This window comes from Flavobacterium silvisoli, from assembly GCF_004329815.1.
In the GTDB taxonomy this organism is placed as follows: Bacteria; Bacteroidota; Bacteroidia; order Flavobacteriales; family Flavobacteriaceae; genus Flavobacterium; species Flavobacterium silvisoli.
The window spans coordinates 1-115,343 of sequence record NZ_SJPE01000002.1; the positions used below are offsets into that span (position 1 = coordinate 1).

A 115,343-nucleotide genomic window follows, 5' to 3' on the forward strand; every position below is an offset into this window, starting at 1 on the left:
AATTATTTTTGAATTTATTTCAAATCCCTCGTTTTCCAGTTTTCTAAAGAACATTCCCTCTCTTGCGGGGTGCAAATATAGAAATCTTTTTTCTCCCAATCCAAATCTTTTATCCCATTTTTTTATCCTTTTTTTTAATTATCTGATCCATCGGTTTTTGCAGATTAAAATCATCCATTCTTTTTACCGAACCTCTCCAAACACACCAGACAAACTCTCCCTAGCCCCGATTGCAGGGACTACCGTGTAGCCCGGAAAGCGGGAAAACGGACCACAAAAAAAACCGAAACTTTCGCTCCTTACTCGAAACGGATGGATTTTGATGGGGTAATCTTGGTAATAATATAGGACGGGACAAGCAAAACGAGCAAACAGACGGTTATGGTTCCTATATTAAGAAGAAGGATATAGAAGAGATTGATGTCAACCGGAGCTTCATTGACATAGTAGCTTTCGGGATTGAGTTGGATGACGCCAAAGTATTTTTGGATGAGCAACAGCCCAATGCCGATGGCATTTCCCCAAAGCAGCCCTCTCCCTATTAGATAGGCGGCGTTGTAGATGAATATTTTTCGGATAGACCAGTTGTTGGCTCCTATGGATTTGAGAATGCCGATCATTTGTGTTCTTTCGAGGATTAGTACCAACAGTGCTACTACCATATTAATAGTAGAAACGGCTATCATGACAATCAGAATGACGATGATGTTGAAATCGAACAGTTTGAGCCATTCGAAGATGTAATAGAATTTTTCTTCGATGGTTTGGGTGTCGAGTGTAGAGGATGTTTCCTGGTAGACTTCTTTTCCTTTTTGCCCGATTTGAGTAAAATCATCGATAAAAACCTCGAAGGCCCCCACTTGATCGGGACGCCATTTGTTGATGCGCTGTACGTGGCGGATGTCTCCTATGATATAGCTCGCGTCGAATTCCTGAAAACCAGAGTTATAGATACCGACTATTTTGAAATTGCGCAGGTTGTACCCCTCGCTGTTTTCCTTCATAAAATAGGTGACGAATTTATCGCCAAGTTTTAATCCTAACCGATTACACAAGTATTGCGATATCAGCACTTCATCGTTCAGATTGGTTGTAAGATTCGGCAATCTTCCTTGCACCAGGTATTCTTTGAGGTTCTCGGTTTGATAATCCTGACCCACGCCTTTGAATATAACACCTTCGAAAGCAGCTTCGGTACGGATAATTCCCGCTTTACTGGCAACCGCCTGCACATGACTAATCCCCTCGACGTTTTTGAATTTTGGATAAAAGGGCTGACGTATGGAAATGGGGCTCGTACTGACATCGGAATTATTGTCGTTATAACTTGAAATGATGATGTGACCGTTGAACGCCGAAACCTTTTGGCGTATCTTTTGCTGCAAGCCTATACCGGTTGCTATGGAAACGATCATCATAATCATACCCAAAGCAATGGCCGTGATGGCAATTTTTATTATTGGCGCGGATATACTACTTTTATGGTCTTTAGCAGTAATGAGTCGCTTGGCTATAAAATATTCTAATTTCAACGGTATGATTTCAAATTTGGTGTTCAAAAATACAGTTTTATTCTCGGTTTTGCTACTACTTTCTTGTGGAGTTTCACAGAAGTCAGAAAGCAGAAAGCAGCAGGGAGATGTCGAAAAAGAAACAACAAAAAACCTAACGCCAACAACCGAAATAAAAACCGGAGCCGATAATTATGAAGCTTATTTACCTATATTAAAAAACAAAAAAGTTGGGATTGTTACCAATCAAACCGGAATCCTTTCCGACAAAACCCACGTGGTGGATTTTCTTTTAGAAAAAAAAATATCCCTTCAAAAAATATATGCTCCCGAACATGGCTTCAGAGGGACTGCTGATGCCGGCGAATTGATTAAAGACGGTAAAGACTCGAAAACCGGCTTGCCAATCATATCCTTATACGGAGACAATAAAAAACCAAAGCCTGAACATTTGGCCGGTATTGATGTTATGCTTTTTGATTTGCAGGATGTGGGTGCCCGATTCTACACCTATATCTCTTCGCTACATTATATCATGGAAGCCTGTGCCGAAAACAATATTTCGCTGATTGTTCTGGACCGTCCCAATCCCAACGGAAGTATAGTTGACGGACCGGTGCTTGAAAAAGAATATACCAGTTTTGTCGGCATGCACCCAATTCCGGTATTGCATGGCATGACGATTGGCGAATATGCCCAAATGATCAATGGCGAAAAATGGCTGAAGAATGGCATACAATGTCAGCTAACCGTGATTCCGTGTTTGCATTACCAACGCGAGATGTTTTACAGTTTGCCTGTTAAACCGTCGCCTAATCTACCTAACGACCAAGCTATAAATTTGTATGCGAGTCTTTGCTTTTTCGAAGGCACGAATGTGAGTTTGGGACGCGGTACCAACCAACAATTCCAAATTTACGGGTCACCCGATCTCCCGAATACCGGATTTCATTTTACCCCCATGCCCAATGAAGGTGCCAAAGAACCGCCGTTGAAAGGCCAATTGTGTTATGGCGAAGATTTAAGTCGGGTTCCTAAAGTGCGTCAATTGGAATTAAAATGGCTGATCAAAGCCTACCACGAAACCGCAGATAAATCAAAATTCTTCATTCCGTTTTTCACCAAGCTGGCCGGCACCAAAAAGCTGCAGCAGCAAATTGAAGCGGGTGTAACGGAAACCGAAATCAGAAAATCGTGGGAGAAAGGGCTGAATGATTTTAAAGCAATGCGGAAAAAGTATTTGATATATAATTAAGCTTTTACTTCGATATCAGGATTGACTTTTAAAAGTTCCTGAATAAAGTCTTCTCTGTTTTTTGGAGATACTAAAACTTCATCATACTTGTTGTAAACAATAGCCAACCTGTCTAATGAAAGAGCCGGGGAACTGAGTGGGTTTCGGGTGGCGTAGACTTTTCGAATGGTTTTTATATCAATGGTAGTCCACCAAATTTTCAGCTGCGCTCCTTCTATTTTATATTGTACCGAATAAAACAACAACGTAATCAGCAACACAACACCCATCATTCCTGCACTAAGAATGTATTCCTTAGTCAAAATTCCGTCAACCATAGGGTAGATTAAAACCCCATACACAATAGCCATCAGCCACCAATCAATTTTTGATTTGTATACTTTCATCCTACAACGGTATTTTTTTCTTCATTTCTTCTACAATATTGTATGCCGCCGGACAAATCGCTACGTTTTGCAATGTCAAATTGGATATCTGCTGAAACTTCTTGCGGTCGGTATGCGGAAATTCACGACAGGCTTTAGGTCTTACCTCATAGATCAGGCAGTAATTTTCGGCATCTAAAAACGTACACGGCACACTTTGTAATACATAATCCTTGTCTTCGTCAATCCGCAGATACTGGTCGATAAACTGCTGTGGTTTTAGCTTCAAATGTTTGGCAATACGCTCAATATCCGCCGAAGTAAACAGCGGCCCCGTCGTTTTGCAACAATTGGCACACTGCAAACAATCGGTTCGTTTGAACTCGGCCTCATGTAACTCCTGCATGATGTAATCTAAATTCTTGGGCGTTTTCTTTTTGAGCTTATCAAAATACTTTTTGTTTTCGATATGCTTATCTTTGGCTAACTTTTGAATTTCGTTTAAAGAGGGCTTGAGCATTTTGATTTTGTTTCTGATGCAAAAATACCAACTTTACACTTCTAAATTACACTTATGAAAGACCTTTTTGGGAAAGCCATTCTTGATTTCCAAACGCATAATGCTCCGGAAGATTTAATTACCGAAACTAATATCTCGGAAGCTGATATGATGAGTGTTGCTTATCTTTTCAGGGAATACCGCGAAATGCCAAAACTTGAAAAAAAAGCAATGCAACTGGCCAAAGGTCGTATTCTTGATGTGGGCTGCGGTGCCGGAAGCCACAGTTTGTATTTGCAGAAAAAAGGGTTTGACGTTACTGCGGTTGATATTTCGGAAAAGGCCATTAAAACATGTCAACTTCGCGGTTTGAATGATGCGCGCATTCAGAATATTTTAGACATTGAAAATGAAAAGTTTGATACAATTTTGTTATTGATGAATGGCACTGGCATCTTCGGAACATTGGCCGAAACTTCAAAATACCTGCAAAAACTCAAGTCGCTCTTAGCTCCGAACGGACAAATTTTGATTGACAGCTCAGACATCATTTATATGTTTGACGAAGATGAAGATGGTGGGAAATGGATTCCGGGTGAAGGCTATTATGGCGAATTGACCTTTACAGTTTCCTATAAAGGAGAAACCGAAATGCCTTTTCCGTGGTTGTATCTTGATTATAACACTTTACAAAACGCCGCCCACGCTAACGGTTTACAGTGTAAATTAGTTTCTGAAGGAAATCATTATGATTATCTGGCAAAATTATTTTAAACAAAAAATCCCAAATCAGGAATGACTTGGGATTTTTGTTTTTACTTACTTATTGTTGCATGTATTTCATCATCATGCCTTGCAAGCCTTGACCCCATTCCTGACCGGCCGCTTGCTGCTTTTCTAACATAATACCTGCTTTTTCATTTATTTTTTTTCCAACCGGACTATCATAAAAAGCCAACATCGCTTTGATGTCTTCCTTAGTGTATTCTTCCATATAAATTTTGGCCAATTTGTCATACAAGGCAGGTAGTGTAGCATCAAACTCGATGATAAATGCCGCTTGTTTTTCTTTTGGAACCATTTGAAGAATTTGGTCTTTAGCCGATTTCATTTGGTTAGCAGCCCCACTCATTTCAATAACTTTTAATACATCTTTTTTGAAGGCTTCATCTTGAGCAAAACCAACTTGTGAAACGAAAGCAAAAGCTACAGCAATTAAAATTTTTTTCATGTTTCTTAATTTAATAGTTGTTAATAATATTTTTGTTTATTTCTTATTTCTGAATACCATCGGATATTTGATTTCAATACTGATTGGCTTACCACCTCTTTGCGCCGGTTCCCATTTCGGGCACTTTTTCAAAACTCTTATAAATTCGGTCGCCGACTCTACATCAAAAAACTCAACAATTTTGATGTTTTTGACACTACCGTCAACGTCAACAGTAAAAGCACCCACCATCTTTCCGGGTTTGGTTACCTTAGAATAATCAAACTCCTGACGTATGAATTTTGAAAATGCTTCTATTCCGCCTCCGTTAAATTTTGCCTCAATCCTGTCACCACTCAAATAAACCTCGTCTTCACCTTGAATTTGTGAATATACTGAAAATGGCAATAAGATGAACAGTAAAATTTGAATAGCGACTAACTTCATCAAAATCGTTTTAAGGAATATTAAGGTATTTGTGGGTTTGCAATGACACCCTCCATTTTGGATTCCTCATAACATAATCTACTATCAGAGGAGTCATTTCCTCTTTTTTACTCCACTCGGGTTGCAGAAACAGAATAGCATTTTTATTCACTTTGGCCGCTTGTTCTTCGGCAAAAACAAAATCATGTTTGTTGTAAATAATAACCTTCAGCTCATTAGCAATAGCATAAGCATCTGCTTGCGGGAGTTTGTTTTTCTTTGGTGAAAGACAGAACCAATCCCAATGTCCGGTTACAGGATAAGCTCCTGAAGTTTCGATGTGTACTTTCAGTCCTTTTTCTTTTAATTTTTTGGTGAGCAATGTCATGTCCCAAGTCAAGGGTTCTCCGCCGGTAACGACAACGGTATCGGCATATTTTTTGGCATTGTCCACAATCAAATCGGTTGCAGTAGGCGGATGTAGAGCTGCATTCCAACTCTCTTTTACATCACACCAATGACATCCCACATCACAACCCCCAATTCGAATGAAATAGGCAGCTGTCCCTGTGTGAAATCCTTCGCCTTGAATGGTATAAAATTCTTCCATTAGCGGAAGCATCTCTCCTTTTTCTACGGCTCGTTGTGTTTCTTTTGATAACATTTTGTCAATAATAGTTGGCAAAGATACTCAATTTGAAAATGAGTTAATTTGAAAACAGGAATAAAAAAACCGCTCTGAGAAAATCAAAGCGGTTTTTAAGATTGTCAAGTCAACGTTTATTTTAACAATTTCAATGATTCAGTCGCATAACTGTTAGTTGAATCGAGAGCTAGTGTTTTATTAAACAATTCTTTTGCCTTTGCTTTATCTGAATTGGCATAATGGGCCGCCATGTTGTTGTAAGCCTCAATTATCTTTGCTTTATTTTTAGCAACTTCTGCATCGCCTTTAGCAATGACCATGTCAACATACAATTGGAAATTGTTGGCCATTATATCGTCCTTGCCCATCACATTATTAATTCTCGCTTTGTACAAATAGGCATCCTGATAATCCGGTCTTTTAGCGATAAAATCATCCATCACTTTATCGGCTTTAGTAAGTGCTTCCATATCGAGTTCAGCTCCAGTTTTGCCTCTGTTAACAGTCACAACACATATCGCATAGTACAATGCATCTTCTAAATACGTTTTCGAGTCTATAAAATCAACGCTATACCCGTAAAAGAATGCTGAAAGGTTGTATAATTTTAAGGCAAAATAGTTTTTCCCTAATTCACTAAATTCTCTCACTACCAGAGGATCAATAGCTATTGCTTTCTTGAAATCCTCCATGGCCGAAGCCATCAATGCGGCATCTACCGTTTTACCGTCAGCGCTGGTTCCCTTTTTAATTTTAGCCTGACCCAAGTATAAATAATCTCTTGGTATTATTTTGTTGGTTGGGTTTGATGTAAAATCCTGTAAGGCCTTAATAGAGGCATCGGTATTTCCGTTTTCGTAGGCCGAATAACCCAAATAACGTAAAATTCTCGGATTCACCTTATCCAATTCTTTCATTTTATTGGCTTCTACTTCAAGCGCTTTGTAATCTTTGGCCAAAATTAAAAAGTCGGCATGACGCATACGGGATGTAATTGAATAGTCTGTCAAACTCATGTATTTTTCATAAAAACTTAAAGCTTTTTGAATATTTTCAGTATACGTTTTTGGCTCGTTATTTCCCCACAAGTAATACGTTTCGGCCAATTCTCTATAAACAGGCCCGTAGTTTGGATTGATACTGATTACTTCATTGTATGCTTTTACAGCCTCAGTATATGCTTTAGCTCCTTTCAACAAAACCCCTAATTGCATTTTTGCTCTGATTAGTGAGCTATCGGTTTGATATGCATTTCTGTAGGCCACATAGGCTTCATTCTGTTTTTTTGCTCCATAGTAAGCATCTCCAAGCGCTAATTGCACTTGAGCATCGTTAGGATTTGCAGTAGCAGCCTTCGTCAAAACAGCGATGGCACTGGCAAAATCGGGCTTATCCGAATTCATGTAGGCACGAGCAATATAAACATACTCTTCAGTGTCCTTCTTTTTCAAATCTTTCATTGCTAAATCAAACTTGGCCTGAGCAGCTGCTTTATTGTCTGCATCCAAGTCCATTTGACCTAATCCGATATTATTGAATTTTGCCCCTTCAGCTGCGGACAATCCCTTTTGAAAAGAAATAGTTGCCGAATCAGCGATATTCTGTTTTAAATAAATATTCCCCAAAAGAAAAGCGGCCTTACCATTAGCGGGCTTGGCTTGTATGATTGATTTTAGCAACGATTTAGCTTTTTCAAATTGTTCAGCATCAATAGCCTTCTTCGCCGTCTCTAAATCTTGTGCTTTGACAACAGTTGTTGCCACAAGCGCTAAGCTGAAAATTTTAAATTTATTCATCTTTTTTAATTTAATTTTTATCTTTAATGATTGTGTTTCTAATTACTATTTTTCTGCCGGGTGTTCGTTCCGGAACTAAACCGGATTTTAAAATGATACGTTGCCCTCTTTCACCTCCAAGAAAAGACGCAAAGCCCATTCCTAAACCTGAATATCCCTGGCAGTTGACGATGTACAAACGACGTGCCAAAGAATAATTTCCTGAAGCAACATTATCTTGTGTAGGCGAATAATAGCTTTCTTTGTTTATAGGCTTAACACTTAAAACATTGACTTTTTCTACATATTCTTCCAGATTTAAAGGGGGTTGATAAATCCAGTTCATACCTACAACACCTATCATTCCGTTATTCTCGGCAACGTACTTAATTGCCTCTTCATTAGTTTTAAATGAAAAGATATTTTTCTGATTAGCAATGGTTGTCCCAGCCATTGCTGTTAAGTATCTTGCTGTACTCGAATTGGCATTATCAAAAACAAGGCCTTTGATTGATGGTACATTCTTCCCGTTCAAAAAATCAATGACATCTTGTTGAGCTATCAATGTATCGTTAGAGGATTTATTTTTTATTAACGCAATAGCATCAGTAGCAAAAGGGGTTGTTTTAGGATATATCTTTTTACTTTCAAATGCTTTTATTTCCTGAGTCGAAAGTTGACGGGTCAGCACTGCTATTTTAGCGGTATCATTAATCAGGGAGTTTAAGATTTCTTTTTCTGATTTGGAAACCAAATGTAGTTTCGCATTGTATTCTGTTTCAAAAACTGCTTGTTCATCTTCTATTATCGGCAGTATGGATTCGTCAACATAAATCGTGGCTTTTCCTTCAATTATTGTGTCTTTTTTGTCATCGGATTTTTTTTGACATGAAAAAACAAACAAAAGAATTAACAACAGAATGCTTGTAGTGGTTTTAAAAAATTTGCTCATCAGATAAAATTTATTCTTTAGTAAAAAATCGCAAAAATCGCAAAAAAGAATATACGATTAACAGAATTCCAAAAGCAATTCTATAAGTATGGGGTAAAGTCAACGGAAGAGATTTCCAAAATATGATGATTAGCCCAAGTGTTAAATAAATCAAAAAAAACAAAATACCTATAACGAGAAGAAATCGCTCTTTAAGCGATTTCTTCTGAAAGTTATCTATAAATTTCGAACCCATTTATTCGGCTGATTGAATCGAGATAGGTAACGAGTATAATACCCTAACCTTTTTACCGTTTTGTTCACCCGGATTCCATTTCGGACAAGATTTTAGAACTCTTATGGCTTCTTTACCTGTACCGTAACCAATATCTCTGATCACTTTAATATCAGTTAATGAACCATCTTTTTCAACAACGAAAGTAACGAAGATTTTACCTTTCAATCCTTCTTCTTCTGGAACCTGGAAATTTTTACCAATAAATTTGTAAAATTTCTCCAATCCTCCCGGAAAATCAGGTTTCACCTCGATACCAGCAGTGTTATAGATGTTATTATCTTCCTCTACTACTTGGCTTGGTCCGTTTCCAACCGGCTCTACCGTTAAAGGAGCATCCGGATCACCCTTGATAGTTTCGTTACCTAATTTTTTATCTTTAATTTCCTCAACTTTAGGCGGTTCTTCCACAATTTCTTCTGTTTTAGCCACTACCGGCTTCACAAATTTCACTTGATCCACTTTTGGTGGAGGTGGTGGAGGTGGTGGAAGATCTTTAGGTTGTTCCTCTTTAGGAGGTAGTTTGATGGTCACGATTTTTTGGTCTAACTTAGCATCATCATCCGATTTGCTCGGAATCAAGCTGATGATAAGTGGTGCACTTACTGCTAAACCAAAAATAACCGCACCTATAGCCAATGAACGCAAAGTAGTCTTTGGGTTTTCTTTACGCAATTCATACGCTCCGTATGCTTTATTACGTCCCTCAAACACTATGTCTATCCACTGTCTTTTGAATAAGTCTAATTTCATTTTTTCACTTTTTAAAGATTAGTACAAGACACTACTTGTTCATTTCGTCTACTAGTTTTTGTTCTTCCGGTGTTATATCGTTAACGATTGCATACGTTGGAACTTTGCAGATAGCCATTTCATCCAATACGTCCACCAAGTTTCTGTAGGTTGATTTCTTGGTTGGTTTGATGATAACAATCATCCCTTTGTCTTTATCACCTGTTACCTGGGGTATCGAAACCACTCTTTTCAGGATTTCTTTACGAAGGCCATTTTTACCATATACGGCATCTGTTGGTGCTCCTCCTGGTTCCGGTGAATCAAGCAAACCGTGATACCATTTTATTTTGTTGTCTTTCCCCATGATGATAGTCATGGTTCTTCTTTGGTCAACTTTTATATCTTTTTGAGGTTCCTTCTTATCCTCTTTATCAGGCAATCCCAAATCCATAGATTGTGGTTTGGATAAAGATGTTGTTAACATGAAGAATGTAATCAATAAGAATGCCAAATCCACCATAGCAGTAAGATCCACTTTTGCATTGGATTTTTTACTTCTTACTTTTTTACTGCCTTTCTTGCCACCGCCATCGCCGGTATTTAATTCAGCCATTTTATATTATTATTATAAATTAATAATCTTTTCCTCTTAAACCAGTAACTAAATTAAAGCTATTGATTTTTTGGTCCTGTAAAATATCCATTACTTTTTTGATTTCCGGATATTCTTCTTTCGCATCACCTTTGATAGCAAACTGAAGCTCTTTATTAGCGCCTTGGTCTATGTTTGCCAATCGGGCGTATTGTATCCAATCTTGCAATTGCTTGTTGATAGAATCACAAGGAACTCCTGGCTGAACTCCTTTTTTTGCTCTATCCGAAGCTTTCATTGCCAATAATTGTTTCAACCCTTCAATAGGAACACCAAATTCATCAATCAAGGCGAATTGGGCTTTTTCCTGCTCGGTGAAAGACACTTTGTATTTTTGAGCCATATAATCAAGTGCTCCTGAACGAATTGCTCTGTCTTTCATTCCGAAAAACACTCTGTCTTCTCCATCGCTTTTTCCTATAGTGATTGTTACCAATCCTGTTTCAGGCAACTTGGTCTGCACTGTAGAAGCCGGTGTATCTACCGGAAGCGGCTCAGGCACTTTGGCCGTCGCAGTAAGGATAAAGAAGGTAAGTAAAAGGAAAGCCACGTCACACATCGCTGTCATATCGATGGAACCTGCTGCCTTATGCGATTTTACTTTAGCCATTATCTTCTTTTATTTTTTTATAATTCATTATTGAATTATGATTTTAAACTTCCTCTGAATTTTCTGTATGTGTTCACAATAGTTGAACCTGCCTCATCAATTGAGTAAGTCAACGTATCAATTTTAGAAGTGAAGAAGTTGTAAGTGATAATTGCTAATGCTGAAGTAGAGATACCTGTAGCAGTATTGATAAGTGCTTCAGAGATACCATTTGCCAAAGCTGCCTGATCCGGAGTTCCTGCAGAAGCTAACGCACCAAACGCTTTAATCATACCTGTTACAGTTCCTAACAATCCGGCTAATGTTCCTAGAGCAACTAATGTAGACAAGATGGTCATGTTTTTCTCTAACATTGGCATTTCAAGTGAAGTTGCCTCTTCAATTTCTTTATGGATAGTCTCAGCAGCTTCTTCGCTTGTGAAACCTTCTTTTTTCACTTCTTGGTATTTAACCAATGCAGCTTTAATTGAGTTAGCTACTGAACCTTGTTGTTTGTCACAAGCATTGATTGCCTCATCAATATTACCGGCTTTTACACTCGCCTGAACGTTTCTCATAAACGTATCTAAATTTCCTTTTCCGCCAGCTTTAGTAATCACAGCGAAACGCTCAATTGAAAAGACTACCACCATCAATAATAATCCCATCAAAACCGGTACAATCGGACCTCCTTTATATACCATTGCTAAATAATTCCCAGGCAGCGGATGTCCTGTATTTACGCCTCCTTCAAAGTTAGCACCATTACCCATGATAAAGTTCCAGATAATCCATCCAACAAAAATACATGCTACAATGATGATACCTGACATCATCCCTAATCCATTTGAACTACTTTCTTTTTTAACGTTTGCCATTTTTTTAAAATTTTAATTTTTAAATAATTATAAGTTTTAGTTGTTAATAAACTTGATTGGTAGCAAATTTAATTTTTTACTTTAAATAAAAAAACTTTTTTTATATTTTATAACTTATGTCTAAACCTCAGCTAAATTGAGCAATTTCGACATTTTTATCAATCTTCGGATTCTACTAAAAAATACTATTTATTTTTGCTGTTTTATTACACATTTACATATATAACGCCAAAACCGCTAAAAATGTATCTGTTGCCTGAAAGATTTTTTAACAAAGCTAAATTTACCTCTTTTTCAACTGTATCAAAAAACAATTAACATTTGTTTATTTTTGAAAAAAAACTCAGTAATACTCAAAACAAATGAAAAGCTATCTGACCATAGGTTTATTAATCCTGTCCAACATTTTCATGACACTTGCCTGGTATGGTCATTTGAAATTTAAAGAGCTCAAATGGTTTGAAAATGCAGGCTTAATTACCATTGTCCTAATCAGTTGGGGGTTAGCTTTTTTTGAATATTGTTTTCAGGTGCCAGCCAACAAAATAGGGTTCGAGGGCAATGGCGGACCTTTCTCGCTTTTACAACTCAAAGTGATACAAGAAGTCATTACGTTAATTATTTTCGTAACTTTCTCTCTGTTGTTTTTCAAAAACGAAACCTTTCGTTGGAATCATGCGATTGGACTTGTTTTCCTTATCTTGGCTGTATATTTTATGTTTAAAAAGTAATCTCATGAAAAAAGTTTTTTTAATAGCACTAACCGGGGTTTTATTTAGCTGCAACTCTAAACCAAAAACCGAATTAGATCTTGAGCCCATCAAAAAAGAAATCCTAAAAGCCGAAGAAGACTTCAAAACAATGGCTCAAAATAAAGGTATAGCAGAAGCATTTTATCAATTTGCAGATGACAGTGCCGCAATAAAACGTGAAAACGACACGGTTATTAAAGGTAAAGAAAACATCAAATCCTATTACAGCGACCCCAAATATTCATCAGCCAAAGTAACCTGGACACCCGATTTTGTTTCGGTTTCCAACGACGGCTCTATGGCTTATACCTATGGGAAATACGTTTGGAAAACAATTGATTTCCAAGGAAAGGAAAGAGTATCTAAAGGCACTTTTCATACCGTTTGGAAAAAACAAAAAGACAACTCCTGGAAATACGTTTGGGATTAAACACTTTTAATACAATGAAAAAATATCTAATTCAAAAAAATCCTTTTGTGGTACCTACCACCGATGGTAAATTGATAGAAGAACACCACGGCAATGCCACTACTCAAAACGGCGAAATATCTATAGCACACATGATTGCCCCACCAAAATGGGCCGAACCGTTTCAAACTCCCGAGTTTGACGAATACACCTATATCATTTCGGGCAAAAAACAATTCATTATTGAGGATGAAATCGTAGTTTTAGAAGCCGGTCAATCCATCAAGATTGATAAAAACACGCGGGTGCAATATTCCAATCCTTTTGACGAACCTTGTGAATATATTGCCATCTGTACTCCTGCTTTCGATTTCAACAAAGTACATCGTGAAGAATAAAAAAGTCCCGAATCATCGGGACTTTCTATTTCAATAAGGCTATAATTTTATTTTCGACTTCCTCGCTGTTCCATTTTTCCTCGATGTTTTCCATTTGCATTACTTCCTCCATAATTTTATTTTGGAAATCACCAATAGCTAAAGCTTCCGAGTAGGGTTGCAAACTAAAGGTAACCCGGCTGTATAGCGGCATCCATTTATCCGGATGTTTATCCGAAAACCATTTTTCGATTTTCTTTTGCAATAAAAACTTGGAATCTGCAGTCTTCGCACTCATTTCAATGAAATTTCTGAGCGATAACTCGGCAATGGCATCGGCATTGGGTTTACGTGATTTTTGGTATTCGCTGAAAATAGTTTTCCAGTCATCACCGTATTTTGCCATCATGTGACTCAAAACTGTAATATCTTCAAAACCGGCGTTCATGCCATGACCATAAAAAGGAACAATGGCATGTGAAGCGTCACCAATCAAAGCAACCTTATCTTCATAGGTCCACGGATAACATTTCATGATAGCCAAATAACTGGTAGGGTTTTTGAAAAAATCGCGAACCAAATCAGGAATAACTTCTTTGGTATCCGGGAAGTAATTGGCAAAGAAATTAACCAAAGCAACCTCGTCTTTCAATTGTTCAAACGAATTTTCGCCTTCAAACGGCATGAATAGCGTGCAGGTGAAACTTCCGTCTAAATTCGCTAAAGCCATTAGCATAAAGTTTCCACGAGGCCATATATGCAATGAATTTTTATCAATCTTATGAGTACCGTCAGCATTGGCCGGAATGTGTAATTCTTTGTACCCTATTTTCATGAATTCCTGCGAGTAATCAAACATGCTTTGACGTTGCATGCGGTGACGAATTCTTGAAAAAGCTCCATCGGCCCCGAATACTTTATCGTATTTCAGCTCTGTCCAGGCGCCTTGTTCAGAATCACCAATATGCAAAGTAGCATCGGCCAAAGTAACATCCCAAATTTTGTGGTTAAAATAAAAGTCGACTCCTGCAGCTTCAGCCAAATCAATCATTCTTCGATTCAAAACCCCACGCGACAATGAAAAAATAGCTTCGCCGTCTTTACCATAATATTGATAATTGAGTTCTCCGTTTTTCAGATGGATAGCCCGTTTGTCTACCGGAATACCAATCTTTCTGATTTCATCATCCAACCCAACATCTTCCATGGCTTTCCACCCTCTGTTAGACATTACCAAATTAATAGAACGACCCGAAAACTGTACAGTTCTGATATCCGGACTTCGATCATATACATGAACAGTATGACCCTGCTTTTTAAGATAGATTGCCAATAACGTTCCGACTAAGCCTGAACCTACTACAGCAATTTTTTGAGGAGTTTGCATTTATTTCTGGTAAACGGTTTGGCAAATTTAAGGCTTTACCGCAAATGAGTAATCGTATTTAGAATAATTATTTGCTATAACACTATTTACTTTGGTTTAAAAACAAATCGGGTTGATGTAGCTTCGATTTCTTTTTTATTGAGTTTCATTTTGCGAAATTTCCCGTTGACAAACAGTTCGGCTTGGTCATCGTAATGCTCACTCATCGGATTGCCGGATTGCCCGGTGGGCAACACACTCCAACTGTTTTCTATATCCGAAAAATCTATGATACGTCTGGTAGAAGGCCCTCCTTTTACCACAATTTCAGCCTCATCGGTATAAATAAACAACTGATTGTTGATGACTTCATTGGAACCCGAAATCGGAAAAGCGCCCACGTTAAAAAAACGACTGAACAATTTTAATTTACCAATCGGATGTTGAAACTCTACCCGATGTACTTTTTCCCATTGCCAGGCAGTTACATCATTTCCTAATTGCTTTTCGAGAGAGGCTATAGCTTCTTTAAAAGATTGTGTCAATACATCAGCTTGGGTTTCTTTTTTATCTTTAGTTGTAATATTGTCCCACCACGGTGAAGCAACATTCTTACTTTGATGTTCGATTACTTGTTTGATGATATGTGTACTGAGCAATAACTTAAAATTATCTTTTCCGAATTCATCTTCAAAAGTATCTCTTAAATAAAAATAAAGCCATTTGTTGTAAAGAGTCGGAGCCACCTCTTTCAAACCGTGGGTTCCCTGCCATTCCTTGAGTATTTTTAAAGACTGTTTTTCATTGGCAGAAAATTGGGCAACATGTAGCGAACTTGTCATCCCGGTCACTATTGCCTGAGCGGTTGCCGATGTGTTATCGACTATCATTTCGCTGACCTCCTGCTTGGTCCAATTGCTTTTTGACTTTAACAAATTATCTATGCGCAGCGCACGGTCTTTGGGCAAATAATAGCCGGGATACAAATACCCGTCAATGGCTTCGGGCTGATTATTGGCCGAATACACATACTGCCATGGCGGATTGATGGCAGATGGGTTTTTGGCAAAAGGCAAAAATATTCTTTGGTTGTCAACCGGATTTGCTCCGTTGAGAATGAAATTGGTATTAACACTTTTATCTACTTTATACAACTTACCCGAAGTTATCCAGGCAATATTCCCTTTGGCATCGCCATACATTATGTTGAGCCCGGGCGCTTTGATAAGTTCAATATTTTTATGAAAATCCGACAAATCTTTAGCATGCGACAATTGATAAACTGCGTCCAAAATTTGATTTTTTTGCTGAGTGTAAATCCATGACATGGCTATTGATTTTTTTGAAGCCAATCCATCAAGTAAACCAGTTACCACAGGGCCATGCTGACTGGTTTTTACATTCAATTTCACATCGGAACTGTCTTTTACTTTGATTACTTTCTGTTGGTACGTATAGTTTTTATACGCTCCGTCAATTTTGTATTGATGCTGATTATTCGGGTTTTCTTCTTCCTGAAAAAAATCGACATCATCGTTTTCAAACATGGTCAAACCATAAGCATATTCGCGATTGTGTCCCAATAAAGGAAATGGGGTACCCGCTATGTAATACCCGTACATTTCATAATCGGGGCAAACGATATGCGCTTCGTACCACGTACCCGGTTGTGAGTAAATGATATGAGGGTCATTGGCCAAAATCACTTTCCCGTTTTTGGTTTTATCGCTGCCAATTACCCAACTGTTACTTCCTATAAATGCCGGAACCGGTGATGATTCGAGCATAGTGGTCAATGATCTTGAGATTTTGCTGTATTCCGTCAAGTTGCCTTTATAGGATTTTAATTGTTGGGTATTGAATTCTCCATTAATACCGAAATCTTTCAGGTAGTCCATACCATAACGATCGCGAATATCGGTTAACAAAGGATCGGTCTTTTGAGCCATTGCGAAGCTAAATGACATGAAACCGAAAATATTATACACATCTTTCAACGTAAACTTTTCGGGAGTTATGCCCAGCAAACGCAACTCAACCGGAGTAACGCCGGATTCAATGTACTGGTTTATGCCGTCCAAATAGGCAGTGGCCAAAATATAGGTTTGCGATTTTTTGTCTAATTGAGATACCGCTTTGGCCGAACTTTCATCAATCCCGATTCCGGCAAAAAACTTATCTGTTTTTAAAGTGGTGTTGCCAAAAATTTCTGAAAGACGTCCCGGAGCAATGCGTCTCATGAGTTCCATTTGCCATAAACGGTCTTGTGCGTGAACAAAGCCCAAAGTTGTCATGGCGTCTTTTTGACTCGCAGCATAAATATGCGGTATCCCGTAATCGTCAAAATAAACGGTTGTTTCTTTAGCAATATGTTCTAAGGATTGTTCTCCCTCGTATTTGGGTTTGGAATACTGTAGATAGCTGAAGGCAAGCAACAGCAAAACCGCGATGAGTATCAAAATAATCAGGAAGACTTTCTTTATTTTTTTCATGGCAAGTAGTTTACACAAATATAACTAATTCCGGTTTGCATTTTACGTGCTGTAAATACACTATAAACAATGTTAAATAAATAGCCTAATCGCTCAAAATAAACTAACTTTACTCATATCAGCTACCTTCCAGGAACATCGTATTTTTTAAAAAATCACATCCCTTTTTATATTTTAAACAAATGAATTAACCATTAAATCCTTAAAACATGAGTTTACTAACAGACAATATAATTCCGGGCAACCAAGGAATGATTTTCAGCACTAATGCTAAAGAGGAATCTGATTTAGCAGTTATCAAAAGAGCGCTACTCACCTTAGACGGCGTAGAAGATGTTCAAATCAACAATACTGTATTTCCTTTAGAATTTACGGTTTTCACCCACTCGTTAGTAAGTGTGGAGGATGTTGAAAAAAAAGTGAATGAAACCGGATTTCACTCCATTCCGAAGAACACTTTAAATATTTGAATTGGCTTAAAATAAAAAAGAGCTCTGAATCAGAGCTCTTTTTTATTATTTTCTGGGAAATTCAATTCGATTTCCAACGTTCATCCCTTTGTTTTTGGCCAATACACCACACATATGAAACAACATTCGGGCGCCAACATTACCATCCCAATCGGTTTCTCCCGGAGCAACTTCTACCAAATCAAAACCAATAATCTCTTTTCCGCTTTCGGCTAATTTATTGAACAAATAAGTGGCTTGTTCGAACGAAAATCCGCCCGGAACCGGAGTTCCGGTATTTGGAGCGTACCATTGATACATTCCATCGATATCGAAACTGATGCACACTTTCTGCGGTAAAGTGGCAATGATTGCCTCGCATTGTTGTTCCCATGTTTTACCTGCAAACATTTCGCTTTTCAAATCGGCATCAGTATTTACTAAAACCCTGCCGTTTGCTTTTTTGACTACAGCTACTTCCTGCTCGCAAAAATCGCGGATTCCTACTTGAACTATTTTCGAAATTTGTGGAATTTGCAGAGCATTATACATAATAGAAGCATGTGAATACGTAAATCCTTCATAGGCAATTCTTAAATCCATGTGAGCATCAAGATGTAATATCCCGAAATCATCATGTTGCGTAGCCAACGCTTCGTAATACCCAAGTGGTGTCGAATGATCTCCTCCCACCAATACTACTTTTTTGCCTTTGGCCATCCAATACAAAACTTTGTCTTTTACTTCGGTATGTAATTCGCGGCATACTTTATTGATTTTATCCAAATCAGCTTGTAATGCAGGATACGTTTCGACTGCTTCACCGCTCTCTAGCATTTCAATAATGGGTTGTGCCAAGGCTTTGTATTTATCCGAATTAGTTGCCCAGTGTGCCGGTGCTTCATCCATGTATATCCCCAGTTTCCATAACTCAGGAAAATCCTGATGATTCAAATCGACTTGGAAAGAAGCCTCCAATATAGCTGCCGGTCCTTCTGAAGCACCTGCTCCGTAACTCACGGTTACTTCCCACGGCACCGGAATTACAATGATTTCAGATTGGTCTGCCGAAAAAGGCAATCCAAAAACGGTGGCATCAGCTAAACCCGGTTGACTTGGGTCAAAATTGTCTATGATTTGTTGTTTTATCATTTTATATTTAGATTTTCAGATTTTGGATTTTCAGATTACAGATTTTTGTTTAGTAAATTCATAAAGCTGTTTATTCTTTTAACGATCACTAAGATTTCGGCAGCTATATTTCAATTATAAACAATCTGAAAATCCGAAAATCTATTTAGAGATAATTCCTTTTTTCAATATTTGCCCAAATTCATACATGTCTTCATACGAACAATAGAATGGTGCCGGTGCTAATCGGATGACGTTCGGTTCACGCCAGTCGGTAATCACACCGTTTTTCATTAAATACTCGAATAAAGCTCGGCCTTGTCCGTGTAAAAAAACAGAGAGTTGGCAGGCACGTTCTTCCTGATTGGCTGGGGTTATGATTTCAAATTCAGTTCCCTGAATTTCATTGTCGATTTCGTGTAAAATAAACTCTAAATAGGCCGTTAATTGATTTCTTTTTTGAATCAATTTGGACATGCCTACTTCGGCAAACATTTCTACTGAAGCTAAATAAGGTGCCAAAGATAATATCGGCAAATTACTTACCTGCCATCCATTGGCTCCTACGATTGGTTCATATTGGGGTTCCATTTTGAAACGACGTTCTTTGTTGTGTCCCCACCAGCCACCAAAACGCGCCAGTTCTTTATTTGCATGATGTTTTTCATGTATGAAACAACCTGAGGCATTACCCGGTCCTGAATTCATGTATTTGTAACTGCACCAGGCCGCAAAATCAACGTCCCAGTCATGGAGTTGCAATTCGATATTACCGGCAGCATGTGCCAGATCGAAACCAACTATGGCACCGGCTTTATGTCCGGCTTTGGTGATGGTTTTCATGTCGAAAACTTGTCCTGTATAGTAATTCACACCTCCTAACAAAACCAAGGCCAACTCATCGCCTACTTCTTCTATTTTGGCTAGGATATCTTCTAAACGGATGTTGTGTTCGCCTTCTCTTCTTTTGATTTCAACGATGGCTTCTTCGGGCTTATATCCGTGAAAATGTACTTGTCCCTGAAACATGTATTGGTCCGAGGGAAACGCTTTTTCTTCGCAAATGATTTTGTATCGTGTTTTTGTTGGGCGATAAAAGGATACCATGAGCAAATGTAGATTTACCGTCAGTGTGTTCATCACCGTTACTTCGGATGGTTTTGCTCCTACCAATTTACTCAACGGTTCGGCAAATCGCTCGTGGTAATCCCACCAAGGTTTTTGGGCGTAGAAATGACCTTCGACGGCAAGATTGGCCCAATCGTTCATCACCTCATCTACGTATTGTTTGGTTCTTTTGGGTTGCAGTCCAAGGGAGTTTCCTGTAAAATAAATTACATTTTTACCGTTGTGCTGCGGGAATATAAATTCGCTTCTGTACTGTTTTAATTCGTCTTGTGCGTCGAGTTGCTGAGCAAATTCACGTGTATTTTGAAAAGTCATGTGTTGTGTATTTTGAGGCGTAAAAGTAGAAAAAAGAGAAAAGAAGAAAGAAGAAAGAAGAAAGAATTTAACATTAGATTGTTTTTAGCCCTGATGATTTGATGTTAAGAGGAGGACTGCCGGTGGCAGTCAGGTATTTTTAATTTTCCTGAGAACAAGGAACCTGAAAATAGTCCCGATAGGAGCTGGCTACCGTGTAGCGCGGATAGCGGGAGCATGCTTCCTGGAAAAGAAAATGCAGTGCTCCTAAAAAAAAATCCCGCCTTATGAGAACAAGACGGGATTTTCGGTGTGAGTTATATAATCCTTACAGGATTAACATGGCATCGCCATACGAGTAGAAACGGTATTTTTCTTTGATGGCTTCTTCGTAGGCTTTTTTCATTAAATCGTGTCCGCAGAATGCCGAAATCATCATCAGTAAAGTAGATTTTGGCGTGTGGAAGTTGGTCACCATACAATCGGCGATGCTGAAGTCGTAGGGTGGAAAGATGAATTTATTGGTCCAGCCTTCGTAAGGATTCAAGGTTTTTGCTGAGGAAACCGAACTTTCGATGGCGCGCATTGAAGTGGTTCCGATGCAACAGATTCTTTTCTTTTTTTCTTTGGCAGCATTGACAACATCACAGGCTTCCTGAGTGATGATTAACTCTTCCGAATCCATTTTGTGTTTAGACAAATCCTCAACTTCTACCGGGTTGAAAGTTCCCAGTCCTACGTGAAGAGTAACTTCGGCAAAATTGATTCCTTTGATTTCCAAGCGTTTCAAAAGGTGCTTCGAAAAGTGTAAACCGGCTGTTGGTGCGGCTACCGCTCCTTCTTCTTTGGCATAAATGGTTTGATAACGCTCGGCATCTTCTTCGGTTACTTCGCGGTTGATGTATTTCGGGATGGGGGTTTCGCCCAATTCGGTTAATTTTCTTCTGAATTCGGTATAAGAACCGTCGTATAAGAAACGTAAGGTTCTTCCGCGGGAAGTGGTGTTATCGATTACCTCTGCCACTAACGAATCGTCATCGCCAAAATACAATTTGTTACCGATACGGATTTTACGTGCCGGATCGACCAATACATCCCAAAGACGTTGTTCGGCATTTAATTCTCTCAATAAGAAAACCTCGATGCGTGCACCGGTTTTTTCCTTGTTACCGTACATACGTGCCGGGAATACTTTGGTATTGTTGAGAATCATCACATCGCCATCATCAAAATAATCGATAATGTCTTTGAATAATTTGTGTTCGATGGTTTTAGTTTTTCTGTCAACGACCATTAGCCTTGATTCGTCTCTGTTTTCTGCCGGAAACTCTGCCAATAATTCGGCCGGCAGATTGAAGTTGAAATGCGATAATTTCATAAATGTAATTTAGGATTTAGAATTTAGGCATTGGGATTTTGAACCCAAAGCTAAAACGGCTGCAAATATACTATTCTGAGATAGGCGTTGTCAAGCAAAAGAGCTTTTATTTTTACAAAGTCTTGTGATCAGGGCTGTTCAGTGATTTGAAATCCAATACTTTTCAAGTCTTCCCAAAAAGAAGGATAGGATTTTGAAACCACTTCAGCTTCTTTAATGATGATATTGGTTTTCAGGGCTAATGGCGCAAAGGCCATAGCCATACGGTGGTCCTGATAGGTATCGATCGCTATTCCATCATTGATTTTGGCGGACGGTGCTATGCTGATACTGTCATGAGTTACCGATACTGAGGCACCTAACTTCATCAGTTCGTTTTTGAGTGCTTCCAACCTGTCGGTTTCTTTGATTTTGAGCGTGTGCAAGCCGGTCAGTTGGCAACCTATTCCCAAACCAAAACAGGTAACAGCTAGGGTTTGTGCTATATCAGGGGAATGATTGAGTTGATGGTGGATGGTGGATGGTGGATGGTTCGCTACTTTTTGCAAAACAATACTGTTGTTTTGGAAGTGGGTTTCTACTCCGAAAGTTTTATAAATCTCAGCCAAAACACTATCACCCTGTAAACTGTTTTTTTTGTAACTCGACAAGGTGATTTCGGCACCAATTTCGGACAGGGCTACTATCGAATAGAAATAAGAGGCGGAGGACCAGTCGGATTCAACTCTTATAGTTGTTGGTTGTTGGTTGTTGGTTGTTGGTTTGATTAGTATTTTGTTTTCGACAAAAGACGTTTGGACACCCATTTCATTGAGCAAAGCCAAGGTCATTTTGATGTAGGGCAATGAGGTGATTGGGCCTTGCAAAGTGAGTGCTAAACCATTCTCAAGTTTGGGTGCGATAAGTAATAATGCTGAAATGTACTGGCTACTGACATTGGCCGAAAGGGATACTTTGTTTTCTGTTAGCTTTTTCCCCCGAATGCGAAGCGGCGGAAAACCTTCTTTTTTTTCATATACTATTTCAGCTCCCAATTGGCGCAGGGCATCTACCAAAATTTGTATCGGGCGCTCCTGCATGCGGGCAGAACCGGTCAGTACGACTTCTTTTCCTTCCTGAATGGCAAAATAGGCGGTCAGAAAACGCATGGCGGTGCCGGCGTGGCTAATATCTATAATTTGGTTGTTGGTTGTTGGTTGTTGGTTGTTGGATAGAGCCATTGCCATCACTTCGGAATCATCAGAATTGGAGGTGTTTTCCAAAACCAAATTGGGATATAACGCCTGCAACAGCAACAGTCGGTTGGTCTCAGATTTAGAGCCGGAAATTGAGACTTTGGATTGCTGATTGATTTTAGAGGCTGCTAAAAGTAAATCCATTTTAGTGATGATTAACCCTATCAGGGTTTAAAACCCTGATAGGGTTTCGGTTGAAATACGTTATTTAAGTTTTTCGTTATTGTGATGACGGTCGTGATCGCGCTTGGTTTTGAGATTCATTTTTTTATCAAAAGCAGCTTGGAGGTCAACCCCGGTTTGATTGGCCAGGCATAACACCACAAAAACCACATCGGCCAATTCTTCGCCCAGGTCTTTGTTTTTATCGCTTTCTTTTTCTGATTGTTCGCCATAACGGCGGGCAATGATACGGGCCACTTCGCCCACTTCTTCAGTCAGTTGAGCCATATTGGTGAGTTCGTTAAAATAGCGTACTCCGTGGTTTTTAATCCAGTTATCTACTTCTTGTTGGGCGTTTTTTAGGTTCATGGTTTTAAGGTAAATGGTGAACTCAACAAATATAAATAATTGTAGCGTGGTGAATGGTGAATTGTGGTTGGTTTTTCCTAAAAACCCCATGTTTTAGGTTAGGAACCCCAAACTTGGGGTCCTTAGCCTCAAAAATGGGGTTATGGCATCCATAGTTGGGGTTATGAACGTCAAACTTGGGGTCTAGAACCCCAAATATGAGGTCTTGAACCTCAACTATGAGGTATAAAAAAACGTTCCGCCCCACTGGGGCGGAAAGAATGTGGTATTTGGAGTAAACAAAAGATGTTCTAAGGGGTGGGTGTGTCAGGGTTTCGTCGTGCGCCTGTTCGATTAAAGAACTGAGCTACTTCGTCAATTTTTACCTGATACCCCGGTTTGTTGCCTCCTGCTTGATATTGGCTGTAGCCATAATCTTTGAGGGCATCAGTATAGTTATCAAAATCATGAAGAATTTTTTTGTTCTCCAATCCTTCTACTATACTTTTTAGCTTGTTGATGAGGGATTCGCAAAATTGACGCGATTGATAATCGTTTTCAAATTCTGACCAATCCACATCGGGGCTACTTAAATCAGGCTGGTTGGTTTTGTAATCTCTGATTTTGTTTACCACCAGCTTGTTTTGCTCGTTTACACTGCCATAACGTTGTCGGTCTTCTTTAGACAGACTTACTACATAATGTGCTAAAATAGTTTCGAGCGCATTCAATTTTTCTAAAGCTTCAGCTTTTTCGCCTTCACCAAAGTGATTGCTGTTTAAATTGTTTAAAAACATACTTTCTTTTTTAAGATTATTACTCCGTTAATACTTTAAAAGTAGAAAAATAATCTTATAAAAATAAGTTTTTGTAGTTTTTTTAACATAAAAACAAACAGGCTATCATTTCTTGTTTTTTTTAGAAAAATACCTTTTAATTTTTGGTTGTATAAATACTTCAGAAAAAGCCATTACAATTCCAAAATAACCCCCCATTCCTATTGCTTTGGTGAAATTTGTATTGCTTTCTGTGAAATAACTCAAGAGACCAAAGAGTAATCCAAAAATTAGAAATGCTGAAATAAAAGTAAATATTTGCTGTTTCACTTATTCTTTATTTTTAGTATCAATCACTATCGTCACCGGTCCATCGTTGAGTAACGCTACTTTCATGTCGGCGCCAAACTGACCGGTTTGTACTTTTTTGCCCAATTCGTTTTCCATTTGTTTAATGAAAGCTTCATACATTGGGATGGCCACATCGGGCTTGGCCGCTTTGATGTAAGAGGGGCGGTTTCCTTTTTTGGTAGCGGCATGCAGGGTAAATTGGCTAACAATTATTATGTTGCCGTGGGTGTCTTTCAAAGATAAATTCATGACTCCTTCAGCATCGCCAAAAATTCGAAGATTAGCAATCTTGGCCGTCAGCCAATCAATATCCTCCTTAGTATCGGCTTCTTCTATGCCTAGCAGCACCAATAATCCGCTTTGAATTTCAGCCACTTTAACCCCTTCAATGGTGACAGAAGCTTCGGAAACACGTTGTATGACGGCTCTCATGCTTACTCTGATTTTCTGGTTTGGTCACTCGCAATGCGGTCATCATTATATACATCCTGACGGTAATGTTCATCATCGCCTTCGAGTATTTTGAGATAACTGTTGTAACGTGACCAGGCTATTTTATCTTCTTCGAGTGCTTTTTTGACAGCACAATGCGGTTCCTCTTTGTGCAGGCAATTATTGAATTTGCATTGGTCCTTCAACCTAAAAAACTCCGGAAAATAGTCACTTACTTCACCGGGCTCCATATCTACAATTCCAAATCCTTTGATTCCGGGCGTATCTATGATTTTGGCCCCAAACGACAAGTCGTACATTTCGGCAAACGTGGTGGTATGCTGTCCTTGTTTGCTTTGCTCGGAGATGTGTTTGGTTTTTAAATTGAGCTGCGGCTCTAAGGCATTGACCAAAGTAGATTTCCCCACTCCCGAATGCCCCGAAAACATGGAGACCTTTCCTGTCATCATGGCTTTTAATTCCTCAATCCCTTTTTTTTCTGTTGATGAAATTCGCAAACATTTATACCCAATTTCAGAATAGATGTACTGCAAATACAATTGCTCATCGAGCATGGTTTCATCAAAAGTATCGATTTTGTTAAAAATCAATACCGCTTCGATGCCATAAGCTTCAGCAGTAACCAGAAAACGATCGATAAAACTGGTGGTTGTAGGCGGGTTGTTGATGGTAATCAGCAAAAAAACCACATCTATATTAGAGGCAATAATGTGAGTTTGTTTGGATAAGTTAACCGATTTGCGGACAATGTAGTTCTTACGATCGTGAATGTTGTAAATCTGTCCTATAACCTCATCTGTCGTGTGATCTAATTCAAAATCTACCACATCGCCCACCGCAATCGGATTGGTGCTTTTGATGCCTTTCATACGAAATTTACCCTTGATGCGGCATTCAAAAACTTGGTGATCATCGGTTCTTACGGTATAAGAACTTCCGGTAGATTTATAAACGAGTCCTGTCAAAATAAATTGTGAATTATGAATTGTAAATTATGAATGACAAAGGTAAAAAATTGAACTTGTTATTACAGCTAAAGTTGTGTAATAAAAAAAGTTGCCTTTTCGGGCAACTTTTTTTATCATTTTGGCAGGACTTAGTATTTGTATCCCACTCCGGTTTTGATGTTTTGAGACCCCCCTAAGCCGTTTGAAGTGGCTCCTACAGTAGCTTTATCAGCCATCAACAACACAAAGGGACACCCTTGTTTTGCGGCATCCATTTTGATTTTTTTCGAGGCTTTTTTATCTCCTGTGTTACCGGTTTGGAAATTAATCAAACCTGTTTTTCCGCGTACTTCACCCACTTTTTTCAATCCGGCGATGTAGCCTTTGTCCTCAAGGATTACTACTTTTTCCCAATCGTCTTCTCCGTTGATTACGATTTTTTCGGTAATGTCTTCTTGTCTTTTGGTTTTTCCGTAAATTACTTTTTCCACGGCATACTTACCAATAGTGTTTTCGGCATCTTCACCATCGTACTTAAAAACAATCGTGTACTCGTCAAGGCGAATAACTTTACCTTCTACTACTTCGCCACTGTGCTTGTAGATTTTGTCTAATTGTGCATTTGCTACATTCAAGCCTAGCGCAAACATCACTAATAAAATGATTTTCTTCATTTTGTAATAAAAATTTAAATTAACAAATAGGTTTCTTTTTTATTGTTGCACAATGATACAAAAAAAACCTACTAAATATAGTAGGCTTAAAAATTTTAAAGAAAGTTTTTTATCCGTTTATGATTTTTTCCTGATGGCTGATACTTTCTTGGTGTATGGCTTTGAAGAGTTTCAGGATGAATTCTTCGCTCAGTCCTTTCTCTTGTCCTTCGAGTATCATTTTCTCCAACACTTCATTCCAGCGTTTGTTTTGCAACACGGCAACGTTATGCTTTTTCTTCAAAGCACCTATTTGCTCCGCGGCCTTCATTCGTGAACCCAAAATTTGTAAAAGTTTACTATCGGCGATATCAATTTGCGAGCGCAGTTTTCCCATTTCCAGAGTATAGTCATCAGCTTCAACAGTTGTTTTTTTTACTCTGAGATCCTTACAAATTTTCTTTAATGCGGTGGGCGTTACTTGTTGTGCGGCATCGCTCCAGGCATGTTCGGGATCGATGTGTGTTTCAATCATCAATCCGTCATAGTTCAAATCTAAAGCTTGCTGCGACACTTCCAAAATCATGTCTCTCCTGCCTGTAATGTGTGAAGGATCGCAAATCAACGGCAAATCAGGAAAACGACTCTGCAATTCGATGGCCAATTGCCATTCGGGTATGTTGCGGTATTTAGTTTTTTCGTAAGTTGAAAACCCTCTGTGAATGACGCCCAGCTTTTTAATTCCGGCGTTATACAATCGTTCGACACCTCCAATCCACAACGACAAATCGGGATTTACGGGGTTTTTAACCAAAACAATTTTATTGGTTCCGCGCAAAACATCGGCAATTTCCTGAACAGCAAAAGGGTTTACCGTGGTTCGGGCTCCTATCCACAATACATCAATGTCATGTTCCAAGGCTAATTTTACGTGTGCCGCATTGGCGACTTCAACCGCCATTAACAAACCGGTTTCGGCTTTGGCCTTTTGCAGCCACTTCAGCCCAATGGCACCCACACCTTCAAATCCGCCCGGACGGGTTCTGGGTTTCCAAATACCGGCACGAAAAATACTGACATCGGAATTCTTTAATTCGTGGGCTATTTTCAGCACCTGCGCTTCGGTTTCAGCACTGCAAGGCCCTGCAATAACCAAAGGATGCGTCAACTTAAAATCATCCAACCATTTTCTGTTTTCTGTAGTGATGTTCATGATACTTTGTCGCTGATAACTGTTTATTGAATTCTCTTGGCAAAAATACAACCATAAGTTTTAGAAAACACAAAAAACAGCGTCGTTTTGCTTACATCTTAGTCACCCGGCTTGGTGTATCTGTTCCGTTGATGATACTTTGCGAACTGAGGGCTATGGCTTTGATTATTTCAGTCATGTTATCCAAATCAAGAGTACTCACCTCATCACTCGGTTTGTGGTAATTAGGTTCCGAATCCATTTTAGATGTCGAGATGGTATGAGCCGGCACCCCAAGTGCCGCCAAACGGGCATTATCAGAACGGTAAAACAAATGTTCCTGCGGATACGGATCGGGATAGAATTTGAAATTGGTATCTTTTAAATTCTTTTGCAGTATGGTGCCAAAATCAGATTTTTCAAAACCCGTTATGTAAGCCGAATTCTTTTTCCATTTGCTTTCGGTTCCTATCATTTCAATGTTGAACAGTGCCATCACCTGATTAGGGTTGATGTTTTCAGAAAAAAAGGAAGAGCCGTAACCTCCTTCTTCCTCTCCGGTAAAGGCCACAAAAATAATGGTGCGTTCGTTTTTGTCGAGTTCTTTAAAATATTTGGCCAATGCTATCACTGCAGTAACTCCTGATGCGTCATCATTAGCTCCGTTGTACACTTTGTCTTCACCGCTTTTTGTCATCCCCAAATGATCAAAATGAGCTGAAAACACCACGTATTCCTCGGGTTTTGATTTTCCTTTCAACACTCCTATTACATTGTTGGCGGGCCTTCCGGTTTCTAAAAATTCCTGACGGTAATTCTTCAAATCGCCATAGTAAGACAGTCCAATGGTCTTAAATTCCTTTTCAATAAAAGCAGATGCCCGCTCTATACCTTCGGAGAAAATTTTTCTGCCTTCCATTTGGTCAGAAGCCAATTCGGTTTCAATTCGGATTACTGCTTCTTTTGAAATAATTGGCTTTACCTGTGCTTGAGCCCAAAAACCAAAGGAGAGGAGTAGTAAAAGATACTTTTTCATTTTTGCTTATTTTATCGTAAATATAGGAATCAAATTCCTAACTAAAAAGAAAGTTAATCTGGGCAGAAAAACCATCAATTAATTCAATTTCTATTTACATTTGCGACAAATAGTTTAGTTTATGTCGATAGAAGTTCAAAATATTTCCAAAAGCTACGGTGCTCAAAAGGCATTAGACCAAGTTTCATTTTCCATCAGAAAGGGAGAAATAGTTGGATTCCTTGGTCCCAACGGTGCCGGAAAATCAACCTTGATGAAAATATTAACCACTTTTATCCATGCTGATGAAGGCACAGCTGTGGTCAACGGAAACGATGTAAACGAATCTCCCATCAACGTGCAAAAATCGGTAGGGTATTTACCGGAACACAATCCGTTGTATTTGGATTTGTATGTGCGTGAATACTTAGCTTTTAATGCTGATGTATACAAAGTAGCTGCGTCACGCATAGAAGAAGTCATCCAACTGACCGGATTAACACCGGAAAGCCACAAAAAAATAGGACAATTATCCAAAGGATACCGCCAACGTGTCGGCTTAGCCACTGCACTTTTACACAATCCCGACGTGCTGATTTTGGACGAACCTACTACCGGATTGGATCCGAATCAATTGGTAGAAATCCGCAACGTGATTAAGAATGTCGGAAAAGACAAAACCGTTTTTCTCTCAACCCACATCATGCAGGAAGTAGAAGCCATTTGCGACCGCGTCATCATCATTGATAACGGAAAAATAGTAACCGATAAACAACTGGACAAATTGGTTGCCGAGGAAAAAGAACAAATCATTGAGGTAGAATTTGACAAAGCAATTTCAGTCGATTTATTGGCTCATTTACCTAACATCAAAACATACCAAAACACGGCTGATAATCTTTGGCTACTAACCTTCTCTACCGATACTGATATGCGTCCGACGGTATTCGACTTTGCACACGATAACGGTTTAAAAACACTGCAAATCAGTTTGAAAAATAAGAATCTGGAACAAATCTTCCGAGAAAAAACCAAAAAGTAAAACTGCAGAAAGTCTTTTATTTTCTAATTAAGGATAGACTACACTTCCGTAAAAAAGAGTCTGTACATCTACTACGGGCGGAAGGTTTTTCAATATAAGATTGCCGGTACTGTTGAGGATTCCGTGAATGCTTTGTATCGGATGAACAATCATATCATTAGAGCCTCTATGATAAACCGCAATGTGCTGTGCCGTCAGATTTTGCGCTTCTATCCTGCCATCTCCGAAATAAAAATTGAAATTTGCTGTCGTAATTTGACCCGAAAGATAAAAACGGGAAACATTATTATTGTTCACGGTAAGTGTTGCATTACCATCGTTGTTGTCAACCGCAAAAATAAAATCACCTGTTCCCGCCCCCGATTCTCCGTCGGCATCTTTGTCTAAAGCAGTGAGCGTCAAATTAGGATACGTCACTATACCATTAGAACTGATATTCCGATCTGTTTTTGAATAAACTTCTTCCAATGTTGGAGTGGTAATCAAAATTTTGGTTTTGCCGTAAGCTCTTACCCAATTACAACTGGTTTCGTCTTTAAAGACAAGTTGGTCACCGTATTGTTTAACTTCTACATTGTCTATAAAATTGGCGCCGGCTTCAATCTGTACTTTGGTTTCGGCTCCTTGGGTTACAACCACTTCAATACCTCTGTATACTTTGATTCGTTTGAATGGCTGTACCTCAACCTCTTTAATCACTGTGACACCACTGCTTTCAATACAATCGCTAGGTTTTTCACACGCGTTGAACACCGAAATAAGCACCAGGAAAAGCAACAACTTTTTCATCTTTTTCTTTTATAATCTGACCCCAACACCAAACTCTAACGCCTCTGCCAAAAACATGTGCGTCTTCACGGCAAAACTGGCAAAAATCTTGTCGGTCGCATAATATTTCATGCCCACACGGTCGTAAATGGCGATATCTTTTTTAAAAGGCTGGTACACATAATACCCCACTTGGGCTTCGAGCGAAACCCTGTTGATAAACAATTCATGTCCCACAAAAACGCCCACCCGTTTATAATCGGTATCGGCGGCTATATTCTTTTCGGGATAGGCTACCGAGTAGTATTTGATGTAATCTTTGAAGGAATTGGTCAGAAACAATTCGGTCCCCAACTGCAACGCCGATTTCCTATTGAGGCGTTTATCGACATAAAACCCAATGTGGTAAAACGGTCGTTGCCCACTGTGAATAATAGGACTTTCATTAATGCCACTACGCAAAACAAAATTGTAACGAATCGGCTCCCGATACGATTGCTGGACCACTACCGTGTCATTAACAATAGCTTTCTCTTCACTGAAATTGTAATTTACACCCAAGTTCAGCGAATAAGTATTGATTCCGCTGTTAGGCGATTTTACCCTACCGTTCGAATAATGCGCAAAAAAAAGTCCGGCATGAAAACCTAGGTGTTTGAACAGCGTTTGATTAGTATACGTCAATCCAAAATTGGTATTGTCTAAAATCTCAGTCCCGAAAGCCTTATTCTTGCTGTTAGTTTCTTTATCATACGGATTGGTCACCACGGCAAACCCCTGTGCCAGTCGGAGTTGCAACCTTCTTTTCCAAAAATAAAAATTGTAAAAGCCTCCCGCAGCATAAGAAACCCCCAAAGGCTGACTCTTAAAATCCTGATACAAAAAATAGCCCCCATAATCCGGATAATTAAATGCCTTGTGCCATTCTTTCTGCCCGTGGGTTTTCACCAAAAAACTCAGCATCAACCCTTCCGGATGCCCGTTAATCAAATGATACATATCTTCTTTATGCGGCAAAACATTCCCGCGCAAAGCCGACACCTCAAGACTGTACGTGTCATTTTGCTGCGCCGTAACGATTCCCGAAACCCATAAAAGAAAAAAGCAAAAACGTCTCATTCAAAAATTTAAAGCGCACAAATATAAGGTAATATCTCAAGGAGCGAAGGGTTCGGGCATTTTTAACATCCTTGTTCCCGCTGTACGCACTACACGGTAGTTGCTCCCATCGGGGCTAGTGGGGAATGGTCTTTTGTACAATATAAGTATCTTTGAAAAAAAAGAGAACATGAAAAATCTGAACAAAAAACTAATCATAGCAGTCATCATCGAACTAACGGTATTGGTTTCCTCTCTGATTTTAAACAGCTCATATTTTCTTTTGTGCATTTTAGCCGTATCCTTAACCAATAGCATAGCTATCATCCTCCTGCTGAAACACAAGCCCAAATACTACCGATTTGCCATAGTGGGATTATTTCTCTTTTCTTTACTCCCTGTACTATTGGCTCTCTATCTCGTAAACCAAATTCACGGTTAAAATATCGAAGAAGCAATTGATTTAATATTGCCGGCCTTACCCATAGAATAGTAATGCAATACCGGAATTCCGGCGGCTACCAATTCTTTACTTTGTTGAATACACCATTCTATGCCAATCTGTTTCACATGGTCGTTGTCTTTGGCTTTGACTACCGCCATGATTAAATCATCGGGCAGTTCCACGCTAAAACGGTGCGGAATCAAATTCAATTGTTTCTTGGTCGCAATGGGTTTTAACCCTGGAATAATGGGAACGGTGATTCCGGCAGCGCGGCATTTGTCTACAAAATCAAAGAATTTCCGGTTGTCAAAAAACATTTGGGTAATGATGTAATCGGCACCATTTTTTATTTTTTGTTTCAAAAAGTAAATATCACTGTCCAAACTCGGCGCCTCCATATGCTTCTCCGGATAACCGGCCACCCCAATACAGAAATTGGTGCTGGCAGAGTTTTTTAAATCCTCATCCAAATAAATTCCGTTATTCAAATTACTGATTTGCGTAACCAATTCGGTGGCGTATTCGTTTCCTTCCTTCTCCGGACGAAAATAAGTTTCGGTTTTCAGCGCATCGCCACGCAAGGCCACTACATTATCAATCCCAAGGAAATCCAAATCAATCAACAGATTTTCGGTATCTTCTTTGGTAAACCCGCCACACAAAATATGCGGAATAGCATCGACATTGTATTTGTTCTGAATACCGGCACAAATCCCCACTGTCCCGGGTCGTTTTTTCACGATTTTCTTTTGCAGCAAACCGTTGGGCAACTCCTTGTACTCGTACTCCTCGCGGTGGTACGTTACATCAATAAACGGCGGGTTGAATTCCATCAACGGATCAATGCTGTCAAAAATCGATTGGATATTCTGCCCTTTCAAAGGCGGTAAAATTTCGAACGAAAACAAGGGTTTTCCGTTAGCGTTTGCTATATGTTGGGTTACTTTCATTTCAATTTATGAGTTATAAAATTATGAGTTATGAGTTAATAACTCTGAAATCTAAAATCGTTAATCATCAATCTGCAATATTAGGACTGAGCCATTTTGTGGCCAGTGTTGTACTTATGTTTCTTCGTTTGGCATACGCTTCAACTTGGTCATTTTTGATTTTACCCAAACCAAAATACTTGCTCTGCGGATGCGCAAAATAATACCCCGAAACTGATGCTGCCGGCCACATGGCCATGCTTTCGGTGAGTTTGACGCCTATTTTATTTTCCACATCCAATAATTTCCAAATCGTTGGTTTCTCCAAATGATCGGGACACGCCGGATACCCGGGTGCCGGGCGGATTCCTTTGTAGGCTTCATCAATCAATTCCTGATTGGACAAACGCTCCTCTGAAGCGTAGCCCCAAATTTCTTTTCGGACTTTCAGATGCAAATATTCGGCAAACGCTTCGGCCAACCGATCCCCAAGGGCTTTAACCAAAATCGAATTGTAATCATCCAATTGCTTTTCGAATTCGACTGCTTTTTCATCGACACCAAAACCGGTGGTTACACAAAAACACCCGACATAATCCTGCTTTCCGCTTTCTTTGGGCGCTATAAAATCGGCTAAAGCCATGTTGGGAGCACCGGCGGTTTTTTGAGATTGTTGACGAAGGGTTAAGAAAGTGGTTGGTGGTTGATGGTTGGTAGTTGGTTGAACCTCGATATCATCATCGTTAATGGTATTCGCAGGGAAAATCCCGAGGATGCCTTTGGCGGTAAACCATTTTTCAGCAACAATTTGATGGAGCATTTTTTGTGCATCAGCAAATAGATGGGAGGCCTGTTCGCCCACCACTTCATCGGTCAATATGGCCGGATACTTCCCGTACAACTCCCACGATTGGAAGAACGGCGTCCAATCGATAAAATCAACCAACTCGGACAGCTCAACGGATATGGTTTTGGTCCCGATGAAATTGGGTTTCACGGGAGTAAAATTATTCCAATCCAGTTGTAGTTTATTGGCCCTGGCTTCTTCTATGGTAAGGTAATTTTTTTCTCTGCTTCTGTTCAGATAGCCTTCTCGCAGTTTATCGTATTCGGCCCGAACCGTGTCGGCGTAATCCGCTCTCGTTTCGGCCTGCAATAAATTGCTGGCTACGGTTACCGCACGCGAGGCATCGTTGACATGCACTACGGTTTCCTTATAAGCCGGGGCGATTTTTACCGCGGTATGCGCCCGAGAAGTGGTAGCCCCACCAATCATCACCGGAATTTTGAGGTTGAGTTTATCCATTTCTTTGGCCAAATACACCATCTCATCCAACGAAGGCGTAATCAAGCCGCTGAGTCCAATGATATCAACATTCTCCTTAACGGCAGTTTCTATGATTTTTTCAGGAGGCACCATCACGCCTAAATCGATGATTTCAAAATTGTTGCACGCCAATACCACCGAAACTATGTTCTTGCCGATATCGTGTACATCGCCTTTTACCGTGGCCATCAATACTTTTCCGGCTGATGACGATTTTCCGTCTTTCGAAGCTTCTATATAGGGCAATAAATAGGCCACCGCTTTTTTCATGACACGAGCCGATTTGACAACTTGCGGCAGAAACATTTTACCGCTGCCAAACAAATCACCTACCACATTCATCCCGTTCATCAAATGGTTTTCGATGACTTCAATGGGTTTGGTTACCGAAAGGCGGGCTTCCTCTACATCTGTTTCAATAAACTCGTCGATTCCTTTGACTAACGAATGGGTCAATCGGTCCTGCAAGGAATGGTTGCGCCACTCTTGTACCGCTTTTTCCCCCGACTTCGATTCGCCTTTATAGCTTTCGGCCAATTCGAGCAAGCGCTCGGTAGCATCTTCTCTTCGGTTTAATAAGACATCTTCCACATGTTCCAAAAGTACCGGATCGATTTCATCATAAACCTCGAGCATCTCCGGATTGACAATTCCCATGGTCATCCCGTTTTTAATGGCGTGGTACAAAAATGCCGAATGCATGGCTTCTCGTACTTTGTCATTCCCGCGAAACGAAAACGAGACGTTGCTCACCCCACCCGAAACACCGGCATATGGCAGGTTCTCTCGTATCCATTTGGTGGCCCTGAAAAAATCAACCGCATTCAACTTGTGTTCTTCCATACCCGTAGCTACCGGAAAAATATTGGGGTCAAAAATGATGTCTTCCGCCGGAAAGTGGACTTCATTGACGAGGATATCGTAACTCCTTTTACAGATTTCGATGCGGCGTTCGTAAGTATCGGCTTGACCTTTTTCATCAAAGGCCATCACAATGACGGCGGCACCATAGCGCTTGATTAATTTGGCATGATGCACAAACGCTTCCTTGCCTTCTTTCAAGGAAATGGAATTCACGATGCCCTTCCCCTGAATGACTTTCAATCCGGCCTCGATAATTTCCCACTTGGAGCTGTCAATCATGACCGGCACACGGGCAATATCGGGTTCGGCAGCAATCAGGTTGAGGAATTTGGTCATGGCGTGTACGCCGTCTAACATTCCTTCATCCATGTTGACATCGATGATTTGCGCACCTCCTTCTACTTGGTTGCGGGCTATATCGAGGGCTTCTTCGTATTTCTCGTCTTTAATCAAACGCAAAAATTTACGTGAACCGGTTACGTTAGTGCGTTCTCCAACGTTAATGAAATTAGATTCCGGAGTAACGATTAACGGTTCTAATCCTGATAATTTTAAATATTTTGTTGCTTCCGCCATTATATCGTTTCTAAAATTTGTCTTGGTTTGAATTGTTTTGCCACTTCGGCAATCGCTTTGATGTGTTCCGGAGTCGTGCCACAACAGCCGCCTATGATGTTGACTAAATTATCCTGTAAATACTCTTTGATTAGGGCTTGCATTTCCTGTGGGGTTTGATCGTATTGCCCAAAAGCATTGGGCAAACCGGCATTGGGATGTGCGGAAATATTCAAAGTGGTGTTATGGGCTAATCTTTTTAAATACGGTTTTAACTGGTCGGCACCAAGTGCACAATTGAAACCAACCGATAACAGCGGAATGTGCTGGATAGAAATCAAAAAAGCTTCTACGGTTTGCCCCGAGAGGGTTCTGCCTGAGGCATCGGTAATGGTGCCGGAAACCATGACCGGAATATCCAAGTTGCGGGTTTCTTTGACTTCTTCGATGGCGAATAAAGCCGCTTTGGCGTTGAGCGTATCGAAAATGGTTTCGACCAAAAGCACATCACAACCACCGTCAATCAGGGCTTCAACTTGTTGCTTATAGGCCATGCGTAACTCGTCAAACGTTACCGCCCGAAAGCCCGGATCATTAACATCGGGGCTCATGGAGGCGGTACGGTTGGTTGGTCCTATGGAACCGGCCACAAAACGCGGTCGGTCGGTGAATTCATCGGCTACTTCACGGGCGATTTTGGCGGATTGGTAATTGAGTTCGTAGACCAAATCTTGTAAGTGGTAATCGGCCATACCGATGGTGGTGGCTGAGAAGGTATTGGTTTCTACGATATCTGCACCGGCCTGAAAATACAAGCGGTGTACCGTTTTTACGGCCTCGGGCTGGGTGATGGAAAGCAGGTCGTTGTTGCCTTGCAACGGATACGGAAAATCTTTGAAGCGCTCACCGCGAAAATCGGCTTCTTTGAATTGATTGCGCTGCAGCATGGTTCCCATGGCTCCGTCGAGGACCAGGATTCGTTCTTTGAGTGCGTCTTGAATTTTTGACATAACAATTTGGTTGTTGGTTGCCGGTTGATGGTCATCTGAGCCGACAAAAAATCAATACAATTTATAAACTAGCCCCGATTGGCGGCGCTACCGTGTAGCGCAGAAAGCGGGAACAGGGATTGCCGGAAATGCGCAAGCCATTCGCTCACACTTTGGCAAGCTCAGTGTAATAAAATCGTAAGGTATCAGGAAAGTTGTGAGAATATCTCGTGGTTATCTTTTCCCGTCATTGACGAGATAGAATGTAGCACCTTCTACGGGTGTAGGGTTGCTAAGCTTTCATAGGGTCTATTCCCTCCGGCTTTCGTGATAACGAACAATAAAATTATGAACGGGGCAAAGTAACGGCAGAGAATTGGTTTTTGCAAATGATTTAAAAAAAAGTGAATAACAATTTGCAATTCAATTTGATTTTATACATTTGCAACCGAAAACAAGAGGAAAAATTTGAACTGATTGCAACCTCGTTAAAAAATGCTAAAGCAGCAACCCTCCTTTAGCTTAACCGGCAATTTTCACTTTTTCTTCGATACTTTTAATATTAAATTAAACTATAGTTATGGCTTATTTATTTACGTCGGAGTCGGTTAGTGAAGGACATCCGGACAAAGTGGCAGACCAGATTTCTGACGCGTTAATTGACAACTTTTTGGCGTTTGACCCGGAATCAAAAGTAGCTTGTGAAACTTTGGTAACCACAGGTCAGGTAATTTTGGCCGGTGAAGTAAAATCGAATACGTATTTGGATGTACAACAAATTGCCCGCGAAGTTATCCGCAAAATAGGATATACCAAAAGCGAGTACATGTTTGAAGCCGATTCTTGTGGGGTTTTATCAGCCATTCACGAACAATCGGCCGACATTAACCAAGGGGTTGACCGTGCCAGCAAAGAAGAGCAAGGCGCCGGCGACCAGGGAATGATGTTTGGGTATGCTACCAATGAAACCGAAAACTACATGCCGTTGGCTTTGGACTTGTCGCATGCCATTTTGATTGAGTTGGCCAACCTGAGAAGAGAAAACAACGAAATCAAATACTTGCGCCCCGATGCTAAATCTCAGGTTACTTTAGAATATTCTGACGACAACAAACCGGTTAGAATTGACGCGATTGTGATTTCGACGCAACACGATGATTTTGCCGCTGAAGCAGAAATGTTGGCCAAAATTAAAAGCGATTTGATTTCGATTTTGATTCCGAGAATTAAAGCGAAATACCCACAATACGCCCATTTATTCAATGACGATATTACGTACCATATCAACCCAACGGGTAAATTCGTTATTGGTGGACCTCACGGCGATACCGGATTAACCGGAAGAAAAATCATCGTGGACACGTATGGTGGAAAAGGGGCTCACGGTGGCGGGGCGTTTTCGGGGAAAGACCCATCCAAAGTAGACCGTTCTGCGGCGTATGCTACCCGTCATATTGCTAAAAACCTAGTAGCTGCCGGATTGTGTGATGAAGTGTTGGTGCAGGTATCGTATGCGATTGGAGTGGCTAAACCCACTTCTATCAACGTAGTGACTTATGGAACTTCTAAAGTAAATATGACTGACGGAGAAATCAGTAAAGTGATTGAAAATGTATTTGACATGCGTCCTTACTTTATTGAGCAGCGTTTGAAATTGAGAAACCCGATTTACAGCGAAACCGCTGCTTATGGCCACATGGGACGTAAGTCGGAAACAGTGACTAAAACGTTCCAATTGCCGAATGGCGCGCCAAAAACCGTTGAAGTAGAATTGTTTACTTGGGAAAAATTGGATTACGTAGATAAAGTAAAAGCGGCTTTCGGGTTGTAATCTGAAAGATTCTAATAAATAAAAAACCACGCAAAATGCGTGGTTTTTTATTTTAGCCCCGATTGCAGCGGAAATCCTCGAAGAGATTGCAGCGGAAAGCGGGAAACAGCTCCTACAAATTATATTTCAAACTGAACATCACGTAACGCGGTTGTACGCGGTATTGCGAAGTTCGTGTGGAGAATTGTGAAAAACTGTCGTCGTTAAGGGAAGTCGTGTTCAGCAAATTGGTAGCCGAGATTTTGTACTCCCATTTGCTGTCTTTAGTCTTTTGATAAATCAAGCTGGCCGACAGGAAATCGTACTCGTTTTCTATGGATTTGTCTTTGTTGTAATAATGATAAAACTCATACTCGGTCACGAAGGAAAAGCTTTTCAGGAAGAAATAATCCAACGTAACCGTGGGTCTATCGGTAAAGAATGTGTCTATCGGGTAATCATTTACCGTATAGCTGTAGCCCAACTCGATGTTGGGCAGCTTCTTGAAATTGGTCGAGGCTTTTATCGTATAGGTTTGGCTGAAACTTTCGTTGGTAGTCAACACATCTTGCAGGGTATTGCGGTCGATTTGAATGTTGTTGTATTTGGACCAGTTCAAATTGGCGCTCAACGACGCTTTGTAATATTTGAAAAACGAACGGCCGTAACTGCCAAAGAACATCAAAGTTTCATCGGCAAAATCAGAATTGTACGGTGCCGAAATTTGATTCACATTGGTAAAGAAAGCTCGGGTTTTGACAGCCTCCATGGTGCGGTTATAGCTGGCGAAGGCCGAAATATTTTCAAAATTGAACATATTGTACTTGAAATACCGCAAGGAATGCGATTGCTGTATCGCGTTTTCCAAAGTACGGTTACCGCGTGACAAACTGTTGTAATTGTTTAGAACAAACCCTTCGGCCAAGCGACTGATGTCGGTAAAATTGTTGGTAAACGAGAAATTATACGTCAGGCTTTCCGCTTTTTTGATTTGGTAAATGGCCAAAAAATCGGGCAACACTCTCGTGAAGTTTTGCGTGTAATTGGTTCCCGACTGTTCGTTGTTCAGGGCATACGTGTGTAAACTCACCCCAGGGGTGAAAGTAAATTTCCCGCTCAGGATTTTATAATGCAATCCCAAAAATGCGTCATTGAAACGGTAATTAACTTCGTTGGTATTTTGCGGACTGTTCAAATCATTGCGGGTGCCGTTGTCCAGAATTTGGTATATGGACGAATTGAAATTTTGGTGCGAAAACGTATTTCCCAGTGTAAGGTTGATGTTGCTTTTGGGTGTCAGCATGTAGTAATAATCCAACTTGGTGTCGAGCTTGTTGGTTTTTACAAAACGGGTTTGGCTCAAATCGGTTCGGTTTTGGGAATCGTCGTATCCCAAAGCATTGCCCATAGGAGAGACAAACGGATCAGACCCAAGATTGGCGTTGTAAAACGGATTTTCGTCCTGATACAAATGCTGTATTTCCAGAGCAAAGACATTCTTTTCTGAAGCGGTATAGTAAAAACTCAGGTTCTGATTAACCGAAACCGGATCTTGTTTTTTGTTGGTAAACACATTTTCTGAATTTGAAGCATTGTTTTCATCAATGGTTTCGCGCAACAGCGAATTGTCTTCGTCCTGTTTTGAAAATTTGGCTAAAATGTCGTAATCGAATTGAAAATTAGTATTGGGTTTGTAACTTGAACTCAGCTTGAACAAGCCTAAGTTGCTCTTTTGGTGGGCTACTTCGGTACGGTTTTCTGTGGAAGCTACTTCGGTGGAATTTTCATTTAAATAGTTAGTTCGCGTTTTGGTTTCCAAATCGGTTTTGGAAGACGACAAGATCGCAAAACCGCTCAAACCCCAGGACTTGGTTGGATTATACGAAAAATTGGTCGCGCCGAAGTTGGTGTCGATTTCACTGGCGCGGTTGTTTCGCAAAAGCGAAATGCCCAAATCGTTGCTGGAGATATTGAAACTCGAACCGCCTTTGGCCATCATGTTTCGGAAACCGCCGGTCATTTTGAAATAATCCTGAATGGTCAGCGGCAATTCGCCTATGTTATTCACGTTAGTGATGACATTAAGACTGTATTTCGGGCTGTAATAAAACAGTTTCGGATTGACATTGTAGCGGTCAAATTTTCTTTCGGGACGAAAACCGCCGGCAGCAGTCACATCGCCAAACCAGAAGTTCTTTTTGCCTTCTTTGAGTTTGATGTTCATCGCCACGTTGTCCTGATTGTTTTCAACGCCTTTGAGGATGGAATTTTCATTGTAATTGCGCAATACTTGTACTTTATCAATCGCATCAGCCGGAATATTTTTCACGCCGAGCTTGGTGTCACCGTCAAAAAAGTCTTTGCCTTCGACCATGAGTTTGGAAACTTTTTTGCCTTCGACTTCAACTTCGCCATCGGCGTTAACTTCGACACCCGGGAGTTTTTTCAAGACATCTTCCAGTTTTCTTTCGGTTCCGCTTTTGAACGAATCGGCATTGTATACAATTGTATCGCCTTTGATGGAAACCGGCATTTCTCGGACAATTTCTACGCCTTCCAATTCGATACCGCCACTTTCCATGGTGATGTTTTGGTTGATGTTATCCGATTGGGTCGTGAGGGTAATTTCTTTATTCTTCATGCCGAGATAACTCAGCTTGATGTTGTAGGTGGTGTTGGCTTTCAAATTCAACACAAATTTTCCTTTGTCGTTGGTAATCGCATACGCATCCATGGCTTTGGTACCTTGGTTCATGGCCATGATGTTGGCCATTTCGAGCGGGTTTTTGTTGCTGTCCTGAATGACGCCTTCAAAGCGAATGTTTTGGGCCAAAGAAAAAGTGCTGACGAGGAGTAATAGTGCCGTAATTTTTTTCATGAGAAAAGTCTAAAGCCTGAATTAATGTCCGAATCTCATTTGCATTCTATTACCTCCTTGCCCGTCATACATCTGACGCATCTCCTCCATTTTTTTGATGACCGTTTCGTCGTACTCTTTTTGCGAAACCACTTTGCCGTTGGTCGGTGCTTTGATATCAACCTTGTCTTTAGCATTCAACACCACTTTGGAACACAGTATCACGGTTTTGCCATCATTGACTTCCAAAATCAGCCCCGGCAATCCCCAATAACTCTCAGGGCCTTGACTGACCGGAATTTCGGGAGTGTACCAAGCCGTAATGGTGATTTCTTTGGGCAACTCGAAGTCGTCCATGAAATTGGTTTTTTTCTCTTTGTCTTTATCTTCTGTTTTAGCGGTGTCGTCCTTTTTATCGGCTTCCTTTTTGGGACGGAAATTTCTAAAATCGGACTGGCTTACCGGGCGTACCGCTGTAGCTTTGAAACAGTTGTACCCACCGATGACGCGGGTTTCCGATTCCATCTTCCAGTTGAGTTTCGGCAGCGAATCTTTCACCAAAAACTCTTTTCCCATAAACTCTTTATCTACCGTGTAACTTTTGTCTTTTACATTTTTATAGTAGGTGCCGCCACCGCCCATCATCGAACTCATCATTCGGAAACCACCCTGTTGGCCGGGAGCATCGAGTTTTTCTTCTTCTTTATAAATGGAAGCCGACTTGTCGAAATTGAGAATAAATGTTTTTTCAAACATTTTTTTCATGCGTTCTTCAATCATTTTCTGCATTTCGGGGGTGATTTCTTTATTGCCTTCAAATCGGGATTTAAAATCGGCCGTGCTGGTTTTCGATTCATAAACGGCCATGCCCTGAAAATCTTTTTGAGCATTTGAAGTCAGATAAACCAGAAGTAGTGTGAAAGTGAGGATGATACTTTTCATTGTTAAGTGTTTTTGATAGAGCAAATATGACGAAAGGTTGCGAAATCTGTTACCAATATTTTGTTAAAATAGTAATTTAGACTCATTGAAATTAATTTGGATTGCCGTAAATTAGCCCTATGATGAAAAGTGTTATTTCCTTTCTTTTACTGCTAACTTTCTCCATCGGTTTTAGTCAAAAACCCAAACTGAAAACCACTTCATTGAATTCAGAACTAATGGAAAACAAAACCTATGTAGGTTTTGATGGATTAGGCAATAATTATTATATTAAAGATAATGTATTTATCAAACAGGACGACAAACAAAAATGGGAATACAAAAATGTGTCGTTAGGCAAAATTACCTCAGTGGATTTTATCAATCCTTTAAAGATTGTTGTTTTTTATGAAGATTTCAATACCATCATTACACTTGACAATCAATTGAATGAAATTCAGAGACTGAATCTTTTTGACATAGACAGCAGCATTTTTGCTTCTAAAATAGGCATGGCTTCGCAAAATAAATTTTGGATTTACAATGCTTTGACCCAACAAATCATGCTGTTCAATTATTTGAATAACACTTCGTCCAACGTTGGAAACCCAATACAGGAAAACATCAAATTCACCCAATCTGATTTTAATAATTTTTATTGGATTGACGAGAACAACAATTGGTTTGCAATTGACATTTACGGAAAAGTGACTTTGTTGGCCAACATTCCGCCTTGGGAAAAACTACAAATCATAGATTACGACAAGTTGTTGTTTTCATCTGACAATGTTCTGTATTGCCTGAACAACAAATCAAAAGTCATTTACGAAATAGAAATTGTTGAGAAATCGTTTCAGAATTTTTACTACAAAGACCAAATTTTAGCTATTTTTACCAACCAACAGATTAAGAATTTTAAATTAAAATTACCATAATGCACATAGCGGTAGCCGGAAACATCGGAGCAGGAAAGACAACTTTGACCAGATTTTTAGCCAAACATTTCAAATGGGAACCTCATTTTGAAGATGTTGTTGACAATCCGTATCTGGATGATTTTTACCACCAAATGGAGCGTTGGAGTTTTAATTTACAAATCTACTTCCTGAACTCGCGTTTCCGCCAAGTGCTTCAAATTCGCGAAAGCGGAAAAAACATCATTCAGGACAGAACGATTTATGAAGACGCTCACATCTTTGCCCCTAACTTGCATGCTATGGGATTGATGACCAATCGCGATTTTCAGAATTACACTTCATTGTTTGAACTGATGGAAGGTTTGGTAGGTTCACCCGATTTGTTGATTTATTTGAGAAGTTCTATCCCTAATTTAGTATCTCAAATTCATAAACGCGGACGCGATTATGAGAACACTATTTCTATTGATTATTTAAGTCGATTGAACGAACGTTATGAAGCTTGGATAACCACTTATGACAAAGGAAAATTACTAATTATTGATGTAGACAATGTTGATTTTGTCAATAATCCGGAAGACTTAGGAATGGTAATTAACCGAATTGATGCTGAACTAAACGGACTGTTTTAAAAGATACAAATACAAAAAAGCCTCAACAATGTTGAGGCTTTTTTGTATTCTATTTTGAATGATTATTATAAATTCAATATCACATATTCCAAAATCAAACCCGAATTACCAATGTTTCCACTGGCATGGTTATGAAATGTAGTGTAGTATATCGTTCCGCTGTTATTTGTACTTGAACAGGCCCCGATAGAATCGCCGTGAGCTTCATGAGCCGCCCAAGCTGATTCTTCGATGGTAATTGTCACCGGATTACCAGATTCATCAGTATGACAGATAGTAACCCAACCGTCGTTATCATCACCTCCTACCGGACTTGAAACAGTTCCTGAGTTAAACATATTGGTCTTTATCATCAAAGGTTGGTTGGTAGCAGGATCACTTACCAATACATCCCAATAAGTCGGCTCATAACTAAATATTCTTTGCCATGAACCTAAATCATATTGAATATCAAGTGAAGAAAAACCAAGGGCAGAGGCTAAGTTAGTATCAGCAACCTGAGCCCCCATGATGGTCATGCTGGAACCTGTATTTTTAGAACATAATTTATCATCTGGAATAAATCCGCCAGCTAATCCGCAAGAAGACGAATTTGAACCACCACCGGTTAAATAGGCAACAGCCCAATCAGAAGCATATAAGCTACCGCCATTGGTCACAAAATTGGCCAAATTAGTATCCATTACAGGATTTGTATAGCCCTGTTTAGCCCCACAGTTTAAAAAGATAATATCGTACTGAGACACTTTGCTATAATCCGCAAGATCGGCATTACTGATTTGAGTTATTGTATACCCTAGCCCAGTAACTATGTCTTGTATTTCATCATAAGAACCGGCTACATAAGCCATATTGGCAACCTGATCTAATCTTGACAAGGATGCGTCAATAGTCAATGTTTGGTCTTTTACAACTGTTACCTGCAATGACGTTCTGAAATTGGCTCCGTCTCCGGTTTGCATGTATAATTTTCTTTGACCTACCGGTGCCTGTAATGAAAAATCGCCATTGGCCTGGGTGATGGTACGGTATATTTTGTTGTTGTCATCAAAGACAAAAACTAAGGCCCCACCTACCGGTTTCGTCCCGTTTTTTACCATTAATTTTCCGGTGATGGTTCCGGTTGGTTGTACTGATGTGCCCGAACTGTCATCCTTACTACAACTTATAGTGAGGAAGATTACGGCAAAAAATGCGATTAAAATAGATTTAATTTTCATTGATTTTTGGTTGTTTAGTTAATAAATAGCTTGATTACAAATGACTTATATCTATCAAATGTAATAAAAAAAGTATTAAAAAAAACATCTATTGGAAATCTAAAACAAAAATGCCCCGCAATAGCAGGGCATTTTCTATTTGAAAGATTAACTCTGTATTATTTCAAAGCATCAACTTTGGCCTTAACTTCAGCCTCTGTACCTTCAAAGGTTTCGGTGGCAGAAGTTCCGTTTACGGTAGTGGTAACTGTTGCTTTTGATTTACCATTAGTATTGGTAATTTCAACTCTTACGTTTTTACCCATTGGTACATCCATCTTCATTCCTTTTTTAGCACAGCAGTCCTCTTTTTTATCTGCAATGAATTTTCCATCTGCATCATAATGAGATAAACACATTTCTTTTTGCTCAGGAGTACATTTTAAAGAATCGCACATTTTAGCGCACTCTTCTTTGGTCATGGTAGCACATTTGCTCATATCGCATTTGCCCATCATATCCCCTTTGCATTCCATTTTCATATCCATAGTACATTCCATTTTTTTGCCTTCCGGTGCCACTCCGCTTCCTAAAATTGGAGCAATTACCAACCCAATCAAACAAGTCAATTTGATTAAGATATTCATTGACGGACCTGAAGTATCTTTAAATGGATCTCCTACAGTATCTCCGGTTACCGCGGCTTTGTGCGCATCCGAACCTTTATAAGTCATTTCGCCGTTGATTTCAACACCAGCTTCGAATGATTTTTTTGCATTATCCCAAGCACCACCGGCATTGTTTTGGAACACTGCCCAAAGCACACCTGATACCGTAACTCCGGCCATGTAACCACCTAACATTTCAGCTATTAATTGGTTGTTATCACCGTATACAAATTTACCTAATAATACAATAGCTATTGGGAAACCAATTGTAAGGATTCCAGGCAACATCATTTCGCGCAAAGCCGCTTTAGTAGAAATTTCCACACACTTGCCATATTCAGGTTTGTTCTTACCTTCCATGATGCCCGGAATTTCTTTGAACTGACGGCGTACTTCATATACCATATCCATAGCTGCTTTACCTACCGAGTTCATAGCCAAAGCCGAGAACACTACCGGAATCATCCCTCCTATGAATAACATTGCTAATACCGGAGCTTTGAAGATGTTGATACCATCAATTCCTGTAAAAGTTACATAAGCGGCAAATAAAGCTAATGAAGTTAAAGCCGCAGAAGCAATGGCGAAACCTTTTCCTGTAGCAGCCGTAGTGTTACCTACTGAATCCAAAATATCCGTTCTTGTACGAACTTCTTTTGGCAATTCGCTCATTTCAGCAATACCTCCTGCGTTATCAGAGATTGGTCCGAAAGCATCAATAGCTAACTGCATAGCCGTAGTAGCCATCATAGCAGAAGCGGCCAATGCTACACCATAGAATCCTGCAAAAGCATAAGAAGCCCAAATAGCACCACCAAACAATAAAACTGTTGGGAATGTTGAAATCATACCTGTGGCTAAACCTGCAATTACGTTGGTTCCTGCTCCTGTTGAAGATTTTTGTACAATAGCCAACACTGGTTTTGTACCTAATCCTGTGTAATATTCTGTTACGGATGAAATAGCTCCACCCACAATTAATCCGATAATAGTAGCATAGAAAACTCTCATTGAAGATATGGCTTTAGCTCCTTCTCCGAAAAAATCCATGTTCATCGTTTTTGGCAACATCATATCTACTAAGAAATAACAAGAAATTGCAGTTAAAACAATAGAAACCCAGTTCCCGATGTTTAATGCTTTTTGTACTTGTGCTTCTTTAGCATCATCGCTGGTTATTTTTACCAACATGGTTCCGATGATTGAAAATAAGATTCCGAAACCGGCAATAGCCATTGGCAATAAGATTGGACCAATTCCACCGAAAGCATCTTCGATTTTTCCGCCCATATCTTTGATCACATAGTTACCCAATACCATAGCTGCCAATACGGTTGCGACATAAGAACCAAATAAGTCGGCACCCATACCGGCCACGTCTCCTACGTTATCTCCTACGTTATCAGCAATAGTTGCAGGGTTACGAGGATCATCCTCCGGAATTCCAGCTTCAACTTTACCTACTAAGTCAGCTCCTACGTCAGCCGCTTTAGTATAAATACCACCACCTACGCGGGCGAACAAAGCGATAGATTCAGCACCTAAGGAGAAACCGGCTAATGTTTCTAAAACAACGGTCATCCCTTCAGTGTCTGTCCATACTCCACCCATAAAGATGTGGAAGAATAATATAAAGAATGTTGTCAATCCCAAAACTGCAAGTCCGGCAACACCGAGACCCATTACCGTTCCACCGCCAAAAGAAACTTTTAACGCTTGTGGCAAACTGCTACGAGCCGCTTGTGTGGTTCTCACGTTAGTTTTGGTTGCGATTTTCATCCCCATGTTCCCAGCTAAAGCTGAGAAGAAAGCTCCGAAAATAAACGCAATAACAATTAACATATGCGTTTTAACGCCCGGTAAAAAAGTAATACCCGCTAATACTGCACTTGCAATAAGCACAAAAACAGCCAGCAATCGGTATTCTGCTTTAAGGAAAGCCAAGGCACCTTCATAGATGTAATCTGAAATCTCTTTCATCTTACCATCACCGGCATCTTGTTTCAAAACCCAAGCTCTTTTGACCGCCATAAACAGCAATCCAATAATTGCCATTACTATTGGCACGTAAATCATCATTGATTCCATAAATATAATTTTCGTTATAAATTTTTATCGTGGGCAAAAATAACAAAATTTTAAGAACTTATACGTCTCGTTAAGGTTTATAAAAATAAATCTGCTAATTTCCTATAGTTTCTTAAATTTTATTTCTTTTTTTAAGATAATAATGCCATAATATGTAGGAGGCTAACGTTCTGTAGGGTTTCCAATCTTCAGTCAATAGAATCATTTCTGCTTCGGTATGAATATCGTACAATTCTTTGATGGTATTCCGAATAGCAATGTCTCCCAACGGAATGATATCGAGGGCTTGCAGGCAAAACATGAGGTAAACTTCTACCGTCCAATGCCCGACGCCTTTCAGCTTTAAAAGTTCTTCCCGAATTTCAGCTTCAGATTTGTTGGCAAAACTTTCAAAAACCAATTCGCCGTTCAATACTTTTTCGGCTAAATGTTTCAGGTAGATTATTTTTTGTCGCGACACCCCAAAACCGCGAAGTGTTTCATCGGATGCCCTGTAAATATGGGTTGGATTTATTTCTCCGAAATAATTTTGTAGTTTGACATAACATGCTTTGGCCGAAGCAACGGAAACCTGTTGCTCTAAAATGATGTGACACAAAGCCGCAAAACCCTCCTCGCGCTTTTGAATATGGGGATGGCCAAAATTGTCTATAATAAACCGTAGGGTTTCGTCTTTTTCCGCTAAAAATTCAAGGGCTTTTTGCACGATTAAAAATAGAATCCGAAAGAACCTTTTACCGTAAAGTTGTTCGTATCGGGTAAATTGCGATAATTCCCTCTCCAGGCAAAATCCAAACGGAATACTTTAAAGATGTTCCCAATTCCGGCATTGTACTCCCAATACGGTTTTTCGGGAGCTTGATAAATCAGACCCGAAGCGTTGATGGCTCGGTTGGCATCTGAAATGGTTCCGTATACACCTTTTACACCAACAATCTCGCGCAGGTTCAGTTTGCGCAATCCCGGGATTCGGGCAAAAATCTTTCCTTGGAAATTGTGCTGCCATTGAAACGTGGCATAGGTATCGGTCACAAATTCGTAGAAATTCAGGTTGCTGAACGTATTGTCGATAATAAAATACGTTTGATTCCCCGGCACTACACTCATCAATCCTAACGGAATGGTTCCGAATGTTTTTCCTAACTCCATGGTGAAATTAGAACGTCCCAAAGCGCCAATAATAATAGGCTGTTTGTAGTACAATTGAATTTTTTGGTAATCAAAATCACTATTAATAAAGCCTTTGAATCCTTGACTGTAATTGATAAATACGCGACTGAAAGGACTATCTATGTTGCGTCGTTCCACACCGTAACCGATGGTTTTTTTCTTTGGTGTAAACTCAATCTGAAAAGACAACTCGGCTTGTTTGACATCCTTTTTTGCAGTTGTGAATGTATCGTCGGTAAAATAATCAAGTTTGAAGGTGTTGGAAGCCGACTCTAACGTTCGATAGGAAAAATCCAATTCAAAAGTCAGGTTTTTAACCGGTTCAATCTCAATACCCAAGGTACTCAGATTGATATTCGTCAGCTTTCCGTTGGAACCCGTAGTAAACAATCCTGATGAAGCATAACTTCTTCCCAAAACATCATTGGTCGTAGTGAGGCTGGCTCCAATCTGTTCTACATCGCGTCGATTACCACCGGAAATGATGATGCGGTTTTTCTTGTCTAACATCCATTTTGCGGAAGCTCCGTATTTGAATTTGTTATCATCAAAACCATAGGCGGTATACCCTTGTAAACGCCACAAATCATTGGGACCAAAATAAGTACGGGCACCGGCTCTGAGTCGCACTCCTTCTACCTCATTGTAGCCAATGGTAGAAAAAATAGGGCCGTAATCCAAATGCCATTTCGGAATTTCGATATACCCACTACCCAAAATAGAAACCAAGCTATACAGGTGTTTGAATTTCGGAACAGTTTTGAGCGTGTCAATCATTTTGTAGATTTTCTCCTCATCTTTGTTGAGTTTTTCAAAACGGTTTTCACTCCAATAAGCATTATCACGATTATAGACCGCATTGTCTATGTAATTGACTTCTTCCTTATAAAACTTATCCGGTTTCTTTTCGTTGAATTTGAAATTTTGATACATAGTAGTACGCTTCCCATACACCCCTTTGGATTCTTCTTTTTTGCGCAAAGCGAAATCCGACATCATGTAATCGCGGGTGGGTAAAAAGACCGAATCGTTCAGCACATCATATTCCTGTTCAATATAAATATCTTTTACCCAGTTGATGTTAGCGCTTTTGGTTACCGCCATGTTGATTTTTTTTATGGCAAACGTAGTGTCATTCACCCAAAAATCTCCTTTAAAAGTCAACTCGTTTTTGCGTCGCGGATAGAACACAATATTGTAGCACAATTTATTATCAATGACAGCGGTATCGGCCAAAACGTAATTGTAAACATCGATTCCGGTGCGCGACAACGGACTGGTAAAGCTCTTGTCAAAGAAATTCAGATAGTTATCATAAATATCAAAATCGCTGTACAAATCTTTGATGAACATGTTTACCCCGTCACCATTCCCCAACCCGGAGTTTTTATTGGCCTTCAATATTTCTTTGGTGCGTTTATTTTCATTATCACCGTAAACTTCCGAAAGAGATTCGTTGATGAAGATAGGCAGGTATGTTTTTCCGGTAACTTTGGAAGTATCGACATTTTTGAAAACGAATTCCATGCCTTTGAAAATCTTGCTTTTCATAAATGCGCTGTCAATAGTATTCATATCAAACTCAACCTTTTCGTATTTGTCATACTGGTACTGCTTGAACATTTTGAGACCGTTCTTGCGGCGGCGTTCCCAAATTTTTCGCAAAATATCAAGGGCAGGATTGTTTTTTTTAGACGTTTTTCCGGCATAAATTTTTACTTCCTTAAGCGAATTCCCTTCGGTTAAAATGACTTTAAAATCATAGTTAACCAATTTAGGCAACTTTACTTCCTTATCCGGGAAACCGACAAAAGAGACGATGATTGCCGTATAATTGTCGGGGGACTCTATATAAAAGCGGCCATCTTCATTTGAAACCACTCCAGTTTTGGATCCTTTAAAAACGATATTGGCATATGGAACCGGTTGTTTTGAATTATCCAAAACTACACCGCTGACTTTGGTTTGCGCCGAAACCGTATGGGTAAATACGATTAAAAACAGACTAAAAAGTATCTTTTTCATAAACAAAAAAACTTCATCAAATTGGCTCTGATGAAGTTTCAAATATAGGATTTTTTTAGAATGTCAGACAAATTAGAATTTTTAGGTGTTAAATTTTAACATCTGAAAATCCGAACATCTTGAAATCTATTTATAAGCTACTTTTTTTACAGCTTTTATAACATCGTTAGCGTTAGGCAACCATTCTTTCAGCAAGGTTGGCGAATAAGGTGCCGGTGTATCAGCCGTAGTAATTCTTTGGATGGGCGCATCTAAATAATCGAACGCTCTTTCCTGAACCATATATGTAATTTCAGAAGCTACACTGGCAAACGGCCAAGCCTCTTCTAATACTACCAAACGATTGGTTTTTTTAACCGAATTGATAATGCAATCGTAATCCATCGGACGTACTGTTCTCAAATCGATGATTTCACATGAAATTCCTTCTTTGGCTAGTTCATCAGCTGCGATGTAAGCTTCTTTGATGATTTTTCCAAAAGAAACAATGGTTACATCCGTACCTTCCCTTTTGATGTCGGCTACACCTAAAGGAATAGTGTACTCTTCATCCGGAATTTCGCCTTTATCCCCATACATTTGCTCTGACTCCATGAAAATCACCGGATCGTTATCGCGTATGGCTGATTTCAATAACCCTTTAGCGTCATATGGTGTTGATGGCACAACCACTTTCAATCCGGGGGTGTTGGCAAACCAGTTTTCAAAGGCTTGTGAATGGGTGGCTCCCAACTGTCCGGCAGAAGCAGTAGGACCGCGGAACACCATTGGCATCGGGAATTGTCCGCCCGACATTTGGCGCATTTTAGCCGCATTATTAATGATTTGATCTATACCTACCAAAGAGAAGTTAAACGTCATGTATTCTACAATCGGTCGGCATCCGTTCATGGCTGAACCAACTGCAATTCCGGCAAAACCAAGCTCTGCAATAGGAGTATCGATTACTCTTTTAGGTCCAAATTCATCCAACATTCCTTTAGAAGCCTTGTAAGCTCCGTTGTATTCCGCCACCTCTTCTCCCATCAAGTATACTGACTCGTCGCGACGCATTTCTTCGCTCATCGCTTCGGCTACTGCTTCTCTAAATTGTATCGTTCTCATAGTATGATTATGTTACTTTCTGTAAATTTCGAATGGCAAAAATAAAAATTAAAAACGATTAAAAAACATTTATTCATCTTAAATAATGGCGTTTTAAACCGGCATTCATTTACAATAAAATAAGCCTCATTTTTTATTTGTCACGAAATCGATTGAAATTTAAAAATTTGTTATGCGCGCATATAAAAAATAGAAATATATTTTATACTTTTACGCTCTTAAATTCACTTAATAGATACAATAATGAAAATATTAGTTTGCATCAGTCACGTGCCTGATACTACTTCAAAAATCAACTTCGTTAACGGTGATTCTGAATTTGATCCCAATGGGGTACAATATGTAATTAATCCAAATGACGAATTCGGGCTAACCAGAGCTATTTGGTTCCAAGAACAACAAGGCGCCAATGTAACGGTTGTGAATGTAGGAGGCCCTGACACTGAAGCTACCCTCAGAAAAGCATTAGCCATCGGTGCTAATGAAGCTATTCGCGTTAACGCTACTCCCACTGACGGTTTTTTTGTAGCCAAACAATTAGCAGAAGTAGCAAAAGCAGGAGGTTATGATTTGGTAATCTGTGGAAAAGAATCATTGGATTACAACGGAGGAATGGTTCCGGGTATGTTAGCCGGTTTACTGGATTACAACTTCGTAAATTCTTGTACCGAATTAACTATCGATGGAACATCAGCTAAAGCTGCCCGTGAAATTGACGGCGGAAAAGAAACTATTTCAGCCTCTTTACCATTGGTAATAGGCGGACAAAAAGGATTGGTAGAAGAAAAAGACCTTCGCATACCAAACATGCGCGGAATCATGACAGCCAGAACCAAAGTATTAACAGTACTAGAACCGGTTGCTGCCAATGTAAACACCAAAGCGGTAAAATTTGAAAAACCGGCACCAAAATCAGCGGTAAAACTATTTGCTGCCGACGATTTGGACGGATTGGTAAACGCCCTACACAACGAAGCTAAAGTGATTTAAGAATGAAGAATGTTGATTTAAGATTACAGATTGTAATCCTTAATCACTTCAACAATCAAAAATCGTTAATCTAAAATCTAAAATTATTATGTCACTATTAATATACGCAGAATCAGCAGACGGCAAATTTAAAAAAGTAGCTTTCGAATTAGCTTCTTATGCCAAGAAAGTAGCTGAATCATTAGGAACAACCGTTACCGCAGTAACTGTTAACGCCGGTAATGTTTCCGATTTATCCAAATATGGAGTAGACAAAGTGTTAAAAGTAACCAACGACAAATTGGCCAATTTCAACGCAAAAGCCTATGCCGATGTGGTAAAACAAGCCGCTCAAAAAGAAGGAGCAAAAGTAATCTTATTGTCTTCAACTACAGACAGCTTATACATGGCTCCTTTGGTTGCCGTTGGTTTAGAGGCAGGATTTGCTTCTAATGTAGTGGGGTTGCCGGTAAGCACAACACCTTTTCAGGTCAAAAGAAATGCCTTTTCTAACAAAGCATTCAACATTACCGAAATCAGTACCGATGTTAAAGTATTGAGCTTGGCTAAAAACTCATACGGGTTAGTAGAAAGTACTGCCGCCGCCGCGGAAGAAGATTTCGCACCAAGCCTAAACGATGCTGACTTCAACGTAAAAGTAGCCTCAGTTGAAAAAACCACCGGAAAAGTAACCATTGCTGATGCAGATATTGTAGTATCCGGAGGACGCGGTTTAAAAGGCCCTGAAAACTGGGGAATGCTCGAAGAATTAGCTTCTGTTTTAGGAGCAGCAACCGCCTGTTCAAAACCGGTATCCGATTTAGGCTGGAGACCTCACAGCGAGCACGTTGGACAAACCGGAAAACCGGTAGCCACCAATTTATACATAGCCATCGGAATTTCGGGCGCAATCCAACACATTGCCGGAATCAACTCTTCAAAAGTAAAAGTAGTCATCAACTCAGACCCCGAAGCGCCGTTTTTCAAAGTTGCCGATTACGGTATCGTGGGCGATGCTTTTGAAATCGTACCGAAATTGACGCAAAAACTAAAAGAGTTTAAAGCTCAAAACGCATAATTCAATCTGTTAATTCAAATCAGGAGCTGTCGAAAATTATTTTTTGACGGCTCTTTTTTTATTCCTTTCCATTTTTAGAAGCGAAAAGTTTTTGTTACTTTGCAGTCCATTTTCCTGCCATACACTGCAATCTTTTTTTGCATTTCCCTTCCGCTCATGCTACAGGGCAATCCAAAAAAAGGATTTACGTTGCTGTCAGGGCTAAGACGGGAATTGTATTGAATTTTTGGAAACTTTTTCAAATTCTTTCAGTTCAGTTCACAAATCAAGAATCTAATACCAGCAATCTAAAATCCAAATGAGTTTAGTAAAACTAACCATAAAAGGAATTTCTTATAGTCAAACGCAAAACGGCGCTTATGCTTTGATACTGAATGAAGCCGATGGAGAAAGAAAACTACCGATAGTCATCGGTGCATTCGAAGCCCAATCAATCGCCATTGCTTTAGAGAAAGAAATCAAACCTCCACGTCCGTTGACTCACGATTTGTTTAAAAGTTTCGCCGATCGTTTTGACATCGTAGTGAAGCAGGTCATCATTCACAAACTGGTTGACGGAGTATTTTACTCGAGTATCATTTGCGAACGCGATAAAATAGAAGAAATCATCGATGCAAGAACATCGGACGCCATTGCCCTGGCACTGCGATTTAATGCACCGATTTTTACCTATAAAAATATTTTAGACAAAGCCGGTATTTACCTGAATCCGAATCCGGCCGAATTGGAAAACTCCGACTCTGAAGACGAGGGAGTACTTTCCACCCCGGAAACTTTCGGTTTAGACAGCGAAGGAAAATCAACAGATGTCTACGTAAGCATGAGTTTGTCTGAGTTACACGACGCTTTGGAAAGAGCCGTACAGGATGAGGATTATGAAAAAGCCGCCAAGATAAGAGACGAAATTTCGAAGAGAGAAAGTTAAAACTATTTTGAATTTTGAATGCTAAATGTTGAATTACTAATCCGTTCAATAAAAGTGTAATTAACAACGAAATCATTTGGATTAATTTATCATTCAACATTCAACATTTACCATAAAAACAATGAAACAGTATCACGATTTAATGCGACACGTTTTAGAAAACGGCTGTCAAAAAGGAGACCGAACCGGAACCGGAACCAAAAGTGTTTTCGGCTACCAAATGCGTTTTGATTTGAGCGAAGGTTTTCCTATGGTAACTACCAAAAAACTGCATCTGAAATCGATTATCTATGAATTGCTTTGGTTTTTGAAAGGTGATACAAACATTGGTTATTTAAAAGAAAACGGAGTTAAAATTTGGGACGAATGGGCAGATGAAAACGGTGATTTGGGTCCTGTTTACGGGCATCAATGGCGCAATTGGAACAGTGAAGAGATTGATCAAATTGCCGAGTTGATTGACACTTTAAAGAAAAATCCCAACAGCCGACGCATGTTGGTTTCTGCTTGGAATCCTTCGGTTTTACCCGACACTTCAAAATCGTTTGCCGAGAACGTAGCTAACGGAAAAGCCGCTTTACCACCTTGCCATGCTTTCTTTCAGTTTTATGTGGCTGACGGTAAACTGTCTTGTCAATTGTATCAGAGAAGTGCTGATATCTTCTTAGGTGTTCCGTTTAATATTGCTTCCTATGCTTTATTTACGATGATGATTGCGCAGGTTTGTGATTTGCAGGTTGGTGAATTTATTCACACGTTTGGAGACGCACACATTTACAACAATCATTTTGAACAGGTAGAATTACAATTGTCACGCGAACCGAGACCTCTGCCTAAAATGATATTAAACCCGAACGTGAAGAACATTTTTGAGTTTACTTTTGAAGACTTCACTTTAATAAATTACGACCCGCATCCTCATATCAAAGGAGCCGTGGCGGTTTAGCGCATTTCTCACAAAACACCCCGAGTGATTTTGCAGCATTAAGCCAACGAAAATATTTTTAGTCTGCAGAGAATTTCTTTAGCATTTTAAAAATAAATTCTACCTTTAATGCACTAATTTCAGTCTTTATGGAAAGAGATCAACACGAATTATACGAATATGCCCGTGACAGAATCAAACAAAAAAAACGTTTGTATTTTCATTTCACGGTGCTGTTAATAGGTAGTTGTTTTTTGTTTGTTGCCAATAAATGGTTGTCTTTTTACCCGGACAGAACATGGTGGACATGGGCTGTGGCCGTTTGGTTGTTTCTTTTTCTACTTCACGCCATTAAGGTTTTTATCGTTGACAGCTTTATGAATAAACATTGGGAACGCTCTCAAATTGACAAACTGATGTTGCAGCAATCCAAAAAAATTGAGCAATTGAAAAACGATCTTGAGAACGCCAAACCCCCAATCAAATGATTACACTCATAGCAGCAGTAGCTGAAAATAATGCCTTGGGCAAAGACAACCAACTGCTTTGGCATTTGCCCGATGATTTCAAAAGATTCAAAAATCTGACCTCGGGTCATTACATCATTATGGGAAGAAAAACTTTTGAAAGCTTCCCAAAGCCTTTACCCAATAGAACCCATGTCATTGTTACACGACAAAAAGACTATACCCCCGAGGGCTGTATAGTGGTAAATTCGTTGACAGAGGCTGTATCCGTTTGCCCAAAAGATGAAGAGGTATTTGTCATTGGCGGTGGTGAAATATACCATCAGGCTATTGGACTGGCCGATAAGATTGATGTAACCAAAGTGCATCATCATTTTGATGCCGACACCTATTTCCCTGAAATTGACCCTAAACTATGGAAAGTAGTCTCTGAAGAGTTTCACCCTAAAGATGAGAAACACGACTTTGACTTTACTTTTACAACTTACGAAAGAGCATAAAAAAACACCCCGAAAGGTGTTTAAAATCAAAATAAATAATTGAGTTTTTGTTAGGCGTCCAATAATATTTGGCAGCTGAGAACAAAAATAATCAGTACCAAGATTAGGCCTGAGCATATCATTATCACATTGGAAACTTTTTGCGTGTACATTTCATAGAATCCTTTAACACCAAATACCACAAAAGTGCTGAAGGTGAAGTACGTCAAAATTTCCAAAAATTTATTTAACCCAATAAACAAATGCCATTCAACCTCACTGCCCCCAATAAGATTGACTGAATCTTTTAAAAGAAGTATAAGGATAAAAGTTATTGCTAATGACAGCATCACCCATCTTATCTCTGAAATCAGAATTCTAGCATTCATGCATTAAATATTTTGATTTTTGATGTTACAAAGTTTCTAATTCTGAACGAGAAAAAAATCACCAACAATGGGGATTTTTTGATAAAAAATAAGGTAATTTTACTACAAATAAATTTTCATTTAAAAAAAGCTGTTAGCGCAAAGCATTCCGCTAATCAAAATATTGGCTTATATTTGTCGAAAAATAACCCATGTCTAAGAGCATTACCCCTTATAAAGATTCAACACTTGGCAAGAAAGAACAAGTAACCCAAATGTTTGACACCATTTCGGGGAATTATGACGGTTTGAACCGAGTTATATCGCTGGGTATTGATGTAAAATGGCGAAAAAAAGTAGTGGCTTTGGTTGCTGCAAAAAAACCGGAAACCATTTTGGATATAGCCACAGGAACCGGTGATTTGGCTATTTTGATGGCTTCGACCAGTGCCCAAAAAATAACCGGGCTCGACTTATCATCGGGTATGCTCGAAGTAGGCAAGAAAAAAATCAAGGACAAAAATTTATCCGACAAAATTGAAATGGTTTTGGGCGATAGCGAAAACATCCCTTATCCTGACAACTACTTTGATGCCATTACCGTTTCTTTCGGTATTCGAAATTTTGAAACCCTGGAAAAAGGCTTAGCTGAAATTTACCGCGTTTTAAAACCAAACGGTATTTTTGTGATTCTGGAAACTTCGGTTCCGGTTAAGTTTCCGTTCAAACAAGGATATACTTTTTACACTAAATACATCCTGCCGTTGGTTGGAAAACTTTTTTCTAAGGACAACAGTGCTTACGGATACTTATCGGAATCAGCCGCTAACTTTCCTTTTGGCGAAGCCTTAAACAATATTTTACGAAAAACTTCGTTTATAGATTGTAAAGCAATGCCGCAAACTTTTGGAGTGGCGACTATTTACACGGCAACCAAAAAATAAAACTGAAGTTTTCAGCTCAACAATGAAAAAAATATTTGTTCTATTCCTTTTGATTTCACTGCAATCCCAAGCGCAGTTGGGCAAAAGTTTGTTCACCAAAGACCCTATTATCAATTTGGAAAATTTTGACAAACAAAGAGTATATTGGGGATACTTTTTAGGATTCAGTACGTTTGACTTCAAAACCGATTATAAAATTCCGGGATACGATATTGATGTTAAAGGACACACCGGATTCAATGTTGGACTAGTAGGTAGTTTAAGACTGCATGAATACATAGAACTCCGTTTTGAACCGGGTCTTTATTACGCCAGCAGAACCTTGACTTATTCAGGCTTCACCAGCGATCGTGATGCGGTAAGAGAAGTTAAAGCCACTTATATTGACTTTCCGTTACTGTTAAAATTCTCTTCATTAAGAACCGGAAATGTACGTCCTTACTTGGTTGGCGGATTATCGTCTACTTTAAATCTCTCCAGCAACTCCAAGTCAAAAGATGACAACCTGCAACAAAAGTTCAGAGTAAAACCCTGGACTCAAAATTACACATTCGGTTTTGGTGTTGACTTGTATTTTGAATATTTTAAATTTTCACCGTCCATCCGTGGCGTTTTCGGATTTAACGATGAATTAATTCGCGATAATGATCCTAACAGTCCTTGGACAAGCAATGTTGAATCATTGAAAACGCGTGCGGTTTTAATCAATTTTACTTTCCATTAAAAGCACACAAACTAGAGTGTATTTCTTCTGAATTCGCTCAGAAAAATGGCAGTGGCTGTAGCCACGTTTAAACTTTCGGTTTGTTGCATTTCTCCAAATCTGGGAATCGAGATTCTGTTGGTGATTATTTTTTCTAAAGTTGCTGAAATACCATTGGCTTCATTACCCAAGACCAATATTCCTTCTGCCGGAAGCTTTTCATTGTACACATTTTTACCATCCATGAAAGTCCCGAAAACCGGCAATTGAGTTTTGGAAACATAGTCATTTAAGTCGACATAATTTACTTTTACCCGGGTTACAGAGCCCATGGTTGCCTGTATAACTTTAGGGTTGTACAAATCGACCGTTTCTTTGGAACACAATAATTGTTTTACCCCAAACCAATCACACAAACGGATGATAGTACCCAAATTTCCCGGATCGCGAATATCATCTAAAGCCACGATTAAACCTGAATCTTCAATTGTTGTTACTGCCGGAATTTTGAAAAGGGCCAGACACGGACTCGGAGAACTCAGGGCTGTAATGCGTTTCATATCTTGCTCACGGATTACCGTTTTTTGTGCATCGGCAACCTTCGGGAAAACATCTTCTACTACAAATAAATGTTCCAGTACAAAATTTGATTGTAACAATTCCTGTATTACTTTTACGCCTTCAGCCAGGAACAATTGAGCATCGTTTCGGTATTTTTTATACTGAAGACTGGTAATTAGTTTTATTTGGTTTTTACTAACCATAAAATACTGTACTTTTGAATTAAATATTTCGCATCACTTGAAAAATAGTATCACAAAAATATCATTATTTATTCTAACTGGACTAATTATCTTTGGTTGCAATACCACAAAAAGAGTTCCTATTAACAAGAGGCTCTTAGATAAAAATGACATTTTTATTGATGGCAAGAAAGACAACACCGAAGACATATTCAATCAATTATACCAAAAACAGAATACTTCTATTTTAGGATACCACCTTCGACTGAATATATACAATTTGGCCAAACCAAAATCAGACTCTTTGTTCAAGGCTAAAATGATTAAAAACCCGAAACGCTACTATTGGAAAGCGAAATGGTTGTCCCGAAAGCAAGTCAAACGTTTAGGAGAATCTTTTTTTTATTCGGGAGTTGATAATTTTCTGCGAAAAACCGGTGAAGCACCAGTACTCTTAGATACATTGAGTACTCGAAAATCATTGCGTCGTTTGAAATCGTATTATTTCAATCGGGGTTATTTTGATGTTACTACCAAATATAAAATTGACAGTATTGATTCGAAAAGAGTCAGGCTAAAATACGTCGTAAAAACCAATACGCCATATGTACTGGACAGCATTGACAGTTACATTACCAGTGCGCCTTTAGATTCGATTTACCAATTGAGAAAAAGAAATTCGTTCCTAAAAACCGGTAAACGATACGAAACAGCAGACTTTGATAACGAAAGAAGCCGAATTACCGAAGATTTCAGAAACAACGGAGCTTTTCGCTTTCAACAAAATTATGTCGCTTTTGAATTAGACACTATCACAAAAACCCACAAGGCCAACGTAGACCTGATTATCGAAAACGAATCGATACGTGTGGATGACAGTGTTAAAAAAGCACCATTTGAACTATACAAAATCAGCAAAGTAAATATTTTTACCGATCACAGTGCCACAGAGCCAAATGCAAAAATAAACGACAGTACAACTTACAAAGATTTCACGTTGTACAGTGTAAACAAATTAAAATACCGTCCTAAAGCCATTACTGACGGGGTCTTTGTCGTTAAGGGCAATTACTTTTCAGACAACAAAACCACACTTACTTCCAGATACCTTAGTAATCTAAAGGTATTCAACTATCCGCTGATTCAATATGTAGAGGATAAAAATCAGAAAAACGCATTAATTGCCAATGTATATTTAACCCCAAGAAAGAAAAATACCTTCGGTTTTTCGACTGATTTTACCCATTCAAACATACAGGATTTTGGAATTTCGGGAAGTACATTTTTGGCAATTCGAAATGTGTTCAATGGTGCCGAAACTTTTGACATCGGGTTCCGGGGGAATATCGGTTCTTCTAAAGACTTAGCCAATCCGAATAACAACTTCTTCAATATTTCGGAAATTGGGATTGATGCCAACCTGAATTTTCCGCGCTTGTTTTTGCCTTTTAAAACAGACCGAATCATCCCTAAAACCATGATTCCGTACACCAAAATGAGTATTGGTTATGCCAAACAAACCAACATTGGATTAGACAAACAAAATTTCACCAGCTCACTTTCCTATAACTGGACTCCCAAAAAAGGAGAGAATTTTAAATTTGATTTATTCAACATTCAGTTTGTAAAAAACCTGAACCCGACGAATTATTTTAATATCTACAAGTCATCCTACAGAACCATTAATGACATTGCCAAAAACTACACAATTAATCCGGATTATCTCGATGACAGCGGCAATCTTAAGATCGAAAGTGGTGTGTTGGGTTTCGCCAACGATGCATTAACTGATCCGAGTTTAGGAGTAACACCGGCTGATACCAAATCAATATTGAGCATCGTAGAGCGCAGAGTGCGATTGACCGAAAACAACCTGATTTTTGCTTCGAGTCTTTCCTTTTCCAAAACTTCGCAACGCGATTTGTTTGACAACGAATTTTACGCATTCAAAGCCAAACTGGAATCAGCAGGAAACATGCTTTCGTTACTGGCTCGTGCTGCCAAACAACTAAAAAATCAAAACGGATCAAACACTATTTTTGACGTCGAATTTTCACAATACATAAAATCCGAATTTGAATTCATCAAACATTGGGATTTGAAAAGAAAAAAAGTACTGGCTTCCAAAGCATTTTTCGGGATCGCCATACCTTACGGTAACTCAAACAGTATTCCTTTTTCGCGCAGTTATTTTGCCGGAGGCTCCAATGACAATAGAGCCTGGCAGTCCTATAGTTTAGGTCCCGGTGGCAGCAATAGTATTTTGGATTTCAATGAAGCTAATATGAAGTTAATGCTCAGTACTGAACTTCGTTTCAACATTTTTCAAAAACTAAACGGAGCTGTTTTTGCCGATGCCGGAAACATTTGGAATGTATTAGACAACACCACATTTGAACCTTCCATTTTCAGAAATCTGAAATCACTGGAAAACATGGCATTGGGCACTGGTTACGGATTGCGATACGATTTCAATTTCTTTATTCTCCGCTTAGATATGGGGTTCAAAACCTACAATCCTTCACTTTCTGAAGACAAATGGTTCAAGGAAATGCGCTTCGACAAATCGGTTTTAAATATTGGAATAAATTATCCTTTCTAAAATCAGAAATTATTATTTTTGTAACCTCAACTTAAAAAACAACACAGACAATGGCTCACAATATCAAACCCGGAGTAGCAACAGGCGATGAAGTTCAGGTAATTTTTAATTATGCTAAAGAAAAAGGATTCGCTCTTCCGGCGGTAAACGTGATAGGTTCAAGCACTATTAATGGTGTTTTAGAAACAGCCGCCAAACTAAAAGCACCGGTTATCATTCAATTTTCAAACGGAGGTGCCTCCTATAATGCCGGAAAAGGATTGTCCAACGACGGTCAGAAAGCGGCGATTCTTGGTGCGGTTGCGGGTGCAAAACACATCCATACTTTAGCAGAAGCTTACGGTGCTACGGTCATTTTACATACTGATCATTGTGCTAAAAACTTGCTACCTTGGTTAGATGGTTTGTTAGAGGCTTCTGAAAAACATTTTGCAGAAACCGGAAAACCATTGTATTCGTCTCACATGATTGATTTGTCAGAAGAACCATTGCACGAAAACATCGAAATCTGTAAAACCTACTTAGCCCGCATGAGTAAAATGGGCATGACCTTAGAAATTGAATTGGGAATTACCGGTGGCGAAGAAGACGGTGTAGACAACTCTGACGTAGACAGTTCAAAACTATATACACAGCCGGAAGAAGTTGCTTACGCTTATGAAGAATTGATGAAAATTTCTCCGAAATTTACCATCGCTGCAGCCTTCGGAAACGTACACGGTGTATACAAACCGGGTAATGTTAAGCTGACACCAAAGATTTTGAAAAACTCTCAGGAATTTGTGCAAAGCAAATTCAATACCGGACACAACCCTGTAGATTTTGTCTTCCACGGAGGCTCGGGTTCAACACTTGAAGAAATCAGAGAAGCGATTTCATATGGTGTGATTAAAATGAATATCGATACCGATTTACAATTCGCCTTTACCGAAGGAATCCGCGATTACATCACCAAAAACATTGAATACCTGAAAACACAAATTGGAAATCCGGAAGGACCGGATGCGCCGAATAAAAAGCATTATGACCCAAGAAAATGGGTGCGCGAAGGCGAAATGACTTTCAACAAAAGATTAGAACAGGCGTTTGCCGACTTGAATAACGTTAACACATTATAAATTTAAAATTACGAATTACGAATTAGGGGACTACTCATAATTCATAATTCATAATTCATAATTCCAGAAATTAATTATGGCTTGGTTTAAAAGAACAGAAAAAGGGATTACCACCGCAACCGAAGATAAAAAAGACGTACCGAAAGGACTTTGGTACAAATCACCAACCGGAAAAATCATTGACCAAGATGAATTGGCGCGTAACCTATGGGTAAGTCCGGAAGATGATTTTCATGTTAGAATCGGCAGTAAAGAATACTTCGAAATCTTGTTTGACAATAACGAATTCAAAGAGTTGGATGCTAACATGAGAGCAAAAGACCCATTGCATTTTGTAGACACCAAAAAATACTCTGACCGTTTGAAAGATGCCATCGAAAAAACCGGATTGAATGATGCGGTTAGAACAGCGGTAGGAAAATCAAAAGGGAAAGATTTAGTGGTTTGCTGCATGGACTTTGCTTTCATCGGAGGTTCTATGGGAGCCGTTGTAGGAGAAAAAATTGCCCGAGGTATTGATTATGCCATAAAAAATAAAACCCCTTTTGTTATGATTTCAAAATCAGGAGGTGCCCGTATGATGGAAGCCGCTTACTCGCTGATGCAATTGGCTAAAACTTCGGCTAAATTGGCGCAATTGGCTGAAGCTAAAATTCCGTATATTTCATTGTGTACCGACCCAACTACAGGAGGAACAACAGCTTCGTATGCTATGCTTGGGGACATTAACATTTCAGAGCCGGGTGCTTTGATTGGTTTCGCCGGACCACGTGTAGTACGCGATACAACCGGAAAAGATTTACCGGAAGGTTTCCAAACCGCAGAGTTTGTACTAGAACATGGTTTCCTTGATTTCATCACTCCGAGAAAAGAATTGAAAGATAAAATCAATCTTTATCTTGATTTGATTTTGAATCAGGATATTCGATAAAATAATACGTTTTCAAAAAAATAAAAAATGCACAAGTAACCTTGTGCATTTTTTATTTTAATTATTGAAAATTACATCCCGCTTCTGATGGCTTCTACTGGGTCTAAGCGCGAAGCCGAAACAGCCGGAAGAATTCCTGAAATCAAACCAATGGCAGCAGCCAAACCGGTTCCCAGCATGATATTACCAACACCTAACACAAATTCAAAACTTAAAACCTGAGTCAATATAAGCGCAATAACCCATACTAAAAAGAGACCTATCAATCCGCCGATTACACATAAAATAATAGCTTCAAACAAAAACTGAAAAAGAATAAATTTGTTTTTAGCTCCCAGCGATTTTTGAATTCCGATAAGATTGGTTCGTTCTTTCACCGAAACAAACATGATATTGGCGATTCCAAACCCTCCTACTAACAGAGAAAATAAACTGATTATCCACCCTCCTACTTTAAGGCTACCTATCAGGTTGTCAATCATATCGGTAAGTCCTGCCAAAATATTGACGAAAAAATTATCGATATCACCTTGCTTAACACCTCTCAAATTGCGGAGTTTTTGAGAAATCTCTCCTTTAAGCTCTTCGATATCCGCGCCTCTTTGGGGTTTTATGATAATTACCGGAAGCACCTGCGGATTGTTATCACCATAAATTCTTCTCAAAAAAGCTGATGGAAAAAAAGCCGATGTATCATCGCCACCGCCAATATCAATTCCTGATTCACCTTTCTTTTTGGTTACGCCAATTACTGTAAATTGCTGTCCGTACATGCGAACGGTTTTCCCTATAGGGTCAAAATCATCAAACAAACTTTTGGCAATATCATAGCCTAAAACCACTACCTGTTTGCCTGAATTGGATTCGGCTTCGTTAAAAAATCTTCCTTCCGAAAACTCCATTCGCTGCACGTCTACAAACTCTGACGTAACGGCAATCATGTTCACCGAAGACACTGTTTTGGCATCCTGCTTTATGCTTTGACTACTGGTAAAATACTGAAAACAAGTGTTTTCAACATTATTCAAAGATTCCTTAAGGTACTGATACTCTTCATAGGTAACATTAGGAAATTGTTCCCTTTTCCAACGGGGTACAGTAGTAGGTCCAAAAGACTGACTGGTCAAATAAATGGTATTCTTATCAAGAGTACTTAAATCAGCCTTGATTTTTCGGTCTAACGAATCTACTGCCGCCAAAACCGCTATGATGGAAAAAATACCAATGGTTACCCCCAAGAGCGAAAGCATGGTTCGCAATTTATTGTTGCGCAATGCATTCATGGCAAAAGCAAAACTTTCTTTCAGGAGTCTTAAATAGAGTAACATTTATGGCTGGATTACGGTCTGGTAAATTTCAATAAAAATAATGACATTCACTACTTTTTTATTTAATGCCTTATAGGTGTCAGAAAATAAAATATTGTTACAAAAAAGTTGCAAATCTGAACCCAGTTCAAACTGAAAAAAACTACTTTTGTGCCCTTAAAACACAACTACACAATGAATACTACAAAAACCATCAAATCAGCCTTGATTTCGGTCTTTTCAAAAGACGGATTAGAGCCTGTCGTTCGTCAACTACACGAACAAAACGTAACGATTTACTCCACCGGAGGAACTGAAGAATTCATCAATAACTTAGGCATTCCGGTAGTTCCGGTTGAAGAAGTTACTTCTTATCCGTCAATCTTAGGCGGAAGAGTAAAAACATTACACCCCAAAATTTTCGGAGGCATTTTAAACCGTCAGGATAACGAAAGTGATGTGGCACAAATGCGTGAATTCGAAATTCCGCAAATCGATTTGGTCATCGTTGACTTATATCCGTTTGAAAAAACAGTAGCCTCGGGTGCAAGTGAATCCGATATTATTGAAAAAATAGACATCGGTGGGATTTCTTTAATCCGGGCAGCTGCTAAAAATTTCAAGGACACCGTAATCGTGGCTTCGGTAAATGAGTATGCTATGCTTTTAGAATTGATTTCAAATCAAAACGGCGCTACGACTTTGGAACAAAGAAAACTATTGGCAACACGAGCTTTCCATGTTTCCTCTCATTATGACACGGCCATTTTTAATTATTTCAATACCGATGACACCTATTTCAAAACCAGTATTGCTAATGGTCAGGTGTTGCGATATGGTGAAAACCCGCATCAAAAAGGGTTTTTCTTTGGTGAATTTGACGAGATGTTCACCAAATTGAACGGGAAAGAGCTATCGTATAACAACCTGCTTGATGTAGATGCAGCGGTGAATCTTATTTTAGAATTTAAAGATAACGAACCAACCTTTGCTATTTTAAAACACAACAACGCCTGCGGATTGGCCACAAGAAACTCTATGAAAGAGGCTTACTTAGCAGCATTAGCTTGTGACCCTACTTCAGCATTCGGTGGCGTTTTGATTGCTAACGGCAACATTGATTTGGCTACCGCTGCCGAAATCAACACCTTATTTTGTGAAGTGGTAATCGCTCCAAGTTATGATGATGGTGCGATTGCTGTTTTGGCCGAAAAGAAAAACAGAATCATTCTGGTACAACACGAAGTTGAGTTGCCAAGACGCCAAGTAAGAACCTGTCTGAACGGACTTTTGGTGCAAGATCGAAACTCGGTTACCGACGCTAAAGAAGATTTGAAAGTAGTAACCAATACAGCCCCAACTCCGCAAGAAACAGAAGATTTATTATTTGCTTCAAAAATTTGTAAAAATACAAAGTCAAACACTATTGTATTTGCAAAAAACAGTACATTAGTGGCATCGGGAACCGGACAAACCTCCCGTGTAGATGCCTTGAAACAAGCCATTGAAAAAGCCAACAGTTTTGGTTTTGATTTGAAAGGAGCCGTAATGGCCAGTGATGCTTTTTTCCCATTTCCGGATTGTGTGGAAATTGCTCATGACGCAGGAATCACGGCAGTTATTCAGCCCGGAGGCTCGATAAAAGATGAATTGAGTATTACGTTTTGCAACGAAAATAAAGTTGCCATGGTATTTACAGGAACACGTCATTTTAAACATTAATTTGTTTAACTTTGTCCGTTAAAAAAATTATAAACATTTAAACCCTTAAAAAACTTATGGGATTTTTTGATTTCATGACCGAGGATATTGCCATCGACCTTGGTACAGCTAACACACTGATAATTCACAACGATAAGGTTGTCATAGACAGCCCTTCAATTGTTGCTCGTGACCGAATATCGGGCAAAATCATCGCCGTTGGAAAAGAAGCCAACATGATGCAGGGTAAAACCCATGAAAACATAAAAACCATACGTCCGTTAAAAGATGGGGTTATTGCCGACTTTGATGCTTCTGAAAAAATGATCAGCATGTTTATCAAAAGTATTCCGGCGTTAAAGAAAAAAATGTTTACTCCGGCACTCCGCATGGTGGTATGTATCCCTTCGGGAATAACTGAAGTAGAGATGCGTGCGGTAAAAGAAAGCTGTGAACGCGTAAACGGAAAAGAAGTGTACTTAATTCACGAACCAATGGCAGCTGCCATTGGTATCGGTATCGATATTATGCAACCTAAAGGAAACATGATTGTAGATATTGGAGGGGGAACTACGGAAATTGCGGTTATCGCTTTGGGCGGAATTGTATGTGACAAATCGGTTAAAATTGCCGGTGACGTTTTCACGAACGATATTGTTTACTACATGAGAACCCAACACAATTTATTTGTGGGAGAAAGCACTGCCGAGAAAATTAAAATTACTATAGGTGCAGCCACTGATGACTTGGAGACTCCACCAGACGATATGTCGGTACAAGGACGTGACTTATTGACCGGAAAACCAAAACAAGTTGAAGTATCATACCGAGAAATAGCCAAAGCTTTAGACAAATCTATCCAGCGTATTGAAGATGCCATCATGGAAACGTTATCACAAACACCACCTGAATTGGCAGCTGATATTTACAATACCGGTATTTATTTAGCCGGTGGAGGTTCTATGTTGAGAGGGTTAGACAAACGTATTTCGCAAAAAACAGATTTACCGGTTTACATAGCCGAAGACCCATTGAGAGCGGTAGTACGCGGAACTGGGATGGCACTTAAAAATATCCCGAAATTCAGAAGCATTTTAATTAAATAATTAGCCGCTAAGACTATTTATTTTTTATCTTTATTTCGACGGATAGTTACAACAACCATTATACAGTTTAAAAATGCAGCAAATTTTTAATTTTATACTTAAAAACAGTAATCGCTTACTGTTTTTGCTGCTTTTGGTCATATCCTTATTGCTTACGATTCAGTCTCATTCTTATCATAAAAGCAAAATCATCAGTTCGGCTAACTTCTTTACCGGTGGAATTTATGAACGGGTTAACAATATTAATGAATATTTCAGCCTGAAATCTCAAAATGAAGAATTGGCTCTTGAAAATGCCCGTTTGAAATCGCTTCTATTCAACCAAAAAGACACTACTAAAGTAGCACAATTAGATACGATAAAAGGAGTTAAAAAAACGGATATTATCGTTTCAAAAGTTATTCACAACTCCTATAGTGTACACGAAAATTACCTCACCATAAACAGCGGAGAAGCTGACGGTGTTCGTCCTGACATGGGCGTCATCAACAGCGCAGGAATTGTTGGGATAGTAGACAAGACTTCGAAAAATTACGCTACAGTTATCAGTATCTTGAATATCAATTCTAAAATTAACGCCAAAATCAAAAAATCAAATCATTTTGGCTCATTGGTTTGGAATGGCAAAAGCACCGGATTCGTTCAGTTGATAGACGTACCGAGGCTGGCCGGAGTTCGCAAAGGAGACACTATCGTTACCGGTGGGCAGTCGATTATCTTCCCTGAGAATATTGGCATCGGAACCATTGACAAGGTATATATTGACAATGTAACGAACTATTACACTTTAGACATCAAACTTTTTAATGACATGACTAATCTGGGACATGTATATATCATTAAAAATAAAGATGCTGAAGAAATTTCGAATTTAGAAAAACAAAACAAAAACGATGAATAACGCCTCGCTTGGAAATATCGCCCGATTTGTTTTGTTATTGGCCGCACAGGTTTTGATATTCAACCGTATCGACCTTTTTGGGTTTATCAATCCGTTTCCATATGTATTGTTTATTATCCTTTATCCGGTAAACGGGAATAAAATGGGATTGATGGCTGCCAGTTTCTTTCTGGGCTTACTGATGGACATGTTTTGTAATTCAGGTGGGGTACATGCTGCAGCTTGTCTCGTACTGGCCTATTACAGACCCGCTATTTTCAAATTTTCTTTTGGTTTGAGTTATGAATATCAAACGGTAAAACTGAATGACACTCTAACCCCTGAGCGGTTTTCGTTCATCCTCATAGCCGTTGTACTTCATCACTTTGTATTGTTTGTTTTAGAAGTTTTCAAAATCAGTTTTCTTTGGGACATTTTGGTCCGCACAGTACTGAGTACACTATTCACCATCATTACTTGTATTATTATCATCTACATCATTAAGCCAAGCAAACGATGAGAAAAGTTTTATTGCCCACAATCATTTTCGTCGCTACGATTTTACTTGTAATGCGGCTTTTTTATTTGCAGGTAATTGACGACACTTTAAAATTAAAATCGGATAATAATGCTATTAAAATTAAGTATGATTATCCCGAGCGTGGTTACATTTATGATCGGTACGGCAAGCTTTTGGTAGCCAATCAACCGTCTTACGACATCATGGTTATTCCTAAAGACATTAAAGATTTAGACACTATAGAATTCTGTAGGCTGTTAAAAATTACCCGAGAAGAATTCTTGACCAAAGTGGCTAAAGCCAAAGTATACAGCCCGAGGCTTCCTTCGGTTTTTTTGGCTCAGTTAAACAAAAAAGAATACGCTGCATTTCAGGAAATGCAACGAAAGTTCAACGGTTTTTACATTCAAAAACGTTCTTTAAGAGATTATCAGGTGTCGTTTGGGGCTAATGTTTTTGGTTTTATCACTCAGGTAAACGACAAAATCATCGAAAAAAACAAATACTACAACAGCGGCGATTTGATTGGACGTCAAGGAGTTGAAGAAAGTTATGAAGAAATTTTACGAGGCATCAAAGGTGTAAAATACATCCAAAAAGATAAATACAATCGCGAAATTGGCTCTTACAAAGAAGGTAAATTTGACACTATAGCCGTTCAGGGTAAAGACATTAATTTGAGTATCGATGCCGAACTCCAAAAATACGGTGAAGAGTTGATGATTAATAAACGAGGGGGTATTGTTGCTATTGAACCCAAAACCGGGGAAATTTTAGCTTTGGTTACCGCACCGTCATTTGACCCGGCTATCTTGGTAGGAAGACAACGTTCGAGAAATTACACCATGCTTTACCATGATTCCATAGCAAAACCGTTATACGACAGAGGGTTGTTAGCAGAATACACCCCAGGTTCTCCGTTTAAAATCCTAACCGGATTAGTTGCTCTTCAGGAAGGAGTAATTGATGAAAACACTTCTTTCTCTTGTCATCATGGTTTCAGTTATGCTCCCGGCAGATTCATGAAATGCCACTGTCATGGTGGCGAAATGCAATTGCACCGCGGAATTTACGAATCCTGCAACACCTATTTTTCTAGTTCGTACATGCGAACCATCAACAAGTACAACAATCCTCCGAAAGGTGTTGATGTATGGAGCAATCACTTGAAAAGTTTTGGACTGGGACAGTTCATGGGATATGATTTACCCACCGGAAGAAAAGGAAGTATCCCCACATCTAAAACCTATAAAAAAATGTATCCGGGCTGGGGCTGGTCAAGTAAAACCATCGTTTCCAACGCTATCGGTCAGGGTGAAGTTTTAATGACACCTATACAATTAGCCAACATGATTGCAGCTGTGGCCAACAGAGGATATTATTACACACCTCATATCATTAAAAAAATAAAAGGACAGCCTATTGACAAACGCTTTCGAACCAAACATTTTACTACCGTTGACAAAAAGTATTTTGAACCAATGATTAGTGGCTTGTTTGATGTTTATAATCTTGGAACAGCTCATGGTTTGAATGTAGAAGGCATTGAAATTTGCGGAAAAACAGGAACCGCAGAAAATTATGCCAAGATTAACGGAAAGCGTGTAAAACTTCAAGACCACTCTATCTTTGTTGCTTTTGCACCTAAAGATAATCCTAAAATTGCCATTGCAGTATTTGTAGAAAACGGATATTGGGGCGCGCGTTGGGCAGGTCCTATAACCAGTTTGATGATTGAAAAATACATCAAAAGAAAAATCACCCGCAAAGATTTAGAAAAACGAATGCTCGAAGGAAGTCTTGAGGCTGAATACAACAAGTACTATCCGAAACCCATTATAGACACATTGATTAAGCAAAAATTAGACACTCCCGTAAAACCGGAAATCAAAAAAGAAGACGCTAAACCAAAAGTTACTCCGACAAACTAATTTCCAGAAAATGAAAAATCAAAGTGTAACGAATAATTTAGACTGGATAAGTGTTCTTATCTATATTGTCTTGGTCATATTGGGATGGTTGAATATTTATTCCTCTTCTTTGTCTTCTATAGCCGAAGAGACTTCCATTTTCGATTTTACACAAATTTACGGGAAGCAATTTATGTTCATCTTGTTCTCTATCCCGCTGATTTTTGTTGTGCTCTCTGTTGACGGTAAATTTTATGAGAAATTTTCCAGTGTTATCTATGTAATCGGATTGCTCTCACTGGCCGGTTTATTTGTTTTTGGTAAAACCATCAAAGGGCAAGCCAACTGGTATTCTTTCGGTTCCTTCGGATTACAGCCCTCTGAATTTGTAAAGGCCGCTACAGCATTGGCTTTAGCCAAATATTTGAGTGATGTTCAGGTTAACTTAAAAGACACTAACCGACAAATTCAAGCTCTGGGAATTTTGGCATTACCCATATTATTAATCATACCGCACGATCCGGGAAGTGCTTTGATATACAGTGTTTTCATCTTGGTTTTATACCGAGAGGGACTACCTTCCTGGTATGTATGGACCGGTTTTATCGCCTTGGTTTTATTTGTGTTAGCCTTAGTCATAAAGCCTCTTGCATTGATAGGGATATCTTTAGCAGTTATAGTTTTTGTGTATTACAGAAGTCGAATTATACACCGAAACTGGATTTTGAGTGCTATCATTTTTGTGACGATATCCGGTTTTGTCTTTTCGGTAGATTATGTTTTTGAAAATGTATTCAAACAACACCACCGCGATCGTTTTAATATCCTTTTGGGAAAAGAAGTAGATATGAAAGGGATAGGATACAACACCAATCAGTCCGAAATTGCCATCGGTTCCGGAGGTTGGTTTGGCAAAGGTTATCTGGAAGGCACACAAACCAAAGGAGGTTTCGTTCCCGAACAACACACCGATTATATCTTCACCACAGTGGGAGAAGAATGGGGCTTTCTGGGCTCACTGTTTGTCATTTCCTTATTCGTATGCTTAATCATCAGGATTATTTATCTATCGGAGCGACAGAAGACTAAATTCAGCCGGGTCTATGGTTATTGTGTGGCCGGAATTTTATTCATTCACTTCTTTGTCAACATTGCCATGGTCCTTGGGATATTTCCAACCATAGGAGTACCACTACCGTTTTTCTCTTATGGTGGTTCCGGACTTTGGGGATTTACTATTCTGCTCTTCATTTTCCTGAAAATGGATGCCAATAAGGTGAACGAATGGTAATTTTCATTGCTTTTTCGTAAATTTGGGTGAATACTAAATTCATAGCTATGAAAACTAAAATTATTCTTGCCCTGTTATTCGCTTCTCAATCTGTTCTGAGCATTGCTCAAGAAGTAAAAGACACTGTAACTGTGCCTGTAGATTCTGTTCAACTGAAGCAAATTCAGATAGAAAATACAGCTCAGAAGAAAAGAAACACAGTACTCTCTTCTGAAGAAATTCTGAGCATACAAAACGCTACTTTAGAAAAGCAAAAAGAAACAGAAGCAGCGGCCAAAAAACTCGAAAAAGAACAGAAGAAATTAGAAAAAGAACAACGTCGCTTTGAAAAAACTCAGGATAAAATTGCTTCAGCTGAAAAGTCATTAATTAAAGACAAAAAACGTTTGGTCAACGAAAAAGAAAAGCTTGAAAAAATGAAAGCCAAACTCGACAAAAACAAACGTAAAGGAAAACTTAGCGATACAGAAATAGAAAAAGAGAACATCAAAATCAGCAAACAGCAAATAGAAATTAACGAATTGCAAAACGATATTGATAAAGCGGAAATAAAGCTGAACAAACTCAGAGGATAAAAAAAAGCCACCAATCGGTGGCTTTTTTATTTTAACTATTCCGGTTTACGATTTTACCAGTTTATCCTTCTTCACTTTAGACGTCAGACTTTTGTTATTCTCAGATTGCAAATCATTTAAGATATGAATGGCTTCTTCGATATAAATGTCTTTTGAAAGATTTTCATGCCATCTGTCTCTTTTTTCTTTTAGAACAGAATCTTTATTCATAGCATCCACTTCGTAAGGAAGTGATTTGAATTCAAAAGCATTTTTATAGTCAACAATCGATTTATATTTTTTGCTTTTCTCTTCTAAAGCTTTTTGTTCGGCCTTAAATTTATCGATGTTAAGGCTATACACATTTTCCTTGTTGCGTTCATCAAGCCACTTAGCATTTTCGTCAATCAATTTCATTTGAGCATTATCTCTCATACGCTCTCTGCTTTTGGCTATGGCAGCATCAAAATTGTTTTGTTTGTTCCAAATTTGATAATTAGCAGGATCTATTTTATCCCATGGCATAGCATTGTCAATATCTCTTTCACCCATTTTCAAATACGAATAACGATCCGGTATAGCTACATCACTTTTCACACCTTCAAGCTGTGTAGAGCCCCCGTTAATTCGATAGAATTTTTGAGTGGTCGTTTTCAAAGCACCTAAGTCGCCATAAGTACTGCCGCGAACAAACTGATTTAAATCGATAACGTTTTGAACAGTTCCTTTACCATATGATTGTTTGCTTCCGATGACAACACCTCGTTTGTAGTCTTGTATTGCAGCGGCTAAAATCTCTGAAGCAGATGCCGAAAACTCGTTAATCATAATTACCAACGGACCGTCCCATTGTACTTTAGAATCGCGGTCGTATAATACTTCTTTTTTACCGGCAGCCGATTTGATTTGTACAATTGGTCCTTGCTCAATAAACAATCCTGCAATATCAACCACAGTTTTCAAAGAACCGCCACCGTTATCACGAACATCCATCACGATTCCCTGAACACCGGCAGCTTTCAGGCGCTCTACTTCCTGAGCAACATCCTTACCGGCATCACGACTGTTTTGGTCTTCAAAATCAATGTAGAATTTCGGCAAATAAATAACTCCGTATTTAAATCCGTCTTTCTCTACTACACTCGATTTTACGTAGGTTTCTTCTATTTCTACCTCATCACGAATGATGGTAATAACCTTGATAGTTCCGTCTGTTTTTTTAACGGTTAAACGCACTTCGGTTCCTTTAGGTCCTTTTATTTTTTTCACTACATCATCCAAACGCATTCCTACAACATCAACCGGTTCTGCACTGCCCTGGGCAACTTTTAAAACAACATCTCCAGACTCTAATTGTTTTCCTCTCCAAGCCGGACCTCCGGAAATCAGTTCAGAAATCTCGGTAAAGTCTCCTTTCTTTTGTAAACGGGCTCCAATTCCCTCTAACTTTCCGCTCATGCTCACATCAAATTTCTCTTTTTCGTTAGGAGCAAAATATGAGGTATGCGGATCAAAACGGGAAGCTATGGCATTTACATAAATAGAAAACCAATCTTCACGGTCTAAATCTTTAATGAAATTGAAATTGTCATTCAAAGAATTCAAAGTAGATTCCCTGGTTTCTTTCTCTAACTCGTCAAAGGTTTTAATTTTATCATATTTCTTCTTCGCATCGTCCTCAAGAAATTTCTTTTCTGCCTCAGGTGTTAATCCTTCAGGCGAATTTTTGCGAAAATCTTCCAAGCGTTGCTGTGGAGTTTTTTTTGCGTCACGAGCCAAATCTTCTTGCAATTTTTGTTTTTCTACCAATGAAGATAACGCAGACAATTTGACTTGTTTACGCCATCTGTCTTTTAATTCGTCAGTGGTTTTGGCAAACGGCATTTTTTCATAATCCGTATTAAAGGATTCGTCTTTTTTGTAATCAAACGGACTTGCTAAAGCTTCTTTGTAATAGCTTTTGCTTTCTTCCATACGTTGCATCAAACGATTGTAGGTCAAATCAAAAAAGGACAAGTCTTTTTCTTTAATCTGATCATCCAGTTTCGTTTCGTATTGAGCGAATTCATCAATATCAGATTGTAAAAAGAAACGTTTTGAAGGATCAAGAGCATTCAAATAATCTTTGTAAACCCCTTTTGAAAAATTATCGTCAATAGGCGCCGGGCTGTAATGCCCTTTTTCGATAACGAACGTCAACAACTCCAACAACAACTTATCTTTCTCAGGATCTGAGGCTTTATGTGAAGGCCTAAAACTCCACAAGGCTAGCGATAGTGTTACAATTACCAGTAGTATTTTATAGTTTCTTTTCATAAATTGAATTATAATTTTCATTAATTTTTTGGTCTAAAGTAAACAAAAAAACATGCTGTAGTTTTTCAAAAGAATCTTTTTTTGTTAAAAACAGTACGGATGTATATTATGCTGCATACCTAAAGCATCAAAGTTATAAAAATGTATCTTTATAAAACTTTAAAAAACGTTAATTTTGCAGCCGGACGGTAAGTCGCAAAAACCGTGCTATTGTTACATAACCCGTAAAACCTATGTCTTTAAAACCTACCATTTTAGTAACCAATGACGACGGAATTAACGCCCCGGGGATCCGAGCCCTGATTGAAGTGATGGCCGAGATTGGTGAAGTCTTAGTGGTTGCTCCCGATAGCCCGCAAAGCGCTATGGGACATGCAATTACCATTAACAACACTCTATATCTTAATAAAATCTCTGCCAACAATGCTCCGATTACAGAATATTCGTGCTCAGGAACTCCGGTTGATTGTGTCAAACTGGCAGTGAATGAGATTTTGAAAAGAAAACCGGATTTGTGTGTTTCAGGCGTGAATCACGGCTCCAATTCTTCTATCAACGTCATTTATTCCGGAACCATGAGTGCCGCAGTAGAAGCCGGTATTGAAGGTATTCCGGCAATTGGGTTTTCACTGTTGGACTATGACTGGAATGCTGACTTTGAAACCCTGAAACCATTTATCAAAAAAATTGCTTCAGAAGTTTTGACAAAAAAAATGGCGGAAGGCACTGTACTGAATGTCAATTTTCCCAAACTGAAAGCAAATGAAATCAAAGGCATCAAAATCTGTCGGCAGGCTAAAGCCATTTGGATGGAAAAATTTGACAAGAGACAAACACCATACGGAAAAGATTATTACTGGCTAAGTGGTGAATTTGTCAATTTAGACAAAGGAGAAGATACTGACGAATGGGCTTTGGCAAACGGCTACATATCTATTGTACCGGTTCAATTTGACTTAACAGCACATCATGCCATTGCCGAACTTAATTCCTGGAATTTATAAACTATGAAATATTACATCATTGCCGGAGAAGCTTCGGGCGATTTACACGGCTCTAATTTAATGAAAGCTCTTTACCAAGAAGATGCTTCGGCAGACATTCGTTTTTGGGGCGGTGATTTGATGCAAAAGGTAGGCGGTACTTTAGTAAAACACTATCGCGATTTAGCCTTTATGGGTTTTGCCGAAGTGGTTATGAACCTCAAGACCATTCTCAACAACATCAAAATCTGCAAAAGAGATATCGAAAAATTCAAGCCCGATGTAATCATTTTTATAGATTATCCCGGATTTAATATGCGTATTGCTCAATGGGCCAAAAAAAGAGGCATCAAGACACATTACTACATAGCGCCACAAATTTGGGCCTGGAAAGAAAACCGCATCAAGGCCGTTAAACGAGACTTTGACAAACTGTTCGTCATCCTGCCATTTGAAAAAGAATTCTTCGAGGTAAAGCATCATTTCCCTGTCGATTTTGTGGGTCATCCGCTGATTGATGCTATTCACAATCGCCCAAAAACAGATGAAGCGACATTTAAAAAAGAAAATCAGTTAGACGAAAAACCCATCATTGCCATCTTACCGGGAAGTAGAAAACAGGAAATTGCCAAAATGCTGAGCGTGATGTTGAGTATCGTTGATGATTTTAGTGAATATCAATTTGTGATTGCAGGAGCTCCCAGTCAGGATTATCATTTTTACGAACAGTTTTTGACCAATAAAAACGTAAAATTCATCTCTAATAAAACCTATGATTTGCTCAGTGTAGCTACTGCTGCATTGGTTACTTCGGGAACGGCTACCTTAGAAACCGCGCTGTTCAAAGTGCCCGAAGTCGTTTGTTACAAAGGAAGCTGGGCCTCATATCAAATAGCCAAGCGAATCATTACACTAAAATACATCTCATTAGTAAATTTAATAATGGATGAAGAAGTAGTAACCGAATTGATTCAGGACAAATGCAATCCTAAAAACTTAAAAACAGAACTTTCCAAATTGCTTGAAACCAAATACAGAAAAGCATTGCTAGAAAAATACGAAGCTTTGGAAGCCAAATTAGGGGGCGAAGGAGCCAGTGCAAAAACTGCTAAATTAATCTTAAATGAACTGAGGTGATTTTGATTCTAAATTGATTTTTTTACCTTTGTCAAAATTCTTTTTTTGAAAAAACTCGTTTACATATCGTTTGTCTTATTGTTGTTTACATCATGTAAACCAACGTCTGCCATCATTACATCTAAAGACGAGGCCTTAAAAAAAGGCGTTTATGTTCAGCCGGTTGCGGTGGCAGAAAAAGAAGAAAAAACAAGTACTCCAAAGAAGGTTAACACTAATCATACAGCAGCGGTTAAACCTAAGAAACAAGTTTCGACTCCCAAAAACATTCCCGGCATCAACGACAGCAACGACAACGACATTATTGTTGAAAATGAGGATTCCAGCTATTTGGTGGAACAACTCATCAACACAGCTTCGGATAATTTAGGCACCCGATACAAAAGTGGAGGCACCAGCAAAGAAGGATTTGATTGTTCGGGATTGATGTTTTCAACTTTCAAAAAATTTGCCATAACTCTGCCCAGATCATCTCATGAAATGGCTGAAATTGGCACCAAAACAACTTTGAGCAACGCCAAGAAAGGGGATTTAATTTTCTTCATCAATCGAGGTCAACGTCGTATCAACCATGTCGGTATGGTAGTAGAGGTTAATGGTGATGATGTAAAATTCATCCATTCTTCGACTCAAAGCGGGGTGGTTATTTCTTCTATCAAAGAGCCTTATTATCAAAGAACTTTCGTTCAAATCAATCGAGTACTAGATTAATTTTCTTTCATTTGTAAAAATTTTTTATGTAATTTAGTTACATGAAAATCTTACAATTTCCATTAATTAAAATTTTTATCGGATTCCTATTGGGCATTCTTTTGTTCCGATTGATAAATCCGCAACCTATTTTTGTTTTTGGCAGTTTGGGAGTCTCGGTACTGACCTTGTCCGTTATTCATTATTACATTACAAGAAACAGCTCCCTTACATACTTATTCGGAGGTTTGGCATTATTTGCTTCGGTAATGAGCGGCATGACCACAGCGTTGATTCATAAGGACTCATTTCGTCACAATCATTATACACATCAGATACTAGATTACGACAAAGAACATCAGCTCAAATTATTGGTAAATGAAAAACTGAAAAGTACTCCGAAAAACAATCGATTCCTATGTTGGGCCAAAGAAGTTGACGCCAAAACGAGTTCGGGAAAAATCATTCTTAATGTGGCAAAGAAAGATTCATCTCCTAACATAAAAATTGGGCATATTCTCAAGGTTTCAGGAGTTGTTTATAAAAACGCTCAACCATTCAATCCCGGTTTGTTTGATTACAGTCGTTATCTTGAAAACCAGGAAATCTATGCTCAAATCTACTCTAAAAGCCATCAAATTAAACCAGAAAACTATGAACCGGGCATTTGGGCCTCCTTTTCTAATTTCAGAGAAACCATTATATCCAATCTGCGAAACTCACACATTTCTAAAGAAGAATTGAATGTGTTGAATGCCTTGATCCTGGGTCAACAACAAGACATTTCTCAGGAAACCCTGAAAGATTATCAATACGCAGGTGCCGTTCATGTTTTATCCGTTTCCGGGTTGCATGTGGGTTTCTTATGGATGTTCATCACTTTTATCCTGAAACCTATCGGCAATTCAAAGAAGGGTGCTTTTTTGAAACTGGGAATCATACTCCTCTCGCTTTGGTCATTTGCAGTACTCGCCGGTTTATCTCCATCAATTGTTCGCTCGGTGACTATGTTTTCTTTTGTTGCCATTGGCACCCACTTGAAAAGAACGGTCAACATTTATCATACTTTAATAGTCTCAATGTTCCTGATTCTGCTGTTCAAGCCGTCATTTTTATTTGATGTTGGGTTTCAATTGAGCTATTTGGCTTTATTTTTCATATTGTGGTTAGAACCGGTTTTATCTCAACTATGGCAGCCCAAAAACAGAATCATTCGCTACTGTTGGAATATACTAACTGTTTCATTTGCGGCTCAAATCGGAACCATGCCTTTAAGTATTTACTATTTTCATCAGTTCCCGGGTTTGTTTTTTATTACCAATCTGCTCATATTGCCTTTACTTGGATTTATTATGGGAATAGGGGTAATCGCTATTTTGACAGCCACCTTCCACACGGTTCCATTTTGGATAGTCAAACCATTGGAAGGACTAATTAGCTTACTCAATTTCCTTATTCATTGGGTGGCATCTTTTGAAGGTTTTATCATTCGAAATATTTCCTTTTCTCAGGAAATGTTGGTTTGTTCTTATATAGCTCTTTTTTTACTGATTCTTTGGATAAAAACCCCGAGATTCAGGCACCTATTCTTTGCTTTATCAGGCATTATTGCATTACAGTTTTGTTTTATTTTTCAAAAACAGAACACACAGAATACCGAAGAATTAATCGTTTTCAACAGCAAAAAAAACACGATTCTGGTCGAAAGAAAAGGTGCAGAAGTAACCATTTACAGCAATGACAGCATACTAAATACTCTTGATAACAACCTGACAGTACAATCTTATTTAGTGGCAAATTTCTGCAAAACAAGCCAACGAAAATCACTAACTAACGTGCTGTTTTTCAAACAACAAAAAATATTGATTATTGACGATTCTTGTGTATATCCAAGCCGGATAAATCCTGATATAATCATACTCATCCAATCGCCAAAACTCAATATGCAACGCCTATTGAATACCTATGATCCCAAACAAATTATAGCTGACGGATCTAATTACAGAAGTTATGCAAAACTATGGGAATCGACCTGCCTGAAAGCAAAAATCCCTTTTCATTATACCAACGAAAAGGGATTTTGTAAACTATAAAAAGAAACTTATTATTTCTTTTTTCCGAGAATCTGATCAGCTCCGGCTAACCAAACACTTGGTCCACCTGCTACATAACCTGTACTTCCGAGTTTTTCAAGATTGATTTTACCGTCTTTTTTGGTAGCGTTTACAAACCAAACCGTTGGGTATCCCTGCACTCCGAATGTTTGTTGCAATTCTTGGTTTTGTCTTTGTATTTCAGGTTGCTGAGGAGTTCTTCTAGGGAAATCCAATTCAACTAAAACTACATTTTCTTTGGCCCATTTGGCAAATTCAGGAGTCTTTAGAACTTCTTTTTGTAAACGAATACACCAACCGCACCAATCGCTTCCGGTGAAAAACAACAATAATGGTTTTTTAGATTTTTTAGAAATCTCCATGGCTTTGTTCATATCGGTTTGCCAGGTTAATTCTTGTGCTTGTATGGTTAACGAACCCAAGATTAAAAATAAGGTAATAGCTATTTTTTTCATTTTAAAATAATTGTATTTAATTATGTCTTTGGCAATCGTCAAAAACAATGCCGAAATTTAAGTATTTTATTTTACATCCTGCATCAATTTTTTCAGAAAAGGTGAAATCAGAATTAAAATTAATCCGGCAATTAAAGAATACATGGCTAATTGATAATAGCCTTCTGTATAAGACTGTAATTTTGACAACAAAGTTGCACCCTGATTAGATCTTGATATTTCAGCACCCAATTTTCCGGCTGCTAGCTGCCCGAAAGCACTCGCCAAAAACCACAATCCCATCATCATTCCGAATAGTTTTTTGGGCGATAATTTGGTGATAATTGACATTCCAATCGGCCCTAAACAAAGCTCACCAATAGTGGTAACAAAATAGGCCAGTGTAAAGATGTTCAAAGAAGTTATTCCTTCTGCATTGGCAAAAAACTTAGTATAATAAAAGATAAAAAATGAAGCGGATAAGAATAAAAATCCGATTCCAAATTTAATCAGAGTATTGGGTTCTAATTTCTTTTTGGCCAACCATAACCACAACAATCCTATAATTGGACTTAAAACAATTACAAAAAAAGTATTTGAACTGTTGTTTACAACATTGGGGTCAATTGTAAAGCCCAGTAAATTACTATTCAAATTGTCTTTGGCAAATAAGGATAACGAGCCGCCGCTTTGCTCATAAATGGCGTTAAACAAAAAGTAAAAGAAGATAAACGAAAACGCAGCGATCAATTTTTTCTTTTGACTGGCACTGGCCAACTTTATCAATTCGTAAATAAAATAACCGACAGCTATGATGCCGATGGTATACATAAAATAGTCGGTGTAATCGGTATTTTTAACCATTATGAAAATAAACGGAATGCTCAACAACGACCCCAAATAAACGGCTATTTCTCTGATTTGTCTTTTAGATTTTGGAAGTTGCACCAATGGAGAATCGCCTATTGGCCCCAAGTGCTTTTTGGTAAATAAGAAAGTAAGTAAACCGGCAGTCATTACAATGGCTGCAGCTAAAAAGCATAAACTCCACGAATAATATTTACCAAGAAAAATACACAAAGCGCCTCCAAAAAGACCTCCGATATTTATCCCGGCATAAAACATTCCGTAACCCGCATCTCTTCTTGGATCTTTTTCGTGATACAACTCACCCACCATAGAAGAAATATTAGGTTTAAAAAAGCCTGTTCCTATGATAGAAAAAGCAATACCATAATAAAACATGTGTTGCGGAGCGAACGCTATGAGTAAGTTACCCAATATCATCACTATACCTCCAAAAAAAAGTGACTTTCTGAAGCCTAAAACTTTGTCTGCAAAGATTCCTCCGATAAAAGTAAAAGCGTATACAAAAGCCTGTATAGCACCGTATTGTAAATTGGCTGCATCATCCTTTAAAAGCAGTTGATCTACCATGAAGAAGGTAAGTACTCCGCGCATGCCATAAAAGCAAAAGCGTTCCCACATTTCTACGGTAAACAAATACCAGAGTTGTTTTGGGTACTTTCCTTCAAAATTTTGAATTTGTTCCAGTGTTAATTTATTTTCCATTTTATTAATTTATTCCTTTTTCTTGCATTACTTTATTTAATTTTTTCACCAAAACAAACATCAATAAGGTGGCAAACATCAGCAAACCGAAATTCACCCAAAAAAAGTCGGCTTTGTTATCATACGTGTCCCACATACTGGCTAAAACTCCACTGAGTTTGTTCCCGATGGATGTGGATAAAAACCAACCTCCCATCATCAATGCGGTGATATTTTTAGGTGACAATTTGGATACTATGGATAATCCCATCGGACTCAAGAACAATTCTCCAATAGTGATGATACCATAATTGGCTACCAGCCACCACACCGAGACTTTCTCCGTTCCGTTATTCCCTATTTCGACCGCAGCAACCATTACCAATACTGACAAAGCAGAGATTAACAAACCAAAAGCAATTTTAGTTGGGGTACTCGGCTCCTTTTTTCTGGATCTTAAGAAAGTGAAAAAAGCCACGACCAAAGGCGTCAGTATAATGACCCAACCCGGATTGATGGATTGGCTCAAATTGGTAGCCCAAAGCGACACTTTAGCCCCCTCTGCCGGTTTTTTGCTTTCTTCTACATTTCGGAAGTACAGCGGATAGTTCACCTCTTTTTTGACTACGCCGTTTTCTTTTTGCAGTCGGAAATTATGATCGTATAATTCGATGGAATCTTTTTTAAACTCGACTTCTTTGGACAGTTTCAAGGCACTGAAAACGGTTTGCGAGGTCCCCGTGACTTCACGGTCAGTATATCGGTCAGCCCAAGTGGTAAGCGCGGAACCGTTCAATTTGAATACGGCCCAAAACAAAATCACCACCGCAAAAATAGCCAACAAGGCCCCTATCGGTCTTTTATCTTCGGTCTTGGCTTTAAAATACAAACTTCCGTAAAAGAAGATGACCGGTATACAAGCAAAAATAAAGGCATCGGTACTGTCGGAACCAAAGATATAGCTATCCGGATTGGCCTCCGATTGCACGCCCTTAAGCAACCAACCGATGACTCCAAAAATCACCGAGGGCAATAAGATGAAAAGAACAATTTTATAAAACGGCATATCACCTTCCTGCACGCCTTTTTTCTCGGTTTTAGTACCATAATGTTTGGTACCCAACAAGAATACAATCACTCCGATAAACATTCCGACACCGGCAGCCATAAACGCATAGTGCCAGCCCAAAAGGATTTGCAATGCGGCTCCGAAGAAGTTACAGATAAAGGCCCCTACATTGATTCCCATGTAAAAGATATTGTATCCTTCATCTTTCTTTTCTTTGTATTGGTCTTCGTTGTAAAAATTACCCAAAAGGGTGGAAATATTGGGTTTGAAAAAACCGTTTCCAACAATGACCAACGTCATGGCTACGTACAACATCGTAAGACTGTGGATGCCCATCATAAAGTAGCCAACCCCCATCATGACTCCTCCGAGTACAATAGATTTTTTATAACCCAGATAACGATCGGCGACTAACCCGCCAACGAACGGCGTCAGGAAGACCAACGCGATGAAAGTACCATATAAATCAGAGGCTTCCTTCTCGGTCATGGCAAACCCTGCCTCAACGTCTTTCAGGTAAAGCGTAAAAATACCAATCATTAAATAATAACCGAATCGTTCCCACATCTCGGAAAGAAACAAATAAGGGAGTGCTTTAGGATGACTTTTCCACATATATTACAGATTTAAAAAAACAAACCTACAAGGAATTCTTGTAGGTTTGAAAGATATAAAATATTTTTAACTAATTAGTGTCCTACTTCTACAGCACCTTCCACGTGGTCATTGTGCATACGTTTTTCAAGCCAAGAGCTCAATACAAACAAAATGGCAGCGGCAACACCCGACATGATTATGAACAGCACAAAAAACTCGTACAAGTTAGTGATTTGAAAACCAAGAAAATGAGTAGCTCCACCTGTCCCGTCTTCACCACCTGGTATAAGGGCACTCAACGTTCCGGCAAATTTGTTGGCTGCGGCATTGGCTAGGAACCATGTTCCCATCATCAAAGACGACAAACGCAAAGGCGCTAATTTGGAAACCATTGACAAACCAATTGGCGACAAACACAATTCTCCCATCGTGTGAATTACATATAATGAAAACAACCACCACATAGATACTTTATCGCCAACACCTAATCCTTTTACAGCAATAGCAATTACTACATAACCTAAGGCCACCAAACCAAGACCGATAGCCATTTTCTTAGGAGAAGACGGTTCTAATTTTCTGGCGTATAAGAATCCCCAGATGATGGTGAATATAGGAGCTAAAGAAATAACCGCTAACGGATTTACCGATTGGAACCAGCTGGCAGGAATTTCAAAACCAAAAAAGTTTCTGTCGGTTTGTCTGTCGGCAAACAAGGTTAAAGAAGCACCAGCTTGTTCGAAAGCACCCCAGAAGAAAATCACAAAAAATGCCAAAATGAAAATAACAGTAATTCTTTGTGTTTCTATTTTGGTTAAACTTTTATCGCTGAAAATAATAATCGGCATGGCAATCATAGCGCCATAAATAAAATAGCTGATGATGTCAATATCACTTTTGAACATTTGTTTGAAATTCAACATAAAGAAGATGATGGCAATTGAACCGATAATCATTCCGATGCTTTTTCCGTCTAATTTTTTTACCGGAAGACCAATCTCTTTGCCTTCTTCAGAAACAAGAAATTTCTTTTGCCCAAATATAAAAGCAACCAATCCCAACAACATTCCTACTCCGGCTGCTAAGAATCCCCATTTGAAATCCATCGAACCACAAACTAAAGGCGAAAAGAATGCTCCCAAGTTAATTCCCATATAGAAAATAGTGAAAGCACTGTCAATTCTTCTGTCGTTGGCAGGATATAACTGTCCTACCATTGTAGAAATATTCGGTTTAAAGAATCCGTTACCAATAATGATGGCTGTAAGTCCCATCCACATGATGGCTACTCCGCCGTTAGCTCCTACAGAGGCACTAAAAAACATACAGAACTGTCCGATGGCCATTAGCAATCCTCCGATAACAATACTTCTTCTGTTTCCTAAAAATTTATCGCAAAGATAGCCTCCTAAAAGTGGCGTTAAATAAACCAACCCTGTATAACTTCCGTAAATTTCGGACGCATCGGCATCTTTCATCAACAATACTTTGGTCATAAACAGAATGAAGATGGCTCTCATTCCATAGTAACTGAATCGCTCCCACATTTCTGTGAAGAATAGGAAGTATAATCCTTTAGGATGTCCAGTTTTCGCTTTAGTTTCACTCATAATTATAGTTTTAATTTATTTTGGTTTTATAGTTTCTCTTTGATGAAAGCAGTCATTTTGTTGAACAACTGAATTCGGGTTTTGCCACCGTAAATTCCATGATTTTTATCGGGATAAATGGCCCAGTCAAACTGTTTGTTGGCTTGCACCAAGGCTTCAATCATTTGCATACTGTTTTGTACATGCACGTTATCATCGGCACTACCATGAATTAACAAATAATTACCTTTCAGTTTTGACACGAAATTAATCGGCGAGTTGTCATCATAACCATTGGCATTTTCCTGTGGTGTCTGCAAATAACGCTCGGTGTAAATACTGTCGTAAAAACGCCAATTAGTAACCGGAGCCACCGCTATAGCCATTTTAAATACATCGGATCCTTTTAAAATACAGTTGCTCGACATAAATCCGCCGTAAGACCAGCCAAATATACCTATTCTGGTTTTATCTACATACGAATAATTTCCGATGACTTTGGCCGCATCAATTTGGTCTTCTACTTCTAATTTTCCCAATTGTTTTTGCGTACATTTTTTGAAAGCCGCTCCTTTGAATCCGGTACCTCTTCCGTCAACACAAACTGTGATGTATCCTTGTTGTGAAAGCATCATAAACCAGTAATCATTGGTATCTAACCAGTCATTGGCCACTTGCTGTGAACCCGGTCCCGAATATTGGTACATGAAAACCGGATATTTTTTATTGGCATCAAAGTCTTTGGGTTTAATCATCCAAGCGTTCAACTTGTTGCCTTTTTCGGTAGTCAATTCGAAAAATTCTTTGGTGGGCAAATCGTATTTTTTCAGTTTTTCGGTCAAAGCAGTGTTGTCTACTATTGGCTGTACAACTTTACCGCTGGAAGCCGAGTTCAAAGTATAGGTTGGCGGCGTAGTGGCATTAGAAAATGTATTGATGAAATATTGAAAATTAGGGCTAAATATTGCTCCGTTCGTACCGTTTTTCTCGGATAACTTCACTTTCTTTTTTCCGTCTAAACCAATTTTATAGATATCTCTGACTGTTGAGCCATTCTCGGTAGACTGGTAAAAAACAGTTTTTGTTTTTTCGTCTAAACCGTAATAAGCGGTTACTTCCCAATTGCCTTTGGTAACCTGACTTTTGAGTTTTCCGGTTTTGTCGTACCAATAAATGTGATTGAATCCGTCTTTTTCGCTGGTCCAGATAAAACTGTTGTCTTTCAGAAAAGTCAAATTATCGGTTACATCTACATAGGCATTGTCTTTTTCATTCAAAACTACTTTGGCGGCGGCAGTAGTTCCGTCAATAAATAACAAATCCAAATTATCCTGATGACGATTCAATACCTGAGCAGAGAGCACATTGGCATCATTAGTCCATTTCATTCGGGCAATGTAAAAGTCATTATAGTTACCCAGATTTACAGGCTTTGTAGCATTATTGTTTACATCGTATAAAAACAAAGAAACCAGCGCATTTTTTTCTCCGGCCTTCGGATATTTAAATGTTTCTACCGTTGGATACAAATCCTTTTTAAAAATATTCATCGAAAACTCGGGCACTTCGGTTTCGTCAAAACGAATATAAGCCAGTTTTTTGCTGTCGGCGCTCCAATCAAAAGCTCTCACGAAAGCAAATTCTTCTTCATAAACCCAGTCGGTAATTCCGTTGATGATGCTGTTCTTCTTTCCGTCAGTGGTAATTTGAGTCGTTTTTTTAGAAGCAATATTGTAAATAAAAAGATTGTTTTCTTTTGCAAAAGCTATTTTAGTCCCGTCGGGCGAAAAAGTAGGTTCCTGCACCTGTGTCAACACTTTGGTGAGTTGTTTTGTAGCTATAGTGTACAAAAAGAAATCGGCCGTAAACGAATGTCGGTAAATCTGATTGGTATTGTTGGCAATCAAAATTTGCTTTTCATCACTGCTGAAGGTGTAGCTGTCAATGCCATCGGCCAATTCGCTAAAATCTTTAGTATCGATTAATGTGGCTACTTTTTTCAAGGTGGCGTAGTCGTACAAATCAATCTGCATACTTCGCGCAGATCGGTCAAAATTAAGCACCGTGTACTGATTGGTATTTTTCAGTGCCTGAAGTTCATCCATACCTTGTGCTCTGAAAGCTCCGGTATAAATTTCTTCAACAGTAAGTTTTTGTTGCGCAACCAGTGAAAAACAAGACAGAAAAAACAGGATAAGTAATTGCTTTGATTTCATTTTTAGGATTGATTATAAAAAGCCGTCAATTTTAGTGAAAATTTTACAATTACCATTCACTTTTTGTGTTAAATGCTATTTGAAGCTGCTGCCAGAATGAGAAAAGTAAGGTTTGAAGCGCGTTTAAATTTAATTTATTGTTGTATACTTGTTTCGCAAACCCTTAGCATCAAAACTCTATGAACACCAAAGAAACAGACATTCTCAACATTATACTCATCATTGTTTCGCTCGCTTTAGCGTTCAATCTGCCTTTCGAATTATTTTTGTTTTCGTATGCTTTTCTTGGCCCGCTGCACTATTTAACCGAGATCAATTGGCTAAAAGAAAAAAACTACTTTTTACGGGAAACCAAATGGATATGGTTTTTTGTGACTATGGCTTTTTTGCTGTGTGTACCTTTATTTTTAAAACTTTTAAGTTCAACAAGTTTGGGCTCAATAGCGGGTTATCAAAATTTTCTTGATTTCATGAATAAGATTGGAGATGAAATCATTGTGGTTTCCCTTATGCTGGCTTTGGGATTAATTTATTTTAAGAAAAAAAAGCAACTGATTTTGTTCTTGTTGCTGTCCTTATCAGTAGTAATAACTCTTTTAAACTACCTTCCGGCTATGGCATTGACCATGGTAGTTTTTGTACCTACCATTGTACACGTATATTTTTTCACCTTACTGTTCATGATTTATGGCACTATACACTCCAAAAGTACTCCGGGCATCATCGCTATAGTTTTGCTGATTCTGGTTCCCTTGATTATCATGACAAGTCACATCAATACAGCCGATTATTTCCCGTTAAAAGAAAAAACCGTAACTTCATTCAACGGCAGTAATTTTGGAATCTTGACCTTTAATTTATCGCATTTATTTGAGGCTACACCAGAAGGAGCATTCAATTTTATGTCGGTCCTGGCGATTAAAACACAGATATTCATTGCCTTTGCATATACGTATCATTATCTGAATTGGTTTTCAAAAACCTCCGTTATCGGTTGGAATAAAAACTTATCAAAGACCAAAACCTACACCATATTAGCAATTTGGGCAGTAAGTATCGCTTTGTATTTATATGAATACCGAATCGGATTTATTGCTTTGCTTTTCCTGAGTCTTATTCACGTATTTTTAGAATTTCCGCTGAACATGACTTCGATAAAAGGAATAGTTGCAAAAGTCAAAGTCAAATAAAACAAAAAACCCGAACAATTCTGTTCGGGTTTTTTTGTGGTATCTCCAGGAATCGAACCAGGGACACATGGATTTTCAGTCCATTGCTCTACCAACTGAGCTAAGATACCTTGCTTTGTTGCGGGTGCAAATATAGAACGATTTTTAATTTATCCAAAACAAATAATAAAAAAAAAGTATTCATACCTTAGCATCATCAAAATCTCCGCTATGCTTTTAGCCATTGACGTTGGAAACACCCGAATTAAAGCTGCTGTCTTTGAAGCGAATACACTTTTTGACGCGTTTATTTTCGTTAAAGAAGAATTTGCCGAAAAAATTGAAATTATTTTACAACAACACCCAAAAATAACAACTATGGTAGTGGCTTCAGTCGGAAATCTGGACCCGTCAGCCTTTTCATCTTTTGAAAAAAGAACCAAAATTGAGTTCATTTCACATAAAACTAAATTTCCTTTTCAAAATTTATATGCCACTCCCAACACACTGGGTATTGACCGGATGGTTTTAGCCGCCGGAGCTGTTCTTCAATTTCCAAAACAAAACCGATTGATTATTGATGCCGGGACTTGTATAACCTATGACTTTGTTGATGCTGATGACCGCTATTTAGGCGGAGCCATTTCACCCGGCATAACTTTACGGTACGAATCTTTGCATCATTTTACCGCGAAATTACCTCTACTGACCAAGAGCTATCCCGAAAATTTCATTGGTAATTCAACCACGGAATCTATGCATTCTGGAGTAGTGAATGGTGTGATTAGTGAAATCGACAGTTTTATTGAGAATTATAAAACCCGATACGCTAAATTTATCATAATTTTAACGGGTGGCGATGCAGATTTTTTGGCTAAACGATTAAAAAATACCATATTTGCCAATTCAAATTTTCTGCTGGAAAGTTTGAATCAAACTTTTCAATACAATCAAAAATGATTAAAAAAATTATAGTAAGCATCTGTTTACTTGTTTCTATCAATGCATTAGCACAGGAAGGAACTGCTTCACCTTATTCTTATTACGGAATTGGAGACATTAAATTCAAAGGAACCGTTGAAAACCGCTCAATGGGTGGTCTTTCTGTTTTTCCTGACAGTACCCACATCAATCTGCAAAATCCGGCACAATTAGCAAGCTTAAAGTTGATCAACTTTAATTTGGGCGGAACGTATATCAACACCCATTCCAAATCAGAAGTTCAAACCGAAAAAGCCCGAAGAACGGCTGTTGATTACTTGTCAGTAGGAGTTCCGATAGGAAAAGTGGGCATCGGTTTCGGATTGATTCCTTATTCATCGGTAGGATATAAAATTGAAAAACCGGTAACCGAGACCAACAACATCTACTCGACTTACAAAGGAATTGGCGGCGTTAATAAAGTTTTCTTGGGTTTTGGTTTTAAACTGAACAAAAAATTCAGTTTTGGTGCCGATGTTCAATACAATTTCGGAAAAATCGAAACAACCAATCTGCGTTACAAAGCCGGTCTTGACTTCATCGAATTAGGAACAAGAGAAAACAATTCATCAGATTTACACGGAATCAATTTTGATTTGGGACTGACTTATCAAACCAAATTAAATCAAAAGCTTTCGTTCTTCAGCGCATTAACCTATACGCCCGAAGCGAAATTATTCTTAGACAATTCCCGCAGCATTGACATTGTAAAAATAACTTCAACCATCACCATTGAAGAAACTCAACAAATAGCAGTAGAAGACACTAAAATTAAACTACCATCAAAAATTGCGTTTGGATCTGGATTCGGAGAAGTTAAAAAATGGTTGATTGGAGGCGAAATCACTTACTTAAATACCAGTGTTACTTCAAACCGTTTTAAAGATATTTACGGTCCGATTTCCGGAGAAGACACACGCTATACCACCTCATTCAAAGATGCCATGCGTTATAGTATAGGAGGGTATTTTATACCTAACTACAACTCCTACTCGAGCTACCTGAAAAAAGTTACTTACCGTGCCGGTCTTCGTTATGAAAATACCGGATTGGTAATACAAGGAAAATCTATTGACGATATGGCCGCCAACATAGGATTAGGCTTGCCGTTAGGAGGCGGTTTTTCTAACATCAATATCGGGCTCGAGGTTGGAAAACGCGGTACTAAATACTACAACCTGGTTGAAGAAAATTACGTAAATTTAAGCATTGGTTTATCCCTCAGTGACAGATGGTTCGTTAAACGCAAATACGACTAAACTTCAGTACTATGAAAGCAATTTTTTCTATAATAGGTGTTTTATTTTTCGCAAACATCAACGCTCAAAAGTTTGACTGTTCTTCAAAAATAAAAGAATATCAAGAATTATTTCAAGCCAAAAAGGTGACCGAATCATTCACCGCTTGGACCGAAGTAAGCAAAAATTGCCCCAAACAAAGTGAGTCTGTTTATACAGACGGAATTGAAATTCAGCAATTCAGAATAGACAACGCGGCCTCTCCGGAAGACAAAGAAAAATTGGTTCGTGAACTGTTGAAACTCTACGACCAATACAATAGAAACTTCCCATCATCCAGTGCTGATTTCGAAGTTAAAAAAGCCTTGGCTTTGATGGATAGCAATGTAGGAACCAATCAGGAGATTTATAGCTTATTAGACAGCAGTTTTGCAAAAAACCCAAAAAATCTAAGTGACGCCAGAGCCATTTATACTTATTTTAATCTGTATTTTGAAAAATACCAAGCCGAGAAAACAAAAGTTACATCGGATATGGTCTTAGACAAATACATGGTGATTAGTGCATTGCTTACAGAACTGGAAACTGACAAACCTGAAAAAGAAACGGAATATAAAACAGCAGCCAGAGGCGTTCGATCTTTGGTAAAAGAGTTGGCTACCTGCGACAACTTATCAACCTATTACGAAAAAAACTTTGAAGCCAATAAAGAAAACGCAGAATGGCTGACCACTGCCTTGAGTAATTTGACTATAAAATGTGGCGGAGAACCCATATACAATGCTATAGCCGAAGCTAACTACAAATTAAAACCCACCTCCAAATCGGCTTATTTTATGGCGGTAACCTGCATAAAACAACACAGACTCCCGGAAGCCATACAGTACTTTACTGAAGCAGAGGCGTTAGAAACCGATCCGTTAGAAAAAGCCAAATTAGATTATTCGTTGGCTACCGGATTACTCAGTAAAGAAAAAGAAAAATCAAAAGCTTTATTAGTCAAAGCCTACACTTTAGACCCTAAAATGGGAAAAGCTTATTTGTTTTTAGCTGAGCAATATTCAAACAGTGCCGAAGAATGCGGAAAAACTGATTTTGAGAAAAAAGCGGTTTACTATTTGGCAGAAGAAACACTAAAAAAAGCTGTTACGGCTGAACCCAGATTAAAACCAACAGCCGACAGAATGATTGAAAGATTCGCTTCAAAAAAATTGACCGATAAGGATATCAGCGATAAAAAAATGAACGGAAAATCCATAACCATAGGTTGTTGGATTAATGAAACTATCACTTTCCCCAAAAAATAATGACTTTTTTCTCCAAAAATAGCATTCCGTTGCTTTTGGCCGTACCTTTTTGTTTCATGGTAATTGCCTGCGAAAGTAATTTCAGAGATGTGCAAAAAATGGGAATATCTGAGTTCACACCCAGCGGTGATGCGGATTCAATCAATTTAAAATACACCGATTCCGGCAGAATAACCGCTAACTTGGTAAGCCCCAAAATGCTGGATTACGCCACGGTTGAATTTCCGTTTACCGAATTCCCCAAAGGCATACATTTAACGTTGTTTGACAAAAACGGAAAACAAACCTTAGTTGTTGCCGATTATGCCGTGTCGCACAAAGCCACTAATTTAATCGATTTGCAGGGACACGTAAGAATATCAAGCCAAAGCGGAGATTTATTAGAAACCGAACAACTGTACTACGATCAAAAAAACGAATGGTTTTTTACCGAAAAAAGATTTAAATTTACTTCAACCAAAGGTGTTTCCTATGGTGAAGGCATTGATTTCAGCAAAGATTTCAAAAAAGTAAACTCACAAAAAATATCAGGACAAGTCCAATCAGAATAACCATGAAATACTTAAAATTCACCCAATACGCTTATCTAATCGCCGGAATATTATTTGCTTTTGACGCCTATCAAAGGTATCAGGAAGGCGAAACCAACAAAGCTTACATCAGTATCGGATTTGCTGCTGTGGGGGTTTTTATGTTTTTCTTCAGAAGGAATTTCGGAAAAAAATTTCAAGAACAAAACAAAAAGCCATAATCTATGGAAATCGGAATCATCATTCTTTGTTTGATACTTTCCGCTTTCTTCTCCGGGATGGAAATTGCCTTTGTCTCTTCCAATAAAATCTATTTGGAAATTGAGAAAAAACAAGACGATTTTATCTCTAAAATCCTAGCCAAACTCACGCAAAAACCGTCCAAATTTATTGCTACCATGCTGGTAGGCAATAACGTTTCTATGGTCGTTTATGGTTTTTTTATGGGGGATTTGCTCATGCATTGGTTTGCTACCTTTGGGTACCAATTTTCGGATTTGACCAATTTGTTGCTTCAAACCACGCTTTCGACTTTAATCGTTTTAATGACTTCTGAATTTTTGCCCAAAGTTTTTTTTCAGATTTATGCCAATACGGCCATCAAAGTATTTGCTCTTCCCGCCTACTTTTTTTACTGGTTGTTCTATTATATTTCTTCATTTATGCTTTGGATTTCAGATTTTATCCTGAAGAAATTTTTCAAAACCGAAGGCGATCAAATCAACCTTTCATTCAGCAAAACAGAACTGGGTAATTTTATTACCGAACAAATGAATGCTGTAGAAGACCACGAAAGTGTTGATTCGGAAATACAAATTTTTCAGAATGCTCTCGAGTTTTCAGGCGTTAAAGCGCGCGACATCATGACGCCAAGAACCGAATTGGTAGCGGTGGATTTACACAGTTCAATAGTTGATTTGAGAACTCTTTTCATCGAAACCGGCTACTCGAAAATACTAGTCTATTTCAATTCATTGGACGACATTGTGGGGTATGTCCATTCGTTTGAATTGTTTAAAAAACCCAGAAGCATCAAATCGGTCATGATCCCGGTAGAATTTGTACCCGAAACTATTTTCATCAAAGATGTCATGAGTTTGCTGACCAAAAAACGAAAAAGTGTGGCGGTGGTTTTAGACGAATACGGCGGAACCTCGGGCATCGTAACCATGGAAGATATTGTAGAAGAGCTCTTTGGCGAAATTGAAGACGAACACGATTCGGACGAAGCTTTATCCGAAGAACAAATAGACCACAAAAACTATTTATTCTCTACCCGACTCGATGTGGAGTACCTTAACGAAACCTACAATCTCGGCATACCTGAAAGTGACTCCTACACTACATTGGGTGGTTATATTGTCGACTTTTCAAAAGAAATTCCGCAAAAAGGAGATCAAATTACCATTGGTAACTTCCTATTTAACATAGAAGAAGCTTCGAACAAAAAGATTGAATTGGTTAAAATTACTATAATCGATTAATTTCTTTAAAAAAATCAAAAATTTATTTGAAATTATAACTGGGTGAGTATTATTATTTCACAGATAATTGTATTTTCGCAAACTGAATTAAAAATTAACAAAAATAGAAATGGCAGTTTTATCAAAAATTAGACAACGCTCAGGTATCCTTTTATTGGTTATCGGTTTTGCACTATTATCATTTGTGGTGCAGGATTTATTTACCAAAGGTTTCAAAAGTTTATCAACCGACGTAGGAAGCGTAAACGGAAAAGATATTTCTTTTGATGAGTTTAGAGTAAAAGTGGCAAACGTTGAAAAAAATGCGCAAAACGGTCAAAGTATGACTCCGATGCAGGCTTCAAACCAAGTTTGGAACCAAGAAGTAAATATTGCTTTGCTTTCGGCTGAATTCGAAAAACTGGGTATACGCGTTGGCGAAAAACACATCATCGAAGTTTTAAAATCAGATCCTAATATTGGTCAAAATAAAATGTTTTTGAATGCGGCCGGAAAATTTGATTTGAACAAATTCAAAGACTACTTCAAAACCAATCCGGAAGGTCTTCAAATGTTGAAAGAAAGAGAGAAAGACGCCGAATTGAACGCCAAATACCAAATCTACAATTCTTTGGTAAAAGGAGCCATGTTTACTACCGAAACCGAAGGTAAACTAAAATACGAAGCAGAAATGAACAAAGTAACGTTTGACTTTGTTTCTGTTCCTTACTCTACTGTTAAAGACAGCGACGTAAAAATATCTGATGATGAAATCTTGGCTTACATGAAAACCAAAGAAAAAAGATTCAAATCAGAAGAAAGCCGCGAATTGGATTATGTTTTGATTCAAGACAAACCATCAGCTGCTGACGAAGCAGAAATCAAGAAAAATGTTGACGGATTATTATTGCCAAGCGTTCGTTACAACAAAGAAACCGGTAAAAATGACACCATTCCCGGATTCAAAAGTGTAACAGACAATGCTGAATTTGTCAATGCAAATTCCGATATTCCTTTCGACTCAACTTACGTAACCAAACAAGATTTACCGGCAGAACACGCTGACGCGTTATTTGCTTTACCTGTTGGTGATGTTTACGGACCTTATATGTATAACAATTACTATTGTATTTCAAAAGCATTAGGAAGAAAAGCGGGTGCTAAAGCAAAAGCCAGTCACATCTTAATCAGCTGGGAAGGGACACAAGTTCCGAACAAAAAAGAAAAAAGAACCAAAGAGCAAGCCAAAGCAAAAGCAGAAGGCTTGTTAGCACAAGCTCAGGCAAATCCTGCTATGTTCCCTATATTGGCAATGTCAAACTCTGACGACTCATCTGCTCAAAATGGTGGTGATTTAGGATTTTTTGCTCCGGGTCAGATGGTAAAACCGTTCAATGATTTCGTATTCAATAATCCTATCGGAAAAATTGGTTTGGTTGAAACCGAATTCGGATACCACATTATCAATATTACCGACAAACAAGACGCTGTTAGATTGGCAACGATTGCTCAAAAAATTGAACCGTCTGAAGCTACCAATGATAAAATTTATACTCAGGCAACCAAATTTGAAATGGAAGCAGCGGATAAAGATTTTGCTACTTTAGCCAAACAAATGAAACTAACCGTAAATCCTTCTGTAAGAGTAAAAGCCATCGATGAAAGCTTCGGTACTATTACCAATCAAAGACAAATCGTAAAATGGGCTTTTGACAGCAATACCAGCATAGGCGATGTAAAACGTTTTGAAGTGGTAAATGTTGGTCATGTTATTGCCAAATTAAAATCGATTACTGAAAAAGGATTGATGTCGGTTGATGAAGCCAGAACTCAGGTAGAATTGGTTTTGAAAAACAAAAAGAAAGCAGAAAAAATCAGAGCTAAAATGAATGGGGCTTCGCTTGCGGCTATTGCGGCTGCTAACAAAGTAAGTGTTCAAAACGCGGTTGATTTGACTCTTGAAAACCCAGCTATGCCAGGTGCAGGTTACGAACCAAAAGTAGTCGGAACAGCCTTTGCTTCAAAAACAGGACAAGTTTCTAAACCAATAGATGGTAATTCGGGAGTATATGTAATCGTTACTAAAACTGTTACTAAAGCTCCGGCCTTGAAAAAACACGACGAGTACAGTGCGAAACTGCAACAACAAGTTGTAAACTATTCAGGCAGAGTAATGCCGGCATTGAAAAACGATGCAGACATTGAAGATAATAGAGCGAACTTCTACTAGTCAGTTATAAAACCTATATAAAAAGGCTGTTTCAATATTGAAACAGCCTTTTTTAATTTAATGATATTCGCTTCAAATATTGTGCAAAAATTCAAGTGGGTTCTAAATTTCAGCAATCATATCTTTGTAAGGAATCACCGTTTCATAGCCTTTTGCCCTGAAATATTCCGTGGGGTCATCCTTAGAAATACTCAGTACAAAATCGCCGCCCCAAGCGCCTAAGCTTTTAACCACACCGTCAAAATCTTCAAACAACGTTTCTTTTACCGTGGCCAATTCTAAGATATTGCTCAACTCAATTTCGTGACGTTGCAATGCCAGAGCAAATGTTTTGGGCTCTGTGGCCGTAACCACGGTTTGAGTTAAAGCATCAATTACCGGAATTGATTTGTAAATATGATGGTTCTTGCCAAAATATGACGTAATCGCTTTCCGGCTGTTTTGCTTTTTATTCAGATAAACGAAAAAGATTTTATCCGTAAAATCGGGATGAAAATCGACCAATTTTACCACAGGTTTGTCATCAATCAGCTGGTAAATGATCCCTGAATTGTTTTGGGCACAGGCAATGTCATAACCACTACCGCCAAAACTTTTTCTCAGCAACTCAAATGCATCCAGCTTTAACCATTGTGCAATATTATTAATTAGGGTAGACGATGTTCCCAAACCCCATTTCTTGGGAAATGTCAGTTCTGTTGTTATATTGTACCCTTTCCCTTCCGTAATAAAATCAGAATCGATTAAATATGCCTCATGCAGTATTTCAATCAGGGTGTTTTTAATGTCGTGAACGGCGTCAAAACGCTCTTTCCGAACCACCGAAGAAAACGGAATAGTTTCCTTGAACCAAATACTGCCATCGCTGTCAAAACTGGTCCAGTGAATCAGGTTTCCTTCGGCTTCTTCTACCTTCAGGTTTTGACCGTACTTGGTAGGCAACGCAAAGGCTTTCGCCCCGTCAAGCACCACGTATTCGCCTGTGATGAGTAATTTACCGTTGCTGTAAAATGTTTTCTTCATGCTTCCTGAACAATTGTAACTACTTTCTAAGGTTCTCAATCAATTCTACTACCGAAGCGTGAGAAACCGTATGATTTTCAAAATGTTTGGCAATGGCTTTTCGCTCGTCAGCCGTGGCTTGGTATTGATTTAAAATATTGTTCAGGTGCATTTTCATGTGTCCTTCCTGAATCCCCGTAGTGGTCAACGAACGCAGTGCCGCAAAATTTTGCGCCAATCCGGTTACTGCTACGATTTGCATCAATTCCTGAGCAGAAGGCTTGCCCAGTACTTCCAAAGCCAGCTTTACCAAAGGATGCAATGAGGTCAATCCTCCCACAGTTCCCAAAGCCAGCGGGATTTCCATCCAAAAGGTGAAGATTCCGTTTTCTATTTTGGCATGCGATAAACTTCGGTATTGGCCGTCTCGGGCAGCATGAGCGTGTATGCCTGCTTCTACCGCCCGGAAATCGTTTCCGGTGGCCAAGACCACCGCATCTATCCCGTTCATAATGCCTTTGTTGTGGGTAACGGCTCGGTACGGTTCGATTTCGGCAATGCGAACGGCTTGCACGAATTTCTCAGCAAACAACTGAGGATTTTCTATTTTCTTCTCGGCCAACTCTTCTACGCTGCAAGAAACCTCAGCCCGCACGATACAATTGGGCACATAGTTAGACAAGATACTCATCACCACACTAATGTCTTTTTCCGTTTCGGAAAATGCTTCGTAATGCAGTGCCGTTTCTTTCAAGGTTTTGGCCAATTGCTCCAAACAGGAATTGATAAAATTGGCGCCCATACTGTCTTTGGTGTCAAACGTAACATGCAATTGATAATAATGCTCCATTTCGGTCGTTTTATCCCTGAGCTCCATAGCCAAAATACCGCCGCCACGTTTTTGCATATTTTTGGTAATGCTATCTGTGGAAGCAATCAAATCATTTTTGACCTTATCAAAAAACGATTGTAGTTTGGCAGTTGCGCCCTTAAAAATAAAGTGAACCTGTCCTATTTTTTCGGTATTCAAAACGGTGGCTTTAAAACCTCCTCGGGTACTCCAAAACTTAGCCGACTTGGCAGCTGCCGCCACCACCGAACTTTCTTCAATAACCATAGGAACCGAGTAATACTTCCCGTTAATCATAAAGTTGGGAGCAATACCCATGGGCAGGTAGAAATTGGTAATGGTGTTTTCTATAAATTCATCGTGTAATTGCTGCAATTTTACATCGGTATTCCAATACTGCTTCAACGTAGCAACAGCTTCGGAAGGATTGGAGAAATATGCATTGGCAATCCACTGTATTTTTTCTTCTTTGGATAATTTGGAAAATCCGGTAACGGCATTATTCATATTTGTCATTTATTTTTTGGGCTCAGTCGACAACGGAGTCGGCACTTCACCTTCATATTCTGTTTCTTTTAAATCTTCGGTTTGTTTGCCCAGTTTTACTTTTGGATTCTCCTGAGTTCCGGTAACTTTAATCGGAATTCCGAATAGTCCAAAGGGCGGCAATCCCAATCGCATTTTAATATTCAAATTGCCATCAAAACTGGTTTGTCCTTCTATTCGAGGACGGAAACCGGCCACTTTGAACTTAAAACGATCAATATTGATGATGTTATTTTTAATGGTGGTTTTAATATTGACTTCCGTTACATCCGGATTTTTCATCGCCTCTTTGCCCGTCTTCTGACTCACCACTCCAAACATTTTAAATCCTTTCATTTTCACTTTTCTTACCGATAACGTACCGCCACCGGTTAACGAAGGGTAGATGGGCGCCATGTTGTGATCCAAGATACCGGCGACTTTGTAATCGAGGGAAATAATCCCTTCGGCACTCTGGGCAGCGCTGGCCATTTCGCGGAACAATTTGACTTCCTTGTAAGCTCGTTTCACATCAAAATCCTTTGCCAATACTTTAAAGTCAAAAAAGGCTTTTTCGGTTGATTGGCTTCCGTAAACCACATCCATATTGACGTTGCAACCAATCATATTAAAACCCGAATTCCTGAGTTCCAATCGGCCTTTATTGAGATTCATTTGGCCTTTGAGCTTTTCCATTTTCAATTCCTGAAAATTAACTTTATCTGCTGTGGCCGAAAGTTGTAAATCAAAATTTTCCGGAATCACCACCACGCCCGATGCAGCCGGTTGAATGGAATCGGTTGAGGCTTTCGCCGGAGTCATTGCCATAAATTCATCAACATTGATGTAATTGGAATGGAGGTTGAACTTTCCTTTTAGAATGGCTTTTGGTGTCAAAACAAAATCGATTACATGCTGCAAATAACCGTTCATTTTGAAATCAGACTGGCCGTAAGCGGCATTGAAATCCTTAAAGTTCATTTTGTCCTGATGGAATGCAAAAGTCCCGTCTTTAATGACAAACGGTTTCGGCAAATACTCCGAAGTGGTTTTGATGTTTCTCAGTTTCAGCACGCCTTTGTTCTGAAGTTTGCTGTACCGCCCGTTCAGGGCATCTGCCTGCGATCCTTTGAAGGACACATCGGCATTGACATAGCCGTCAACGTCTAACCCTTTTTGGGAAAACACCTTGTAAATGCGACCCAAATCCAATTCGCCTTTGGCTCTGATGTCGTATTGGATGTTTTCAAAATTTTGCAATTTGGCATTCAAAAAGATGGGTTTGCCCTCAAACACAAAAGAAACCGGGGTCAGGTTAATTTTTAAATCTTGCATCGAACCATCGGTATCTAAAATCGTGGCCAAGACATTGATATTTTGTATCGGATTAGGATAATAATTGGTTTTCACAAAACCGTTACGCAACGAAATTTTGCCCTTAGTCACCGGTATTTTACCGTGGGATTTATCATAAACGCCATTGGATTTGACATCCATCGCAAGCATCCCGCGCAAATCCATATTTTGCAAGCCCAAAGCCTGATCCATTTTGGCCAAATCGATTTTGGTATTGATTCGAGCATCAAGCGTTGGCGTGGACAAGCCTTCGGTTTTAATGATGGCTTTGACGTAATCTTTCCCAACATTGAAGAAAACCGAATCGATATTGACCTGCAACTTTTCAGGCTCCAGCGAAGGGAGCTTGGTATCAAAATTCAAAAAAATGTTCGAGGCCGGAAACGGGGCTTTATTGTAATTGATATAGCCGTCACGGATTTTCATATTGAAAGCCAAATCGGGTTTTTGATTCTGAGACGCGATGTATTTGCCTTTTAGAGTCAGCAACAAATCGGTGCTCCCTTTTACGTTGGATTTATCGAGCCAAGTCACATAATGCGGCGGCAAAGCAGTAAAGAAATCGTTGAGCTTGCTGTTTTCCGATTTGATGTTGAAATCCATATCGTAGCCGTTGCTCAGGAAGTCGAATTTTCCTTTGAACTCTACCGGCAGCCGGTTGATTTTGAGGTTGTTTTGTTCAAAAATGAACGCCAGGGAATTGGTATTAATCTTGGTAATCAAATCGGCATTGACTTTCTTGTTTTTGAGGTATTGCTCTCCGTTATAGGTAAAGTCGAAAGACGCAATTTTGGCTTCGGTATACAAATCAAATATGGCCTTATCCAAATCGCCTTTACCAATATATTCAAACCCTTTGGCATCAATAAGCATCTTGGTTGATTGATCGTCATACACCAAATGAGCATTCAGAATAGCTATTTTTTCGAGTCGCAAAGCGGTGTTTCCGGTGGTGTCTTTTTCGGTCGCTTTGGCATCTGAAATATACACATTGTAATTGGCTTCCCCTTTTTCATTGACTTTTACATTGATGAATGCATCGGTCACATAAATCTTATCGATGTTAATTTTTTTGTCAAACAACAGCGAACCCACATCAATCCCAAAAGAAATTTCATTGGCAGAAACCAGCGTTTCATCTTTATACGGTGCCGATCCTTTGAGTGAAAAATCGGTCAACGTAAGGGTTAGCGACGGAAAATGATTGAAAAAAGACAAATTCGCCTCTTTGAAATTGAGCTCCCCATTGAGTTTTTTATTGGCGAACGCTTTTACTTCTTCGGCAATTCTCCCAGGAAAAAGTATGGGAATCAAAAACAGCGCTAACAATACCGTACCAAGGATAATTCCGGTAACCTTTAGGATTTTGACCACTATGGACGGGGACGGTTTTTTCATGCTACAAAATTAGGCTTCCGCTTACTGCCAAAAAAATTTAAGCCAATTATTTTTATAAAAATACAAAAAGCCGCACACAAAAGCGCTGAACGTAAAAAATATTGATATGCCGACTCACTGGGTTACAGATTTACCGGTTCTTAAAAATCGGAGCGTGTCGGGGTAATGCGTATCTTTGATCCCTTTAAAAATCAATATGCTCAAAATCGGACATCGCGGTGCCAAAGGACATGCCGCCGAAAACACCTTGGCTTCCTTTCAAAAAGCGCTGACGCTTGGCGTTGACATGGTTGAATTGGACGTGTACCTGAGCAAAGAAGGTGTTCCCGTGGTCATTCACGACAAAACGGTAGATCGAACCACCTCAGCCTCGGGTTTGGTTTCTGATTTTAGCGTATCCGAATTGGAAAAATTAGGCATTCCTTCATTGGAAGCTGTTTTTCAGTTGGTCAAAAATCAATGCGAAATCAACCTCGAAATCAAATCGTTTGAAACTACGGAAGCGGTCCTGAAATTAATAGATTCGAAACGGTTTGAAACAGAAAAACTCCTCATTTCGAGCTTTGATTGGAACGCTTTACAGGAAGTGCGTTTTCACGATAATACGCTGCGAATCGGGGTTTTGACCGAAACGGATTTGGATTTGGCCATAGCCTTTGGCAAATTCATCAAAGCCTACGCCATCCATCCCCATTTTCATTTGATTGATTCTGAAAAAGTCGCTCTAATTAAAAAGAATCATTTTAAAATTTTCCCTTGGACGGTGAATGAGCCCGAAGATATTATCTTTGTTCAATCGCTGGGTGTTGACGGCATTATTAGTGATTTTCCGGATAGACTATGAACAAAAATTTCGACATTCTTATTGTAGGCGGCGGGGCGGCCGGTTTTTTCACAGCTATCAACATAGCAGAAAAAAATCCGAAGTTGAACATCGCCATTTTAGAGCGCGGAAAAACCGTTTTGGAAAAAGTACGCATTTCCGGCGGTGGACGCTGCAATGTAACACATGCCTGCTTTGTGCCGAATGATTTGGTGAAATTTTATCCGCGGGGCGAAAAAGAATTGCGCGGTCCGTTTCATCAGTTCTGCTCGGGCGATACCATCGAGTGGTTTGAGCGGCATGGCGTTGAACTCAAAATTGAAGAAGACGGCAGAATGTTTCCCACTTCTGACAGTTCGCAAACCATTATCGACTGTTTTTTATCCGCGGTGAAAAAGCTAAAAATTGAAGTACTGACCGGCCACAGCGTGCAATCTATCTTTAAAGGTGACGGCTACTGGAAAGTAGAGACGAATCACGAAACTTTCTCCTGCCAAAAACTGATCATGACCACCGGCAGTAATCCGAAAATCTGGGAAATGCTACACGTCATAGGACATACAATTGTTCCTCCGGTTCCGTCCCTGTTTACGTTTAACATTAAAGATGCTCGCATCAAAGATTTGATGGGTGTTTCGGCTTTCGCCAAAGTAACGGTTAAAGGAACAAAACTCGAAGCTTCCGGGCCCTTACTGATTACCCACTGGGGCATGAGCGGCCCCGGAATTTTAAGGCTTTCGGCCTGGGGCGCGCGAGAACTTTTTGCCAAAAATTATCAATTCACACTCGAAGTGAACTGGCTCAATGAGACTACTCATGATGAAGCCCTCGAGACGCTCAAAGAGTTGAAACAAGAACATGCCAAGAAGACGGTGGCCAAAAAATCACCGTTTGATTTTCCCAACCGTTTGTGGGAAAGTTTGGTGTTGGCTGCCGGAATTTCCGTTGAAACCAAATGGGCAGACTTATCAAAAAAACAATTAATTAATTTGGCTAGCCAACTCACCAACGGACAATTTCAAGTGAATGGCAAAAGTACTTTTAAAGAAGAATTTGTCACCGCGGGCGGCATCGACTTAAAAGAAATCAACTTCAAAACCATGGAAAGCAAATTGCATGAAAACCTGTTTTTTGCCGGCGAGATTCTAAATATTGACGCGATAACCGGTGGATTCAACTTTCAAAACGCCTGGACCAGTGGATTTATTGTTGCCAATGCAATAACAAAATAATTCTTATTTTTTTTCTTGTAGGTGTTTAGAAATCAGGTAAATTTGGTTTTCTTAAAAACAAAACCATGAAGCAACTGCTACTTTCACTATGTCTTGGATTGTATTCCATCGCAGGTTTTTCACAATTCTTTGAAGGCTTTGAAAACACCTACGGCCCTGACCTATATCCTACCTCCGTCTGGACACTATCCAGTGGCAACTGGGCCTTTTTCTCCAATGAATTTGGAATAATGGAACAATGGAAAACAAACAATACTATCCCATATCAAGGTGCCAATGCCGCTTATGTTTCAAATGAAAATATCGGTTTGAATAACACTGGAGAAGATTATCTTATTACTCCACTTGTAGACATACCGATGAACGGTCAATTAAAATTTTGGAGCAGAACTTTTTTCAGCGGTAATCAGGGAACTTTATATCAAATAAGAGTCGCGCCGATGACAGCTAGTCAAACTGATATAGGTTCATACACTGTTTTGGCACAATTTACAGAGAATGAATTAAGCACCACATTCGATGTTTATGAGGAAAAAACTATAAATCTGTCTGCCTTTTCCGGACAAGGTATATATATAGCTTTTGTTCGTGTTTTTACACAGCCAACCGCAACTTTGGGTGGTGATTGTTGGTTACTGGATAATGTTTCTGTGGAAGCTTCATTGACTTCAAATTGTCCAAAGCCTACACAATTAGTGTCAAGTTCAATCACACCAACCTCAGCAGTATTAAATTGGAATGAAACAGGAAATGCTACTGCTTGGGAAGTTTTTGTAAGTCCGCCAAACACTCCGGCTCCTTTACCTAACACTAACGGATACATAGTTTCATCAACAATCCCCTTTGTTGTGACAGGTTTGACTCCTAATACTTGTTACACCTACTATGTACGTTCAATATGTTCTTTTGCTCAAAAAAGCGACTGGTCAGGACCGAGTAACTTTTGTACTTACGATTGCACCAATAACGGAACTTGCTATGATAATCTAAATCTAGTCGCTTTCGTTGACAGCAATAATAATGGCATTAAAGATTTGAATGAAAATGACTTCAACTATGGCCTCTTTACATATGAAATTAATAATTCAGGAACACCAACTTACGGTTATCCTAATAATGGGGCTTATTTTGTTTTTGATGACAACCCAACTAATAGCTATTCCATTCATTTTGATGTGGCATCAGCTTACACTCCCTATTTTAGTTCCTCTACGAATTACACCAATATTATAATCCCCGGTGGCGGTTCTCAAATCTTATATTTCCCGATAACACAACTTCAGTCTTATGAAGATTTAGAAGTAACAATACTGCCAAGTAACAGTCCACGACCGGGATTCACATATATCAATTACATACGCATAAAAAACAACGGACCACAAAATATAAGTACAGCTACTTTAACATTCACGAAAGCCTCAGCCGTTTCAATTATCAATGTTTCTCAAAGTGGCGTTACTATGACTCCAATAGGCTTCACCTATACATTTAACAACTTAGCTCCCAACCAAACCCTCAATATTTTGGTAAATATGCAGGTACCCACCATACCTTCGGTAAACTTAGGAGATATACTTACCAATACAGCAACCGTTTCCTCATTAAACACCGATGCCTTTCCCTTAAATAACAATTACAGTTTATCCCAAATTTTAGTGGGTTCTTACGATCCTAATGACAAAAGCGAATCCCACGGCGGTAAAATAGGACTCGATACTTTTACCGATAATGATTACTTGTATTACACGATTCAATTTGAAAATACGGGTACTGCCAATGCTGAATTTATAAGAATTGAAGATACGCTCGATGCCAGTTTAGATGAAAGTACTTTTGAAATGATTCGTTCCAGCCATGCGGTTAACACAACCCTTGCCGGAAATCAACTGACTTGGCATTTTTACAACATCAACTTACCTCCTACCATAAGCCAACCGGATCAAAGCCACGGTTATGTGTTCTTCAAAATAAAACCCAAAACCGGTTATGTAGCAGGAGACATCATTCCGAATTCGGCTGCGATTTATTTTGACTATAATCCGCCCATTGTGACGAATACTTTTAACACAGAGTTTTTCAGTAGTTTGGGAAATTCATCTTTTGCAGCATCGGAATCCTTCAATTTATACCCGAATCCGACCAAGCACTATGTAAAAATCAGTTTGAATGCGAATGACAAAATCGATGAACTCCGATTCTACGATGTTTCAGGTAAAATGGTCAAGAGCATGACAACAATTGACGCCTTATCGTCAGACATTGATGTTTCAACATTGGAAAAAGGAATTTACTTTGTTGAACTTAAAACAAAGAGCAAATCAAAACAAATCAAAAAACTCATCATTCAATAAGCACCAAATAAAAAGTCCCGATTACTCGGGACTTTTTCAGCGGTTTAAATACCAAATACTTCCTGTCAAAACTGTAGCATAACTTACCCACGCTAAATAAGGCAGCAAGAGATAACTAGCTACTTTGTCAATTCGTTTGAACTGACTGTAGGTTTCAAAAATCATCGTCCATAAAAGCAATATTTCGAAGAAAGCCAACATCGGATTCTGCAATCCAAAAAACAAGAATGACCATAAAGCATTCAATGCCAATTGCACCAAAAAGAAAATGAAAGCTCGTTTTACATTGGCTTCATCCCTATCAATCAGATTCCAAATTCTTCCTGCTGCATATCCCATCAGTACATACAAAACCGTCCAAACCGGCGCAAAAACCCAATTCGGCGGATTAAAAACGGGCTTATTAAGCAGAGCATACCAAGTAGGAATATTATCCCGGGTCACAATACTGGAAAAATAACCAACCGCCAAACAAGTCATGATTACAGTAGCTATACGGAGCGTTTTTTGCATTTCAAATTATTTTAGCCAAAGATACCACACAATTTTTTACTATTTTTAAAAAAAGTATCTTTGCCAAAATTTCAACCTTATGATGACGGAAAAGGATTTTGTTGTTCCAAATTTCACCAACACAATTGAAAACGGAACTTTTCAATGGAGTGCCCCCAGTAACATTGCCTTGGTAAAATATTGGGGAAAGAAAGACAACCAAATTCCGGCTAATCCTTCCGTTAGTTTTACGCTCAACAACTGTAAAACCATCACTAAATTGGGTTTTCAATCCCGTGAAAAAGATGGCGCTTTTTCTTTCGATTTGCTTTTTGAAGGACAACCCAAAGAAGCGTTCAAACCCAAGATTCAAAAATTTTTGGAGCGTATAGAAGCGTATTGCCCTTATTTGAAAAACTATCATTTTACGATTGACACCCACAACACCTTTCCGCACAGTTCCGGGATTGCATCTTCCGCTTCGGGAATGGCCGCTTTGGCAATGAATATTATGAGTTTGGAAAAAGCATTACAGCCAACCATGACAGAGAATTACTTTTATCAAAAAGCTTCTTTCTTGGCGCGATTAGGTTCCGGAAGTGCTTGCCGAAGTGTAAAAGGCAGCGTAGTAGTTTGGGGAAATCATGCCGAAATTGATGGCAGTTCCGATTTATTTGGCGTAGCATTTCCATCAAAAATCCATGACAATTTCAAAAATTATCAGGATACCATTCTTTTGGTTGATAAAGGCGAAAAACAAGTTTCCAGCACCGTTGGTCATGATTTGATGCACAACCATCCTTTTGCCAAACAGCGATTTGAGCAGGCTCATACTAATTTGTCAGCGATGAAAAGTGTTTTGGAAACTGGTAATTTGGAAAAATTTATAGAAATTACAGAAAGCGAAGCGCTGACACTGCACGCCATGATGATGACTTCGTTGCCTTATTTCATTTTGATGAAGCCCAATACTTTGGAAATCATTAACCGAATTTGGAAGTTCAGAAACGAGACTAAAATTCCGGTTTGTTTTACGCTCGATGCCGGAGCGAATGTGCATGTGCTGTATCCTGAAAATGTCAAAGAAAGTGTTTTGCAATTTATTACGGCTGAATTAGTTGGCTATTGTCAAAATGGTAACTATATTTGTGATGGAATTGGATTTGGAAGTCAATTGATAATTGATAATTGATAATTGATAATTGATAATTGATAATTGCAAAATTAAAGAGTGTTGAAGAAAAACGTTATAAATGACAAATCTTATGCGTTTGCCATAGAAATAGTTTCTCTTTATAAAGTTTTAACTGAAAGAAAGGAATTTGTTTTATCTAAACAATTGTTAGGTTCCGGCACATCAATAGGTGCGAATATCAGAGAATCATAACATGCTCAAAGCAAGACTGATTTTGTACACAAATTATCAATTGCTTTAAAAGAAGCCAATGAAACTGAATATTGGTTAGGTTTGTTACACGAAACGGAGTATCTAAGTCAGACCGAATTTGAAAATATAAAACCAAGAATAGTCGAATTATTAAAGTTGTTGACCAGTATAATTAATACTTCTAAAACAAAATAATTATCAATTATCCATTGTTAATTATCCATTAAAATATGAAAGGACCCTTATTTTACTCAAAAATTTTACTCTTCGGGGAGTATGGAATTATCAAAGATTCTAAAGGCTTATCCATTCCTTATAACTTTTACAACGGCGCTTTGAAAGTGGATGAAAATCCCTCTCAGGAAGCCATTGCTTCTAATGCAAGTTTGAAGCGATTTGCCACCTATCTGGAAGAATTACAAAAAGAACAACCCGACTTAGTGACCTTTAATATCGATACCCTGAAAACAGATGTTGAGCGAGGCATGTACTTTGACTCCAGCATTCCGCAAGGGTATGGTGTAGGCAGTAGCGGTGCATTGGTAGCAGCTATTTATGATAAATATGCCCATGCTAAAATCACGGTTTTGGAAAATCTGACGCGTGAAAAACTGTTGCAGTTGAAAGCTATTTTTGCTCAAATGGAATCATTTTTTCACGGTAAAAGTTCAGGTCTTGACCCGTTGAACAGCTATTTGAGTATACCAATTCTGATTAATTCTAAGGATAATATTGAAGCAACCGGCATTCCGTCGCAAAGCGCTACCGGTAAAGGAGCCGTGTTTTTGTTAGACTCTGGCATTGTGGGCGAAACGGCTCCAATGGTCAATATTTTCATGGAAAACCTAAAAGAAGAAGGATTCCGCAGAATGCTGAAAAACCAATTTGTAAAATACACCGATGCTTGTGTGGAAAATTTCTTGGGAGGCGATATGAAATCGCTTTTTGAAAACACCAAAAAACTGTCGAAGGTCGTATTGAACAACTTCAAACCTATGATTCCGGAAGCTTTTCACGGAGTTTGGCAAAAAGGGATTGACACTAACGATTACTATTTAAAACTTTGCGGTTCAGGGGGAGGAGGCTACATTTTGGGCTTCACTCAGGATTTAGAAAAAGCCAAACAATCGCTCAAAGACTACAAACTGGAGGTGGTTTACCAATTCTAATTCACAACCCAAAACACTAATGTTAAGCCGAAAAAACAAGCATCGCATACTGAAAATCATCAGTCTGTTTTCTGTGGTGCGCGGCTACAACATTCCGGTCATTGTATTGGCGCAGTACTTGTCTGCTATTTTCATTTTGGCTCCCGAAAACAAGAGGGCTCTGAGCGTTTTGCTCGATTTCAATCTGTTCATCATTGTTTTGGTTTCGGGGTTGACCATTGCTTCGGGTTACATCATCAATAATTTTTACGACAGCAAGAAAGATTTAATCAATAGGCCAAATAAGTCACAACTCGACCGGCTGGTGAGTCAGAAAACAAAACTAGAGGTTTATTTTACCGTAAATTTCATTGTGGCGCTTCTGGCCTGCTTTGTGTCTTTTCGTGCCGTGATGTTTTTTTCGGTTTACATCTTTCTGATTTGGTTTTATTCGCACAAGCTCAAAAAGATTGTGGTAGTTGGGAACCTGACAGCTTCTTTTTTGGCTGTGCTTCCTTTTTTTGCCATTTTACTTTATTACAAAACCTTATATCCGCAGATTTTAGCTCATGCAACTTTCTTGTTTTTGTTGATTCTGATTCGGGAAATGATCAAGGATTTGGAAAACATTAAAGGCGATATCGCCAATGATTACCAAACGATTCCTGTGTTATTTGGAGAAACTTTTTCCAAAAAAATCATCACTTTGCTGACACTTTCAACCGTGATTCCGGTTTATTTTTTAATCGAAGTTTATGATGTAGGATACATGGATATTTACTTTTATATCAGTCTGATTATTCTGATTTTCTTTCTACAAAAACTGTGGAAATCTAATACCAAACCCGATTATCTGAAACTGCATAACATTTTAAAATTTTTGGTGGTATCGGGAGTTTTCAGCATTATGCTTATCAATCCGGAAGTCCTCATTCACGGCAAACGGCTCCTGAAATTGTAACAAATGAGGAGCGAAAGCTCAGCGCCATTGCTACACCATTTTCCCGCTTTCCGCGTTACACGGTAACTGCTGCAATCGGGGCTAAAAACTATCCATAGAAAAGCGTATCTTTGCCCGGTAAATGACATTCCCATGAATAAGAAAGACGGCAATAATAAACGAAGTAGCTCCAGAACCAACAGTTCCAGACCTAGCGCGAACAAACCAAAGCCAGCACTGCCGAAACGCTCGCAAAAACCAAAAAAGGACAACCCCGCCGCCGCTGAAAACGCTGCAAAAAAAGGAGGAAGACCTGAAAAAACCGTGCGTCAAAACTCACCCAGAGCTTTAAAATCAGACGATATCCGTTTGAACAAGTACATCTCGAACTCGGGCGTATGCTCGCGTCGTGATGCAGATATTTACATCCAATCAGGGAATGTGAAAGTAAACGGAGAAGTGATTACCGAAATGGGGTACAAGGTAAAACCGGGCGATGTAGTCAATTTTGACGGAGCTGTTTTGACGCCGGAGCGCAAGGAATATGTTTTGCTTAACAAACCCAAAAATTTCACGACTTCAAACGAAGACGATGGCGATCACAGAAATGTATTGGAGTTGGTACGGGCAGCAACCAAAGCCAAACTGCAACCCATCGGCAGAATGGACAAAAATACTACCGGTCTATTGGTATTTACCAATGATACGGATATGATTCGAAAGTTCAGTTTGCCCAACCAGAAATCGACCAAAATTTATCAGGTTTCCCTCGATCGCAATTTGAAATTTGAAGATTTAGAGAAAATTGCGGGTGGTGTTACTCTTGACGGTCATAAACTATTTGTAGATGAAATCTCGTATATAGACGGAGAGCCTAAAACCGAAATTGGGTTGAAACTGAGAACTCCTAATGTAAAAGTTGTTCGTGCTATTTTTGAAAGTTTTAAATACGATGTCTTAAAAATTGACCGCGTTTCTTTTGCCGGATTGACCAAAAAGAATTTACCGCGAGGCAATTGGCGTTTCCTGACAGAACAGGAGATTATCAATTTGAAAAACGTTTAATTAAGTATATTTATCCTTGAGAATCCTCTGGTTTTGATAACGAGAGGATTTTTTATTTAACAATTATGTCAGCAGAAAAAAACTTATCAATTGCGCATCTTTGGTTTGAAGCCTTTAATGCGCACAACCTGGAAAAACTATTATCATTATACGATGAGGAAGCGGAACATTTCAGTCCGAAACTAAAACTACGTCATCCCGAAACCAAAGGCTTGGTTAGCGGAAAAGAAGCTTTGCGCTCTTGGTGGCAGGATGCCTTTGACCGTTTGCCTACTTTGCATTATATAGTAACTTCACTGACCTCAAATTCCGATCGGGTTTTTATGGAATACATCCGAACGGTGGCCAATGAAGACGATATGTTGGTGGCCGAGGTGTTGGAAATCAAAGACAGCAGAATCATTGCTTCGAGGGTATACCACGGATAATTTATCATATCATTAACAAATCTATTGACCAAAAACAGATAGTTTTATCGAACTAAACCATTCTTTATGAAAAACTTATATTCTTTTTCAGCGATGCTTTTTTTGTCATTGCTTTTTGTAAACTGTAAGTCTGAGCAGAAAACACAAGATTTCAAAGCGATAACCGCTGCTTATTTTAAAGAGAAAAACGAATTGAATCCGCTAGAAGCCACCTTAAACGGTCAGAGCGAATACAACGATCAATTGGTTTTTGAAATGACTGATTCGTACCGAAATAAGAAAAAAGCATTTTACCAAAAATATTTGGATGAGTTGCAGACTATTGACACATCAAAGCTTACCGCCGAAGAACAGAACAGCTATGACATCATGAAATGGGAAGCTGAAGTTGGGCTCGATTTACTGAAACAAAACGCCAATTTGGTGCCGATAGAACAGTTTGACGGAACGCATTTGACCATGGGACAATTTGCCAGCGCCGAAAGTGCACAACCCTTCAAAACCGTAAAAGATTATGAAAATTTCCTGAAAAGAATTGATTTGTATTCGATTTGGATTGACTCTGCCATGGTATACATGAAAAAGGGAATGCAACAAAAAGTGACTTTGCCCAAAGCGTTAGCCGAGAAAGTAATTCCTCAATTTGAATCGATTATCACTCCAAAAACGGAAGACAATTTGTTTTACTCGAGCTGTAAAAAATTCCCGGCTGATTTTACCGAACAACAAAAAAGCAATTTATCTCAACAATATAGTGCAGCAATCAATGAAAAATTAACCCCGCAGTTTCAAAAACTGATTGCTTTCATGAAAACAGAATACGTTCCGGCGTGCAGAACTACCAGTGGGATTGGCAGTATTAAAGGCGGAAACGAGCTTTATAAAGTTTATGTAAAACAATGGACCACGACTGATAAAACTCCTGAAGAAATTCACGAATTAGGACTCAAAGAAGTGGCGCGCATCAAAGCCGAAATGGAAAAAGTGAAGGAACAAGTTGGTTTCAAAGGAACCATTATCGAGTTCTTTGATTACGTGAGAAACAATCCGAAACTGAAACCGTTCAAAAAACCGGAAGAAGTGATTGCTAATTTTGAGCGAATACACAAAATCATCACCCCTAATGTGAACAAATTTTTTTCATTGCAGCCAAAGACTCCTTTTCAAATCAAAAGAACAGAAGCCTTCCGCGAAAAAACAGCCAGTGCCGAGTACATGCAAGGTTCTGCTGACGGCACAAGACCCGGAACTTTTTATGTGCCGATTCCTGATGTAGCCAATTACAACTACTACGGAGATGAGGATTTGTTTTTGCACGAAGCCATTCCGGGACATCATTTCCAAATTTCGCTGCAACAGGAAAACAAAGACTTACCCGATTTCAGAAAGTTCAATTGGTTTGGAGCTTATGGCGAAGGTTGGGCTTTGTACACCGAAAGTTTAGGAAAAGAACTGGGATTATACACCGATCCTTTTCAATACTTTGGAATGTTAGGTAATGAAATGCACCGTGCCATTCGTTTGGTGGTCGACACCGGTTTACATGCCAAAGGATGGACCCGCGAACAAGCCATTGCTTATTCTTTGGAAAACGAAGCCGAAAGCGAAGCCAGCATCATATCTGAAATTGAACGTTATATGGCCATTCCGGGACAAGCATTGTCATACAAAATAGGACAATTGAAAATATTGGAATTGAGACAAAAAGCACAAGACCAACTCAAAGACAAATTTGACATCAAGGTCTTCCATCAAAAAGTACTCGAATCAGGAGTGATGCCATTGGCATTATTAGAAAAGAAAATTGACCAGTGGATTGCAACCGGAAAATAATCAAAAAGCCTCTCTTAAACGGAGAGGCTTTTTAATTTAATTGGCTATACTGGTTTCCATGCTTTTGAAATCAATGGGTTTGCCATCCACATCAAAAAACTCGTAATTGTATTTTAATTTACCATCAATCTCTTCTATTTTAACCAGCATTTGATAAAAACCCTGACTCCATTCGATAATCAAATGGTATTCGTAGTCTCCTACTCCAAAACTTCCGGGCAAATTGCTGGTATAAATCAGTTTTTTTGATTTCAGGTTCAACGTATTGACTTCAATATTTTCATAAACACCCAGTTCGTCGCTGTCTACTTTTTTACCTGTATAATCTATATTGGCGGTTGCAGTTGTTTTTTTCTTCTTTTCCTTATTCCGATTGTAATCGTCTTTGATGGAGAAAATAACATCTTTTAATGAATTTTTTCCGGCATTAAGCAAATAAAATCTGATTTGGTGGTGGTACATCAGCTTGTGTACTTTCTTGGAACCGTCTTCGTTGGTGCTTCCTTCGCTTAAATCATTGTCAACAATTTCGATGATGGGCATGTTTTGTCCCATAGTGTGACTCATCGACTGTGATTTTAAACTTTTGATTTTTTGTTCGTTTTCGGAAACTATTTTTTCTTTCTCCAAAATTTCGGCGTGAAGTACTTCAATCTGTTTAATGGCTTCATCTAATTGCTTTTGTTTTTCGGCAGAAATAGTATTAGAGTTGTTTTTAGTTAGCAAATACACTGATAATGCCAATAAAACAAATCCAAAAATTGCCAACAAAGCAGTGATCATAAGCCGATTCCCTTTCATTTATACAATAAATTCAAATCATGAATTAATGCTGTAAAAGTAATGGCATTTCACAAAACGATAAAGCTCATTCAAAAGAAACTGTGAACATTTTATTAACTAAATTGTTGAAAATGAAAAAGCTCCAACTTTCGTCGGAGCTTTTCTGTGCGGGTAATAGGACTCGAACCTACACGCCTTGCGGCACCAGATCCTAAGTCTGGCACGTCTACCAATTTCGCCATACCCGCAAAATTGTGAGTGCAAATATAGCCATATTTTTCAAATACCAAATTCCAACCACTTTTATTTTCTAAAAAAATTGCGTTTTGAAATTTCTGATAGCGGAATTTGTATATTTGACATTATCATTTATTAAACCAAAAATGGACAACATAAAAAACTACGTTCAGCAAAACAAAGAGCGTTTTATCAACGAATTAATTGAACTTTTAAAAATTCCTTCCGTAAGTGCTGACAGTGCTTATGCCCAAGATGTCATTGACACGGCCAAT

At 38.9% G+C, this 115,343-nt stretch carries 101 protein-coding genes, 2 tRNA genes, 1 pseudogene and 1 riboswitch (1 of these 105 running past the window's edge); of the genes and pseudogenes, 52 read left to right on the forward strand and 52 right to left on the reverse strand.

What is annotated here, in order from left to right; all coding sequences use genetic code 11:
- Window positions 1-299: 299 nt before the first annotated feature.
- Window positions 300-1,532: an ABC transporter permease gene (locus EZL74_RS02305; protein ID WP_131475227.1), complete on the reverse strand. Its 1,233-nt coding sequence runs from the start codon at window positions 1,530-1,532 to the stop codon at window positions 300-302.
- A 4-nt stretch (window positions 1,533-1,536) separates the two neighbouring features.
- On the opposite strand from EZL74_RS02305, the gene EZL74_RS02310 reads away from it, so the two are divergent.
- Window positions 1,537-2,766, forward strand: a complete 1,230-nt coding sequence (locus EZL74_RS02310) for an exo-beta-N-acetylmuramidase NamZ family protein (protein WP_161971682.1) — start codon at window positions 1,537-1,539, stop codon at window positions 2,764-2,766.
- On the opposite strand, the gene EZL74_RS02315 is transcribed toward EZL74_RS02310, so the two are convergent.
- Both EZL74_RS02315 and EZL74_RS02320 read right to left on the reverse strand, forming a co-directional pair.
- On the reverse strand, window positions 2,763-3,152 hold the full coding sequence (locus tag EZL74_RS02315) for a PH domain-containing protein (RefSeq protein WP_131474979.1): 390 nt from the start codon (window positions 3,150-3,152) through the stop codon (window positions 2,763-2,765). The genes EZL74_RS02310 and EZL74_RS02315 overlap by 4 nt on opposite strands.
- A 1-nt stretch (window position 3,153) precedes the next feature.
- Entirely contained in the window at window positions 3,154-3,651 is a 498-nt protein-coding gene (locus EZL74_RS02320; protein ID WP_131474980.1) for a YkgJ family cysteine cluster protein, read from the reverse strand.
- Window positions 3,652-3,705: 54 nt separating this feature from the next.
- Here EZL74_RS02320 and EZL74_RS02325 point away from each other — a divergent pair, with 54 nt between their 5' ends.
- Complete coding sequence (locus EZL74_RS02325) at window positions 3,706-4,404, forward strand: class I SAM-dependent methyltransferase (RefSeq protein WP_131474981.1); 699 nt, start codon at window positions 3,706-3,708, stop codon at window positions 4,402-4,404.
- Between the two features lie 49 nt (window positions 4,405-4,453).
- Here the strand turns inward: EZL74_RS02325 and EZL74_RS02330 are convergent, their stop codons facing one another.
- The 9 genes from EZL74_RS02330 to EZL74_RS02375 form a co-directional block, all read right to left on the reverse strand.
- On the reverse strand, window positions 4,454-4,861 hold the full coding sequence (locus tag EZL74_RS02330; RefSeq protein ID WP_131474982.1) for a DUF2059 domain-containing protein: 408 nt from the start codon (window positions 4,859-4,861) through the stop codon (window positions 4,454-4,456).
- 36 nt (window positions 4,862-4,897) lie between these two features.
- Window positions 4,898-5,287 carry an energy transducer TonB gene (locus EZL74_RS02335; RefSeq protein WP_131474983.1) on the reverse strand — a complete coding sequence of 130 codons (390 nt, stop codon included), beginning with the start codon at window positions 5,285-5,287 and terminating at the stop codon, window positions 4,898-4,900.
- Window positions 5,288-5,297: 10 nt separating this feature from the next.
- Window positions 5,298-5,930: a 7-carboxy-7-deazaguanine synthase QueE gene (locus tag EZL74_RS02340; RefSeq protein ID WP_131475228.1), complete on the reverse strand. Its 633-nt coding sequence runs from the start codon at window positions 5,928-5,930 to the stop codon at window positions 5,298-5,300.
- 116 nt (window positions 5,931-6,046) lie between these two features.
- Entirely contained in the window at window positions 6,047-7,708 is a 1,662-nt protein-coding gene (locus EZL74_RS02345; protein WP_131474984.1) for a tetratricopeptide repeat protein, read from the reverse strand.
- Window positions 7,709-7,718: 10 nt separating this feature from the next.
- Window positions 7,719-8,639 (reverse strand): PstS family phosphate ABC transporter substrate-binding protein, encoded by a 921-nt coding sequence (locus tag EZL74_RS02350; RefSeq protein WP_131474985.1) that lies wholly within the window; start codon window positions 8,637-8,639, stop codon window positions 7,719-7,721.
- 235 nt (window positions 8,640-8,874) lie between these two features.
- The gene (locus EZL74_RS02360; protein ID WP_131474988.1) at window positions 8,875-9,666 is read right to left on the reverse strand and encodes an energy transducer TonB; all 792 of its coding nucleotides are present in this window, start codon (window positions 9,664-9,666) and stop codon (window positions 8,875-8,877) included.
- Window positions 9,667-9,697: 31 nt separating this feature from the next.
- Window positions 9,698-10,261, reverse strand: a complete 564-nt coding sequence (locus EZL74_RS02365) for an ExbD/TolR family protein (RefSeq protein ID WP_131474989.1) — start codon at window positions 10,259-10,261, stop codon at window positions 9,698-9,700.
- A 19-nt stretch (window positions 10,262-10,280) separates the two neighbouring features.
- Window positions 10,281-10,910, reverse strand: coding sequence for an ExbD/TolR family protein (locus tag EZL74_RS02370; RefSeq protein ID WP_131474990.1), 630 nt, complete (start codon window positions 10,908-10,910; stop codon window positions 10,281-10,283).
- 35 nt (window positions 10,911-10,945) lie between these two features.
- The gene (locus EZL74_RS02375) at window positions 10,946-11,767 is read right to left on the reverse strand and encodes a MotA/TolQ/ExbB proton channel family protein (protein ID WP_131474992.1); all 822 of its coding nucleotides are present in this window, start codon (window positions 11,765-11,767) and stop codon (window positions 10,946-10,948) included.
- 362 nt (window positions 11,768-12,129) lie between these two features.
- Between EZL74_RS02375 and EZL74_RS02380 the strand changes: the two genes are divergently transcribed.
- Genes EZL74_RS02380 through EZL74_RS02390 form a run of 3 tightly spaced genes read left to right on the forward strand, consistent with a single transcriptional unit; the run spans window position 12,130 to window position 13,326 of the window.
- On the forward strand, window positions 12,130-12,498 hold the full coding sequence (locus tag EZL74_RS02380) for a DMT family protein (protein WP_131474993.1): 369 nt from the start codon (window positions 12,130-12,132) through the stop codon (window positions 12,496-12,498).
- 4 nt (window positions 12,499-12,502) lie between these two features.
- Window positions 12,503-12,949, forward strand: coding sequence for a YybH family protein (locus EZL74_RS02385; protein ID WP_161971683.1), 447 nt, complete (start codon window positions 12,503-12,505; stop codon window positions 12,947-12,949).
- 14 nt (window positions 12,950-12,963) lie between these two features.
- Window positions 12,964-13,326: a cupin domain-containing protein gene (locus EZL74_RS02390; protein ID WP_131474995.1), complete on the forward strand. Its 363-nt coding sequence runs from the start codon at window positions 12,964-12,966 to the stop codon at window positions 13,324-13,326.
- 25 nt (window positions 13,327-13,351) lie between these two features.
- Here EZL74_RS02390 and EZL74_RS02395 read toward each other — a convergent pair whose 3' ends face one another.
- Window positions 13,352-14,692, reverse strand: coding sequence for an FAD-dependent oxidoreductase (locus EZL74_RS02395; protein WP_131474996.1), 1,341 nt, complete (start codon window positions 14,690-14,692; stop codon window positions 13,352-13,354).
- Between the two features lie 86 nt (window positions 14,693-14,778).
- Window positions 14,779-17,163 (reverse strand): penicillin acylase family protein, encoded by a 2,385-nt coding sequence (locus EZL74_RS02400; protein ID WP_131474997.1) that lies wholly within the window; start codon window positions 17,161-17,163, stop codon window positions 14,779-14,781.
- Window positions 17,164-17,372: 209 nt separating this feature from the next.
- Here EZL74_RS02400 and EZL74_RS02405 point away from each other — a divergent pair, with 209 nt between their 5' ends.
- Window positions 17,373-17,633: a heavy-metal-associated domain-containing protein gene (locus tag EZL74_RS02405; RefSeq protein ID WP_131474998.1), complete on the forward strand. Its 261-nt coding sequence runs from the start codon at window positions 17,373-17,375 to the stop codon at window positions 17,631-17,633.
- Between the two features lie 45 nt (window positions 17,634-17,678).
- Here the strand turns inward: EZL74_RS02405 and EZL74_RS02410 are convergent, their stop codons facing one another.
- The 11 genes from EZL74_RS02410 to EZL74_RS02460 all read right to left on the reverse strand — a co-directional run bounded on the left by EZL74_RS02410 (window position 17,679) and on the right by EZL74_RS02460 (window position 28,696).
- The gene (locus EZL74_RS02410) at window positions 17,679-18,764 is read right to left on the reverse strand and encodes an agmatinase family protein (RefSeq protein ID WP_131474999.1); all 1,086 of its coding nucleotides are present in this window, start codon (window positions 18,762-18,764) and stop codon (window positions 17,679-17,681) included.
- A gap of 141 nt (window positions 18,765-18,905) precedes the next feature.
- Complete coding sequence (gene kynU / locus EZL74_RS02415; protein ID WP_131475000.1) at window positions 18,906-20,186, reverse strand: kynureninase; 1,281 nt, start codon at window positions 20,184-20,186, stop codon at window positions 18,906-18,908.
- A gap of 307 nt (window positions 20,187-20,493) precedes the next feature.
- The gene (gene queA / locus EZL74_RS02420; protein WP_131475001.1) at window positions 20,494-21,543 is read right to left on the reverse strand and encodes a tRNA preQ1(34) S-adenosylmethionine ribosyltransferase-isomerase QueA; all 1,050 of its coding nucleotides are present in this window, start codon (window positions 21,541-21,543) and stop codon (window positions 20,494-20,496) included.
- Between the two features lie 128 nt (window positions 21,544-21,671).
- Complete coding sequence (gene aroA / locus EZL74_RS02425) at window positions 21,672-22,922, reverse strand: 3-phosphoshikimate 1-carboxyvinyltransferase (protein ID WP_131475002.1); 1,251 nt, start codon at window positions 22,920-22,922, stop codon at window positions 21,672-21,674.
- A gap of 60 nt (window positions 22,923-22,982) precedes the next feature.
- Complete coding sequence (locus EZL74_RS02430; protein WP_131475229.1) at window positions 22,983-23,309, reverse strand: nucleotide pyrophosphohydrolase; 327 nt, start codon at window positions 23,307-23,309, stop codon at window positions 22,983-22,985.
- Between the two features lie 290 nt (window positions 23,310-23,599).
- Window positions 23,600-24,085, reverse strand: coding sequence for a hypothetical protein (locus EZL74_RS02435; protein WP_131475003.1), 486 nt, complete (start codon window positions 24,083-24,085; stop codon window positions 23,600-23,602).
- Window positions 24,086-24,394: 309 nt separating this feature from the next.
- Window positions 24,395-24,847, reverse strand: coding sequence for a D-aminoacyl-tRNA deacylase (dtd, locus tag EZL74_RS02440; RefSeq protein WP_131475004.1), 453 nt, complete (start codon window positions 24,845-24,847; stop codon window positions 24,395-24,397).
- A gap of 2 nt (window positions 24,848-24,849) precedes the next feature.
- Window positions 24,850-25,833 (reverse strand): ribosome small subunit-dependent GTPase A, encoded by a 984-nt coding sequence (rsgA, locus tag EZL74_RS02445; protein ID WP_131475005.1) that lies wholly within the window; start codon window positions 25,831-25,833, stop codon window positions 24,850-24,852.
- A 131-nt stretch (window positions 25,834-25,964) separates the two neighbouring features.
- Complete coding sequence (locus EZL74_RS02450; protein WP_131475006.1) at window positions 25,965-26,489, reverse strand: hypothetical protein; 525 nt, start codon at window positions 26,487-26,489, stop codon at window positions 25,965-25,967.
- 109 nt (window positions 26,490-26,598) lie between these two features.
- Window positions 26,599-27,681, reverse strand: coding sequence for a bifunctional 3-deoxy-7-phosphoheptulonate synthase/chorismate mutase type II (locus EZL74_RS02455; protein WP_131475007.1), 1,083 nt, complete (start codon window positions 27,679-27,681; stop codon window positions 26,599-26,601).
- A gap of 91 nt (window positions 27,682-27,772) precedes the next feature.
- Window positions 27,773-28,696 carry a M20/M25/M40 family metallo-hydrolase gene (locus EZL74_RS02460; RefSeq protein ID WP_131475008.1) on the reverse strand — a complete coding sequence of 308 codons (924 nt, stop codon included), beginning with the start codon at window positions 28,694-28,696 and terminating at the stop codon, window positions 27,773-27,775.
- A gap of 121 nt (window positions 28,697-28,817) precedes the next feature.
- Between EZL74_RS02460 and gldA the strand changes: the two genes are divergently transcribed.
- Window positions 28,818-29,717, forward strand: a complete 900-nt coding sequence (gldA, locus tag EZL74_RS02465) for a gliding motility-associated ABC transporter ATP-binding subunit GldA (protein ID WP_131475009.1) — start codon at window positions 28,818-28,820, stop codon at window positions 29,715-29,717.
- A gap of 27 nt (window positions 29,718-29,744) precedes the next feature.
- Here the strand turns inward: gldA and EZL74_RS02470 are convergent, their stop codons facing one another.
- Together EZL74_RS02470 and EZL74_RS02475 are read right to left on the reverse strand one after the other, a co-directional pair.
- Entirely contained in the window at window positions 29,745-30,506 is a 762-nt protein-coding gene (locus EZL74_RS02470) for a head GIN domain-containing protein (protein ID WP_131475010.1), read from the reverse strand.
- Window positions 30,507-30,515: 9 nt separating this feature from the next.
- On the reverse strand, window positions 30,516-31,604 hold the full coding sequence (locus EZL74_RS02475; protein WP_131475011.1) for an acyloxyacyl hydrolase: 1,089 nt from the start codon (window positions 31,602-31,604) through the stop codon (window positions 30,516-30,518).
- A 169-nt stretch (window positions 31,605-31,773) separates the two neighbouring features.
- Between EZL74_RS02475 and EZL74_RS02480 the strand changes: the two genes are divergently transcribed.
- Window positions 31,774-32,025, forward strand: a complete 252-nt coding sequence (locus EZL74_RS02480) for a hypothetical protein (protein ID WP_131475012.1) — start codon at window positions 31,774-31,776, stop codon at window positions 32,023-32,025.
- On the opposite strand, the gene metF is transcribed toward EZL74_RS02480, so the two are convergent.
- From metF to EZL74_RS02495, 3 genes are all read right to left on the reverse strand, one after another.
- Complete coding sequence (gene metF / locus EZL74_RS02485; RefSeq protein ID WP_131475013.1) at window positions 32,022-32,978, reverse strand: methylenetetrahydrofolate reductase [NAD(P)H]; 957 nt, start codon at window positions 32,976-32,978, stop codon at window positions 32,022-32,024. The two genes, EZL74_RS02480 and metF, sit on opposite strands and share 4 nt — an antisense overlap.
- Before the next feature lie 67 nt (window positions 32,979-33,045).
- Window positions 33,046-35,724: a methionine synthase gene (gene metH, locus EZL74_RS02490; RefSeq protein WP_131475014.1), complete on the reverse strand. Its 2,679-nt coding sequence runs from the start codon at window positions 35,722-35,724 to the stop codon at window positions 33,046-33,048.
- On the reverse strand, window positions 35,724-36,713 hold the full coding sequence (locus EZL74_RS02495) for a homocysteine S-methyltransferase family protein (protein WP_131475015.1): 990 nt from the start codon (window positions 36,711-36,713) through the stop codon (window positions 35,724-35,726). Before EZL74_RS02495 ends, metH begins: the two co-directional genes overlap by 1 nt.
- Window positions 36,714-36,923: 210 nt before the next feature.
- A riboswitch (SAM riboswitch) is annotated at window positions 36,924-37,029 on the reverse strand.
- Window positions 37,030-37,272: 243 nt separating this feature from the next.
- On the opposite strand from EZL74_RS02495, the gene metK reads away from it, so the two are divergent.
- Window positions 37,273-38,523, forward strand: coding sequence for a methionine adenosyltransferase (gene metK, locus EZL74_RS02500; RefSeq protein WP_131475016.1), 1,251 nt, complete (start codon window positions 37,273-37,275; stop codon window positions 38,521-38,523).
- 112 nt (window positions 38,524-38,635) lie between these two features.
- Here metK and EZL74_RS02505 read toward each other — a convergent pair whose 3' ends face one another.
- Together EZL74_RS02505 and EZL74_RS02510 are read right to left on the reverse strand one after the other, a co-directional pair.
- Window positions 38,636-41,380, reverse strand: a complete 2,745-nt coding sequence (locus EZL74_RS02505) for a carboxypeptidase-like regulatory domain-containing protein (protein ID WP_131475017.1) — start codon at window positions 41,378-41,380, stop codon at window positions 38,636-38,638.
- Between the two features lie 21 nt (window positions 41,381-41,401).
- Complete coding sequence (locus tag EZL74_RS02510) at window positions 41,402-42,301, reverse strand: GLPGLI family protein (RefSeq protein ID WP_131475018.1); 900 nt, start codon at window positions 42,299-42,301, stop codon at window positions 41,402-41,404.
- 119 nt (window positions 42,302-42,420) lie between these two features.
- Here EZL74_RS02510 and EZL74_RS02515 point away from each other — a divergent pair, with 119 nt between their 5' ends.
- Both EZL74_RS02515 and EZL74_RS02520 read left to right on the forward strand, forming a co-directional pair.
- Window positions 42,421-43,215: a hypothetical protein gene (locus tag EZL74_RS02515; protein ID WP_131475019.1), complete on the forward strand. Its 795-nt coding sequence runs from the start codon at window positions 42,421-42,423 to the stop codon at window positions 43,213-43,215.
- Complete coding sequence (locus tag EZL74_RS02520) at window positions 43,215-43,829, forward strand: deoxynucleoside kinase (protein ID WP_131475020.1); 615 nt, start codon at window positions 43,215-43,217, stop codon at window positions 43,827-43,829. Before EZL74_RS02515 ends, EZL74_RS02520 begins: the two co-directional genes overlap by 1 nt.
- 65 nt (window positions 43,830-43,894) lie before the next feature.
- On the opposite strand, the gene EZL74_RS02525 is transcribed toward EZL74_RS02520, so the two are convergent.
- The 5 genes from EZL74_RS02525 to EZL74_RS02545 all read right to left on the reverse strand — a co-directional run bounded on the left by EZL74_RS02525 (window position 43,895) and on the right by EZL74_RS02545 (window position 52,083).
- Window positions 43,895-45,049, reverse strand: coding sequence for a carboxypeptidase-like regulatory domain-containing protein (locus EZL74_RS02525; protein ID WP_131475021.1), 1,155 nt, complete (start codon window positions 45,047-45,049; stop codon window positions 43,895-43,897).
- A 158-nt stretch (window positions 45,050-45,207) separates the two neighbouring features.
- On the reverse strand, window positions 45,208-47,784 hold the full coding sequence (locus EZL74_RS02530) for a sodium-translocating pyrophosphatase (RefSeq protein ID WP_131475022.1): 2,577 nt from the start codon (window positions 47,782-47,784) through the stop codon (window positions 45,208-45,210).
- A 112-nt stretch (window positions 47,785-47,896) separates the two neighbouring features.
- A complete protein-coding gene (locus EZL74_RS02535; protein WP_131475023.1) occupies window positions 47,897-48,490 on the reverse strand; it encodes a DNA-3-methyladenine glycosylase family protein in 594 nt (197 codons plus the stop codon).
- Window positions 48,491-48,492: 2 nt separating this feature from the next.
- Entirely contained in the window at window positions 48,493-50,979 is a 2,487-nt protein-coding gene (locus EZL74_RS02540) for a DUF5686 and carboxypeptidase-like regulatory domain-containing protein (RefSeq protein WP_131475024.1), read from the reverse strand.
- 126 nt (window positions 50,980-51,105) lie between these two features.
- Window positions 51,106-52,083, reverse strand: coding sequence for a pyruvate dehydrogenase complex E1 component subunit beta (locus EZL74_RS02545; RefSeq protein WP_131475025.1), 978 nt, complete (start codon window positions 52,081-52,083; stop codon window positions 51,106-51,108).
- A gap of 243 nt (window positions 52,084-52,326) precedes the next feature.
- On the opposite strand from EZL74_RS02545, the gene EZL74_RS02550 reads away from it, so the two are divergent.
- The 8 genes from EZL74_RS02550 to porT all read left to right on the forward strand — a co-directional run bounded on the left by EZL74_RS02550 (window position 52,327) and on the right by porT (window position 58,962).
- Window positions 52,327-53,073, forward strand: a complete 747-nt coding sequence (locus EZL74_RS02550; protein ID WP_131475026.1) for an electron transfer flavoprotein subunit beta/FixA family protein — start codon at window positions 52,327-52,329, stop codon at window positions 53,071-53,073.
- A gap of 88 nt (window positions 53,074-53,161) precedes the next feature.
- Window positions 53,162-54,130 carry an electron transfer flavoprotein subunit alpha/FixB family protein gene (locus EZL74_RS02555; protein WP_131475027.1) on the forward strand — a complete coding sequence of 323 codons (969 nt, stop codon included), beginning with the start codon at window positions 53,162-53,164 and terminating at the stop codon, window positions 54,128-54,130.
- Window positions 54,131-54,428: 298 nt separating this feature from the next.
- Complete coding sequence (locus EZL74_RS02560) at window positions 54,429-55,055, forward strand: bifunctional nuclease family protein (protein ID WP_131475028.1); 627 nt, start codon at window positions 54,429-54,431, stop codon at window positions 55,053-55,055.
- 121 nt (window positions 55,056-55,176) lie between these two features.
- Window positions 55,177-56,001 (forward strand): thymidylate synthase, encoded by an 825-nt coding sequence (locus EZL74_RS02565; protein WP_131475029.1) that lies wholly within the window; start codon window positions 55,177-55,179, stop codon window positions 55,999-56,001.
- A 128-nt stretch (window positions 56,002-56,129) separates the two neighbouring features.
- Window positions 56,130-56,468, forward strand: a complete 339-nt coding sequence (locus EZL74_RS02570) for a 2TM domain-containing protein (RefSeq protein WP_131475030.1) — start codon at window positions 56,130-56,132, stop codon at window positions 56,466-56,468.
- Window positions 56,465-56,947, forward strand: a complete 483-nt coding sequence (locus EZL74_RS02575; protein WP_131475031.1) for a dihydrofolate reductase — start codon at window positions 56,465-56,467, stop codon at window positions 56,945-56,947. Before EZL74_RS02570 ends, EZL74_RS02575 begins: the two co-directional genes overlap by 4 nt.
- 559 nt (window positions 56,948-57,506) lie before the next feature.
- On the forward strand, window positions 57,507-58,238 hold the full coding sequence (ubiE, locus tag EZL74_RS02585) for a bifunctional demethylmenaquinone methyltransferase/2-methoxy-6-polyprenyl-1,4-benzoquinol methylase UbiE (protein ID WP_131475032.1): 732 nt from the start codon (window positions 57,507-57,509) through the stop codon (window positions 58,236-58,238).
- A gap of 22 nt (window positions 58,239-58,260) precedes the next feature.
- The gene (gene porT / locus EZL74_RS02590; RefSeq protein ID WP_131475033.1) at window positions 58,261-58,962 is read left to right on the forward strand and encodes a type IX secretion/gliding motility protein PorT/SprT; all 702 of its coding nucleotides are present in this window, start codon (window positions 58,261-58,263) and stop codon (window positions 58,960-58,962) included.
- Window positions 58,963-58,973: 11 nt separating this feature from the next.
- On the opposite strand, the gene EZL74_RS02595 is transcribed toward porT, so the two are convergent.
- Window positions 58,974-59,705: a TrmH family RNA methyltransferase gene (locus tag EZL74_RS02595; protein ID WP_131475034.1), complete on the reverse strand. Its 732-nt coding sequence runs from the start codon at window positions 59,703-59,705 to the stop codon at window positions 58,974-58,976.
- A gap of 37 nt (window positions 59,706-59,742) precedes the next feature.
- Here EZL74_RS02595 and tamL point away from each other — a divergent pair, with 37 nt between their 5' ends.
- The 3 genes from tamL to accD all read left to right on the forward strand — a co-directional run bounded on the left by tamL (window position 59,743) and on the right by accD (window position 64,335).
- A complete protein-coding gene (gene tamL / locus EZL74_RS02600) occupies window positions 59,743-62,286 on the forward strand; it encodes a translocation and assembly module lipoprotein TamL (protein ID WP_131475035.1) in 2,544 nt (847 codons plus the stop codon).
- Window positions 62,287-62,336: 50 nt separating this feature from the next.
- Window positions 62,337-63,404, forward strand: coding sequence for a class II fructose-bisphosphate aldolase (fbaA, locus tag EZL74_RS02605; RefSeq protein ID WP_131475036.1), 1,068 nt, complete (start codon window positions 62,337-62,339; stop codon window positions 63,402-63,404).
- Window positions 63,405-63,480: 76 nt separating this feature from the next.
- Window positions 63,481-64,335, forward strand: coding sequence for an acetyl-CoA carboxylase, carboxyltransferase subunit beta (accD, locus tag EZL74_RS02610; RefSeq protein ID WP_131475037.1), 855 nt, complete (start codon window positions 63,481-63,483; stop codon window positions 64,333-64,335).
- A gap of 71 nt (window positions 64,336-64,406) precedes the next feature.
- Here the strand turns inward: accD and EZL74_RS02615 are convergent, their stop codons facing one another.
- Window positions 64,407-65,663, reverse strand: coding sequence for an ABC transporter permease (locus tag EZL74_RS02615; RefSeq protein WP_131475038.1), 1,257 nt, complete (start codon window positions 65,661-65,663; stop codon window positions 64,407-64,409).
- Window positions 65,664-65,837: 174 nt separating this feature from the next.
- Between EZL74_RS02615 and purH the strand changes: the two genes are divergently transcribed.
- The 7 genes from purH to EZL74_RS02650 all read left to right on the forward strand — a co-directional run bounded on the left by purH (window position 65,838) and on the right by EZL74_RS02650 (window position 73,625).
- Complete coding sequence (gene purH / locus EZL74_RS02620) at window positions 65,838-67,364, forward strand: bifunctional phosphoribosylaminoimidazolecarboxamide formyltransferase/IMP cyclohydrolase (protein ID WP_131475039.1); 1,527 nt, start codon at window positions 65,838-65,840, stop codon at window positions 67,362-67,364.
- Between the two features lie 56 nt (window positions 67,365-67,420).
- On the forward strand, window positions 67,421-68,449 hold the full coding sequence (locus tag EZL74_RS02625; protein ID WP_121312631.1) for a rod shape-determining protein: 1,029 nt from the start codon (window positions 67,421-67,423) through the stop codon (window positions 68,447-68,449).
- A gap of 73 nt (window positions 68,450-68,522) precedes the next feature.
- Window positions 68,523-69,350 (forward strand): rod shape-determining protein MreC, encoded by an 828-nt coding sequence (gene mreC, locus EZL74_RS02630; RefSeq protein ID WP_131475040.1) that lies wholly within the window; start codon window positions 68,523-68,525, stop codon window positions 69,348-69,350.
- Window positions 69,343-69,849 (forward strand): rod shape-determining protein MreD, encoded by a 507-nt coding sequence (locus EZL74_RS02635; protein ID WP_131475041.1) that lies wholly within the window; start codon window positions 69,343-69,345, stop codon window positions 69,847-69,849. Before mreC ends, EZL74_RS02635 begins: the two co-directional genes overlap by 8 nt.
- Window positions 69,846-71,780: a penicillin-binding protein 2 gene (mrdA, locus tag EZL74_RS02640; RefSeq protein ID WP_131475042.1), complete on the forward strand. Its 1,935-nt coding sequence runs from the start codon at window positions 69,846-69,848 to the stop codon at window positions 71,778-71,780. Before EZL74_RS02635 ends, mrdA begins: the two co-directional genes overlap by 4 nt.
- Window positions 71,781-71,790: 10 nt before the next feature.
- Window positions 71,791-73,050, forward strand: coding sequence for a rod shape-determining protein RodA (rodA, locus tag EZL74_RS02645; RefSeq protein WP_131475043.1), 1,260 nt, complete (start codon window positions 71,791-71,793; stop codon window positions 73,048-73,050).
- Window positions 73,051-73,097: 47 nt separating this feature from the next.
- Window positions 73,098-73,625, forward strand: coding sequence for a hypothetical protein (locus EZL74_RS02650; RefSeq protein ID WP_131475044.1), 528 nt, complete (start codon window positions 73,098-73,100; stop codon window positions 73,623-73,625).
- A 45-nt stretch (window positions 73,626-73,670) separates the two neighbouring features.
- Here EZL74_RS02650 and EZL74_RS02655 read toward each other — a convergent pair whose 3' ends face one another.
- On the reverse strand, window positions 73,671-75,941 hold the full coding sequence (locus tag EZL74_RS02655; protein WP_131475045.1) for a carboxy terminal-processing peptidase: 2,271 nt from the start codon (window positions 75,939-75,941) through the stop codon (window positions 73,671-73,673).
- 212 nt (window positions 75,942-76,153) lie between these two features.
- Between EZL74_RS02655 and surE the strand changes: the two genes are divergently transcribed.
- From surE to EZL74_RS02675, 4 genes are read left to right on the forward strand one after another with little or no spacing between them, the layout of a single operon-like run.
- Window positions 76,154-76,924: a 5'/3'-nucleotidase SurE gene (surE, locus tag EZL74_RS02660; RefSeq protein ID WP_131475046.1), complete on the forward strand. Its 771-nt coding sequence runs from the start codon at window positions 76,154-76,156 to the stop codon at window positions 76,922-76,924.
- A gap of 3 nt (window positions 76,925-76,927) precedes the next feature.
- Complete coding sequence (lpxB, locus tag EZL74_RS02665) at window positions 76,928-78,040, forward strand: lipid-A-disaccharide synthase (RefSeq protein ID WP_131475047.1); 1,113 nt, start codon at window positions 76,928-76,930, stop codon at window positions 78,038-78,040.
- 45 nt (window positions 78,041-78,085) lie between these two features.
- The gene (locus tag EZL74_RS02670) at window positions 78,086-78,751 is read left to right on the forward strand and encodes a C40 family peptidase (RefSeq protein WP_240034545.1); all 666 of its coding nucleotides are present in this window, start codon (window positions 78,086-78,088) and stop codon (window positions 78,749-78,751) included.
- A 41-nt stretch (window positions 78,752-78,792) separates the two neighbouring features.
- Window positions 78,793-80,823, forward strand: coding sequence for a ComEC/Rec2 family competence protein (locus EZL74_RS02675; RefSeq protein WP_131475049.1), 2,031 nt, complete (start codon window positions 78,793-78,795; stop codon window positions 80,821-80,823).
- 11 nt (window positions 80,824-80,834) lie between these two features.
- Here the strand turns inward: EZL74_RS02675 and EZL74_RS02680 are convergent, their stop codons facing one another.
- From EZL74_RS02680 to EZL74_RS02700, 5 genes are all read right to left on the reverse strand, one after another.
- Window positions 80,835-81,299 (reverse strand): thioredoxin family protein, encoded by a 465-nt coding sequence (locus EZL74_RS02680; protein WP_131475050.1) that lies wholly within the window; start codon window positions 81,297-81,299, stop codon window positions 80,835-80,837.
- Between the two features lie 66 nt (window positions 81,300-81,365).
- Window positions 81,366-82,850, reverse strand: coding sequence for a peptide MFS transporter (locus EZL74_RS02685; protein ID WP_131475051.1), 1,485 nt, complete (start codon window positions 82,848-82,850; stop codon window positions 81,366-81,368).
- Window positions 82,851-82,854: 4 nt separating this feature from the next.
- Window positions 82,855-84,513: a peptide MFS transporter gene (locus tag EZL74_RS02690; protein ID WP_131475052.1), complete on the reverse strand. Its 1,659-nt coding sequence runs from the start codon at window positions 84,511-84,513 to the stop codon at window positions 82,855-82,857.
- Window positions 84,514-84,587: 74 nt separating this feature from the next.
- On the reverse strand, window positions 84,588-86,105 hold the full coding sequence (locus tag EZL74_RS02695) for a peptide MFS transporter (RefSeq protein WP_131475053.1): 1,518 nt from the start codon (window positions 86,103-86,105) through the stop codon (window positions 84,588-84,590).
- A gap of 26 nt (window positions 86,106-86,131) precedes the next feature.
- The gene (locus tag EZL74_RS02700) at window positions 86,132-88,300 is read right to left on the reverse strand and encodes a S9 family peptidase (protein ID WP_131475054.1); all 2,169 of its coding nucleotides are present in this window, start codon (window positions 88,298-88,300) and stop codon (window positions 86,132-86,134) included.
- Window positions 88,301-88,479: 179 nt separating this feature from the next.
- Here EZL74_RS02700 and EZL74_RS02705 point away from each other — a divergent pair, with 179 nt between their 5' ends.
- Window positions 88,480-89,490 (forward strand): hypothetical protein, encoded by a 1,011-nt coding sequence (locus tag EZL74_RS02705; RefSeq protein ID WP_131475055.1) that lies wholly within the window; start codon window positions 88,480-88,482, stop codon window positions 89,488-89,490.
- A gap of 37 nt (window positions 89,491-89,527) precedes the next feature.
- Here EZL74_RS02705 and EZL74_RS02710 read toward each other — a convergent pair.
- A tRNA-Phe gene (locus EZL74_RS02710) sits at window positions 89,528-89,600 on the reverse strand.
- A gap of 100 nt (window positions 89,601-89,700) precedes the next feature.
- On the opposite strand from EZL74_RS02710, the gene EZL74_RS02715 reads away from it, so the two are divergent.
- The 7 genes from EZL74_RS02715 (at window position 89,701) to EZL74_RS02745 (ending at window position 97,218) form a co-directional block, all read left to right on the forward strand.
- Window positions 89,701-90,429, forward strand: a complete 729-nt coding sequence (locus tag EZL74_RS02715) for a type III pantothenate kinase (RefSeq protein ID WP_131475056.1) — start codon at window positions 89,701-89,703, stop codon at window positions 90,427-90,429.
- Window positions 90,426-91,709 (forward strand): outer membrane protein transport protein, encoded by a 1,284-nt coding sequence (locus tag EZL74_RS02720; RefSeq protein ID WP_131475057.1) that lies wholly within the window; start codon window positions 90,426-90,428, stop codon window positions 91,707-91,709. The genes EZL74_RS02715 and EZL74_RS02720 overlap by 4 nt, the downstream gene beginning before the upstream one ends.
- A gap of 11 nt (window positions 91,710-91,720) precedes the next feature.
- On the forward strand, window positions 91,721-92,995 hold the full coding sequence (locus EZL74_RS02725) for a tetratricopeptide repeat protein (RefSeq protein ID WP_131475058.1): 1,275 nt from the start codon (window positions 91,721-91,723) through the stop codon (window positions 92,993-92,995).
- A complete protein-coding gene (gene lptC, locus EZL74_RS02730; protein ID WP_131475059.1) occupies window positions 92,995-93,546 on the forward strand; it encodes an LPS export ABC transporter periplasmic protein LptC in 552 nt (183 codons plus the stop codon). The genes EZL74_RS02725 and lptC overlap by 1 nt, the downstream gene beginning before the upstream one ends.
- A gap of 2 nt (window positions 93,547-93,548) precedes the next feature.
- The gene (locus tag EZL74_RS02735; RefSeq protein ID WP_131475060.1) at window positions 93,549-93,746 is read left to right on the forward strand and encodes a hypothetical protein; all 198 of its coding nucleotides are present in this window, start codon (window positions 93,549-93,551) and stop codon (window positions 93,744-93,746) included.
- A gap of 3 nt (window positions 93,747-93,749) precedes the next feature.
- Complete coding sequence (locus EZL74_RS02740) at window positions 93,750-95,009, forward strand: hemolysin family protein (protein ID WP_131475061.1); 1,260 nt, start codon at window positions 93,750-93,752, stop codon at window positions 95,007-95,009.
- Window positions 95,010-95,118: 109 nt separating this feature from the next.
- On the forward strand, window positions 95,119-97,218 hold the full coding sequence (locus EZL74_RS02745; protein WP_131475062.1) for a peptidylprolyl isomerase: 2,100 nt from the start codon (window positions 95,119-95,121) through the stop codon (window positions 97,216-97,218).
- Window positions 97,219-97,320: 102 nt separating this feature from the next.
- On the opposite strand, the gene EZL74_RS02750 is transcribed toward EZL74_RS02745, so the two are convergent.
- From EZL74_RS02750 to EZL74_RS02760, 3 genes are read right to left on the reverse strand one after another with little or no spacing between them, the layout of a single operon-like run.
- A complete protein-coding gene (locus tag EZL74_RS02750) occupies window positions 97,321-98,241 on the reverse strand; it encodes a GYDIA family GHMP kinase (protein WP_131475063.1) in 921 nt (306 codons plus the stop codon).
- Window positions 98,242-98,260: 19 nt separating this feature from the next.
- Window positions 98,261-99,577, reverse strand: coding sequence for a hydroxymethylglutaryl-CoA reductase, degradative (locus tag EZL74_RS02755; RefSeq protein WP_131475231.1), 1,317 nt, complete (start codon window positions 99,575-99,577; stop codon window positions 98,261-98,263).
- A 9-nt stretch (window positions 99,578-99,586) separates the two neighbouring features.
- Window positions 99,587-102,349: an AsmA family protein gene (locus tag EZL74_RS02760; RefSeq protein WP_131475064.1), complete on the reverse strand. Its 2,763-nt coding sequence runs from the start codon at window positions 102,347-102,349 to the stop codon at window positions 99,587-99,589.
- A 196-nt stretch (window positions 102,350-102,545) separates the two neighbouring features.
- Here EZL74_RS02760 and EZL74_RS02765 point away from each other — a divergent pair, with 196 nt between their 5' ends.
- The 3 genes from EZL74_RS02765 to EZL74_RS02775 all read left to right on the forward strand — a co-directional run bounded on the left by EZL74_RS02765 (window position 102,546) and on the right by EZL74_RS02775 (window position 106,755).
- Window positions 102,546-103,193: a glycerophosphodiester phosphodiesterase gene (locus EZL74_RS02765; protein ID WP_131475065.1), complete on the forward strand. Its 648-nt coding sequence runs from the start codon at window positions 102,546-102,548 to the stop codon at window positions 103,191-103,193.
- Window positions 103,190-104,404, forward strand: coding sequence for a BaiN/RdsA family NAD(P)/FAD-dependent oxidoreductase (locus EZL74_RS02770; RefSeq protein ID WP_131475066.1), 1,215 nt, complete (start codon window positions 103,190-103,192; stop codon window positions 104,402-104,404). The genes EZL74_RS02765 and EZL74_RS02770 overlap by 4 nt, the downstream gene beginning before the upstream one ends.
- 65 nt (window positions 104,405-104,469) lie before the next feature.
- Window positions 104,470-106,755 carry a T9SS-dependent choice-of-anchor J family protein gene (locus tag EZL74_RS02775; RefSeq protein WP_131475067.1) on the forward strand — a complete coding sequence of 762 codons (2,286 nt, stop codon included), beginning with the start codon at window positions 104,470-104,472 and terminating at the stop codon, window positions 106,753-106,755.
- Window positions 106,756-106,791: 36 nt separating this feature from the next.
- On the opposite strand, the gene EZL74_RS02780 is transcribed toward EZL74_RS02775, so the two are convergent.
- Window positions 106,792-107,268, reverse strand: coding sequence for a TspO/MBR family protein (locus EZL74_RS02780; RefSeq protein ID WP_131475068.1), 477 nt, complete (start codon window positions 107,266-107,268; stop codon window positions 106,792-106,794).
- 79 nt (window positions 107,269-107,347) lie between these two features.
- Between EZL74_RS02780 and mvaD the strand changes: the two genes are divergently transcribed.
- The 7 genes and pseudogenes from mvaD to EZL74_RS02815 all read left to right on the forward strand — a co-directional run bounded on the left by mvaD (window position 107,348) and on the right by EZL74_RS02815 (window position 114,048).
- Entirely contained in the window at window positions 107,348-108,439 is a 1,092-nt protein-coding gene (gene mvaD, locus EZL74_RS02785) for a diphosphomevalonate decarboxylase (protein WP_131475069.1), read from the forward strand.
- 42 nt (window positions 108,440-108,481) lie between these two features.
- Window positions 108,482-108,829: pseudogene (locus tag EZL74_RS02790) on the forward strand (four helix bundle protein).
- Window positions 108,830-108,864: 35 nt separating this feature from the next.
- On the forward strand, window positions 108,865-109,803 hold the full coding sequence (locus EZL74_RS02795; protein ID WP_131475070.1) for a mevalonate kinase family protein: 939 nt from the start codon (window positions 108,865-108,867) through the stop codon (window positions 109,801-109,803).
- A gap of 19 nt (window positions 109,804-109,822) precedes the next feature.
- Window positions 109,823-110,743, forward strand: coding sequence for a geranylgeranylglycerol-phosphate geranylgeranyltransferase (locus EZL74_RS02800; protein ID WP_131475071.1), 921 nt, complete (start codon window positions 109,823-109,825; stop codon window positions 110,741-110,743).
- Window positions 110,744-110,875: 132 nt separating this feature from the next.
- Window positions 110,876-111,787 (forward strand): pseudouridine synthase, encoded by a 912-nt coding sequence (locus EZL74_RS02805; protein ID WP_131475072.1) that lies wholly within the window; start codon window positions 110,876-110,878, stop codon window positions 111,785-111,787.
- A gap of 65 nt (window positions 111,788-111,852) precedes the next feature.
- On the forward strand, window positions 111,853-112,215 hold the full coding sequence (locus EZL74_RS02810; protein ID WP_131475073.1) for a nuclear transport factor 2 family protein: 363 nt from the start codon (window positions 111,853-111,855) through the stop codon (window positions 112,213-112,215).
- 66 nt (window positions 112,216-112,281) lie between these two features.
- Complete coding sequence (locus EZL74_RS02815) at window positions 112,282-114,048, forward strand: DUF885 domain-containing protein (RefSeq protein WP_131475074.1); 1,767 nt, start codon at window positions 112,282-112,284, stop codon at window positions 114,046-114,048.
- A gap of 36 nt (window positions 114,049-114,084) precedes the next feature.
- Here the strand turns inward: EZL74_RS02815 and EZL74_RS02820 are convergent, their stop codons facing one another.
- Window positions 114,085-114,849 carry a hypothetical protein gene (locus EZL74_RS02820; RefSeq protein WP_131475075.1) on the reverse strand — a complete coding sequence of 255 codons (765 nt, stop codon included), beginning with the start codon at window positions 114,847-114,849 and terminating at the stop codon, window positions 114,085-114,087.
- Between the two features lie 148 nt (window positions 114,850-114,997).
- A tRNA-Leu gene (locus tag EZL74_RS02825) sits at window positions 114,998-115,079 on the reverse strand.
- Between the two features lie 135 nt (window positions 115,080-115,214).
- On the opposite strand from EZL74_RS02825, the gene EZL74_RS02830 reads away from it, so the two are divergent.
- A protein-coding gene (locus EZL74_RS02830; protein ID WP_131475076.1) for a dipeptidase crosses the window boundary here: on the forward strand, window positions 115,215-115,343 show its 5' end (the start). It continues 1,263 nt past the right edge of the window; only the first 129 of its 1,392 coding nucleotides appear in the window; the start codon lies at window positions 115,215-115,217; its stop codon lies beyond the right edge, outside the window.

What these genes read in the sequence shown, in the direction of transcription:
- EZL74_RS02310 (WP_161971682.1), top strand. Translation starts at nt 1,537, where the DNA reads ATGATTTCAAATTTGGTGTTCAAAAATACAGTTTTATTCTCGGTTTTG.
- EZL74_RS02315 (WP_131474979.1), bottom strand. Translation starts at nt 3,152, where the DNA reads ATGAAAGTATACAAATCAAAAATTGATTGGTGGCTGATGGCTATTGTG.
- EZL74_RS02320 (WP_131474980.1), bottom strand. Translation starts at nt 3,651, where the DNA reads ATGCTCAAGCCCTCTTTAAACGAAATTCAAAAGTTAGCCAAAGATAAG.
- EZL74_RS02325 (WP_131474981.1), top strand. Translation starts at nt 3,706, where the DNA reads ATGAAAGACCTTTTTGGGAAAGCCATTCTTGATTTCCAAACGCATAAT.
- EZL74_RS02330 (WP_131474982.1), bottom strand. Translation starts at nt 4,861, where the DNA reads ATGAAAAAAATTTTAATTGCTGTAGCTTTTGCTTTCGTTTCACAAGTT.
- EZL74_RS02335 (WP_131474983.1), bottom strand. Translation starts at nt 5,287, where the DNA reads ATGAAGTTAGTCGCTATTCAAATTTTACTGTTCATCTTATTGCCATTT.
- EZL74_RS02340 (WP_131475228.1), bottom strand. Translation starts at nt 5,930, where the DNA reads ATGTTATCAAAAGAAACACAACGAGCCGTAGAAAAAGGAGAGATGCTT.
- EZL74_RS02345 (WP_131474984.1), bottom strand. Translation starts at nt 7,708, where the DNA reads ATGAATAAATTTAAAATTTTCAGCTTAGCGCTTGTGGCAACAACTGTT.
- EZL74_RS02350 (WP_131474985.1), bottom strand. Translation starts at nt 8,639, where the DNA reads ATGAGCAAATTTTTTAAAACCACTACAAGCATTCTGTTGTTAATTCTT.
- EZL74_RS02360 (WP_131474988.1), bottom strand. Translation starts at nt 9,666, where the DNA reads ATGAAATTAGACTTATTCAAAAGACAGTGGATAGACATAGTGTTTGAG.
- EZL74_RS02365 (WP_131474989.1), bottom strand. Translation starts at nt 10,261, where the DNA reads ATGGCTGAATTAAATACCGGCGATGGCGGTGGCAAGAAAGGCAGTAAA.
- EZL74_RS02370 (WP_131474990.1), bottom strand. Translation starts at nt 10,910, where the DNA reads ATGGCTAAAGTAAAATCGCATAAGGCAGCAGGTTCCATCGATATGACA.
- EZL74_RS02375 (WP_131474992.1), bottom strand. Translation starts at nt 11,767, where the DNA reads ATGGCAAACGTTAAAAAAGAAAGTAGTTCAAATGGATTAGGGATGATG.
- EZL74_RS02380 (WP_131474993.1), top strand. Translation starts at nt 12,130, where the DNA reads ATGAAAAGCTATCTGACCATAGGTTTATTAATCCTGTCCAACATTTTC.
- EZL74_RS02385 (WP_161971683.1), top strand. Translation starts at nt 12,503, where the DNA reads ATGAAAAAAGTTTTTTTAATAGCACTAACCGGGGTTTTATTTAGCTGC.
- EZL74_RS02390 (WP_131474995.1), top strand. Translation starts at nt 12,964, where the DNA reads ATGAAAAAATATCTAATTCAAAAAAATCCTTTTGTGGTACCTACCACC.
- EZL74_RS02395 (WP_131474996.1), bottom strand. Translation starts at nt 14,692, where the DNA reads ATGCAAACTCCTCAAAAAATTGCTGTAGTAGGTTCAGGCTTAGTCGGA.
- EZL74_RS02400 (WP_131474997.1), bottom strand. Translation starts at nt 17,163, where the DNA reads ATGAAAAAAATAAAGAAAGTCTTCCTGATTATTTTGATACTCATCGCG.
- EZL74_RS02405 (WP_131474998.1), top strand. Translation starts at nt 17,373, where the DNA reads ATGAGTTTACTAACAGACAATATAATTCCGGGCAACCAAGGAATGATT.
- EZL74_RS02410 (WP_131474999.1), bottom strand. Translation starts at nt 18,764, where the DNA reads ATGATAAAACAACAAATCATAGACAATTTTGACCCAAGTCAACCGGGT.
- kynU (WP_131475000.1), bottom strand. Translation starts at nt 20,186, where the DNA reads ATGACTTTTCAAAATACACGTGAATTTGCTCAGCAACTCGACGCACAA.
- queA (WP_131475001.1), bottom strand. Translation starts at nt 21,543, where the DNA reads ATGAAATTATCGCATTTCAACTTCAATCTGCCGGCCGAATTATTGGCA.
- aroA (WP_131475002.1), bottom strand. Translation starts at nt 22,922, where the DNA reads ATGGATTTACTTTTAGCAGCCTCTAAAATCAATCAGCAATCCAAAGTC.
- EZL74_RS02430 (WP_131475229.1), bottom strand. Translation starts at nt 23,309, where the DNA reads ATGAACCTAAAAAACGCCCAACAAGAAGTAGATAACTGGATTAAAAAC.
- EZL74_RS02435 (WP_131475003.1), bottom strand. Translation starts at nt 24,085, where the DNA reads ATGTTTTTAAACAATTTAAACAGCAATCACTTTGGTGAAGGCGAAAAA.
- dtd (WP_131475004.1), bottom strand. Translation starts at nt 24,847, where the DNA reads ATGAGAGCCGTCATACAACGTGTTTCCGAAGCTTCTGTCACCATTGAA.
- EZL74_RS02450 (WP_131475006.1), bottom strand. Translation starts at nt 26,489, where the DNA reads ATGAAGAAAATCATTTTATTAGTGATGTTTGCGCTAGGCTTGAATGTA.
- EZL74_RS02455 (WP_131475007.1), bottom strand. Translation starts at nt 27,681, where the DNA reads ATGAACATCACTACAGAAAACAGAAAATGGTTGGATGATTTTAAGTTG.
- EZL74_RS02460 (WP_131475008.1), bottom strand. Translation starts at nt 28,696, where the DNA reads ATGAAAAAGTATCTTTTACTACTCCTCTCCTTTGGTTTTTGGGCTCAA.
- gldA (WP_131475009.1), top strand. Translation starts at nt 28,818, where the DNA reads ATGTCGATAGAAGTTCAAAATATTTCCAAAAGCTACGGTGCTCAAAAG.
- EZL74_RS02470 (WP_131475010.1), bottom strand. Translation starts at nt 30,506, where the DNA reads ATGAAAAAGTTGTTGCTTTTCCTGGTGCTTATTTCGGTGTTCAACGCG.
- EZL74_RS02475 (WP_131475011.1), bottom strand. Translation starts at nt 31,604, where the DNA reads ATGAGACGTTTTTGCTTTTTTCTTTTATGGGTTTCGGGAATCGTTACG.
- EZL74_RS02480 (WP_131475012.1), top strand. Translation starts at nt 31,774, where the DNA reads ATGAAAAATCTGAACAAAAAACTAATCATAGCAGTCATCATCGAACTA.
- metF (WP_131475013.1), bottom strand. Translation starts at nt 32,978, where the DNA reads ATGAAAGTAACCCAACATATAGCAAACGCTAACGGAAAACCCTTGTTT.
- metH (WP_131475014.1), bottom strand. Translation starts at nt 35,724, where the DNA reads ATGGCGGAAGCAACAAAATATTTAAAATTATCAGGATTAGAACCGTTA.
- EZL74_RS02495 (WP_131475015.1), bottom strand. Translation starts at nt 36,713, where the DNA reads ATGTCAAAAATTCAAGACGCACTCAAAGAACGAATCCTGGTCCTCGAC.
- metK (WP_131475016.1), top strand. Translation starts at nt 37,273, where the DNA reads ATGGCTTATTTATTTACGTCGGAGTCGGTTAGTGAAGGACATCCGGAC.
- EZL74_RS02505 (WP_131475017.1), bottom strand. Translation starts at nt 41,380, where the DNA reads ATGAAAAAAATTACGGCACTATTACTCCTCGTCAGCACTTTTTCTTTG.
- EZL74_RS02510 (WP_131475018.1), bottom strand. Translation starts at nt 42,301, where the DNA reads ATGAAAAGTATCATCCTCACTTTCACACTACTTCTGGTTTATCTGACT.
- EZL74_RS02515 (WP_131475019.1), top strand. Translation starts at nt 42,421, where the DNA reads ATGATGAAAAGTGTTATTTCCTTTCTTTTACTGCTAACTTTCTCCATC.
- EZL74_RS02520 (WP_131475020.1), top strand. Translation starts at nt 43,215, where the DNA reads ATGCACATAGCGGTAGCCGGAAACATCGGAGCAGGAAAGACAACTTTG.
- EZL74_RS02525 (WP_131475021.1), bottom strand. Translation starts at nt 45,049, where the DNA reads ATGAAAATTAAATCTATTTTAATCGCATTTTTTGCCGTAATCTTCCTC.
- EZL74_RS02530 (WP_131475022.1), bottom strand. Translation starts at nt 47,784, where the DNA reads ATGGAATCAATGATGATTTACGTGCCAATAGTAATGGCAATTATTGGA.
- EZL74_RS02540 (WP_131475024.1), bottom strand. Translation starts at nt 50,979, where the DNA reads ATGAAAAAGATACTTTTTAGTCTGTTTTTAATCGTATTTACCCATACG.
- EZL74_RS02545 (WP_131475025.1), bottom strand. Translation starts at nt 52,083, where the DNA reads ATGAGAACGATACAATTTAGAGAAGCAGTAGCCGAAGCGATGAGCGAA.
- EZL74_RS02550 (WP_131475026.1), top strand. Translation starts at nt 52,327, where the DNA reads ATGAAAATATTAGTTTGCATCAGTCACGTGCCTGATACTACTTCAAAA.
- EZL74_RS02555 (WP_131475027.1), top strand. Translation starts at nt 53,162, where the DNA reads ATGTCACTATTAATATACGCAGAATCAGCAGACGGCAAATTTAAAAAA.
- EZL74_RS02560 (WP_131475028.1), top strand. Translation starts at nt 54,429, where the DNA reads ATGAGTTTAGTAAAACTAACCATAAAAGGAATTTCTTATAGTCAAACG.
- EZL74_RS02565 (WP_131475029.1), top strand. Translation starts at nt 55,177, where the DNA reads ATGAAACAGTATCACGATTTAATGCGACACGTTTTAGAAAACGGCTGT.
- EZL74_RS02570 (WP_131475030.1), top strand. Translation starts at nt 56,130, where the DNA reads ATGGAAAGAGATCAACACGAATTATACGAATATGCCCGTGACAGAATC.
- EZL74_RS02575 (WP_131475031.1), top strand. Translation starts at nt 56,465, where the DNA reads ATGATTACACTCATAGCAGCAGTAGCTGAAAATAATGCCTTGGGCAAA.
- ubiE (WP_131475032.1), top strand. Translation starts at nt 57,507, where the DNA reads ATGTCTAAGAGCATTACCCCTTATAAAGATTCAACACTTGGCAAGAAA.
- porT (WP_131475033.1), top strand. Translation starts at nt 58,261, where the DNA reads ATGAAAAAAATATTTGTTCTATTCCTTTTGATTTCACTGCAATCCCAA.
- EZL74_RS02595 (WP_131475034.1), bottom strand. Translation starts at nt 59,705, where the DNA reads ATGGTTAGTAAAAACCAAATAAAACTAATTACCAGTCTTCAGTATAAA.
- fbaA (WP_131475036.1), top strand. Translation starts at nt 62,337, where the DNA reads ATGGCTCACAATATCAAACCCGGAGTAGCAACAGGCGATGAAGTTCAG.
- accD (WP_131475037.1), top strand. Translation starts at nt 63,481, where the DNA reads ATGGCTTGGTTTAAAAGAACAGAAAAAGGGATTACCACCGCAACCGAA.
- EZL74_RS02615 (WP_131475038.1), bottom strand. Translation starts at nt 65,663, where the DNA reads ATGTTACTCTATTTAAGACTCCTGAAAGAAAGTTTTGCTTTTGCCATG.
- purH (WP_131475039.1), top strand. Translation starts at nt 65,838, where the DNA reads ATGAATACTACAAAAACCATCAAATCAGCCTTGATTTCGGTCTTTTCA.
- EZL74_RS02625 (WP_121312631.1), top strand. Translation starts at nt 67,421, where the DNA reads ATGGGATTTTTTGATTTCATGACCGAGGATATTGCCATCGACCTTGGT.
- mreC (WP_131475040.1), top strand. Translation starts at nt 68,523, where the DNA reads ATGCAGCAAATTTTTAATTTTATACTTAAAAACAGTAATCGCTTACTG.
- EZL74_RS02635 (WP_131475041.1), top strand. Translation starts at nt 69,343, where the DNA reads ATGAATAACGCCTCGCTTGGAAATATCGCCCGATTTGTTTTGTTATTG.
- mrdA (WP_131475042.1), top strand. Translation starts at nt 69,846, where the DNA reads ATGAGAAAAGTTTTATTGCCCACAATCATTTTCGTCGCTACGATTTTA.
- rodA (WP_131475043.1), top strand. Translation starts at nt 71,791, where the DNA reads ATGAAAAATCAAAGTGTAACGAATAATTTAGACTGGATAAGTGTTCTT.
- EZL74_RS02650 (WP_131475044.1), top strand. Translation starts at nt 73,098, where the DNA reads ATGAAAACTAAAATTATTCTTGCCCTGTTATTCGCTTCTCAATCTGTT.
- EZL74_RS02655 (WP_131475045.1), bottom strand. Translation starts at nt 75,941, where the DNA reads ATGAAAATTATAATTCAATTTATGAAAAGAAACTATAAAATACTACTG.
- surE (WP_131475046.1), top strand. Translation starts at nt 76,154, where the DNA reads ATGTCTTTAAAACCTACCATTTTAGTAACCAATGACGACGGAATTAAC.
- lpxB (WP_131475047.1), top strand. Translation starts at nt 76,928, where the DNA reads ATGAAATATTACATCATTGCCGGAGAAGCTTCGGGCGATTTACACGGC.
- EZL74_RS02675 (WP_131475049.1), top strand. Translation starts at nt 78,793, where the DNA reads ATGAAAATCTTACAATTTCCATTAATTAAAATTTTTATCGGATTCCTA.
- EZL74_RS02680 (WP_131475050.1), bottom strand. Translation starts at nt 81,299, where the DNA reads ATGAAAAAAATAGCTATTACCTTATTTTTAATCTTGGGTTCGTTAACC.
- EZL74_RS02685 (WP_131475051.1), bottom strand. Translation starts at nt 82,850, where the DNA reads ATGGAAAATAAATTAACACTGGAACAAATTCAAAATTTTGAAGGAAAG.
- EZL74_RS02690 (WP_131475052.1), bottom strand. Translation starts at nt 84,513, where the DNA reads ATGTGGAAAAGTCATCCTAAAGCACTCCCTTATTTGTTTCTTTCCGAG.
- EZL74_RS02695 (WP_131475053.1), bottom strand. Translation starts at nt 86,105, where the DNA reads ATGAGTGAAACTAAAGCGAAAACTGGACATCCTAAAGGATTATACTTC.
- EZL74_RS02700 (WP_131475054.1), bottom strand. Translation starts at nt 88,300, where the DNA reads ATGAAATCAAAGCAATTACTTATCCTGTTTTTTCTGTCTTGTTTTTCA.
- EZL74_RS02705 (WP_131475055.1), top strand. Translation starts at nt 88,480, where the DNA reads ATGAACACCAAAGAAACAGACATTCTCAACATTATACTCATCATTGTT.
- EZL74_RS02715 (WP_131475056.1), top strand. Translation starts at nt 89,701, where the DNA reads ATGCTTTTAGCCATTGACGTTGGAAACACCCGAATTAAAGCTGCTGTC.
- EZL74_RS02720 (WP_131475057.1), top strand. Translation starts at nt 90,426, where the DNA reads ATGATTAAAAAAATTATAGTAAGCATCTGTTTACTTGTTTCTATCAAT.
- EZL74_RS02725 (WP_131475058.1), top strand. Translation starts at nt 91,721, where the DNA reads ATGAAAGCAATTTTTTCTATAATAGGTGTTTTATTTTTCGCAAACATC.
- lptC (WP_131475059.1), top strand. Translation starts at nt 92,995, where the DNA reads ATGACTTTTTTCTCCAAAAATAGCATTCCGTTGCTTTTGGCCGTACCT.
- EZL74_RS02735 (WP_131475060.1), top strand. Translation starts at nt 93,549, where the DNA reads ATGAAATACTTAAAATTCACCCAATACGCTTATCTAATCGCCGGAATA.
- EZL74_RS02740 (WP_131475061.1), top strand. Translation starts at nt 93,750, where the DNA reads ATGGAAATCGGAATCATCATTCTTTGTTTGATACTTTCCGCTTTCTTC.
- EZL74_RS02745 (WP_131475062.1), top strand. Translation starts at nt 95,119, where the DNA reads ATGGCAGTTTTATCAAAAATTAGACAACGCTCAGGTATCCTTTTATTG.
- EZL74_RS02750 (WP_131475063.1), bottom strand. Translation starts at nt 98,241, where the DNA reads ATGAAGAAAACATTTTACAGCAACGGTAAATTACTCATCACAGGCGAA.
- EZL74_RS02755 (WP_131475231.1), bottom strand. Translation starts at nt 99,577, where the DNA reads ATGAATAATGCCGTTACCGGATTTTCCAAATTATCCAAAGAAGAAAAA.
- EZL74_RS02760 (WP_131475064.1), bottom strand. Translation starts at nt 102,349, where the DNA reads ATGAAAAAACCGTCCCCGTCCATAGTGGTCAAAATCCTAAAGGTTACC.
- EZL74_RS02765 (WP_131475065.1), top strand. Translation starts at nt 102,546, where the DNA reads ATGCTCAAAATCGGACATCGCGGTGCCAAAGGACATGCCGCCGAAAAC.
- EZL74_RS02770 (WP_131475066.1), top strand. Translation starts at nt 103,190, where the DNA reads ATGAACAAAAATTTCGACATTCTTATTGTAGGCGGCGGGGCGGCCGGT.
- EZL74_RS02775 (WP_131475067.1), top strand. Translation starts at nt 104,470, where the DNA reads ATGAAGCAACTGCTACTTTCACTATGTCTTGGATTGTATTCCATCGCA.
- EZL74_RS02780 (WP_131475068.1), bottom strand. Translation starts at nt 107,268, where the DNA reads ATGCAAAAAACGCTCCGTATAGCTACTGTAATCATGACTTGTTTGGCG.
- mvaD (WP_131475069.1), top strand. Translation starts at nt 107,348, where the DNA reads ATGATGACGGAAAAGGATTTTGTTGTTCCAAATTTCACCAACACAATT.
- EZL74_RS02795 (WP_131475070.1), top strand. Translation starts at nt 108,865, where the DNA reads ATGAAAGGACCCTTATTTTACTCAAAAATTTTACTCTTCGGGGAGTAT.
- EZL74_RS02800 (WP_131475071.1), top strand. Translation starts at nt 109,823, where the DNA reads ATGTTAAGCCGAAAAAACAAGCATCGCATACTGAAAATCATCAGTCTG.
- EZL74_RS02805 (WP_131475072.1), top strand. Translation starts at nt 110,876, where the DNA reads ATGAATAAGAAAGACGGCAATAATAAACGAAGTAGCTCCAGAACCAAC.
- EZL74_RS02810 (WP_131475073.1), top strand. Translation starts at nt 111,853, where the DNA reads ATGTCAGCAGAAAAAAACTTATCAATTGCGCATCTTTGGTTTGAAGCC.
- EZL74_RS02815 (WP_131475074.1), top strand. Translation starts at nt 112,282, where the DNA reads ATGAAAAACTTATATTCTTTTTCAGCGATGCTTTTTTTGTCATTGCTT.
- EZL74_RS02820 (WP_131475075.1), bottom strand. Translation starts at nt 114,849, where the DNA reads ATGAAAGGGAATCGGCTTATGATCACTGCTTTGTTGGCAATTTTTGGA.